This is a genomic window from Ancylomarina longa, from assembly GCF_003996985.1.
GTDB lineage: Bacteria > Bacteroidota > Bacteroidia > Bacteroidales > Marinifilaceae > Ancylomarina_A > Ancylomarina_A longa.
Genome location: NZ_RJJX01000006.1, coordinates 1 through 115343 on the forward strand (window position 1 = coordinate 1; position 115343 = coordinate 115343).

A 115343-nucleotide genomic window follows, 5' to 3' on the forward strand; every position below is an offset into this window, starting at 1 on the left:
GATCAAGGCTGCTTTTTAAATACCTTTCTTATTTGCCTCATGCTTAAGTGCGGCCGGGGGATTTTCGAACAAAGTTCTCAACTTCCCGGTCTTACTAAAGCTTTCGTAAAACGAAAGATATTTAAAGAAGATGCCACTGTTCAAGCTGTTTAAAAACAACCCCTTTGTAGTATATATTAGCCACAAACATCTTTTTTGCAATAAAAAATACAAATAAACCGAAACGTTTAGGACGATATTGATATTTAGGAACAATATTGTCCAACTAAATTGGCGCTTCGCCCACACCCGACTTCATTTTTTGGCTCTTAAGAAACGTTTAGGTCGTTATTATTTTAGCATAAAAAAAGCTCCGATTACTCGAAGCCCTTAAAAACTAAACCTGATATAAAAAATTAAAATCTGCAGTGAGCTCTGCCAAAACCTTTATGCATAGCAGGGCGACTTAGAAATATAGTTAACTGATCTTTATCTAAAATTTTTCTTACTTCCAGTTGATGATCAAATTTTTGTTTTGCCAATTTATTTTGAATCTCCGACAAACGATTTACATTCGCCATCAATTGTCCTTTATCAGGATTCTCGCTGATCCTATTTTGCTTTTGTTTCAATCTGATTACTTCTGCCTCATCTCTTAATGATTTGGTAGCCTGAAGATGAGATACACGTAGATTCTTCATTTGTTCTTGTTGCGCATCAGACAAGTTCAAAGCATTTTTATTGGCACAATTCTGTGGTTTGTTATTTTGTCTCCATCCTGCACCAGAACCATCACCTCTTTGCTGTTTGCCACGTTCCGAGAATTGTCCTGAACCGTCACCTCTTTGTTGATTGCCTCTTTTCAAGAATTGCCCTGAACCATCACAATTGCCTTGATGCATACCTCTGCCTTTTCCCATTTTACCGCGTTTGCCATGCTGCATTCCTTGTTTCCCAAATGGACGATTTGCCATCATCACTTTCTGATCATCGGTAAGGAAAGATTGCACTTCCAATCTCATATTTAACCGATCCTGCATCAATTGTTTCTTGACTGCAGTCATTTTATCGATATTGGCATACACTTCCGATTTGTTTGGCTTATCAGCAGTGATCAATGTTTTTTGATGTGCTTTCAATTCGTTTAGCTCATTTCTCAAATCTTTAGTAGCATTGGCATGCTCAATTCGAACTTCCCGCATCTGAACTTTCTGTTCGTCGCTAAGATTGGCTTTACAGTTATTCCTGTTAAACTGCCTTGCCGGTTGGGCATTTAATGAAGAAATCCCAATTAATAGGAACATACTAACTGCTGCTAATTCTTTCCAAAATCTATTTACCTGTTTCATTTTATCTAAAATTTAATGTCAATGTATAATTGGTTGTTTCTCCTAAACAGAAATGTAACCATACTTTTTAAAATCGATTTCAGCTTTTAGACTCTATGATTTCGAAAAGGTTTAAATGTCTAAAATGAAAAAAGATCTGCAAGTTATGCAGACCTTTATTTACAGATATTTTGAAATGAATTTAGTTGAATAAAGTCTCGGCTTTCAATAAGGTTTGATCCAGATCTTTAATGATAGGATAAAATCCTTCATCGTCAATCATATCTCTGGCAATATATGCTTTTATTTGTGTCTCGATAATTTTACGAGATTCTTTTAATCCTTCCGCATTTGCTTTCACCCCTTTGTTCGCCCCATAGCGAACCATTTCCGCTATAATTGGTTTCGATTTCAGAAATTGAAGTACCGCTTTATAATCTTTCAGTTTTTTCATCTCCGTACGATGCTTATCTACAAAAGAAAATGCGTACTGGTAGATAATTCCTTTTGCCCTTAGATCGCGGAAATAATTGGAATATCCCGAAGTATCCACAGGAATAAAAACATCCGGCATAATTCCACCACCACCATAAACTATATTTCCTCCGGGAGTAGTGTATTTTAAGGAGTCGTTAAAATGAATCGAATCGGCTTTCTCAAATTCGCCATGTAAAAAACGGTGGTTGATATCATTATAATAATCTGCTTTACCTTTATTATATGGCTTTTGAATACATCTTCCGGTTGGGGTATAATATCGGGCAACGGTTAATCTTAAAGCCGAGCCATCTGGTAACATTCGCTGTTCCTGAACCAATCCTTTACCAAAGGAGCGACGACCAACAATTTTTCCCCGATCGTTATCCTGAATAGCTCCTGCAAAAATTTCACTTGCTGAAGCAGATCCTTCATCAATCAATACAATAATAGGTAAATCCTGATATTGTCCTTCCCCATTAGATTTATAATCTGTTTTAGGCTGCGATTTTCCCTTGGTATAAACAATCATATTTCCCTCGGGTAAAAACTCATTAATCATGTTGGTAGCTTCGGATAAATATCCTCCGGTATTTCCTCTTAAATCAATAATTAACTTCTTACAAGCCTGATCTTTTAGCTTCTGCAATCCTTCCGAAAATTCGAAATAGGTGGTTGCTGCAAAACGGTTTACCTTGATATAACCCAAATCCTTAGTCAACATATAAGCAACATCAACACTTGGAACGGGAATGGAACCTCTTAACAATTCCTTACTCAAAAGATCCTTCTTTCCTCTTCTCTTGATGCCAATTCTTACTGGTGTTCCTTTAGGTCCTTTTAAACGGCTGATAATCTCCTTATCCGTCATTTTTACACCGGCAACTATTGAATCGTCAACCATAACGATTCTATCCCCGGCAAGAATTCCAGCTATTTCAGAAGGTCCGCCAGGTATCACTCTTACAATTGCCACTGTATCCTGATAACGAATAAACTGTACGCCAATACCGCCAAAATTTCCATTCAGTTCTTCGTTAACAGCTCTTAAATCTTTTGCTGGAATATAAACCGTGTGCGGATCCAGATCTTTTAAAAGGCCCGGAATAGCTTCCTCAACCAAATCTGCTGCTTTCACAGAATCTACATAGTCCTTCTCAATTAAATTTAACACCACATCTAATTTACTTGCAGCGCGCGGTAATTGAAAAATAGTAGATGGTGTACCATCATTTTTTTGAAAAAAGGAATTTATGAACATTCCCAAAACAAGAGCACATGCCAAAAGTACCGGCATGATTATCGCACTTTTTCTATTATTATAACCCATGAAAATTATTTTAATCTAATCGTTTAAACAAATATATTCTAGATCGATATCTGCTCTTTTGAGCAATTCGATTCCTTCTGAACTATGGTATTCTTCGGAGTAGATAACCCGCACAATTCCGGCTTGTATGATTAATTTAGCACATTCAATACAAGGAGAAGCTGTAACGTACAGCGTTGCATTCTCACTACTATTGCTCGATTTTGCTACTTTGGTAATTGCATTGGCTTCGGCATGTAATACGTAGGGTTTCGTTTTGTAGTTTTCATCTTCGCAAATATTCTCAAAGCCCGAAGGAGTACCATTATACCCATCCGATATAATCATCTTATCCTTAACAAGTAATGCGCCAACCTGTCTTCTTTTACAATAGGAATTCTCAGCCCAAATTTTGGCCATCTTTAAATATCTTCTATCTAACCGATCTTGTTTCTTTTCTATTTCCAATGTATTATCGCTATGCATATGCTAAATCCATCTAGTTATTGATTCAAACAAATGTATAAAAATATATTGGGAGTTAGCAGTACTGAAAATCTAAACCCTGACAAGACAGAAGCCTTGGTTGACAACACAGAGCTTGTCATTTGTCCTGTTTTTTATTCGTTTTGTCAAATTTTTATATAAATTTAGACCGGAGCAATAATTCACTTCTTTTCAAACAATTAAGTATTTCTTATAAAATTAACAGGAATAAATAAATCATTTTATTTTTTAACAACTAATGTAAATGACTGATTATAAGAATTGGACAAACCATATACTTCTAACTACACTTAATTCTCGCTATTTCTTAATATCATCAAATAAAATGAATCTATAATTGTGAATCCACCGTAATAACAATACTTTGATCCCAATTCTATATTAAAAAAGTCGTGCTAAAATCAAAAACATTTAAAAACTATTGAATGAAACATTTTTACAATCTATTATCTGTAATTCTATTTTGTATCAGTTTAGTTTTTCTTAATAATGCTGTTTTTGCCAATAATGCACTCTCTTTTGAAATGCAAAGCCTAAAAGCGGCACCAGATAACTCCATATCAGTTAGCGTAGATGCCGACACTATTTGTGCAGGAGAAACGACCTATATTAGACTTGGAAACAGTGAAATTGGAGTGGATTATCAAGTCAGAACCGGAACTACGAATATAGGATCAACTGTATCAGGAACCGGCAATCCTATCAGCTTCAGCATAAGCCCGACAGCTACCAACACCTACAACATACTAGCTACCAGCACCTCTACCTCAGAAACTTCAACTTTAAGTAATACGGTTAGTATAACTGTAAATGCAGGTCCCGACTTAAATTTAAATGTGAGTGCTAGTAATTCCATTATTTGTAAGGGAGAAGGAATTATTATTTCGGTAGAAAATTCGGAGAACGGATTCGATTATTTATTAAATAATGGACCGGATGATTTTCCACCACCCATCCCCGGGGATGGAAATTCTATTAGTTTCCCACAAATATCTCCACCCAGCAATACCACCTACCAGGTTTTTGTAAGTAGTGCCAATTGTTTTGGCAGATTAAAATTAAATCAGACTTCGGAGATTAGTGTGTCGGCAAGTCCTAAAACAGATTTGGTAATTGATGCAAGCGAAACAAATATCTGCCCGGGAGAAACAGTAATTTTAAGTATCGCATCTAGTGAATTTGGTGTCGATTATCAGGTTTTTAATGGATCATCTTATATTGGAAATGCAGTATCAGGCAATGGATCTACCATACAATTCACCTTAAATCCAACTACTTCTGAATTATATACTATTCGAGTATTCGGGCAAAACTGTTTAAGTTATTTCGATTTAGATCAGAAAATATTAGTGACAGTAAATGCTGCGCCACGAACTGATATTGCTATCAATAGTGATAAAGATCAGATTTGTTTGGGAGAATCGGTAACTATAGGTTTAGATGAGTCTGAAACAGGAATCAATTACCAGCTCACTGATGGAACAAATCCTATTGGTGCATCCATTAGCGGAGATGGCAATGCCATATTCTTCCCTGCCTTAAATCCAACAAATACAACCAACTATCATGTTAAAGCTATAACCAGCGCATGCTCTGTTCCCAAAGAATTAAGCGCCTCAAAAGAAATTACGGTTATCCCTCAAGCTGATCCGGACTTAATCATTACACCCAACAATGCCAGTTCGTGTTCTGGGGAGCAAGTGAGTATTATAATTGAATCTTCGGAAGCAGATGTTTCCTACCAATTAACTGATGGAACTAATAATATTGGAAGTGCATTAAATGGCACCGGTAGCAATATAGAATTTGACGTAAACCCTACCAATACTATTACTTATGAAATTAATGCCACTAAAAATACTTGTTCCTCCACTATCGTAATGAATACCAAACCTAATGTCACGGTAGTACCTTTACCAGAATTGAATATCAATTTGAGTGCAACACCAGCGGAAATTTGCGAAGGGGATAATACTATTATTGGATTGGAAAATTCAGAAGCAAATGTGGATTATCAATTAAAGGATGCTTCGGGAACAATTGGTGCTCCCATAAATGGAACGGGAAGTGCTGTGACTTTTCCTGCCATAACACCAAGCAGTTCTACAACTTATTATGTGGATGCAAATAAAGCAGCCTGTAGTTCTTCCTACCAAATCAATAATCAGGTTGATATTACAGTTCGTCCTAAACCGGCAGCAAGCATTTCATTCACTGTGTCTCCAGACGAAATTTGCGAAGGAGAAGTTATCGTTGTTAACATTTTAAATAGCGAATTAGGAATCACCTACGAAGTTGTAGGTAGTACCGATGGTTTGTTGGGAAGCGATATAGGAACCGGGGCAGATATGAGTATTTTTATAAAACCCAAAAACAATCAGGTGCTGCAAATACAGGCAAGTAGTGCTGGTTGTTCCAGTCCTGTTTTGTATCCCAATACAAGCAATATAACAGTACATCCGGGTCCAAATCTTGACTTAAATGTGATAGCAGATTCCAACCCTATTTGCGAAAGTCTTAATACTCCTGTTTCTATTACTGTTGAAAATTCAGAAATTGGCTTGACTTACTGGCTTAAAGACGACTTAGGAGTAGAACAAAGTTCCGCCACAGGAAATGGTGGAAATATGAATTTTGCAAGCCTTTCTCCCACAAAAACCACCAATTACACGGTCGAAACTACAATGCCTGTTTGTAATGATAGGTTGGATTTAAAAAATACAATTGAATTAAAGGTAATTCCTTTACCAATTGACACCATTAATTTATCCATATCGGAACCCAAAATTTGTGTGGGAGAAAAAACCATTATTTCTATGGATACAACAGAGATTGGTGTAAGTTATCAGCTGTACGATGGCACTTATCTCGAAGGAAATCCTATTGCAGGTACAGGAAACACTTTATCTTTTCCAGAATTTTCTCCATTTCGTTCTGTCGACTATAAGGTAATTGCTACCAGCGATGCTTGCGGTACTTCGGACACGCTTCAAAAAAGTATTTATGTGACGGTTGGTCTGCAACCAGAAGAACACTTACATCCTACCATCGATAAGCACACCATTTGTGAAGGAGAAGCAGTAACTGTTTCTTTAACACCAACAGATCCAGGAGTAAGCTATCAACTATTCGATGGCACTGCTACTATTGGAGATCCATTAAATGGTAATAGTGAATCCTTGCATTTTGCTCCTACAAATCCAAATGTATCCACAACCTATCGAATTGAAGCAATGGGCGAGAATTGCCTTAGTCCAATAGATATAAGATACACAGTAGATGTTGCCGTTCATCACTCTCCCTCAACGGATAAAAAATTAATTGCCGACCAGGATACAATTTGTGCTGGTGAAGAATTGGTATTCTCTGTGGAGAATAGTGAACCAGACATATTTTATCAGCTTTTTGACGGCACAAATTATATCGAGCCTCCTATTGTAGGTAATGGTTCCACCATTGATTTTCCCGTACAAAAACCTGCAACCAACAGTACGTATCAGGTTTTTACTCACGAAAGTGTTTGTACCGATGAATTGCCTTTAGATGAGAATAAATCAATCACTGTACTAAATTTTGATCCCTTGCCTTTGGAAAGTTTAAGTACTCCGGATGAAATCTGTGCCGGTGAATCGATAGACATTGAACTTCCAACTTCCCTATCTGGAGTAAATTATATCCTAAAGGATACCGATCAGGAAATAAACAGTAAAACCGGTGATGGAAACAGTCTGTTATTTGAAGATGTTTATCCCAACCAAAACTCCAATTTGTATATCGCAATTGGAAATTGTAAGGAAGATTTAGAAGTAAGTCGCCCGGACTACACCATTCACCCAAACCCTGTTATTCAGATTATACCTACGGATATTAGTACTGGATACGATGGACAATTGGCTATTGCTGTATCAGGGGGAAGTGCTCCTTTCACCTATATTATTGATCCTGGAGAAACAACTACCTCTAATGAGCCTGTATTGGAACTTCGTAATTTAAAAGCAGGAACTTACCAAGTATTAGTTGTGGATGGAAACGCTTGCAGATCATCTGATGCCGGAGAATTGGCAGAAATTAAAATCGACTCTGAAAAACAAGTAATCTTAAATAATGCACTAACTCCAAATGGTGATGGTATAAATGATAATTGGCAACTATTATACAATCCTACTTTGGGTTATCCTGAGGTTTATATATTTAATATTTACGGACAGGAAGTGTATCACTCCAAAGCCTATCAGAACGATTGGAAAGGAACTTTTAATGGTTCTATTTTACCCAATGGTGCCTATTACTATTTGATTGAATTTAATTCGAAAGAAATGAAACCAATCAAAGGAAGTCTATCCATCTTGGGAAACAATTAAATGCACAAAGGAATGAAAGAAGCAAGACTCCACCAATCCAAATTCATTTGCCTAATGTGCATACTTGTTTTTGCATGTTTTCCATTTTCGCAATCTATTGCCCAACAAGTACCGCTTTTAGATCAGTATTATATTAACCCGGTTGTGTACAATCCTGCAGCCTCTGGGGCAAATGGATTATTCAATGCCTACTTAATGAGAAATCAGAAATTTATGGCTTTTGATGGCGGACAAGTAACACATGTATTCACAGCAGATGCTAGCTTGAAAGAAAGTAAATATGGTGTTGGCTTTAATCTTACCAGCGATGATGTTGGTATCTTTAATAATACACAGGCTTTGGTAAGTTATGCTTACCGTTTAAAATTGGCAGATTCTCATTTTTTGAGATTTGGTATTGCTGCCGGAATTTCAGATTTCAGATTAAATATGAATGAAATTCAAGCTAATCCAAACGATCCTTATTTAATAAACAACAATTATAAAAACACTGAGTTTATGGCAAATATGGGAGTATACTATACCCATAAAAACCTAACAGTTGGAATTACTGTCCCTCAATTATTGAATAATGCTGTAGAGGAGCAGAATGGAATTCAACAATCCTCCTACCAGCTTATACGACATGCTTTTCTTACCGGAGCTTACAAATTACCGATTAAGCAGGTAAAAGACCTTTCGCTTACTCCAAACGTGATGCTTCGCTATGTTAATCATTCTCCCGTACAATATGATCTTAATTTGATTGCTGAATTGGCTAATAAAGGATGGTTCGCCATAAACTATCGCGATGAATTTTCGCTTGGTTTAAATCTGGGGATTCACTTCCTCAAAAATTTCACCATCGGATATTCCTATGATATCGGAATTCGTAAATCAGGTAGATACGCTTCCAACAATCACGAATTTTTAATTGGATTCCATCTTAAAGGTAAATCGAAAAAGGTACCAGATCGAATTTTAGATAATGATATCAGTACCCTTAAAACCCTGCTAGCAGAGAAATACAAGAAGATTGATCGTTTGAGAAAGGAATTGGAAGACATGGAAAAAAGCGATAAGCTTTCGGATAAAGATCGGGATGGAGTACCTGACGAAGTGGATGAATGCCCAGAAACTCCTCCGTTTTATATCGTAGATGATAAAGGTTGCCCTGTTGATACCGATGGCGACGGAGTTGTTGATAGTGAAGATTTTTGTCCCGAAACACCAGGAAGCAGAGCCAATAGTGGATGCCCTGAACAAAAGGAAGAAAGAATTGAAATGGAACAACATCTGGAAAACGTATATTTCGCATTTGGCAAGTATTATCTCACGGAATATTCCAGAAGAAAATTGGCAACCTTAATTAAGATCATGAAAGAAAATGAATTCTATATTTTAAAAATGCATGGTCATACTGATGATATTGGCACCGATAAATCAAATGATGAATTGGCCTATAAAAGATTAATTACCGTAAAAAATTACCTGACACTTAACGGAGTACCTGGTAATAGAATTATTATCGTTCCACATGGAGAGCATATGCCAGTTGTCGCAAATAAGGATGATAAAAGCAGGGCAAACAATCGCCGAGTAGCTTTTGAAATCTACTCCTATCAATAAGAAAACAAAATAAAACCTAGCTGCATCAAACCAGCTAGGTATAGCTTTTAAGCCAAAGTGTATCTATTTAAATAAAAATAATTTTCTAGTTTGATTTCCCGGACGACCAATGATGTTTTTGATGTAATCTTTTTTCTCATTTAGCACACCTGCTTTTTGAATATATCCTTTACCCATTGGCATACATACGCCCCAGGCACCACTAGGACTACAATCATCAAAATTAGTGATCTTCACGATGGTGTATATACCCACAGTTATAAAACAAGCCTTATAAGATCTGGCTGTTTCGAGTGCTTGAGCAATATTTTCTTTTGTCAGATCAATTGTTTTATCAGCTTGCTCTTCTGCAATTGCATTAATTGATAGTATAGGCTGAGCACGATCAATGCTTTCAGCTTTAAAATTAATGGATCCTGACACAAACTGCTTTAAAACTTCAAATTTAGTATTCTGAGCACTAAGAGTAAACCCCATCAAAACAAATATAAATACAATCGATTTTTTCATGACTTAAATATTCGAATTTTAATTTTGATTAAATATCACATTGAATACAAATCTACAAAATATGTTCACTTTACAAAATGTTATTCGTGAAAATTATTGATTTGGGTGTTTATTTTACAAGTGAAACACACAATAACAAAGATGAATGATTAATGAGATAATTTGTTAGTTCCTAATCGTTCTGCTTACTTTAAAAGAAAAATGGCTCGTGTAAAACACGAACCACTCCTCTAACCCTAAATCTAATCTATGAAAATCAATGCGAAATATTTACCAATTGTTTTAGCGTTTACGCATTGTTAATATTATTTGTTGCAAAAGCATTAATTTTTTCTAAATCAAGAAAAAAACCCGGGCATCACACCGGGTTTTCCTCTAACCACTAATTACTAACCTAAATCTTTAATCTATGAAAAAAACCACTTACTGTTTTTCACTATTTTAAAATTACAATATTTAAATGTTAAGAGCTTGAAAAAGAAGTTAAAAAGATTTAAATATTCTGATAAACGATATGTCGAAATAATAATACAAGATACAAGCCCAAAGATGAAGGATGACGTAATTATGTCTTAATAATATTAAAAAAACAGACCCGACAATCCGCCGGGTCTGTTTTTAGTTATAACTCCTAATCTTTTATCTATGAAAAACCTAATTTCTATTGTTCCTTACAAGGATATTTAACAGCTCCGTTAACAAAACGCAAGAAGTGTTAAAGAATGTGAATTTTTCCAGTATTTTCAAAACATTTCAAACTTCCCAATAATATATCTGAATATTTCCATCTCTGTTTAAGACAGTTACTATTGTTGATGCAAAACATTATAAAGGTCTATAATGCTTTACTTATTTTTAGACTAGTTCTTCCTCATCACACAATTCAAATTCGTAATCGATTTGATCAGAATCATCACTTAGCAATTCTTTTCCTCTTCTCATGTAATCGCTTAAAGCTGTCCAATTGTAAGTGTAATTTTCCTTCTTAGTTATGTGCTTAGAGCACTCAAAAAGATAATCTAAACCACATGCTTTAAAAAGGATAAAAATCCCATGTTCTGTGTTTATATCGCTGGAGCAAAATGCTTCGAGGCTGGCAATGTTCCAATAGCTGATTTCCTCTTTGCTTAAGCCGGATAATTTTTCCAGATGATCTCCTTCGGGCGTGCCGTGCTGAGTAACAAAAAGGAATGTGGTGATCACAATCCTATCACCCACTATCCTTGCGATAAAATACCCCAATTTTATATCATTAAAATACATCGGGAATAAAATACTAGTGCGATAAATTTTAGGTTCATTCGTTCTAAAACAAAACTCCATACTGGCCAGTCCAGATACTTTACTGATGGGTTTGGTTCGGCTTGCAAATCTTTCCAGGGCATGGTTTTGAATACAGACCGGAAGTTCCTTTTCATCTCCCTTATACAAGCCCGAAAGTTGATACGCAGAAATGCTCTTCCAACTGGTTTTATTATTTACACTTTGCCAGCCTAACTGATATACGGTTCTTTTAATCCCGTTTATATTCACCAGACTAACTCTTGGTTCAATACTATATATCGATAGGGTATGATATAAGCCGAGCACCTCATTTTTTCGGTATTCATAGGCAGTTTCGAAAGAGTACATTCTCTGGGTAAATGAATTCAAGACAAGAAGAACTTTATTGTAATTGATATACATATTTTTTAATGGTTGTTCTATTTCCTGAAAATGATCAATCAAAGGTTTAAAAGCCTTTTTAATTTCATCACCTCTTTCCTGGGAGATGTTATTGAGCCACTTTATAAATCGCTCAACAGCCACTAAACTAATAATCGAAACCTGTTTTTGTCCTTCTACAAAAACATATTCTTCCTGCCTGCAAAACAGTTGACAAAAATGAGTGTAGAATCTCATTTTCTTCCTGCTAATTTGATACCCTGCCTTCACTTTAGGCTTCGTAAAATGCATTCGTTGTGAATAAATTTTAGCTACCTCCTGCTTTGTCAGAATACGCAATGCGTCGTCGCAACCAAGCATTTGGCTCAGCTGTTTTATGCGATTAAAATAAACTCTTTGAGCAGCCTTTTTACAAGGCTTTACAGCGTGTATTTTCTTTTTCCGCTTCTTACTCATTCATCGTTGTATTCAAGAATTCTACTTCAAGATCATCTTCTGCTCCCTCATCAAAAAGTTCTGTTTTGCCTCTATTGATGTAGGAATTTAAAGCATCCCAATTAAATGTTTTTTGCTCCTCTTGTTTCACATAAATCGGATCCATATCAAACAAATGACTGATGTCAGCCTTCTCAAAAGCCACCATTATTTGATGATTGTTTTCCAGATCAGACTTGATAAAATTTTGCAGGGATCCGATTTTCCAATAAGAGATTTCTTCCTTGCTTAAGCCCAAAATCTCTTCCAGCTTTTCACCTTCGGGTGTATTGTGATGTGTTAAAAACAAAAAGGTTTTGATGATCAATCGATTCTTATTTAAAACACACATGAAATAACCGCATTTGTGTTTCAAATAAAAAAAAGGAATCAGAATATGTCCCTTATAGATTTCAATCTGCTTCGAATCCTGAAATAATTTACTCAATTGCCATAAAATATAAATTTCTGATATCGGTTTCATCCTTTCCAATAATCGATGATAGGCATGTGTTTGAATGCATACTGGCAGGTATTTTTTATCTCCTTTATAGATTCTCTCTAATTCTTTTACCGGAACAAAAAGCCAATCTACATCAAAACCATTATTCAGATGTCCAATCTGATGTACTTTTCGGGCATTACCATTTTCTACATATATACTCGATCGGGGTGGAATAGATTCCAGCACTGAATCAAAATATAATCCTGGTGTGGGATAGTCTTTCACCTCAAATTTTAATTTCAATACATAAATGGTCTTATCAAAAAGATTGGTAATATTGGCTATAAGCACATAATGACGAATGATATTATATACCAACCTCTCTATAGATCCTAAATATTGATGCATAGGTGCAAATGCAACTAGCAATAGTTCTTTTCGCTTTTCTTGCAGCATGTCTATTGTGCTAATAAATTGTGCACCTACAAGTAATTCGAAATTACTTAGTCTTGTTTCCCCAGCTATTAGATGATATCCATCACGATCGGTATAATAACACTTTACATATTCTGTAAAAAATCTAATAGTATCTTTTCCCAGCTTTTGCTTTTTCTCAATTTTAAGCGGTCCTACATAAACCCGACATGAAAAGGCTTTAATTTTTTCCTCCTTAGAAAGCAATTTAAATGCATCTTCACAACCAGTATGTTTGCATACCTTCTCTAAAACATGAATATACTTCTTCCTTAATACATTATTGTTTTGAGGGGAGTTATCACGTTTCCTTACTGGCTGAGATTTTACTTTTTTTCGCTTTTTAGCCATTAATCTATTTTTTTATAATACAGCCCTTAAGTTAACAATACAACCTATTAGTCATGCAAGAATCTGTTAATTATTGATGAAAAAATCATATGTTTTATATCATATTGATTATTCCTCTTACGAATTAGATCATTTATTAGCAAAACTCTTTTCTTGAAAAAACAAGGGCCATGCAAATGAAATGAATTCAGAAACCTCTTTCTTTCTATCCTCAATCGAGAATAATCAACACAAAAACAGGCTTTCCTAATTGAGGCGGCAGGAGAAAAAAGCTTTGATTCCATCTCATTAAGGTGTTAGTATCTGAATGTCTTTGCCTGGTTTTTCCTTTGCTAACCGAAAGGCGAATCTAAAAAAGCACTTTTAGGAAAAATCCCCATGAATAGCTGATTTCGTATCCAATATTGGATTAACAAAAGGAGCCTAAACAAAATTTTTTGCACCAGGACAAGCTGTCCCCTAAAAAAAAGACTACGATTTTATTGTTCCGGGCTGACGAGGCTGACAAAACAAAATAAATCCCCCTTTTCTGAAAAAGGAGGATTCTCTGTGAACAAAAGTTTTTAAAATTTTGAAGATAGCTTGGTGCTAATAAAATAGATTGTATTTTTATCAGCAAGCCGAGGCCCTCAATTCCCTTCTTAAACTTTCGCGGGTTTACAGGAGAATTTTAGGAGCCTCTGCTTTTTTACCTAAGCCTCTGTTTCTGCCGCCTCGTTATCGGCCTTTTCTTTTTTTGTTTTTCGACTTCTGACTATTGTAGTGTATTTGTGGGTACAATCGTTGCTGAAGTTTGCAATTTCTGTATACTTAGAATCAGGAGCAAGTCGATTAAGAACCGAAATGGTTTCGAACAATTCGTCGCAAGACAATCGCAGCGATTTGTAGATATTCTCCGTATCGTAATCAATTTCCCTGACCTCTAAACTTGTCTTTTCCTCTAACATTTGAGTGTAAGCCGCATTATCGTCAACCATATCTTTATACCACGCATTGGCTTTTAAGCTTGCTATAGACGCTTGGTAGTTATCAGCGTTTAACTCCTTAATTAAGCTGGCCATTTTTGCCGATTGCACTTTTAGTCCTTCTGCATAAAGGCTCCAGCCATGTCCACGGATAATACGACAAATTGCATCGGCAGTGGCTGCTATGCTTTCATTGTTACGATGAGTACTCGCCTCCATCAGGTTGCGAAAGGCAATAAAAGATTCATCTCTGCGATGGTCCTTATCCTGCAGCCATTGTGTGTATTGGCTCGACTTGCTACGATTGGATGCAGCCAAAGCCTCTTCCTGATTGAACACAAATTTATCTACCAATGGCTTAATGGGTAAAGCTTCCAAATCTAAAGCCTGTAAAAAAATTTTAATTTCGTCGCAGTACCCCAACAGCTCGTTGATGTGCAACAACTTGTAATTCATTTTATCAAACATATTTCAAAATAATTGATGATGAGTAAAATCAACTCTTGTTAACAGAGTAATAAAATTATAACATTTTTATGATTTACAATAAAAGAAATCTACTTTTTTTACATATTTATTTTAACAGTTTGTTTTATAGGCAATTTAAACCGTATTTTCCTACTGTACCCTGGCTCCAAGGGAATTTTTACCCTCTCGCATCGCGTGGGAACTGCTCCCATAAAATTTGAATTCGCCTTTTTTTTATGCAGATTGGCTTTCAAGGAATTTTTACTGCTCCTTCCTAATGCAAAAACAGCTCCAAGCATTTTGGGGTCTATTTTCCTGATGGAAAAATAGCTCCAAGTATTTTGGGATCTCCTTTCCTGATGGAAAAACAGCTCCAAGCATTTTGGGATCTCTTTTCCTGATGGAAAAACAGTTCCAAGCATTTTGAGATCTCTTTTCCTGATGGAAAAACAGCTCCAAGCATTTTGGGATCTCTTTTCCTTTTGCGAGGATGATCTTGGATGTACGATTCTATACGGTAACAGACAGGAAAATCACAAACAAGGCGATCGTGAAATCGACTTTAGCACGGGAATGGAGAATTAGGTTTTTGGGACATGCTGGCTCACTAATGATTTGAATCCGCAGAAAATTGATACTAAATTTTTAGATTTTAGTTCTCCAAATAAAGACACAAGGTGCATCACGCCTAATAAAATGTTTGGATTTGTAGGAAAGCCTGAACTCGTTACCAGCAAATTTGCCGGAGTTGGTGGTATCCTATTAAAGGCTGATACGTTGGGGTGTGCTTGGTGAAAAATTTATTACACCTAACAGATTTTCGTAATATGTCAGGAGAAAAAGAAGAGAGAAATCCTATGTTTCCAATGAATCCTATGTCCTAATTTGGAGTGGATAGGGATTGGAATTTCTTATCTACTCTTTTTTTACTTTAGTTATTCTATACCGAATTCATTAAAACCTATATCGTGACCGTTTATTGCCATTAATAGCTCAAGTCGGAAGACAATAATTTTCTGCCAAGATGCAAAGATTTTGATTTTAGAATTTCGGCAAAACCAACTTCGTAACTGGAAATGATATCAAGCACTTCACTATACATGGTTTACCTAACATTTTCTTTAGCTTCCAATTTTAGTATTTTCCGATATTCAGCAGCATTCTCTTTAAATATACTTTTATATATTTTATCGGTATAAACCATATATTTGAAGTTGCCCATATCCACAAAATCACGAAGAGCATCAGTAAATTCTCTACGATAATCTTCGCCACGTAGCATGTTTACAAGAAAATCTTCGTCACGCTGGTTGATGTATTTTGTTCCACCACCAGTTCGTTTGTTGATTGTGTCGATTACAATATCTAAAATAACACTACGAAGCTCTTTTGCTTTATCGCTGTTAGTTAATAACATAGATAGATTGAGGAAGGAACGAAAATTGAAGATTCCAAGAACTGTTGTTTTGGTAACGAAATCTGTTTCGTTACCAAAAATGTTGGAATGGACTAATTTGTAATCAATCAGCGACTTACCTTTAAGTACTACGTAACCATTTTTAGTCAATTCTTTTTGATATTTCTCCAGATAATTATCGACAGTTCGTTCGGTTATTTCGAAGAATTCGGCCACTTGTTTTTTGGTAAAACGATACTCTTGTTCGTACAAAACCCCTTTTAAGCCTACTACATGTTGTACTTCCTGAAGGGCATACTTATTATTTAGGATATTTTGACGTGTAAGGTTAGAATTGGTTAGATTTTTCTCCATAGTATCATAACGGTGTTTAAAACAGTATTACGAATATAATTGTTTTCGTTTAATTTAAACGCTGTTAGATCTAAGAAAAAGACGCTGACATCAACTCATTTTGAACTTAAAGAACGATCCAATAACAGTCTTCCCCAACCGTCAGGCAAAGAATCATTAAAAACGCCATAAAGTCCATCAAATGGTTCCTTTTCGGCATTTGTAATTTCTTGGGTAAATGGAAGCTTAATAGGGGAAATATTTAAGCCTTTCTTCAAAAAATCTGAATGATATCGAAAATATATCGTACGATTATTCAATACCATCTCTCCCACTTCATAGGACTTTCCTTCCAACAGAAGAGTCACCAATACATTTTTAGTCTCTTCCATTACCTAATCTTTTGAAGTAAATAAACTCTCCATGCCTGATTGATCTTCTTTAAGCTGAAATACATTTTCGAAATCTCCTAAACGACTCATTAAGTGAGCCAGTTTTAGAAGTGATTCCAATGAAATTTTCCCAGTAGTTTCAAAACGTTTCAAGCTTCCTAATGATACTCCTGAACGTTCTGCCATTTCAGACTGAGACAAATTTAATTGTTTACGCAAAGTCTTATGACGTTCCGCCAATGCTTTACTGACTTCGGTTGGTGTAGTTGATAGTGAATACATATAGATAAAATATTAGCTAATATATTAACCAATTACTGTTGTGAAACTCTCAATCGCACCATACTGGAATTACTCCAAAATTGGCACGATAATATTTCTCAACTGGAACAAAAAAAAATCCTCCCGAAAATATCGAAAGGATTTTTATTTAGTACCCAGGGCCGGGATCGAACCGGCACGGGTTGCCCCACTGGTGTTTGAGACCAGCGCGTCTACCAATTCCGCCACCTGGGCATTGCTTTTGAATGCGATGCAAATATAGATGTTTGTTTCATTCTCGCAAAACAAAAACTATGTTTTTTTTCGAAAAAAATATCTCCGCAAAAATGAGCCAAGCATGTCCACAAGTAGCGTAGACATTGAACTCCATCCGCTTAAGTCGATTTTAGCTTGTAGAACAGTCTATCAGTAAACCTTCATCCTCCAATATTTGGCTATTCAGAATATAATAATAATCGTATTCTCCCACCCGTTTGTCTTCCCTAATTTACATCTTGTCTTTCCAATTTATTCTCAGTCTCACATTTCCTGTTGCCAAGAGCAAGTATTTATTGGAGTCTTAATAAATTCTTTGCCTATAAAAACTGCACCTTCCATAAGGAATATCTATCTTAGTATAAAGATTATTGATTTGTAATATGACTTATTCCCTGCTAAATTTGTTAGACAAGTAATTATACAAAACATAAACTAAACTTTTCGATCATGCCTAAATTAACAACTAATTATCTTGGATTAGATTTAAAGAACCCTATCATCGTAGCAAGTTCAGGTTTAACGGATTCTATTGCAAAAATCAAAGAGTTGGAAGCCAATGGTGCAGGTGCTGTAGTTCTAAAATCTTTATTCGAAGAAGAGATCATCATGGAAATGGAAGAAAAAATCCATGCCATGACCAATCGTCCTTTTATTTATCCTGAAACATTTGATTATATGGATGAAGAGCCTCATGAGGATATCCTTCGTAAGTACTTGCAATTTATCAAGGATGCAAAGGCTGCTGTTTCTATTCCAATAATTGCCAGTATTAATTGTGTAAGTGCACAAAAATGGACTTATTTCTCCCGGGAGATTGAGAAAGCCGGTGCTGATGCTCTGGAAGTGAACTTATTCGTATTGCCTACCGATATGAATCGAACGGGGGAAGAGAATGAACAAATCTATATTGATGTATTAAAAACAGTAAAGGAACAAGTTGCCATTCCTGTTGCACTTAAAATAAGTCCGTATCACTCCAATCTTGCCAATACAATAAAGCGATTAGACGATTTAAAAGTGGATGGTATCGTAATGTTTAATCGTTTCTATACTCCTGATTTTGATATTCACAACCTAAGCGTAACCAGCGGTCATATTTTATCGAACGCAGATGACTACAAAAACTCTTTACGATGGATCGGAATCATGTCGGAACGAGTGAACTGTTCTCTTGCCGCAACAACAGGAATGCATACCTCGGAGAGTATTATTAAGAGTATTCTCGCTGGAGCTGATGCCGTTCAAATTGCCTCTATTCTTTATAAGAATGGTTCTGAGTATATAGATATTCTTAACAAAGAGATATATTCTTGGATGTCGGAACAAGGATTTAAGAGCATTCGTGATTTTAAAGGCAAGTTAAGCCAGACTAAATCGAACGATCCTGCTGCTTTTGAAAGAGTTCAATTCATGAAACATTTTAGAAACTTTGTAGAATAGAAACTCTCCAAAAGAAATTCAGTTAAATTCTCAGATAAAATTAATCAATGATACAAAAACCCGAATTAAGCAATTGATTCGGGTTTTTTCTTACTCATAACGATGTGTCACATGATAAATATCATAGGGTAAAATACCTTCATTCAGTATATTGTTCTGACAGATTTAAAAAATATAACAATTAACTACTTTTCGAATTCCAAAGCAGGCATTCGAAAAACTAAAACATATTACATCATGAAAGATTACGGAGTGCAGGAAAGCCTGAAACGATTAGGAATTGAGACCATGAATCAAGGTGCTACCACCGGAACCGATTGGTTCGAATGTAAAGGTTTGGTAAGCGAATCCTATTCTCCTATCGATGGATCTCTTATCGCAAAAGTACAGAATGCTGATCGGGATGATTATGAGAAAATACTGCAAAAGGCTCAGGAAGCTTTTCCCGTATGGAAGAAAATGCCTGCTCCTAAAAGAGGGGAGATTGTTCGCCAAATAGGAAATGCTTTGCGTGATGCTAAAGAAGATTTGGGGAAATTGGTAACCCTGGAAATGGGAAAAATATATCAGGAAGGATTAGGCGAAGTGCAGGAAATGATTGACATCTGCGATTTTGCTGTCGGTCAATCGCGTATGCTTTACGGATTTACTATGCACTCCGAGCGTCCCAATCATAAAATGATGGATCAATATCATCCACTAGGAATTGTTGGTGTGATTTCCTCATTCAATTTCCCGGTAGCTGTTTGGGCTTGGAATGCAATGTTGGCTGCTGTTTGCGGCGATGTTATCATCTGGAAACCTAGCTCTAAAGTACCTTTATGTGCTATTGCCTGTCAGAAAATTATTCAGAAAGTATTAAAGGAAAATAATGTTCCGGAAGGAGTATTCAATTTGGTGGTTGCCAAATCATCCGTGATGGGTGATAATTTTATTGAGGATAAACGTGTTCCTCTTATTTCGGTTACCGGATCTACAGCTATAGGAAAAAGAGTAGCTGAAAAAGTTGGTGCGCGCTTGGGCAGAACCATTGCCGAATTAGGTGGGAACAATGCAATAATCATTGCTCCCTCAGCTGATTTAGATATGGCCGTTCCGGGAATCGTATTTGGATCGGTAGGAACTGCCGGGCAACGTTGTACTTCAACCCGCCGATTAATTATACACGAGAGTATCTATGAGGATGTAAAAACCAGATTATTGAATGCCTATAAACAGGTAGAAGGCAAAATTGGTAATCCATTAGATGAGAAAACACTAGTGGGACCAGTAATTGACGCAAATGCTGTAGCAATCTATCAAAGAGCTTTATCCGAGGTGAAAAAGGCAGGAGGTAAAATTGTATTTGGAGATAAAACTCTAGGCGGAAATTATGTAATTCCAAGTTTCTGTGAAGTAGAAAATCACTGGCAAATTGTTCAGGATGAGTCTTTCGTGCCGGTACTCTATCTAATTAAATACAGCACCTTAGAGGAAGCCATTCAATTGCACAATGATGTTCCTCAGGGATTATCATCGGCTATTTTCACTTTAAATGTTCGCGAAGCACAAACCTTTCTTTCCTCGGTTGGAAGTGATTGTGGAATAGCAAATGTAAATATCGGTACTTCAGGCGCTGAAATTGGTGGCGCATTTGGTGGAGAGAAGGAAACAGGCGGTGGCCGTGAATCCGGATCTGATGCATGGAAAACCTATATGCGGCGCCAAACCAATACCATTAACTATGGGGAGGAATTGCCATTAGCACAAGGAATTAAATTTGATTTATAAACACCTGATTTTTTCTTTTTACGCTAGTTTTTTTGAGTTAACCCCGGCAAAAGTCGGGGTTTTTCTTTGCCTAAAAATAAATTGCAAAAGGCTGTTGTATCTGTTCGTGGAAATGCTTGATTTAAGGATTTAGCTAATCATTTTTCTTAAACCTTTGTTATATTTTTTAAACGCTCGATTAATTGTTAATTTTGATCTATTACTATACCACGCAATTATTTGACCATGTTACGAAAAATTCTGACCTCCATTGTTATTCTAGTGCTACTTGCCTTTATTGTCCTTGGTTATCTATACTTTCAAAAGCAAAAAGAATATAAAGGAGTAGATCCCTTTTCAGCAGTTCCCGTTAATTCCGAAATGATTATCCAATTTGAAAGTCTGGAAAAACTAATTGCCAATTTGGAAAACAATACCGGTGCATGGAAAGAGTTGAGCAAATTCGACAAAATTGATAAAATCAACCAAAATCTTGCTTATATCGATAGTTTAGTGGATCAATTTGATTCTGATCATTCGATTACTTTGAATCGTTCTCTGACCATGGCAAGCCATTTGCAAGGTAAAAACGATATAGAATATCTATACATTCTTCCCGTTATGGATTATCTGGAAAAAAAGAAAATCCAGAACTCTATCATCAACCTTGTAGGTCCGGAACGATCGATACAGGAAAAAAATTATCATGATGCTACTGTATATAGTATTTCATCCTTAGACAAAAACTCAAAAGGGATTCATTTTGCTTTCTCGAAAGGATTATTTTTAGCCAGTCGTTCGATACTATTGTTAGAAAATTCAATCCGACAGGTAAGTACCGACAATTCTATTTCCAAATTAAAAGGTTTTGAACAGATTCGAAGAACCATTGGCAAAAATGTAGATGCTAATATTTTCCTCAACCTGAAAACATTCCCTAAGCAAATCTCCTTCTCTCTCAATAAAAAATATAGTAGTTTTATCCGCAACTATACCAACCTCGCCAACTGGTCGGAGTTAGATCTAAACTTTAGGAATCGTATTGTTCTGCTGAACGGATTTACTTATAGCGATCCACAACAGGGTAATTTGATGAATTTATTCCTGCAGCAGGAACCTGTTAAAATGGAAATGGAATCTATATTACCTGCCAGTACAAGCATGATTGCCATTCTGGGAATGAATGATCCATTATTACACAAAGGGAAATATCGCAAGTTTCTGGACCAAATGGGGCAGCTTTCGGAATATCTTAAAAAGATTAATCAAATCAAGAAAAAGACTGGTTCTGACATCGAGGAAATCATCTACTCTCTTATTTATAATGAAGTTGGACTAGCTTTTTCTGCAAATAGTTCCCATGATCGCTTTACGATCATCCGAACAAAGAGTGCCAGTATTGCCAAGGAGAAATTGATAAAAATGATACTTGGTTTCGCGAAAAAACAACAACGCACCCTATCCTACTATAAGCGAACTTATCATTTAGATGGCGAAACCAATTTTGATATTTACCGTTTGCCAGAGGATAAAATTCCTGAAAAATTATTCGGCAGCTTTTTTACCGATGCTTCGTCTGCATATTTCACATTTATTGATAATTATTTGGTTATGGGACCTAGCATAAGCGCTTTATCCGCATTTATCAAGGAATCTGTTTTGGGAAAAACGCTGGCTAGCAATGAGTGCTACCAGGAAAATAAAGAATTTCTTTCCAATAAAGCCAATTTCTATTTTTACGCCTCTACACCAAAAGCAAATCATTTTGTATCAAGCTTCCTAAATACCGAACTTCAAAACGAAATAAAAACACACAAAGAGAGTATCAACAAATTTCAGGCAGTAGGCCTTCAGTTAAGTTCCAATCGCAATCTCATCTACAACAATTTATTTATTGAATATGATCCTGTTGTAGAACTTGCACCGCAAACAGAATGGGAATCCCGTCTGGATACTAATTTTTTGCACAAACCTTTTCTCGTAAAAAATCATTACACAAAGGAAAATGAAATCCTGATTCAGGATGTTAATAATCTAGTCTATTTAATCAATCCGGAAGGTCGGATTCTGTGGAAGAAACAACTCAATTCAGCAATTATCGGACAAGTAGTTCAAATCGATTATTTCAAGAATAACAAGTTACAATACCTTTTTGCTACCAAAAACAGATTGCAATTAATCGACAGGAATGGTAACAACGTAAAAAATTATCCTGTCCGGTTAAAGGCTGAAGCTGCCCGTGGTATTTCTGTATTCGATTACGACAAGAATAGAAATTACAGAATATTTATTCCTTGTAAGAATCAAAAAGTATATGCCTACAGCAAAGAAGGAAAGCTTGTTAAAGGATGGAATCCGGCTAAGACCGAAAATCCTATTAACTGCGAAGTGCAACATTTTCGGGTGAAAAATAAAGACTATATCGTGTATGCTGATAAGTATCGCGTTTATATTCTTAATCGCAAGGGACAGGAAAGAGTGAAACTTAAGGAGCAATTCTCCAAATCAGAAAACAATCCCTTCTATCTTGAAAAACAACATACTTCGATTCCCGCGCATCTGGTTACTACCGATAGTAGCGGAACAATTTATTATTGTTTTTTTAATGGCAAAGTGCAGAAAAAAACATTCACTCAATTATCCGGGGCTCACTACTTTATTGCTGATGATTTAAATGCCGATGGGAAAAATGAATATTTGTTTGCCGATTACAACTTTTTAAAAGTATTCAATCAGGATGGTAAACAAATCTTAGAGAAGAAATTTGATTCCGGAATCAGCTTTCGACCAAATGTATATCTATTCTCCAGAAGAAACATTGAAATTGGTGTTTGTCTCCAAAATGAAAATAAAATTTATCTGCTTGACCTAAAAGGAAATATTCATCGTGGATTTCCTCTAAAAGGCAATACGGAATTCTCCATTGGATTCTCCAAAACAAAGGATAAATCTTTTAATTTATATGTTGGTGATAACCGTAACTTCCTTTTGAACTACACCGTACAATAGACCATTTATCAAAGAATAGAATTAATTCGTCTTGCTAATTATTGTATTAGGATGAATTCTTTCTTTTTTTTGTATTCCAAAAATTAAGGAATTATAATCCGGAAAATGATCAAATAAAACAATATAGATATGAAAACCAAATTACAAATCGTACTCCTATTCCTACTCACAGGTGTGATAAGCTTTTCGTTACATTCTTGCTTTAATAACGATGATTACGACTTCAACAGACTTTCAGACAATGTGGACTGGACTCCCAATATGATTGTTCCGGTAGGATATGGAACCTACTCCTTGTGGTATTTATTGAATCAGCACGAAACAAATCCTTTAGATCAAACCATTATTCTCGACAACAAAGGATACCTTCATATTCGACATCTCGAAGCAAATATATTCACCTATAATGCAGTGGACGTTTTAACATTCCCGGCACAAATATCCAATAGTTTTAATATTACTCTTCCTCCAAATTTAGCACTACCAACTCCCATTAATATTCCTGCTACAGCTGATAAAATTCAGGTGCAAACCGGACAAAGCGGAGTGATTTTATCAGAAATGGATTTGAATACCAACATGCAGTTTACTTTCACCAATCCATTAAATGCTGATGTTGATTTGAGTATCACATTACCAGATGCAAGCATTAACGGAAACGTGGTAAGCCAAACCTATAAAATATTAGCAGGTGCAACCAATCAGGTAGAAACACTTGATTTAACGGGAGTTCACCTCGATTTTAACACACCCTACTCCCCCAACAACGAGTTAGATATTCAATTCGCTGGTCAGATATTAGACAATGGAGGAACTATCAACGGTTCTGGAAATCTGAACATACAATACCAGGTGCAGACTATCGATTTTATCCTGGCAAAGGGAGACTTTGGAAAACAAAATTTAAATATCGGAAATGGAAATATCGATATGAATGTAGATTTTTGGGATGATATAGAAGGAGATTATCAATTTGCAGACCCAAAGATTAAATTGTACATGCAGAATTCGGCAGGAGTACCTTTCGAAATCAATGCGAATATCACAGGTTATAGTACTGATGGTAATACTCAGGCATTGAATCCCGCTCCGCTTCAACCCAATTATCCAAAAACCAATGCCGAAGTTACCAGCGGTATTGCCGATACTGTGATTTATGACAAAAACAATTCCGAGATTGTAAACTTAATGGCATTGCCTCCTTCCGACAGATTGGAATATTCGGGTAGTGTAGCTCTAAACCCCAATGCCGTAGATATTCCAACTTCTCCGAATATTATCACCAACAACTCGGCAATTGATGTGGATCTCGAAATTGATATTCCTTTAGATTTTTCAGCCACCAATTTAATGATTCGGGATACCATTACCAGCATCGATATTAGTGATGCAGATAAAATTATGAATGCTGCTGCAGTAATTACTGCTAAAAATGGATTCCCTCTAGCTGTTAGCATCGATAAAATTTACCTGGCAGATGCATCGTATAACAAGATTGATTCTATTACAGACAATAAGGTAATTGATGCTGCCGCAGTATTCACATCAGGAGATCAGCAAGGAGAAGTAGACGAAAGTAAAATTCAGGAGATTTCTCATGAGGTTCAATTATCTCAAACACAAATTGAACACCTGAATCAGACCAGAAACATCATTATCAACGCAAGTGTAAAAACCACTGGAAATGGAACAGAACCTGTGAAATTAAAAGGAGACTATGAACTAAGTTTCACCATCTCGGTTCAAGCACAAATTGATGTAAATAACTAACCCACTATCAGATTCTTTACCATGATAAAATCATTTCAAAAAATAAGTCTCTCAGGAATTATTTCTTTATTCCTGATTTTCTCAGCGTCGGCACAAAAAATGAATAATACGCTGTATTTTATGCAGAATGTTCCGCAATCGAACCAAGTTAATCCGGCAATACAGCCCGATTGTAAGGTTTTTGTCGGATTTCCCGCTCTTAGTTCCATTTATCTGAATTACAGCAACAGCAGTTTTGCTTATAACAATATTATTACCGATGGTACTGGTATCAGAAAAGACTCGCTGGTGGTAGATGTAAATGGTTTTCACGATGCACTAAAAACTACCAACTTTGTGAATGAGCAACTGGAACTTACTTTATTTGCCCTGGGAATTAAAGCCAAAGATTATTATTTCACCTTGGATGTGATTGAAAAAGAAGATAGTCGCTTTAGTTTCGATAAGGAGCTGATGACCTTTCTTAAAGATGGGAACTACGATTCGAGAGGAAGAACATCGAATTGGGGTGGTTTGGGTTTAGATGGTACTTATTATCATGAAATTGCCCTGGGTATTTCGAAAAAAGTGAACAGCAAATGGACTGTGGGCGTAAAAGGGAAAGTACTTTTCGGTATTGCCAATATGCATATGGAAGATTCGGATATGTCGGTTTTCACCTCTAAAAGTGGCGACGAAGTAATTCTAAAATCGAGACAACGCCTTAGAGTTTCGCTTCCTATCAATCAGGTTGGAACAGATTCTCAGGGATTTGTTAATGATATCAACATTGATGGCAACGACTACGATTCCAATTTCTTTTTAAATACGGATAACAAAGGTTTTGCTTTAGATCTTGGAATTATCTACCAAATGGATAAAAAAACCAATTTATACGCTAGTATACTCGATATTGGTGCTATAAAATGGAAGAGCAATGGATATGAGTTCACGCAAGATGGTTCTTTTACCTGGAATGGAGCAGACTGGTCGCAATCCGGTAATTCCAATGATCCCAACTATCGCGAAATAGAAGATGTTTTTAACGATTTAACTGATTCTATTGTAGATCAGTTTAAGGTATCGGATAAAACAGATGCTTACTCGGTTGGTTTGCCTACAAAAATCTATTTGGGAGGTACCCATCAGATTGGAAAAAGAGTGAATTTAGGTGCTTTAAGTCGCACCGAAATTTTCAATGGAAAGATTCAATCATCACTTAGCTTTTCGGCAAATGCACGTTTTTTCAGAAACCTAAGTACCAGTCTTAGTTATACTGTAGCCAACAATTCATATAACAATTTGGGATTTGGCTTAGCCACCAAGGCGGGTCCATTGCAGTTTTATGTGATCAGCGACAATGTAATGGCAGCTATTCATCCCAATAGTGCCCGATTGGCAAATATTCGCTTTGGATTCAATTTCTTATTTGGATGCAGGAATAAAACAATAGCAAAAAACTCCTGCTCGTTCGAAGAGGAAAGAAAGAATAAAAAGAAGCCTTTATATAAATAAAAGGCTTTAACTTTAGCTTACTCTGTTATTAAATAGGGTATTATTTACATCAATTCAAATTCAGGACTGTCCTTCGGGATGGTCCTTTTTGTTTAGACTGAAATATTTTAGATGTGACCTTTATCTTTTTTACTTCTGTTTTTTATGGAAAAGCATAAACGCTTTTATAATTTCAGGAATGTACTTACTGATTCAATCAAAAGTTTGATAAAAAAAAGGATTGCTTTGATATTTTTATAAAAACTTTGGTGATTCCAGCAAAGCTTTCCTTTTTTTTCCAGTTGCTTTGATATTTTTATCAAAGCTTTGGTATTTTCAGCAAAGCTTTCCTCTTTTTTCCAATTGCTTTGATCTTTTTATCAAAGCTTTGGTATTTTCAGCAAAGCCTTCCTCTTTTTTCCAATTGCTTTGATCAGGATATTAGAACTTCTCAAAAAACCATTCTATAAACTATCATCTTCAGTAAATTTTGAATTGAAAACATTTCGACTTTTAAGCATTTAGACTTTTCAAGACTATATTCTATCTTTGCCTTTCAAAAGTTAGTATTATGGGATTATTGAAATTTATTATTATTGCTGTCGGAATCTATTACCTGTTGAAAATTATCTTTCGGGCATTGTTTCCTTTTTTGGTGCAAAAGACTTTTGACAAAATGCAAGAGAAAGCAGATCAACAGCAGAAAGAACAAACAAAAAAGGAAGGCGAAGTCACCATAGATCAATCAACGGAAAATCATGGAAATCCAAACAAAAAGGATATTGGTGACTATGTAGATTTCGAGGAAGTTGACGAGTAGATTTTTAGATCTGCCAATTCGCTAAATTGCCAATGCACAAGCTTGCTAATTGGCATTTTTTCGTATTTTTGCTTCTTAAATTTATTATTTGGATAGCTTGATTTTCAGTTTAAAAGACCAAATGATTATTCCAGAATTTTAATTAAAACTCAAAATAGAAAATTTTATGGCTCAGGAAGATGTTTTCAAGAAACTGGTTGCCCATTGTAAAGAATATGGTTTTGTTTTCCAATCGTCAGAGATTTACGACGGATTAAGTGCAGTCTATGATTACGGACAAATGGGTGTTGAATTGAAAAACAACATCAAAAAATATTGGTGGGATTCCATGGTGCTGCTTCACGAAAATGTTGTTGGTCTCGACTCTGCAATTTTTATGCATCCAACCATTTGGAAAGCCTCGGGCCACGTAGACGCTTTTAATGATCCATTGATTGATAATAAAGACTCTAAAAAACGTTACCGTGCTGATGTTTTAATTGAGGATTTGATGGCGAAATTCGAGACCAAGATTGAAAAGGAAGTTGCCAAAGCCAAGAAAAGATTTGGAGATGCTTTCGATGAGGCGGAATTCAAATCTACCAATCCCAGAGTAAAAGCAAATCAGGAAAAAATAGATACCGTTCACCAACGTTTTGTGGATGCATTGGACAAAAACGACTTGAACGAACTAAAACAAATCATCCTCGATTACGAAATTGCCTGCCCTATTTCCGGTAGCAAAAACTGGACAGATGTTCGTCAGTTCAATTTGATGTTTTCTACCGATATGGGTTCTACTGCTGATGGAAGCAATAAAATTTACCTTCGTCCCGAAACGGCTCAGGGTATCTTTGTAAACTACCTGAATGTGCAGAAAACCGGTCGTATGAAGATTCCTTTCGGAATTGCTCAGATAGGTAAAGCTTTTAGAAACGAGATTGTTGCCCGCCAGTTTATCTTCCGCATGCGCGAATTTGAGCAGATGGAAATGCAATTCTTTGTTCGTCCGGGCGAGGAAATGAAATGGTTCGACAAGTGGAAAGAAACCCGTATGAGCTGGCACAAAGCTCTTGGCTTTTCCGAAGATAAATACCGTTTCCACGATCACGATAAGTTGGCGCATTATGCAAATGCTGCTACCGACATAGAGTTCAAATTCCCATTCGGATTTAAGGAAGTGGAAGGAATTCACTCCCGTACCGATTTCGACTTGAACCAGCATCAGGACTTCTCGGGTAAAAAAATTCAATATTTCGATCCTGAACTGAACAAGAGCTATGTGCCTTACGTAATCGAAACTTCGATTGGAGTAGATCGTATGTTCCTTCAGATTATTTCAGAGGCTTACACCGAAGAGAAAATCGAAAAAGAAAATGGAAAAGTAGACGAACGAGTAGTATTGAAATTACCAACAGCACTTGCTCCTGTGAAATTAGCAGTAATGCCTTTGGTGAGAAAAGACGGACTTCCTGAAAAAGCTCGTGAAATCATTAACGAGTTAAAATTCGACTTTAACTGCCAATACGACGAGAAAGACTCTATCGGTAAACGCTACCGTCGCCAGGATGCCATCGGAACTCCTTTCTGTGTGACTGTTGATCATCAGTCCTTAGAAGACAATACGGTTACCATTCGTCATCGCGACAGTATGGAACAGGAACGTGTGGAAATCTCAAAACTATACGAAATTTTGAAAGAACAAGTGAGCTTGAAAGAGCTATTTAAGAAATTGAAATAGACTGTTTTCACAGATAGTAAATGGCCATTCTCGCTGAGGATGGCCATTCTTCATGACAATCGGATGCTGTTCAGTATTTCATAGCAGCGGTATCTCCAGCATCGCGGCCATTTGGCGATGCCACTGGTATTTATGTTCCACGCTTAATTCAGGCTAAGGCCTGATATATTCCAGACCTTCTGCCTGATGATTTACCATTTTGTTATACTAGAGGCGATGCCATTAGTCCTGGTATATGAGCCCTTCAGGCTTCTGGATTAACTAAATTGTATGATATTTTAGTCTGGAATATTGATTTTAAGCTCCCCTCAACTGCGCGAAGCCAAGTCACAATCCGGATGGGCATCCCCCAACTGCACGAAGCCATCCCACGTTTGGGAAACAGTGTCCCGCATGCGCGTGGAAGCACTTTAATTGTGGAATGGCATTCCCCTCAACTGTTTGAGCTCAAGTCACAATCCGGATGAGGTCCGCAGGATTGCAGGAAGCCAAGTCAATCGTGACTTAGCACTCCGCGCATGCGTGGGAGCCTAAATAAATGTCGGGATGAGCTCCCGCGCATGCGTTTGCTATCGCGCCAATGTTGACTTGAGCTCCCACGCTTGCGCGGAGTGCTATCCTGATGTTGACTTGAGCTTCCGCAAATGCGGGAAGGTCCATTTTATGGGTGTTTCAGACTCAAACCAATTGGCGGGCTGTTTTTCTTTTGCTGATTTCTATTGCGCCGCTATCGATAGATGGCATGGAGATCCTACTATTAACTCCCGCCATTTTTTTCAATTGATCTTCTATCTATTAAGATAAACCTTTAAGCCGATCTTAAAATCCACATCAAACAAATCGTAAAGTCTGTCATTCGGACGATTGGCTTCGTTATAAACTACATTACCAGGCACCCATTCCTCGATGCTTACTTCTCTGTAAACTCTACTGGAATGATTTCCGGTAATGCCTAGATGAACAAAAGGTATCAAAGCGCGTAATTTGTGTTTTGATGGATTAGGCAACCATTCCAGCTGCACCGATGCGCCATAAAGAAATGATGGTTTTAATTGATAGGTCTCTGTTTTTTGTGTCCTCAAGTTTGAATTATAATCGCCGTACAGCATCTCAGTCTCAGATTCTTTAGAACTGTGAATAAGTCCGGCCAACACCGATCCCCGAAAATATAAGCGGGATAAAATGGTATTTGCATAACCCAATCCGGCCTGATAGCTATACACATTCACTTTATCTCCAGAATAATAATTGTAATAGCCTTTTCCGGTATTGTCGATTTCAAAATCAGTTACATCCCACTTTCCTTCGAAGGAAACAAATACATTTTTCTGTACAAAATACCGCAAATCAAGATTCACCGTTTTTGTCATAAGCTCAAGATTGGCTTCCATATCCTTGTAATTGAAGAATGCACCAATTGTAATTGCTTGTTTATTATTCAATGTGATATCTTCGCCTTCTTTAGACTGCCCCAAAACACGAGCCTTAATTTGTGAACTCAATCCCCATTTAAGCTGATTGTCCTGAGCTTGTGCCAAAAAATGAGGAGCGAATAATAGAAACACAAGTATAGAAATGATTTTATAATTATTTAGCATGATATTAGATATTAGGGAATGAGAACGATACTATCCTGATCGCTGAAAACTTGGTTATTCTTTAGTTTTAATTCAACTCTAAAGGCAAGGGCGATGGTATCGGTTATTATTGTTTCGGAGTTTGGAGCAAGCGCCATTTGATCGGTAAAATATAAAACCGGCGAGAGCGATTTTATTTCTCCTTGCTCTATATACTGCGGAATTGTTTGATACAAATTATGATGGTATCCCCAATCATCAATCAGAAAAAACCGGGAAACATCATTATCCTTTGCTATCGCAGGATGCATCCCATCGGTGAGAACAGTTACCTTAATAGCTGCTATTTTACTTTTCAGGAGTGGATTAAGACCATATTCCGCAGCATATTTATTATCCGATTTTAATACTAGTTGCATGGCAAATAATTTGGCTGGAATAGTATCCCTGTCCAGATAATCTGCATTCAGTTCTATGTCATTTATTTCATACTCCGGACCATAGGTCTGATCCTTATCCTTACTGCACGATGGCAATAAAGCACTAAGAAAGATGGCTGCTAATAATAAATTTGTGATTTTCATTTTTGTTCTTTTAAATTGAAATGATTTTTAATTAATAATCAATATTGTCCTACAAAATTGGCGCTTCGCCCAAACCCGACTTCATTTTTTTTGATTCATCCAAAAAACAGAAGTAAAAAAGATCGAGGCTACCTTTCAAACACCTTTCTTGTCTGCAATAAAAAGAAGCAGAGGATGTCCTGTTTTGAACACCCTCTTTTTTGTTTTTAGAATCTTATTAAATTCTCATATTTTTCTATATCAAAAGGAGCCCCTGTTTCCAGCAATAATTCCCCCCTATTATTAAACAACATATAATGAGGTAACCCGATATTCGATAACTGGTATTGCGTATCCTCTTGTGGTACTAAATCATGAATAAAATTACTTATGCGATTCCAATTCATAAACTCACTACCATACTCTTTATAATCAATAATAAGCGAAATTTTATTTCTAACCTTATACTTTCTTAAATAATCAATTTCCCTATCCTTTTCTAACCAATCGGATGATGAAATAAAGATTAAATTAATAGAGTCCTTATTATGCAGATCAAATTTATTTAGTATTGGCATATTTTTATGGCAGGGTGCACACCAATGTGCATAAAATACTAGAAGACTGTATGGTTTATCTGATTCCTTTATTAGATCCCTTGTGCTTTTAACAGTTGTGCTATAAATTTCATAAGGACCACTTTCCCGAAATAAATGCTTTGATTCTGTTAATTTTGGAACATTATACTTTGATTGTGTTTTTTTTGACATATTAACATATCTTGGATTTATTATAAAACCACAAGAATTAAACATCACCAAAACGAACACAAATAAAACAATTCTTCTCATACTATAAAATTATCGGTAATTATAGGCCTTCCAAAAAGTTTACCTTCATTAAATCTGATAGTATAAATTCTTTTTAGAAGGCCACATTAATGGACTTACTCTTCTTTTAATTTCTCCCAATCAACAGGTTCTAAAAATTCAAGAGATGCAGTCTTGGATTCTTCGTCTATATCTATTTTAACTAACTTGTCTCTTTCCTGATCATAGATTTGACTAGATTGTGCTGATATTAATCCACATCGAAATCCAATACCTCTACTACAATTACTTTTTCTTGTTCCTATTCGAATTCTAATTCCAAATCCGGCTTGTGTTTTAAGCATAACTTTTTCTGATTTTATTGACTGTTGCAAATCAAATACAACTGTACCAAAATTCTCGTCACAACGATCCACCTGATAACTACCTTCCTTAATTACTAATTCTTCATAACCTAAAGATGATGCTATCTTAGAATCAATAGCAATATCATTTGTATGAAATACAATAGTGTCAGTTGAGTTTAAAGATTCTTCATTACTTGTATCACAACTAATCACTACAAATAATAAAGAAATAATAAGAATACTTTTTAGTTTAAACATTTTAAAAAAATTTTAAATTGAGCCTACTTCTAATTTTATGTCTCTTCAGCTAATTCCGACATTCAGAATACTATCTAGATGAATTCAATAATCAAAGATAATATCTGGCACTGCCATATTTGGCAGGGAATCCCCTCCATATAATGTTTTAAAGCATTTCCTGCACTCTTCAACCTAATAATTCCATTTTATTCTCCCGAATGAATCTATTTTCCGCCAAATATTATAATTTAGAGTCCCCATTAAATAAATACTTCAACACACAACTAACTTTAAGCATACCTATGAAAAAATCACTAAGCTGCTTACTTATCTTGCTGGCATTCGCCTATCAAGGCATTGCCTGCACCACTGCCGTAATATCCGGAAAGTACACCAAAGATGGTCGTCCAATGATCTGGAAGCTACGCGACTCCGATAGTTTTCAAAACAAACTCATGTATTTCGCCAATGGAAAATACGATTGCATTGGTCTCATCAATTCCAATGATGCAGAAGGAGAACAAGTTTGGGGCGGTTCCAACTCCGAAGGATTCGCCATCATGAATAGTGCTTCCTACAATGTGAACCTAAACGATACTACTTCCTTTAAGGATCAGGAAGGTTATTTTATGAAACAGGCTTTACAAAACTGTGCTACCCTTGAAGATTTTGAGCAATTATTGCAAAACAGAGCTAAACCAATGGGCTTGGCCGCTCACTTTGGCGTGATAGATGCCAAAGGAAATGCCGCTTTTTACGAAGTAAACAATTACACTTTTACCAAGTTCGATGCCAACGATCCGGCTCAGGCTCCCAATGGTTATATTCTCCGCACCAACTTCTCCTTTACCGGAAAAAAGGATATTGGCTATGGTTTTATTCGCTTCCAAACAGCTCAGGATTTGTTTTATCAGGCAGATGCCTGTGGGAATTTGAATGTTAAAACTATCATTCAGAAGTTTTCGAGATGCTTAAAGCATGCTGTTTTGAAAAAAGATTTTAGAAAAGAATATGAGCAAGTTCCTTACGGCGATAACTTTATAAATTCCGACGATTTAATTACCCGCAATAGTTCTGCCTCCATGATTTTAGTGGAAGGAGTTAAAAAAGGAGAAAATCCACTATGGACAACTATTTGGACGATGATTGGATACCCCAATACCTGTTTGGCTATTCCGGTCTGGATGGCTGGCGGAAAAGATCTTCCCAATATGCTTCAAGCAAAAGGAACCGAGAATTGTAAGCTCAATGAAATAGTTTTGGGACTGAAAGCAAAATGCTATCCTATAACGCGTGCCGCTGGGAATAAATATTTGAATGTTTCGGAACTAGTGAATGCAGAACATACAGGGATTATCCAAAATCTGGAGTCAGCAGAGAATATGATCTTCGATGCTACCCAAAATAATTTAAAGGTATGGCGGGATAAAAAGCCAGAAGCCAGTCAGATTCAGGAATATTATCATTGGCTAAATAATTATACCATCGACTTCTATAAACATCCTGAGAAAGCAAATCAAACTTTAAAGCAATAGACTTATTGCATTGGGAAAATATTACGTGAAGCACGGGACAGAAATGTTCTGTGCTTTTTGTAATTTAGGGGCTTTAAATTGACGAGTTGGACGAAACAGCTAATGCACAAGCTTTTTTGCAAGCTACACGTTTCACAATACCGTCAATTTTTTAAACAGAACTCATTCGAAAAATACATGATAATGAACTTTAAATCGCTTTTCAAGAACATTTACCCACACCTGATTTCTCTTGTCGTTTTCCTCATCATTGGCTTCATATATTTTCAGCCGGTTCTGGAGGGAAAACAACTCCGTAAGGGTGATACGATCAATGCCTTGGGATATAAAAAGGAAATTATGGATTTTCGCAAAACTACTGGTGAAGATCCCCTATGGACCAACTCTATGTTTGGCGGAATGCCAGCCTATCAGATTACTGTGGAATACAAAGCGAAATTCATGCAGTATTTTAAAGCACTTTTACAACTAGAAACTCCCAGTCCGGTTCGCTATCTAATACTTTACCTAATCGGTTTTTATATCCTGATGATCTCGCTAAGGGTAAATCCCTGGCTAGCGATAGGAGGAGCCATTGCTTATGCTTTTTCTACCTACTTCATTATTATTATCGGAGCAGGACATCTTTGGAAAGTAAATGCGCTGGCCTTTATCCCTCCTGCCCTAGCAGGTATTCTGCTTGCTTTTAGGGGGAAATATTTAACAGGTGGTTTGCTTGCAGCCTTCTTCCTGATTCTGGAGATTTATTCCAATCACATACAAATGACCTATTACTTCCTGATCACAGTGCTTTGTGTTGCAGCTTATGAGTTTTATTATCGCTACAAGCAAAAGGAATTAAAACAATTCTTCACGGCAATTGGTGTTTTATCGATTGCTGCGTTGCTGGCTATCGGTGTTAATATCTCCAATCTTTACAATTCCTACGAGTATAGCAAACAAACCATTCGTGGAAAATCAGAATTAACAATTGGAAAAGAACACAACAAAACCAGTGGATTGGATAGAGATTACGCTACCCAATGGAGCTATGGAAAGCAGGAAACCCTTACGCTTCTTATTCCAAACGCAAAAGGTGGTGCCGGTTCTCCTCAGGAAGGCATGCAGCTAATTAGCTACATCAGCGGTAAACAAATTAAGGATGTGGATTCCTATTACCAGATTGAGCCACTTAAAAACCATCACTACTGGGGAAATCAACCCTTTACGGCAGGACCGGTTTATCTGGGTGCCAGTCTTCTTTTTCTTTTCTTTTTAGGATTGTTTGTGGTTCGTGGACGATTAAAATGGGGACTACTCACTGCAAGTATATTGGCTATTCTCCTTTCGTGGGGACATAACTTTCCATCACTCACCAACTTTTTCTTTGATTATATTCCGCTGTACAACAAGTTCCGTGTAGTTTCCTCCATTTTGGTAATCGTGGAATTGTGCGTGCCAATACTCGCCATTCTTGCGGTGAAGAAAATTATTGAAAAACCAGATATCCTAAAACAAAAGGTCGATCTAAAATATTTAAAAGCAAATATTCTGATATTACCCTTACTATTTACCGCCGGAATTGCGCTTGTTTTATATCTATTACCAGATACTTTTTTAGATTTTATCACTCAACCCGAAAACAACTATTTAGCACAAATCAAATCGGGAAATCCGAATGCTATTGGTTTCATTAGTCAGATTCAGGCGGATATTATTAATGCCCGTATCGCAATGTTCCGGGCCGATGCACTACGAAGTATCGCATTTGTGCTGGTTACTGCTGCCCTGTTGATTGCTTTTGGCAAAAAGCTGATAAAACCTAATCTGCTGATTGCCGGTATCATTGTATTGATATTGGCAGATCTTTGGCCTGTAAACAAGCGGTTTGTAAACAACGATAACTTTGTACCTAAAAAGGAATTGAAAGTTGCTTTTAATCCAACCCAGGCCGATTTTGAGATTTTGCAAAACGAATATGCTCACCGTCCGGAATTGAAAGCTATGGCTCAAAAGGCACAGCAGGAATACAAAAAAGAAAATCCCAGAGCGAGCAAAGTAGAATTGGCTATCGTTCCATTTAGTATATTGAATCAACACAGCGATTACAGGGTGTTGAATACTTCGGTACAGACTTTCCAGAATGGTAGTACCTCCTACTATCACAAATCAATTGGAGGATACCATGGTGCAAAGCTTCGTCGTTATCAGGAATTGATTGATTACCATATCACCAAAAATAACGAGAAAGTAATCAATATGCTCAACACCAAATATATTATCACTCCGGATAAGAAGAAAGGAAATCATGCCAGCCTCAACCCGGATGCTTTGGGAGAAGCGTGGATTGTTCCTTCCTATAAAATGGTGAATAATCCCGATGAAGAGATCATGGCACTTAATAGCTTTGATCCGGCAAAGGAAGCTATAGTGGATAAGCGATTTGCTTCTCAACTAGATGGATTTGATTCTAAACCGGATTCTTTGGCAAGCATCACAATGGAAAGCTATGCTCCCAATCATATCAAATACCAATTTTCTGCCAGTAGCGAACAATTGGTAGTATTCTCCGAAATCTATTATCAACCCAGATGGAATGCTTATGTTGATGGGAAGAAAGCGAAGCATTTCAGAGCCAACTTTGTATTGAGAGCCATGAGAGTTCCCGCGGGCAAGCATCAAATTGATTTTAAATTTGAACCAAAAGCTTTCTACACTACCGAAAAAATATCTGTTGCCAGCATGATACTTTTCTTCCTTTTACTTACTGGAAGCATCCTGTATGGTATCAAAAACCTTATAAAAGAATCAACAGTAAATGAATAGTAAATACACAAAAGGACAGCAATTTGTCAACTTTATGCAGAAAATTGTTTTGCTGCATATTGCGCTGTTTTTCATGCGATGGTTTTATTATCTGATCGAAAAACTGAGCAGAAAAGATAAACGTATTGTCTTATTTTTTCTGACGGAGAAATTCTTTTTCGATAATTCGAAATACTTATTCGAATATATGAGAGAGAAAAACGATTTTAACAGCATACTTTTTACTCCTCATCGGGATTTGTATCAGCAATTAAAACAAAAATTCCCAGGTGAAGTGGTTTATGCCTGGTCGTTGAAAGGGTTTTTGCTCTTCCTGAAAAGTAAGCAGGTGATACTTTCCTATGGCATTAGTGCCGCTGCGTTTTTCCCTTATTATCTGCACGAGAAATGCAAAAACATTATCTATCTGGGACATGGTACTCCAATGAAAAAGATGGCATTGCAAACGCCAGTGTGGCGCAAATATGGCAAACAACACCAATTGCAGAAATACACTTACATGGCTGCTTGCTCTCCGCTGGAACAAATCATTCACGGAGCAGGATTTAATATCGACATGAATCATGTTTGGGTAAGTGGTTTGCCTCGTAACGATTATTTGCTGAAAGAATTCAACTTGAGTCCGGAACTACTGCTTCGCAATCCTTTTTTAGATCGGAAAATCATTTTGTATGCTCCAACCTGGCGAGAGGAAGGACACAAAACTCAATTCTTTCCTTTTGAGGATTTTGATGCGGGCAAACTTTCGGCTTTTCTGGAAAAAGAGGATGCCTATATTTTGGTTCGTGGACACAAAGAAGATATAAAACGAAAAAGCATAGAAAAGCACAAGGATTTTTTCGCTATTGACAGAGTAATTAAAGCAGATCAGGATCGTTTTCCGGATGTGTACCAGTTACTGCCTTTTGTTGATATCTTAGTTACGGATTATTCCTCGCTGTGGATTGACTATTTACTTCTCGACAGACCAATTGTTTATTTGCCTTACGACCTGGAAGAATACAGGCAATACAAGGGGTTTTTTATCAATTTTGAAGAGAATACCCCAGGAGCAAAACCAACAACACAGAAAGAGTTTCTTATCCATTTGCAACGATATATCGCAAAACCACAAACTCATGCCAAATGGCGTAAAAAAATCCGAGACCTCTATCACGAATATCAGGAGGCTGGTAGTTGCGAACGAGTTTATAAAAAGATAAAAACGGAAGTGATGAATAGCAAGGAATAATTATGAGCGAAATAGATATTGTTCTGCTCTGGGTTGATGGAAACGATCCCGAATGGCAAAAGGAATATAGAAAGCAAAAAAAATCGCTTACAGAAAGTGACACATTGGCTACGGGAGCTTCCAGATATCAGGACTGGAACAACTTACAATATATTTTTCGCGGCATTGAGAAATTTATGCCCTGGGTAAGAAAAATTCATTTCATAACCTGGGGACACTTGCCTAAATGGCTCAAGGTGGACTATCCAAAGTTGGCAATTCACAATCACCAGGATATATTTCAAAATCCCAATCACCTGCCGACTTTCAATTCCAATGCAATAGAATTCAATATTGTTGGCATTCCGGATCTCAGCGAGAAATTTATTCTTTTTAATGATGATTCTTTTATATTGCAAACCACCTCAGCTAATCGATTTTTCCAAAATGACCTACCTGTTGATTTCCTTGCACTAGGATTTCCACACCGAGGATACCTGTATAATCGCCTTCGTAAGCATACGGTTTTTATGGATACGATGGTCAATAATATAAGCGCTTTAAACAGTCATTTTAAGAAGAAGGATTTACTAAAGGCAAACAAAGCATTTTTCTATCACGAAAGCTATCCTTTTGCATTTCGATTTAAGAATTTTTTAGTGAATCTGATCAGTAATCAATACGAAGTAATGGTAATCAATCATCATCCGCAACCTCACTTAAAAAGTACCATTCTTAAGGTAAAGGAAAAGTGCAAAGCACAATTTGAGATAACCTCTGCTTCAAAATTCAGAGATCGTAATAATATTACCCAATATCTGTTTCGATTTTGGAATCTTGCCAGTGGCAAATTCGTTCCAAACTATCAAAAAGATCATGTTCATCTTAATATTACAAGTCTGAAATCATTAACGAAAGATCTTGAAAAAATAAAAAGTACCCGATTTTTGTGTGCTAATGACAATCTTGATTCGGCAACTGATTTTGAAGCGTGTAAAGAGCTGCTTAATCCTTTATTAGACGGGATTTTACCCGAGAAATCAAGCTTTGAAATATAATTCACCAATAAGCATCTTATATGAAACTATTGAGGAGAATATTAAAAGTTCAGGCGGTATATAAAATATATACGCTGCTTCTTGGTGGATTGCTACTCCTACTGGTTTCTCCCATCCTTATTCTATTGCCACGGAAGAAAAAGCAAATGGTTCTATTTGGTACCGGCAATGGTTTGTTTATCGATAATGTGAAATATTTCTTTCTCTATTTAGAGAAGAAAAAGCCAGATTTGAAATACTATTTTATTACTTCTAATCAGGATGTTCATCGCAATCTGCAGCAATATTTTGACAAGATATTGTATTATCCATCGCTAAAAACGATCTGGATTTTATTGCGATCTCATATGGTGGTTACCGACAATACGGTACTGGATCAAAACTTTCGCTTCGTATTTTTAAAAGGAGCCAGACACATCCAATTATGGCATGGAGCGGGAATTAAAAAATTCTGGAATACTACCCCAAAGCTCGGTACTCGCTTATTGAAGCCCTATTTTTATTTCACTGAGAAGAAAAGAAATTTTGATTCCTTTATTTCTACCTCTGAGTTCTTTACACAAAACTATTTTCAGCAAGCCTTTTCCTCTAAAAAGTTTCCCATTACCGGATATCCTCGTAATGATATTTTTTGGCAGAAAAATCCTGCTAATCCATTTCAATTATTGGAAACAGACCAGGATTGCCTGCAGAAAATAAAGGATTACCAATCGAAAAACAGCAAGGTGGTAATTTATGTGCCTACTTTTAGGGGAGTTCGCGGACGTGGAAATAACGAGCTTGCTTTTGATCTCGTGCGATTAAATCAATTTGCCGAGGAGAACAACATCCTATTCATTTTTAAGCTTCATCCGGTTCTTCGGAATACCGCGGAGCAAAACGATTTCGATCGTATTGTCTGGCATCGTAGCGATAAGGATGTTTATCCGGTTCTGTTGCAGTGTGATGCCATGATTACCGATTATTCTTCTATTTTTATAGATTATATGATTCTGAATCGCCCCATCCTATTCTATATGTACGACAAGGAGGAGTATGAGAAAAGAGATCGGGAATTGACTTCCTTCCATAAGCAATTTATGATTGGACATCAATCTCATCAGCAATCGGAATTGGAGGCAAGTATTGTGAAGATTCTTTCGGCAGACAATACAGATCAGAAAAAAAGAGAATTGGCTACCAGACTCGCCTTTCAATATCGGGATGCGGATGCAAGCAAAAGGCTTCTAGAACACCTTACAGCAAGCTATATCAGGAAATAAAAAACAATAATACGAACCTATGAAACGTGTAATTACTTTTGGAACATTTGACCTTTTTCATATCGGACATCTTCGCATATTGGAACGTGCCAAAAAACAAGGCGATTACTTAATTGTTGGCATCTCTACCGATGCATTGAACTATTCCAAAAAGCAGAAAAACCCGATCTATTCTCAGGAAGATAGAAGAAAAATTATCGAAGCACTTAAAGTAGTTGATGAGGTTTTTTATGAAGAATCATTAGAGCTGAAAGGAGAATATATCCAAAAATATAAGGCGGATGTATTGGTGATGGGAAACGATTGGGAAGGTCGTTTTGATCAGTTCAAATCGCTCTGCGAAGTCGTTTACCTGCCCAGAACTCCATCCATCTCCACTACCGAGATCATCGAAATTATCAAGGAATAAGTCTTTCTGGACAGAAATATTCAGAACTAACTTAGGCTAGCAATTCTTCTTTCGGGATAGATATAGACGATTATTTTTGAAGCAATCCTAACAACTTGCGAATAGAAGCATTCACATCCTCCGATATCTTTAACAAATAGGTAAGGATAAGATAAACAGCTCCAACCAAGCCAGAACGCACGGCAATATCCAATACAAACCAATGGAGTTTGGGTAAGAAATATCCGGCTAAGTAGGCTATCATGGCAATCAAAATCACCAGGAGAAACTTGTAGTTAAATGCTTGGAATTTATATTTTTTCAACAGGAATAGGTATTTGAGAAAATTGAAACAAAAGCTGGAAAACAAAGTAGCAACTGCCGCTCCATTGATTCCCCAAATAGGAATCATGATGATGTTTGTAATCAAAATCAGGAGACTGTAAATTCCCAAAAAAAGCGTTTGCATTCGGTAATGTGGCGAACTTTGAAGGATGGTTCCACTTACCCCCGAAAGCATTTGAATAACATGTGACATGCCAATAAAAAGAATCACAAATTTTCCAGGCATATAACTCGATGTAACAATCTCCAATACATTATCAATATTCACCCAAATACCAATAAAAAGTAAACATCCCAGCAAGAACTGGTGTAAGCCGCTTGTGGTATAGATCTGGCTAATGGTTTTTAAATCGTTTCGTTTCCAGGCCTCTGCAATTACCGTACTCGCAATTTTTCGGAGCGAACGTGCAGGCATAGAAACCAAAACACCAAAATTTGCCATGGTCGCATAAATACCATTTGCACCCAATCCGACAAAACTCACAATCATGATACGATCTATCTGATTTGCCATTTTATCACTTAAACCATTTAAAATCCCAAATAGGGAAACACTAATCATCGATTTCCTCAACTTAGGGGTCACAAATTTTAAATTACTGGAGAAAGAAATTTGTCCTCGGTAAACCAGTAGGAGAAAAAGTAAAACGGTTGGCAAACAAAAAGCAATGGTATAAAAGAAAATGAATTGTGAAAAAGTAATTAGATGCTGCCAAAATAAAAGAATGATAATTAGTACCAGAAATTTGAAAACAATATCCCGAAAAAAAGTACCTGAAACGGCATCATACATCACTCGGTTATATCCATCAAAAAGATTGAAAAACAGGGTGAAAAAGACCAGTGGTATCAGGTAAATAAGATAATTAAGATATAAGGGCGATTCTGTACGATAAGCCTCAACAGCATAAGGTTGCAGTACGAAATAACTAATTAATGCGAGTGCAAAACCAAACATACCCACCCAAAACAGAAGAAACAGATATCCATTGTGACTTCGATTTTCATTCCGAAAATAGGGAAAAAGCCGAGCCGTAACATTATTAAATCCAAAGGATGAAAATTGGGCTGCAATGGTAACTATGGCTACCAGCCAGTTTATCAATCCAATTTGATCTGCACCTAATATTCGCGGAAACAAGATTCCGGTATTTACCAAACCTAAAATGGCACCTAAATAGGATACAAAAGTTCCCTTAATGGTTTGTTGACGAATGATTCCCAATGTAGTTCTTGCTTGTGATATATCGATTACTTCACAAATTTAACAAAATTGCTTTCTTGTGAAAACAAATCCTGAGATGCGCATTTTTTAATGAAAAATTGTAATTTCGCAGAAGGTCCACATTCACATGCTAAGCCCTACAATAAAATCATCTGATTCAATCTTTTAATCTCGTCTGTACATGGCATACAAAGAAAAAGGTACAAAACGAAGACTTCGTTCTTCCTATATTACTTCTGTTATCAGTATTTCGCTGGTTCTTTTTATGTTGGGACTAATGGGTTTACTGATTTTAAATGCCCAACAGCTTTCCAACTACGTTAAAGAAAATATTGGCGTCTCCATCATCCTGAAAAAGAATGTAAAAGAAGTAGAAATAAGGCGATTACAAAAAACATTAGATGCTACCAACTACGTGAAAGCAACTCAATTTGTTGATGAGGAAACTGCCGCCAAAGAGCTTCAAAAAGAATTGGGCGAGGACTTTGTATCCTTTCTCGGTTACAATCCACTAATGGCATCCATCGATGTGAAATTGTATGCCGCCTATGCCAACCCCGATAGTATTGCAAAAATTGAAAAAGATTTTACCAAATACAATCCGGTTCAGGAGGTTTACTATCAAAAATCACTCGTCCATCTGGTAAATGACAATGTAAAACGCATCGGTTTAATCTTACTGGCTTTTAGTGCTTTGCTCCTTATCATTTCCTTTACTTTAATCAATAATACCATACGACTTTCCATTTATTCGCAGCGTTTTATTATCAACACCATGCAATTGGTTGGCGCTACCCGTTCCTTTATTCTCAAGCCTTTTATGGGCAAAAGCCTTGTACATGGAATACTAGGAGCCTTAATTGCTAATGCCATGCTTTCCGGAGTAATTTATATCTCCCAAAAGGAATTAAGTCAGGTTATTACATTCGATAATGTGGAAATACTGGGTATTCTTTTTATCCTGATACTTCTGCTTGGAATATTTATCACCTGGATCTCTACGCTTTTTGCAGTGAATAAATACTTGCGCTTAGAATCCAGATCTTTGTATTAAGCGGAAAAATAATATGCACATATACTTTTATTGATTATTTTTGCAGGCAATTGCAAAATCCATATCTCAAAATAAAGTCATGAAGAATCAAGAACCTAAAACTGGTTTCGCTCTCGGAAAAGAGAACTATAAACTGTTATTAATTGGATTTATCATCATCATAGTTGGATTTTTATTGATGACAGGAGGCGGTTCTGATGATCCGAATGTCTTCGATAAAAGTATTTTTAGCTTCAGACGTATTACACTTGCGCCTATGGTTGTTCTCTTTGGCTTTGCTTTTGAGATTTATGCCATCATGAAAAAGCCAAAAGAGAAATAAAGCACTTCATCCATTTTTATATTCTTTCACCTGAATTTCTAGGCTACCAGCTTGTAGAAGCAAATTCATAATGTTCAAAATGGGGGTACTAATGTTTCCCGATTTCTCGATACACTAATTATAAAATATTAAAACACATCACCACAATGAATTGGATCGAAGCACTAATTTTAGGTCTATTGCAAGGATTAACCGAATTTCTACCTGTTAGTAGTAGCGGACACTTGGAAATAGGCAAGGCTTTAATGGGAATTAACACCGAGAATAACTTGATTTTCACTATCGTGGTGCATGGAGCAACTGTACTAAGTACTATCGTTGTTTTTCGAAAAGAAATACTGGAATTAATTAAGAGTATTTTTAGTTTTGAATGGAACGAGTCCAATCAATATATCGTAAAAATTATCATTTCCATGATTCCAATTGCTATTGTGGGTATATTCTTTAAAGATTCTGTAGAAGAACTATTTAATAGCAATCGAATCCTATTACTTGTTGGATTCATGCTTCTTATTACAGCCACCTTACTTGGCTTTACTTATTACAGCAAGCAAAAAGACAAGGAAATTTCCTATCGCGATGCTTTTCTTATCGGTCTGGCTCAAGCATTTGCTATTCTACCTGGTATATCCAGATCGGGATCAACCATAGCTACCGGCTTATTTTTAGGGAATAAAAAATCTGAGGTTGCAAAATTCTCCTTCCTCATGGTTTTGGTTCCCATTCTGGGAGAAAATATTCTTGGGTTTTTTGATGGCAGTTTCTCTGCTCAGCAATCTGTCCAAATTTTGCCATTAGCAATTGGTTTTTGTGCTGCATTTGTTTCGGGTTTGCTGGCTTGTAGCTGGATGATTAAAATCGTAAAACAAGGAAAATTAATCTATTTCGCAATATATTGCTTGATTATCGGACTTATTGCTATTTTTGCAGCCTGATTTCTCAAAACAGCAAACTGATTAACCATCTAGTAATGATTCAATTTGACAAGGACACTAATTTTCAGGAAGGAGCATTTATTCTGCTGAATAAGCCATACCAATGGACTTCTTTTGATTTGGTGAACAAGATTAAATTCAAAATCAAACACAAATTACGACTGAAGAAAATCAAGGTCGGTCATGCTGGTACTTTAGATCCATTAGCCACAGGTTTGATGATTGTCTGTGTTGGGAAATACACCAAACGAATTGAATCCTTTCAATCGCAGGTAAAAGAATATATTGCAACTTTACAATTAGGTGCTACCACTCCCTCTTTTGATCTGGAAACAGAAATTGATCAACGATTTGCTACCGATCACATTACCCAGGAATTGGTTGAAGAGACCCTAAAGAGTTTTATTGGAACGATTAAACAACGTCCGCCAGATTTTTCTGCGGTTAAAATAAATGGCAAACGTGCTTATGAATATGCCCGTAAAGGTCAAGAAATAGAAATTAAAGAAAAAATACTAACCATTGATGATATTGAAGTCTTGAAATTCGAAGGCAATATTCTCAAAATCAGAGTGGTTTGCAGTAAAGGAACCTATATAAGAGCCTTAGCCAGAGATATTGGTTTGCAGCTTCAAAGTGGAGCGCATTTAACAGCTCTTGAACGTACTAGAATCGGTGATTTTAAAATCGATGATGCAATTGAAATTGAAGATTTTATAAAATACTTAGAAAATTTATAACTATCTTGCAACTTTTTCGTAAAAAGGGAAGCTTTGCACTTTCCTAATGATCAAAAATAAAAATAAAAGTCAGTCAGCCTTATGAAGTTATCTAAGTTTAAGTATAATTTACCTACAGAACTTATTGCTTTACATCCCGCCTATAACAGAGATGAATCCCGCCTTATGGTGCTTCACAAAGATACCGGAGAAGTAGAACATCGTATTTTCAAAGATATTATTGAATACTTTGATGATGAAGATGTTATGGTATTTAACAACACCAAGGTATTTCCTGCTCGCCTGTATGGAAACAAAGAAAAAACAGGTGCAGAAATTGAGGTGTTCTTATTGAGAGAATTGAATAGGGAACAACGCTTATGGGATGTTTTGGTTGATCCTGCTCGTAAAATCCGAATTGGGAACAAACTCTATTTTGGAGAAGATGATTTATTAGTTGCAGAGGTAATTGATAATACTACTTCCAGAGGAAGAACCCTTCGTTTTCTATACGATGGACCTTACGAAGAATTTAAAAAAACACTATATAGTTTAGGAGAGACACCTCTTCCAAAGTTTATCGATCGCGCAGTGGAACCAGAAGATGCTGATCGCTATCAAACCATTTTTGCTAAACACGAAGGTGCTGTTGCAGCTCCTACTGCAGGTATGCATTTTAGCCGTGAGTTAATGAAACGTCTTGAAATAAAAGGTGTTGATTTTGCCGAAGTTACTTTGCATGTTGGTCTTGGAAACTTTAGAAATGTGGATGTTGAGGATCTTACCAAGCATAAAATGGATTCAGAGCAAATTATTATCAACAATACTGCCGTTGAGAAAGTAAATCTGGCTAAAAAGCAGAAGAAAAATGTTTGCGCCGTTGGAACAACAGTAATGAGAACGTTGGAAAGCTCAGTTTCAACCATGGGTATGCTGAAACCATTTGAAGGATGGACTAATAAATTTATTTTCCCTCCATACGAATTTCATGTTCCTAACAGAATGATAACGAATTTCCATTTGCCTCTATCTACGCTAATGATGATGGCTTGTGCATTTGGTGGATATGATAATGTTATGAGCTGCTATCAGCAAGCTATTAAAGAAAAGTACAGATTTGGAACCTATGGCGACGCTATGTTAATCCTTTAATATTACCCTATTATACTAAAAGGCCTGTTAAAATTAATTTTAACAGGCCTTTTCTATTTGTAGCAAAGTATTTAAATCTGGAAAATACCGTAGTTTATTTCTCTGAATTTACCATCCAGCTTGAAAAAACATTCAAATAATTCCAATAAGAAATAATCAATTCCTCAGGCAAGTCCAATAATGGTAATAATTGCTGATAGCATTGTAACCAAATCAATCGAGCCTCGCTACTAATATTAAACGGACGATGACGCCTTACCAACATTGGCTCTCCTCTATTCTGATTAAAATATTGCGGGCCACCAAGTATCTGAATAAAGAAATCGGATGATCGTAGTTTAGCTGCTTCAAATTCATCATTATCCGGAGGAAACAATCCTTTGACATCGCTTTCTCGTAGTAAATTGTAATGATCATCCACTAATTTTCTAATTCCAACCTCCCCCAGATGCTTTAAAATATCTCTACTAGGACGAGTAACTGTAGGTCTTTCACCGTATTGGTATTCACTAATTATTAGTTCCATCGATTCATTTAATTTCTAATATCAATATTCAAAAGTATCAATTTTTGAATAATCAGAAGAAAATTATCGACAAAATAAGACTGGATAGTCTTTTTTTTAGCAAAGCAATTTCAGAAGGCTTTTTACTTTGCCTCTAATTGCTTAAATTTAGTATTCTACGATAAGCAACTCTCTTAAATGCCATTTTGGCTCCTTTATTCATTCACTTTAAACCAAGGCTTACCTTCTTATTACTGTGAGCCAAAATTATTTACCAATGAAAAAATTATTCACCTTATTCCTAGTACTTTTAGTAGGATCAGGCAGTAGTATGCTGGCACAGGATTGTACCCTGTATATCCCAAATACAGTTGGGACAGTTCTCCATTATCAAATGACAAATTCAAAAGGGAAAACCATGGGATCCTACACTCAAAAAATGATTTCGATAAAAAACAAGGGGGGAGAAACTGTTTTTGAAATGCTACAAACCTATATAGATCCTAAGTCAGAAGAAAGTATCTTAAAACAAGATACCTTGCGTTTTCGCTGTAAAGGCAATGTTTTTTATATAGACATGGATAAGTATTTAAATCAAAAACAGATGGAAAGCTTTCAGGATATGGAGGTGAAAATTACTTCAGAAGATTTAGTCTATCCGCCAAAGTTAAGTGCCGGTCAGCAATTAAAAGACGGTTCCATAACAATTGAAGTGCAAACCGAAATGATGAAAATATCCATGACAACGAAAATTGTAAATCGTAAAGTGGAAGCCGTAGAAGATATGAAAACTACTGCCGGTAATTTTAATTGTTACAAAATTTCGGAAGATGTGCAAAGTAAGATGGGCTTTGTTAATATGAAGCTACACAACGTAAGCTGGATATCGAAGGACTTAGGCATGGTTCGTAGCGAATCCTATAACAAAAAAGGAAAATTGGATGGAATAACTCAATTAGTGAAAATAGAACGTTGAAAATTGGAAGGGAAATGAAGCATTCATCATTTCCCTTTCTTTATCCAATATTCTTTATTAATTCATTATATTCCTTGGTTTTCCTTGCAGCCATAAACGAATATTTTCCATCACAATATCTACTCGTTTGTCGAACGATTCATTCGTTGCATAGGCAATATGAGGAAGCAGTATTAGGTTCGGGGCTGAAAACAAAACATGATCCTTCTCTAAAGGTGGCTCCTTATCATACACATCCAAGGCAGCTCCAGCTATTTCACCTTTTTCCAAGGCATTGCAAAGTGCATCGCTATCAAGAATCGATCCCCGGGCAGTATTGATTAGAATTGCCGAAGATTTCATTAGTTTTAATTCTTTTTCTCCAATGAGTCTCTTTGTTTCGGGAGTTAAGGGAACGTGTAAGCTTACAATATCCGATTCCCTAAGCAAATACTCCTTATCAACGAATTGAATGCCTTCTAAAGTCTTTTCGCTTCGCGAGTAGGCAATCACCTTACAATTAAAGACTTTTGCCATCTCAGCTACGCGGAGTCCTATCGCTCCAGCTCCAATGATACCTATTGTTTTTCCATTTAATTCTGTACCGAGAAAATTGCCTCTGTTTCCACCAAATCTTGTAATTGAATCACCAGCTCCTATTTTACGATACAGGGAAAGTATCATACCAATGGTCAATTCTGCAACCGATTCTGTTGAAAATCCAGCGGCATTCGAGACCAGGATATCTCTTTTATTACAAGCATTCATATCGATATGATCAACTCCAGTGAAAGCTACTGAAATCATTGTAAGATTTGGACATGCATCAATAAAAGCTTTTCGCACCGGAATATTGCTTAGGACAACAGCATCAGCGCCTTCAGCTCGTTTAATTAATTCATCTTCCTCTTCGTTCCTATCGGTATAAAAAACTAACTCATGCCCTAATAAGGCAAATTCCGCCCTTAACTTCTCAAATTTGGAGAAACTAATTCCCAGTGGTTCAAGTATTACAAATTTCATATTTTTTATTTTTCTGATATTTTAAAAATCTGATCCATCTACAGTACGCTAAAGTAAGTAATTCATTGCTAGGGACAATTTGTAGCATAGTGGTATACCAATCAAATCAGTTAATAATCTGTTTTAATCCTGTATTTTCCTTAATTGAACGATTTTAATTTTTTGCTTTTGATTTTTTTCTCATTTTGCTGAAAAACAAGCTTGTATTACGTTCTTATGATTGAAACTTCCACTCTATATAATACCCTCACAGACCAAATCGTTCAAAATTGGATGCTTGCTCCGGAAATATTGCCCTCCATTAAAACCAAGTACTCAAATTTCACAAAAATTCTTTGGGAGAGTAAATTCGATAAGTTTATCCATTTCCTAAAAAAACAATCACAATTAAATCATCCCGATCGTAAAAAATTACTTAATAAATTAAGTCAATTTTTTAAGTACAATCTTAACTATTCAGAAGCTCAGCTTCACCTCTTATTTTCGGATGATATGATTTCTGCCTCCAAAGATTTTATCATTAATGCCTGGAAATTTGATCCTGATCTGAGTTATGAGGAAATCTTTCAAGCCTTAAGAAATATGTGGATTATTTTTGGTTTACAATCTTTGTTTGGAAAGAAGATAGAATCTACTCCTTCGTTAATGGCATATAGTTTACTTTATCCTTATACCGATAATTTTTTAGATGATTTGACCATTAGTAATGAAGAAAAAAATAAGTTTTCAGAAAGATTTGCACTCCGCCTTTCAGGTGTTCGATCATCGACTTCTACCTACATTGAAAAACAAACATTTGCTTTAGTTGATCTGATAGAAGATGAATTTAATCGTACTGAATATCCTCAAATTTACCAAAGCCTAATAGACATCCATGACGCTCAAACTAAAAGCATTGACTTGCTCGACAATACACAATTGCTTTCAGAAACAGATCTCTTAAAAATCTGTATTAGAAAGGGAGCTACATCCGTTATTGCTGATGGATATTTAATACTTGGTGAGCTTTCAGATCAACAAAAACAACTGCTTTTTGAATATGGAGCTTATCTACAGATTCTTGATGATTTACAAGATGCCAACGAAGATTATGAGATGGGAGTAAATACTTGTTTTTCAAGATTACTTCCTCATCAAAAACTTGACAAAATCCTTTGTAAAACTTATTATTTGGGGAGATCATTTTTAAGAACCCTACAAAAACTCTACCCTAACGAAAAAATTTTTTACGATTTACTAAGACGAAGTTTTGGACTGATTCTTCTTGCCAGCCTTCTTCAAAACCAGCAAAATTTCTCTTCCAAATTTATACAGAAAATGGAAAATCACTCCCCTTTTCGCTATTCTTTTATAATACAACGAATGGAAGATTTACAACCATTAAAACACCTATTCCTGCAAAAAATTGAGAATTATAAGCAACAAGTATCAGCGAAAGTTAGTTGAGTAACTATAATGAAGTTAAATTTCGATTAATATATACAAGGGGGAAATAATTCAATTATACAACACAAACAAATATCATAGATAATCAGGAACTTAAAATAAAAATATTTGATTGAAATAATCACTGGAAGTAGTTAATTTTACCGCGAAATAAAATAGTAATTTTAATAAGAATAGGATCGAAGCAATATAGATATGTCTGAAAATTATAAGTTTTTTCAAAATAAAAAATGCGAATACTTCCCTTGTCATAAAATTGAAAACGAAGAGGAATTTAATTGTCTATTCTGTTTTTGCCCGTTGTATATGTTAAAAAATAAGTGTGGTGGTAATTTTAAATATACAAATGGATTTAAGAATTGTAGTGATTGTATATTACCTCATACCAAAAATTCTCATAATTACATAATGAGCAAAATGGGGATAGTCTCTAAAATTGGTAGTGAGCAAGAATAATCTCAATCTATAATTCAACTAGTACGTATTTATAATCCGTGCTTTTTTGTGCCTCTATTCTCACTATTCGTATAATAGTTTGTTTCCTTCTTTACGCCACTCTCATACAATCTACTTATTTTTCTGGCATAATTGGCTCCATACGTAAACTCCATTTTTTTCGTAATTCCATCCAGAGTTTGTTCTACGTCATTTACCTTGTTAAAAGCGGTATAAGAAACCGATTCAACCGGTAGAGATGAAAATTTTGCGAGTGTGCTGGAAGAGAAATTAGAGAAATACAAACAGAAAGGCATTTGTGAAGTACATGGCTAACTGGTATTAAAATCGACTACGCCCTGCCTTGCAAACCTATAAAGCAGACTACAACAAAAAACGCTCTTAGCTGTTTTTACAACTAAGAGCGTTTCTACAAAAATATCTTAACTGTCTGCTTATTCATCAAGAATAAACTAACAGGAAATTCATCTTTTTTTTAATGATTAAGCATGTAATCCACATTCGCGATTACCAAGAACTTTTGTTGGATCGAAATATTTGGTTTCAATTCCCAATTTGTGTTCTTCAAGATATTTATCCATTTCTTCGTCGCTCCAGTTGTAGAACGGACTCACTTTTAAAAGGCCATCGGCCGATAGTGAAAGGATGTCGATTGAATCGCGAAAAGCGGTTTGTCCTTTTCTCAAATTTGTAAACCAAACATCAGGCTGATGTTCTGACATTGCACGATGGAATGGTTCTAATTTTACCTGTTCTGTGAATTCCTTATGCTTAGGATCGTTAATATCCGGGATACCACCCATAACTGTATCGCGATGCGCTGCTGATTGTTTTGGCACATACAATTTCACATTTAAATCTAACTGCTTAATTGTGGCTTCGGCATGACGATAAGTAGGTGAAGTGTTGTATCCTGTGTCGCACCAAATTACCGGAATATCTTTTTTTACCTGAGAACATGCATGTAAAATTACGGCTTCGTATGGTCTGAAATTAGTTGTAACCACAGCTTTCTTGCCATAATCTATTGCCCATTCGATAATTTCCTGAGGTGTTTTACCTCTCAGCTCATTGTTTAATGCTTCTATATCCATGTTATGCTAATTTAAATCGATTTGAATCCTAATAATTTACGACGAAATTAAAAAAAATATCCCAGCAATTGGTAATTATTGAAATCGAACTGACAAGAGAATCTGGAATTCTTAATCCAAATTAAAATTATCATTTACAATGGATATAATATTGCCGGGTGTAGTTTTATGAATCTCAATATCCTTACAATCATTAAATGTCATAAAGGCTTTTAATTCACTTACCAATGCAAGAGCAAATAGATCAAGTTTCTTTAGATTAGCCTCCAATGCCAAATGATTGATATGCAATATCGACTTTTTTCTATCCACCTTGCAATCCATACGGGCAACCAGCATTCCGTTCCACAAAATAGGCAATGAAAAATAGCCATATTGTCTTTTTGCTGCCGGCACATAACATTCAATCTGGTAATCAAAATCGAAAAGTGCTTTCAAACGCTTCCGCTGGATAATAAAATTATCGAATGGCGATAGAATTTTTGCCTTCGCCCGTACTAGTGGCTTAGTCAGCAAATCCAGAGAATCGGATAAAGCAAAGTAATGATTCTCTCCTACCTTCAACTTAATAAGTTCACCACCCAAAAACATTTCCTGCAAATATTTATTTGCCAGCGGTCTGGTATTTTTTCGCAAGTACGAAATTTCGGAAGCTTGACCCAATCCATTCACCTGTAAATAACGGGTAATTAAATGTCTGATGTACTCCTCTTCAGTTGGTACAGAAACATCAAGTCCTTCGGGAAGTACTCTCTCGGTTAAATCATAAACCTTATGAAAATTGTTCCGATAAGGAATCATCAAATCTCCCTGCATGTAAAGATTCTCTAAAGCTCGCTTGGCCGGCTTGCTCGACCAATCCATCTTCTTTTTGCCGGTATGTTCAAAATCCTTAGCCATTAATGGTCCTTCGATTGATATTCTTTTCAGGATTTCATTCATCAGCTTTTGGTCGCGCTCGTACCAGTGATTTTGTTTGCCCGTTGCCATGGCATGCTTGCGCACCATGCTAAACCGAAAATCGCGCATGGGCAGGTAAGCGGCGGCATGCGACCAATATTCAAATACCTTTTTATCGACTATCAATTGATCGAGATGAGTGTTTTGATAGCACGAATTTCGAGACCATAATGTATGATGATGTGCTCGTTGAACAACCGAAATGGTATCGATTTGAATGTAGCCCAGATGCTCTATCGCGGCAAGCGTTGCATTTATTGCCTTTCCGGATTGCTTTATCGATGGCAATTGCTGCGATAATAATACTAACTTTTGAGCTTCCGGTTTGGAGAGAGATTCTGCTATTTGCACCATCCTTATTCTTTTACTTGCTTGTTAAAAGGTGGGTAAGATATGGCCTTAGCATTTGAAATACAAAATCTGTTCAAATCTATTTTTACACAATACTGGAATTACGACAATATGATAGTGCAAAAAATTGATGCGAGCCCTTGCCAATAGAGCGTGCCACGTGCTACTGAAGTTAATATGGAAAGCCAAAGAGCTTTCTATTGGCTTGATTCTTTTTGCTTACGTTTCTCATTTAAGGAGAAACGTAAGAGCCAGTCCGGCTTGAGGACAAACAAAGCCTAAGCAATGCCAACTGAATCAGGAATGATTGATAGGTTTTAATGCAATATTGTCCTAATTAAATTGGCGTTATTCAAGCTGCTGAGAAATAAGCCCTTTATTTGTATACTATTCCATCCTCCAGCTAAAGCTGGGGGCAAGTAATATGCAATTTAGATTGCGAACGGCAGCATCCTTTTTCAAAATTGAGATTCAATTACGCAGAATTGTATTAATTCACTCCTGCTTTAGTTTGAGGTATTGATAATAAACCAATACTGTCCTAATTAAATTGGCGCTTCGCCCAAACCCGACTTCATTTTTTGGCTTAATTTAATGTCTAGTCAAATGTACCTATTCCACTTATTTGCCTCAAGCTTAAGTGCGGCCGGGTTATTTTCAACTTATTGAGATATATGAGCATGCATTTTTAACAGGGCAATCGTAAGAATCTATTATATTTCGGTGCGCTGCACCTTATACTTCAAACAATAACAAGATTGCTATAAAGATTTAGGTACGCTGTACCTGGTATTTCTTGTCTTCAATTACAGATACAGCAACAGCGTTGCGTAATATTTATAGCCTGACATGCTTAGTGAATTGAAAGGTGCAGCGCACCGAAACATTAATAATGGAATTACGACAAAATGATGGTGCAAAAAATTGATGCGAGCCCTTGCCAATAGAGCGTGCAATATGCTACAGAAGTTAATTTGGAAAGCCAAAGAGCTTTTTATTGGCTTGATTCTTTTGCTTACGTTTCTCATTTAAGGAGAAACGTAAGAGCCAGTCCGGCTTGAGGACAAACAAAGCCTAAGCAATGCCAACTGAATCAGGAATGATTGATAAGTTTTAATGGATATTGATCGAATCAATTGGTGCTTCGCCCAAACCTGACTTCATTTTATGGATTCATCCAAAAAACAGAAGCAAAAGAGATCAAGACTACTCAGAAATATCCGTTTGCAATAAAAGGTATAAATAAACAGAAACGTTTAGGACGATATTGTTTTTATACAAGAATTTAACCTATTAACAGGACAAGCTCCGCTACCCTTCCAATCCTCTCTTGTGCTAAAACTTCCGTATCAAAGAGATTGGATTGCGTAAGATCATTATAGCTTTCCGTAACACAAGGTGAATCTTCCGTAACATGAAGATCAGCTTCCGTAACATGAGGATTAGCTTCCGTAACATGAGGTGAGTCTTCAGAATGTTACGGAATAACAATCCTTGCGTTCGGATGAATAAAAGCTTGTTACGGAACAATCAGCCTTAGGTTCGGAGAACACTCAGCCTGTTACGGAAATCTTTTCTTTGTGTTCGAATAAACTTTTTGCTGTTACAGTCATCCTTCTTCAGGTACGGATTACTCCCCTACCCATACAGATCAAAAAAAAGGAGAGCATTTTTGCTCTCCCAATAAAAAAAACTACAAGGATTAATAAATTTTAATGAAAGTTAATTTGTTTTTGCTTCGGCGGCTTTGGCCTTGCGATAAGCTGCCACTCGTTCTCTATGATATTTACTGCTGTAAGCTTGTCGTTTTGCTTCATTTTTTCTGAACACAAATTTACCGTAGGAGCGGATTTCGTCAACTACTTGCTTGGTAAGCGTAAAGGCTTTATCCCGAATTAATTTAATATCATCTTCAAAATACATTCTACCATTAATATCTCCCAACAAACCCCCTACTTTGTCAGCCATTTCAGCTGCTATATCCAATTGTGATAAATCAAAATTAATAGCTGTAAGCAATTCCTTATTTTCCTTACCCAGTACCGACAAGCTGGCCATATCCTGAATGGTATCGGCTCTGGAGTCTCCCACCTTAATGGCCGCCAACTTTTTTAATAAGCTTGCATCGGCCCTAAAGGCAAAACTCATTTGAGCAATTAAGTCATCATGAAGTTCATACATAGCAGGAGCTTCCTTTTCCCAGGCATCAATAGCCTTTTGCTTATCTGTTTTCATCGATTCCCAATTCGATTGGGCAGTACGCAAGGCTCCCGTCAAATCCAAAAGTCGATCCAGTTTTGTAGCATCAAAATTGAATGCTTCGAGCATGGGCAAATCTAATTGTGCACGCGTGTGTAGCCCCTCACATTCGTTGATGTAAACCAAGTAGGGCATGTCGCAATAAACCATTTCTTCGTTAAGTACTGCTTTGATTTCTTCCAGGTGATCCAGTAAATTTTGTTGATCAGACATAATAATAACTTTAAAAGATGAATATTATCCTCCCCCACAAATCTTCCCCTATGAAACTGTTTTAAATAATCTATCCCGGCCGAGAGTTAATGATTAACAAAAACATATCTAAACTAGAAATTTATTATTAAATCTGAAACTTTTTCACGGACAATTCTTTCAATTTTATGTAATTACAACCTGTTAAACTATACAAAAACCTACTAAACACTAGCGCTTCAACATTGTTAAGATTTTTCAATTTTATTTTTAAATTATGATTTAGTTTGATTTAATGGATAAATCATATATCTCCACTCCATAACTCTTTTACGACTCATTGCAATCTTTTTGTTATTTGATCAGACAATCCAGTTGAAAATTCATAGTTTTTTACAGTTTAGTATTATTCAAATCATCAGCCCTCCATCACAATCAGAACCAATATCTTTTAAAGCAACACACACAAATCTTCACAATCTATTAGAAATCAATTTAAACAATAAGTGATAGTAAAATGGATTAATGAGTATTTATAAATTAAACAACAACACTTACTTATGATTTTTTATCTAGACGAGGAAAGATTTGTATTTTCGGTAGTTACTAAATATAAAACGAATACAATACCTCATGCCACATAAGTTTTTATCGTGTAGCAGCCATTCCTAACTTGCTGATGCAAATTCTAATAGAACCGATATTATAAGGCCTGGCAGTACCAGAGATTACTATGGAGAAAAAGGTGTTTTATTCGGAGGGACAGTGGTAGTGTAATGCCCACACAAGAGGACTCGTGTGATGCTGTAGAAAAAAACAAAAAGCCAATTAATATTTTAGTGACTCAGATCTCAATTGCCCGAAGTCTAAAATATCAATTGGCTCAATTACAAATATAAATAATCAGGTGATTATACAACTTCGTTTTCCTCGGATTGCTTCATGTAGGTTTGTAAGGTGTAGAATATTCCAGCAAAAGAAAACAGAATATAAAATAAATTGGCAACTAGATTAGGATATCGATTTTAAGCATTTATTAGCCAATTTAACGAGGATTTAGACTGAATTGACAATTGTACGGATTTGGTATATTTTAAGCCGTTAACTGGATATAACTTGCCTAAATTGTTTTCAAAGGGAGTAATATTCTTTGGCAGAAATTGCTTGGTCAGAATGGCGATAAAACAGCATCAAAACAAAAGCGCCAGTAATTATCTTACTGTCAGCGTTTTGGTAGCCCCAACAGGACTCGAACCTGTATCTAGTGTTTAGGAAACACTTGTTCTATCCCTTGAACTATGGGGCCAAAAGACATGCAAAAATATTCAAATCTTCCTTATCAGCAAAACAAAAGTTCAATGGATAAGAATTATTTCATTTCTAAAGATCATCAGAGAATATATTCTGAATGACAGAGAGGGATTTCAAGCTTGAAAAACCATCAATTTGCAGGGCATAAAAATTCAAAATAGCCCTTAAAAGATCATTAACTACTATTTTACTGAATATCAATTCATTTAATTGATCAATTGAAGTATTTATTAAGATATTTAAGCTTTGACTAAGCTCAAAATTCAAGCAATGAGCATGTTTGTTCTCAAGACTAACAAAACGTCCATTATCCAAATCAAAAAAAGGCTTCTTATCTTCCCTGTTTAATTGTGGATAACAACCCAAAAAGCGAGTTAGTCGGGTCAGGAAGTACAAATGAAAGAATTGTATCGATTCATCGCATAAATCTAAATAGCGAATACTATTATATAAGAACACAAATAATTCCAGGTTTGCTTCCTCTTCTCTGATTACTTTTGTTACTACTTCAGCTAGGAATAATACCATTGTACTTTTATGCACATCAAAAATCAGATTGTGGATTGGTTCGGACAAACGAACTTCCTTTAAGGATTGAATATTCTTCCCTGCCCTATGGTAAACTTCCATATCCAACAAGAAAAAGGGACGAAACAAATTATTCTTATTTTTAGATTTTTTGCTGCGTGCCCCCTTCACCATATAGGTTTGTCTGCCAAATTTTTCGGTATAAATAGAAACAATCAGGCTAGTTTCTCCATATTTAATCTGATTCAATACGATTCCTTTCGTGCTGTGAATCATGGCATTATTAATTAATAAATAATAATTTAATTACTTTTGATTTAGATCCATCTGAACTCGAACAGAAAATCAGGTAAACACCTGTATGTACTCTATTTCCGTTAAAATTTTTACCATCCCAGATAATTTGACCTCCTAGAGATTTGCCTTCCCAAACTAAATTAGCAGTCAGATCTGTAATTTTAACCATTGAGTTTTGCATTAATCCACTTACTGTAATATCTCCCCTATATTCTGGTCGAACCGGATTGGGAAATACATATAGATTATCAAAATTTTCACTTGCTTTATTAACGGAAGCACGATAGGAAATCATGCCTTTATCCGTAAGGAAGAACACTTCGCCAGAATTGGAGTTCACCGAAATTTTCTCCACCAAATTGGAAGGCAATGGACTATTATCGGTATTAAAATGAGCAATTTGCTTTTCTCCATTTTCAGAAACTAAAAAAACACCGGAATTTTCGGTTCCCAACCATTTTTGATTGGCTCCATCAACGGCAATGCTCCTTACTTTTTCCGTACTCAAGAGATACTGTGTGGATCCATTAACCGTAATTATTGGACGATATGCAAAGAAACTACCAGTTCTAAAAATAGCACCAGGATCGTTATAAATTGCAACTCCATTTGAAGTCGCCAACCAAACATTCGCCTCCTCGTCCTCACACATATCATAGATATCGGAGCTAATTGTCGCATTATTCTCATCACGAAGAAAGAAACTAGCCGTAACATCATCACTTGAATTACTTAAGGTTGAATTCTCATTAAATGCAAACAGAGCCTCACCTTCAGCACGCAGTACCCATTTGTCCCCATTAGATAACACAATAATTTTCTTTAAATCATTGCGATTATTTAAAGCAGAATAATTTAACGATAACCAATCGTCATTCCAAAGATGTACTTTCACCGGAAAGGTGGACTGAACATCCAACATCCAAAGATTTCCATCCTTATCAGAAGCCATAGAAGCAATACCCTTTGATTCTAAAGGGGAATTGGTCGTATTCCAACTTGCTTGTAATCCCTCATCGTTGAACTCAAAAACACCATCGCCCCAGCTCGCTGCATAAATCCGCGAATTATCTCGTAGATTCCCTGTTATTTGAAACAAATCATGTGATCCAATCAATTCCGGAGTATTTGCTGCTGAAAAATTCGTCCATTTCTGATCTTTAAATAAAAATAGTGCTGCATCAGATTGACTTCCATTAAATGATTCATTAGGAGATCCAGCTACAGTCCATGTTTCATCTTCCACTGAAAATATTCCGGTTATAATTTGCTGCAAAGGCCCTTCGGGCTTTATCTGAATCACGTTACCGCCAGTTATTTCCAGTAGTGAATTTTCATGATCAGCAATAAAGGTTCGATTCTGTACTTTAACTACATCGCGATAATTCCGTTGATCACCAAGGCTAATTTCGAAACTTTCCACTCCATTTTCACTAAATATCTGAATTAAATCAGATTGACAGATCCATAATTTATCTTCTAGATTTTTTAAAGCGTAAACCGTTGAAAATGCACCTCCAAAATTCGTCCAAATATTTCCATTATATCTTAGAATTTCACTTGTTGTTGCTGTTAATTTTCGACTCAAGAACAAATCTGTGCCGACCACAGCCAGGTGATCGCATTCTTTCTGATAATCCGGTAAATTACTTAAATGCTCCCAATTGCTAAAATCTGCCAAATTACTACCATCTAAACTAGCTCTGAATATTCCTTTTACCGTTGCTGCCCATATATCAGTATTGGTAGATAAAAGCTCATTCACTTTTAATTTCTCCCCTCCATCACCGATATAATAAGTATCGGCAATCTCCTGCTTATTCAAATTTATAAGCACGATACCAAAACCCGTTGCCAAATAAACAAATTCACCATGCATTAAAATGTTGTTAATCGATTTATCTAACAGAATATCGGCATGTTTAATATCCGGGATATTAAGAATTTCAGAATCTGTTATCAAGTCGAGATTCCCATTAGTGTAACCAATAACTAAAATATCTTGATCTTCAGACCAGGCTATACTCGTGATCTCTGAGTCTGATAAACCTTTTGCTTTACTAAAAGCTTGTATTTCATTATCAGTGAGGGAATAGGAGAACAATCCCGACTCTGTTCTGCAGTATATCCTATTATCTGAAGCGATCACCTGATTCGCTTTTCGATAAGGCAAATGTTCTCTCCATTCTCCAATTCTAATTTGTGCTATAGATTGAAAACTAAAAAAACTGACAAGAAAGGCCAAAATAAGATAACGCATATTTAATTTTCTTGATTTTAAAACAACTAATCTGTGTGAGTTTGAAGGAAAGCCACCAATTTACGAACCGCCACACCCCTATGACTAATTTTATTTTTCTCGCTCATATCCATCTCTGCAAAAGTCTCCCCGTATCCTGTTGGTTGAAAGATGGGATCGTATCCAAAACCATCCATTCCCTTTCCTGCCAAAAGAATATTGCCATTCACAGTTCCTTCAAACTGATATTCCTTTCCATTTAAAAATAGAGATATTACCGTTCTAAATCTTGCTTTTCTATTCTCTACACCATCCAATTTCTTCAGCACCTTTCTCATATTGGCACTGGAATCCTTATCTTCACCAGCATATCTAGCGGAATAAACCCCAGGTTCATTATTTAGGGAATCGATCTCTAATCCTGTGTCATCAGCAAAACAATTTATTTTATATTTATCGTAGATATATTGAGCCTTTTGGCTTGCATTTTCCTCTAAAGTATCATGATCTTCAGGGATTTCTTCCCTGCAATTTATATCTGCGAGAGATAGTAATTGAAACTCCTCTCCAAGTAAATTCTGTAATTCAATAAGTTTATTTTGGTTATTAGTAGCAAAAACAAGTTGCATAAATTTTAATTTAAAAGTTAATCGAAAAGCATCAAAGTAAGGACTCAGGAAAGGAAATATCCACATAAAAAAGTAAATAATGTCTCATCACAAATCCTGATATTATTTTGTAGAACATTTTATTACATACAAAAACAACGGCTATAAAAACCGTTGTTCAAATATAAATATTATAAAACGAAGCTCTAATAAAAACTGCCGTATTTAGCAAGATCAGTTCGTGGATTAACACACATCACCGGAATATTAGCTGAATTAGCTATTACAAATTGTTCATGTGCTCCCAACATGTAATCCTGGAATGAAATATTTTTTGTGGTCATTATCAGAATGATATCTGCATCAATTTTTTTAGCAAACTCAATAGTCTCCATCGCAAAATCATTTCCTCCATTAGCGGTATCAATCTCATAATCAATCCCTCTGTTTTCTAAATATTTTTTCGCAAAAACAAGATTTGCTTTGGTTCTTTGAAGCATTTGTCCTTCGGGCATTTTCGGAGTAATAACTCTCATTTTAGCCTTGAAAAATTTACCCAAGAATTCTGCCCAACTTAATTTCTCCTTATTTTCTTTTTTGAAATCAACGGGTAGCACAACAGAAGAATATTTTTTCTGTACGGGTGGTGCCTGAACTACTACAAAAGGAATTCTCGATCCTATGATCACCTTTAAAGCCCAACTTCCGGTAAGCTTCTGCATTCCCTTGATACCATGAGTTCCCATCAATACAAGCATTGAATTCATTTCCTTGGCAATATCATTTATTGCGGTAAAAATACTGCCTTCCCGAACCACAAAATCCAGCTTACTATTATTGTCTTTTGACAATTTATCAACTGTCTCTGTCATTTTAACAGTGGCCTCAGAAATTTGTGATTCTTTTTTCACAATATGAGCCAATACAATACTTGCATTAACATTTTCAGCAAATATGAATGCATGCTCTAAAGCGTATTCCGCAACAGGGGAAAAATCCCATGCTACCAGCAATGATCTATTAGTGTTTTCCATAGTTCAATTAAATCAGAAAAATTCAGTTATAGTTTTAACATAACCGTATGCTAATTTAATTATTTTCTGTTAAAGTAACAAATTTATATCTCCACCTTAAGTTTCAGCATTATTTCAGTCTTTAAGACTATTTTTAAAAATTTCTTGTCTATTTTTAGTACCGAAGTAATGCTTTTGACTTTAACCTAGCATGATGAATCCTATTCTCCTCTCCTTCCAAACAGAATTTATAATTTTTCCATCGCATATTGTGGGAAATTTCAATCTTGCATATATCTCGCAGGATGATCTTATTCTAGGGTTTCTGATGCTATTCTTAATTGGTCTACTATATATTTGGTTTATTTTCCGAATTAAAAAAATAAGACAGAAGCTTGAATTGGATTATCATGAAAAAAATCTTGAATTAATTTTTCAAAAAGAAAAAGCTGAAAAATTACTTTCTACACTTCTACCAAAACAAACTGCCGAAGAACTACAATTAAAAGGTAAAGTTAGCTCACGCAGATTTCGAATGGTCACTGTACTTTTTTCTGATATTCACGGTTTTACTAAAATTGTAGAACAGATGAATCCTGAAGATCTTATTGATGAATTAGATAAGTTTTTTATGCAATTTGATGCTATAGTTGAAAAATACAATATAGAGAAAATAAAGACGGTTGGAGATGCATACATGTGTGCAGGAGGAATACCGAATAAAAATCGTACCAATCCTATTGAAGTAATCCTTGCAGCGATAGAAATTCAGCAATACATGAAACACATGACCATTCGATCAAAGGATGGAAAAAAAGCTATTTGGGGTTTGAGAATTGGTGTACATACAGGACCCGTAATTGCGGGAGTTGTAGGGAGCAAAAAGGTAAGCTATGACATTTGGGGAGATACAGTAAATACAGCAAGTCGAATGGAATCATCAGGTGCTGTTGGTGAAATCAATATATCAGGAATGACCTACATGTTAGTAAAAGAATTTTTTATTTGCCAATATAGAGGTCGAATGCCTGTAAAATACAAAGGCAATATTGACATGTACTTTGTAAAAGGCTTTAAACCTAATATGGCTGCTGATATTAAGGGATTACTACCTAATGAATATTTCATTACTCGCTTCCAGATGCTGCGCTATGATGATTTGGAAGAAAGTATTCTCACAAAACTGGAAAATGAGTTGCCTAAAAACCTTTATTATCACAATTTGAAACATACAATAGATGTGATTACTGAGGTGGAAATAATTGGTAGAAAAGAAGGTATTACTGAATCGGAAATGTTGATTCTTAAAACTGCTGCATTATTTCATGACACTGGTTTTATTTTGTCCTATAACAATCATGAGGAGTATAGTGTGAAACTCGCAAGGCATATTCTTCCTCAATTTTTCTATAATGAAAAACAAATTGATAAAATTGCCGGATTGATCATGAACACTAAGAATCCTCCGGAACCTACTACGTTGTTGGAAATGATTATTTGTGATGCGGATCTTGATTATTTGGGAAGAACCGACTTTATTCCGGTTTCCGGTAACCTATATCGCGAACTAAAAGAATATGGTAAAATTAAAAGTATTGATGGTTGGAATCGCTTACAAATAAAATTCATCGAAAATCATCAGTATTTCACTCAGACTGCTCGAAATATGAGAGATGTGAACAAAAATAAGCAACTAGATAAACTTCGGGAGCTTATCTGATTATTTTGAACTTTTCAAGTAGATTTTATTGTTATTCATTACTTAAAATTACCTTTTACTGATAATTGTAATGTTTCTAAAACCTATTAGTAACAATCTAGCATTCACAATGTTTGATTTTATAATAAAAAATGATACTATTACTGATTATTTGACGAAATATATCATGTTAAGTAACATCTGTTTTTTCGGATAGATTGGGAAGCTTGGTTCTTTTTCTTAAATTGCCACAAGGAACAATATTCTAGATTCATCAGAATAGAAAAAAATGAAATAGTTCAGCTTTGGTGTTTTTTCCACAATTAACAGATGACACTAAAGATTTTTATTAATAAATCCTTGTTCTCACCTTACAATGAGAAAAGAGGGAGTCTTGGTAAAGACTCCCTCTTCTATTTTATTATCTACTTGAATCTTATAATTCAACAATAGTATTCCAATTGTGCTTATCCTCAATTGTTCCGTATTGAATTCCACGAAGGGTTTCATACAATTTAAGGCTAACTTTTCCTGCCTCATCGCCATAAACATACTCTTTCTGGTGATCAGCATCTACAATTTTGCGAATGGGGGAAATTACAGCAGCAGTACCACAGGCACCTGCTTCTTTAAAATCAGCAAGTTCTTCCACTGCAACTCTTCTACGCTCCACAGCCATTCCCAAATCTTCGGCAATCTGGCAAAGACTCTTATTGGTAATTGAAGGCAGGATAGATTCAGATTTAGGGGTTACATAGGTGTTATCCTTAATTCCAAAGAAGTTGGCAGGACCACATTCATCTATATATTTCTTTTCTTTTGCGTCTAAAAATAAAACTGCAGAATAACCTTCATTATGAGCACGAGTTCCAGCCTGAAGACTAGCTGCATAGTTACCACCTACTTTAAAAGTACCTGTACCTTGTGGAGCAGCACGATCATATTCACGATAAACAACATAGTCTGTTGGCTTAAAGCCTTCCTTGAAGTAAGGTCCTACAGGCATCACAAATACAGCGAAAGTATATTCCGACGCAGGATTCACACCTACCTGTGCGCCATTACCAAAAAGAACCGGACGGATATAAAGAGAAGCTCCTGATTCATATGGAGGAATCCAACGAGCATTTAATTTCACAGCTTTCAAAATTGCTTCTTCAAATAATTCAAGCGACATTTTCGCCATCATGATTCCATTACAGGAATTCTGAAGACGTTTTCCATTTTCATCCAAACGGAATATTCTTACTTTTCCATCAGGACCTCTAAAAGCTTTCATTCCTTCAAAAGCCTGCTGTCCGTAATGCAATCCGGTAGCAGCAATATGTACATTTATCTGATCAGAAGATGAAATCTCCAATTGCCCCCATTTTCCATCACGAAATTGACAACGAACATTGTAATCAGTTTTGGTATAACCAAAGCCAAATTCTTTCCAGTTTATGTTTTCCATTTTCAGTTATGAATTTTACTATTAATATCGAATATTTATTGTGTTGTGTTTATTGATTTCTTCCTTATAAAAACAAGAGATGAGAGACTGTTTACTCCTCAACCTCCAACTCAATCAGGTAACCATTGTGCTTGCGGATATTGATTACTTTTCCGCCTTCGAAGATAAGGTATTGTCCTTTAATTCCTTGCAAAATCCCCGAAAATTCTTTCTCCTTATCCAAACCAAAACTGGTAACTTTTTCTGGAAATATTGCTACAGGATAGGAAATGGTATAAGTATTATTCTCCTCACTCACATATTGTTGCAATTCGGGATGCAGAAGTCCTGCCGCCTTTTGTTTTTCAACGAACAAATCAACCTCTGTTCCATTTTGCTCTTTTAACATTTCCCGCCATTTGGTTTTATCCAAAAAATACTCTTTTAGAGCAACTTCCATTACTCCTGCAATATGCCGATTAGGTGTTCTTGCTAATTTTATTGCTCTAATTGCTCCCTGATCAATCCAACGGGTCGGCACTTGCGATTCACGGGTAACCCCAACTTTAACATTACCGGAATAAGCCAAATACACATAATGAGGCTGAAGAGAGTTTTCTTTTGCCCATTCCATATCTCTGGAAATCCCCAAATAAGATAAATCTAACTCAGGACGAACGATACTGGGATCGCATTGCGGCAAGCTTGTGAAACAGGAATAGCAATATCCTTGCGAAAAGGATGTCTTGGTCTTTTTTCCACAATGAATACAATTAATCTGACCCAAATAGGAAAGCCTGACCTTTTTACCGATTAAAGGATTCATGAAGATTAATTCATCACCGATAGGCAAATGATATTCTACCACTTCCTTTAATTCAGCTCTCATTTTCCTGATATTTCCCTGCTTCTTCATTCTTATTCAACTTATAAGTTATCAGCAATTATCTTTATCATTTCCTCCAGCTCCTTTTGAGTAAAACCGACGGATTGAAAAATGATTTTACCACTTTTATCCAAGACATAGTTGCGGGGAATGTATTGACTTGCAAATTTACTGTACACTTCGCGCTTAGGATCTGCTGCTAATGGAAAAGTAAAACCCTTTTTCTGATTAAACGCTTTTAATTCAGCCGCTGTGTGCTCTCGTCCAATAGCCACCATCACAAAATTATCATTTTTAAATTTAGGCCACAGCTGACCTTGTACTACCGGCAATTCCTTCATGCAGGGACCGCACCATGTAGCGAAAAAATTAACCAGAACTACCTTTCCCTTTAAATCAGCAATTGAAAATTCTTTTCCATCAATAGTTTGGAGTTTGAAAGTAGGAGCTTGATCTCCATTTTTTAATAAAGAACCCTGATAATCTTTGGCAAAAAGAGTTATAGTAGCCAAAATGCTTATTAGTACAATGAATAATTTTTTCATGTGTCTGTAATTTGATATTTAATTATCACTCGGAAACTAAATTGATTCAGTTCGGAGTATTTCGTTTCTTAGAAGTAGTACACTCCTATCTTGTTATTGAATTAAATCACTAGTCACTTCAACAATTTTATAAAGCTTATCTGATCGGCGAATCATGGTGTCTAAAGCGATGGAAAAGCTTTCCCCTTTCACTGTTTTATCCACTTTTATTAAATCTACACGAATCTCCTCTACCTTAGATTTTATCACCCCCGTTGTTGGTCCTGTTATTAAAATATCGTCTCCAACACTCAACTCATTAGTCTCCATCAGAAATTCCGCAACCTTTAATTTGGTAAAATAATTGGTTCCCTTTCCGATATATATTTTTCGTTTGGTTGCCCGATTACCATAGTCGGAACTCCATTCTCCCAATTTCTGTCCAAGATAGTAACCATTCCAGAATCCACGATTGAATACTGTTGACAAACGTGTCATCCAAGCATCAATTTTTTTTGTAGTATATGCCTCATTTAAATAGGCATCCACCGCCTCGTTGTAACAACTTACAACTGTTTTTACATATTCTGCAGATCGTGCACGACCTTCAAATTTCAATACCCGAACTCCGGCATCCAGCATTTTGTTTAAAAAACCTATGGTACACAAATCCTTTGGCGACATGATGTACTCATTATCTATTTCCAACTCATTCCCCGATTCCTTTTCGGTTACAACATAGGATTTTCGGCAGGTTTGCATACATGCACCTCGGTTTGCTGATGAATTTTTCTCGTGCAGACTGAGATAACATTTTCCGGATACCGCCATACAAAGTGCCCCATGGGCAAACATTTCAATTTGAATTAATTCCCCTTTAGGTCCTCTAATATCCTGCTCCTTTATTTGTTTGTAAATAGCAGCTACCTGATTCAGATTCAACTCTCTTGCCAGCACCACTACATCAGCAAATTGTGCATAAAATTTTACTGCTTCGATATTTGTGATATTACATTGTGTGGAAATATGAACCTCCACACCTACAGAACGCGCGTAAGCTATCGCCGACACATCCGAAGCAATAATGGCAGAAATTCCACTTTCCTTTGCAGCATCCACAATTTTATACATCAACTGAATGTCGTGATCAAACAAAACAGTATTTACCGTGAGGTAGGATTTCACCTGATTCTCCCGACAAATGGAAGTTATTTTACGTAAATCTTCCAGGTTGAAATTATTGGAGGATCTCGCCCGCATATTCAACTGCTCAATTCCAAAATAAATGGAATTTGCTCCTCCCTGTATAGCTGCCATCAACGATTCATATGAACCTACCGGTGCCATTAATTCTAAATCATCTCTCTTCATGAATTCTCCTCTACTTCTCTCAAAACTAAAATTCTACTCTGTAAGATATTCCTCAAGATAAATACCTTTCATCAGATTTTCAGCAAAAGTAATCTTTATGGAGGATACCTGCAATAAATGAAGTGAAACTTAAAATGTTAAAACGTTGACAGAATACCATTTATCCCTGAAAAAACTTGCTTGTTTAAGAATTTTTATTAAATTACTTTTGCGCCACAGCTAGTAATCAACCGGGATGAAATTTGCTATACTGTTCCTTTGAATTAATTACAGATATATCATTCCCTTTATTCCAAATCGAATTAAAGGATCTCCTCTTGTGGCAATTAACTTATGCAGGGTTAATACATTTCATTGTCACAACATCCTAATGATTTGATTTTTAAACCATAAAAAAAACTAATGCAATTGTTTTCACAACGCAATTACAATATTAAAACATCAAAAAAAAATATTAGCCTATGAAATATAGAGCATTCACCTTGAGTAACTTTAAAAACATCCCTCAGATTAAACATCTAAGTGAGGAACAAATATTTGATATTGAAGTAGTCGGAGAAGTCCTTCCTTTTAAAACCAACAATTATGTGATTGAAGAACTGATAGATTGGGCTCATTTCGAAACAGATCCTATTTATATTTTAACCTTCCCTCAAAAGGACATGCTCTCCAATAAGCATTACGATCGCATGGCAGAATTAATCCGAAATGGAGCCTCCAAATCTGAACGTTTAGAAACTGCCAACCAAATTCGTATGGAACTAAACCCAAATCCTGCAGGACAGGAACACAATGTTCCGGAGATCTGCGGAGAAAAACTGGTTGGACTTCAGCACAAATACAACGAAACTGTATTGTTTTTTCCATCTCAAGGTCAATCCTGTCACGCTTTCTGTACATTTTGTTTTCGCTGGTCACAGTTCAGCGGTATCAGTGAACTGAAATTCGCCATGAAACAAGTGGATTTAATTATCGACTATATCCGGGAAAATCCACAAATCACCGATCTCCTCATTACAGGTGGTGATCCAATGATAATGAAAACCAAGGTTTTTGAACAATATATAGATGCACTACTAGCTGCCGATCTGCCAAATTTAAAAACCATACGTATCGGAACAAAAACCCTGGGATATTGGCCTTACCGATACACAACCGATGAGGATGCTTCACAACTACTTGACGTGTTCAAAAAAATTGTCAATAAGGGAATCAATCTAGCTATTATGGCTCATTTTAATCATATCAACGAAATGAGCACAATAACCGCTGAACAGGCAATTAAAAAAATTCAGGCTACCGGAGCGATTATCCGAACACAAACACCATTATTAAAACACTTGAATGACGATGCGGATATGTTGGCGCGCATGTGGCGTAAGCAGGTAAATCTAGGACTGATTCCTTATTACCTGTTTGTTGCCAGAGAAACCGGTGCTCAGGAATATTTTGCCCTAAACCTGGAAGAAGCTTACAACATTTATCGGAACGCATACATTCAGGTAAGCGGAATTTGCAGAACTGTTCGTGGACCAGTGATGTCAGCACATCCCGGAAAGGTTCAAGTAGCTGGAATCAGTGAGATAAACGGGGAGAAAGTATTTGTTCTTAATTTTATTCAGGCTCGAAACACCGATTGGGTTGGGAAACCATTCTATGCCAAATACAATCCTGATGCACTATGGGTAAACGATTTAGAACCTGCTTTTGAAGACAAATTTATATTTGAAGCATAACAAATCACCAAGAATTAATTAAGCCTTCCTCGCCGGGAAGGCTTTTAAGCAGATCTCAAGTTCATCTCCCCTCTTTTCCGTTTCCTCTAATTCACGACCCTAATAGCTTCATAATAGGAATGTGGAATCTTTTTTTGAAGGATATTTTTGTTTCTATCCACTAGAAAAAATACCGGAATGGCTCGGGTAAAAATTTTGTCATTAGGAAAAGTGCGTTCCAATAGAAGTTGAATTCCAATATTTTGAAAAATTCCTTTATCAGGACCAACAAAATCGAGATAATAGGAGTTTTCCAGCAAACCTTGCTTTGTAACCAGAGAATCGACTTCCTTTCTGTCTTTACTCGCTGCAATAAGCAGGAGTTGATAATGAGAGGTATCCATCTCTGCCTTTATTTTTGGTAAGGTTTCTGCCAAGGTTGCCCTGCAACTACTACACCAGGTTGTCCACACATAAACCAGCGTTTTATCCTTCTGGCTTATAAAATGATTCAATTTGGCAGTATCCATCAATCGCTGGTCGTCCATTGATGAGGCACAGGAAATTACAAAAAGCAGCAGTACAACTAAAGCGATATTTTTAATCATGACAAAAGGTTTGTAATTTTTTCTTCTTGAATAGCCAATAAGTTACAACAAATTCTACTTCCTAAAAATGCCTGTTTCCATTCGGTTAAAATAGAAAAGGGAACAAAACCTGCTCCCTTCACCTTGCTTATCGTTTCGTGGCTTATTGTTTAAATTGCTTTAAAAAAACTGTAATTGCATTCCAATATTCTTCTCCTCCTGTCTGATTCTTCCACAAATTGCGGGAACCATGTTGCCCTGGACCATTGGGTATGAACTGAGTTTGATTCTCGAGCATTTTATGCTTTTCAAGCAAGGTTTTTACTCCGTCTGCTTCTTGTCTGGAACTGGTAACAAACATCGGCTTTTTGAACTCTGACAATATATCTACCAACGAACCCTTTTCATCGGCAAAATAATTACCCGGACTAAATGAAATTACAGCTTTCACTGCATCATTTTTAGCTGCCAGATATAATGCCAAAGTTGAAGAATAGGACGATCCCCAAAGAATTACCTTCTGATTGTATGTTTTGCCAATATATTGAATAGCGGCTTGAATATCCTGTTCGGCATCTAAATACGAGACTGCTTTCCCTTTCTTCAGTGCATTTAGATGAGTTTGATTCTGCGTATTTCCAATTGGTCCACCCGAACGCTGATCAATCGCCAAACAATTAAAACCCATCTCATTTAATCGCTCTGCAATTCCGGCATATTCAAACTTATTAAATCTGGCCTGATGACATAGTAAAATGAAGGGAGACTTCTCATCGATTTGATACAGATTGGCACTTATCATGACTGAATCCAAGGAAGTAAATTGAATAGTTTGTGGATATTCTTGCTGAATTTCTCTTGCTACATTCTTATCAGGAGAGCTTTTTACAGGAGCATTGCATGCCTCTAGTAGAAAGAAAAAGGCTATTAGGAATAAGGAATAATATTTCATGATACTAATTTTAGAAGTGAATAGAAAAATGTATTAAAAGCCATATAATGAAAAAGAAAATCAACTATTCTTCTTCCAATTATAGGCATCGGCATCCAGCTTTTGCCCATGCTTACAAATTGGGCAATAGTAGAGGTAACGAGTTTTCAAGGGTACAATAGAGATAAAGAAAAGACTGGCATAAGTGGCATTCTTCTCTAAAATCCAATTACTGGTATTATTACAATGGTTACAATGCTCAGGTATCCGACATTGCTGTTGTTCCATTACTTTATCGTTGGCTCCAAATAGGATGAACATAGATTCTAATTTTTAACAACTAAATATTCAAGTCGATATCTTTCAATAAAGTTTCTTTCTGATCCGGAGAAATAGATTCCCGGTATCCTTCCAAAATCCGCTTCAATTTACGATAGCTTAAGGTTTCCAAAACAGGAATATTATCCGAGCCTGTTTTTTCCAAAGCATCAATCACCTTATGCACCGACATCTGGTTTATATCAAAAGCTGGCTGATAGGCCATTTGTTTCTCCGTATCGGTAAGTAATTCCGACACCAAACCAGCATTCATCATATTATAAATAATTTGCCGAACCAGACGAATGGGCATTTCCAGGCGAATGGAAATATCCTGCGAACGCAAGGCTTCCTGATTCTGTCTGAAATTGTGAACAATCAAATGCAAGACATACAAAGACAGCAATCGCTTGTAGGCATAAGATATTTCAGATGTCTCCGCTTCATACTCATAGCTTTCCACATTCTGTTCTGCAAAAGATATTTCAGCACCAAACAAAACTACCAGCCAGCTCAGCTGTAACCAAATCAGGAATAATGGCAATGCTGCAAAGCTACCATACACTGCATTATAGGTAGTTACCATTCCCTGAAATTCGATATATAAAATCTGAAAAACCTGATAAATAGTTCCGGCAATAATCCCGGCAATTAAACCGGATTTAAATTTTACATGTGTATTAGGCATTAAAGTATACAGAAGTGTAAAAAGTATCCAAACCAAAAAATAAGGTGCCAGATTAATCAGGAAAAATAAAAATGGCCCTACCGAATCTAATAGGTTATGACTCTCCAGCACCTTGTTCACCATGGTTTTAATAAAAACCGTAGCGGCACTAGAACCAATGAGCAGAATGGGAGCAAAAAGCATAATAGCCGTGTAATCGCTGAATTTTCGTCCCCAGGAGCGACCTTTCTTAATTTGCCAAACATCATTAAATGATTCTTCGATATTACTCAATACCTTTAAAACCGACCAGAACAAGATGATAAAACCCAATCCTGCTATTAAGGTTCCTTTGGTATTTTCCAGCATTCGGTTGGCAAATTCTATGAGCCATTGCAATACTTCCTGTTGTCCGGATAAATTCGATTTCAATTCATTCTCCAATATCTTTTCCAGGCCAAATCCTTTTGCAATTCCAAAACCCATGGCTAAAACGGGAACTACGGATAGTAAGGAATAAAACGTTAAAGCTGATGCCCGCAACTGGCACTTATCCTCGTAGAAGCCTTTAACGGCCAACACATATATTCGCAATTGTCTGATCAGAAAATAACGGTGGCCCGATAAATCTTTCAGGCGCATATTCCATACTCCCCGACTCAAAAAATTCATTACCAAATCGAAATAGCTTCGAAGACTCTTCATTCGTATTGTTTTTAGGTCTAATTAATGACCGAATTTACGGAAAACAGACAGATTAAACAATAAGGAAGAAAATGCTCAAGAGATTCCTTATGAACCTGATAAAAAATTATAAACTCATTAAGTGTTAAAAAAACTGAAGAAAGCTATAATCAATCCATAGGATTCTCTATTTAGGATTTTAAGCATATCTTTGCCATCAAAATATAAAATTGTGTAATTACGACACGATTTTTTTTCAATAATAATTTCACGCAGCTGTTTGAAGCCATGTGAGAACGAAAACATTACACAATGAACCAAGAACAAAAAGAATTTGAACTTACTATTATTGTTCCTGTTTATGATGAGGAAGATAATTTAGAGCGGGTTAAAAAGGAATTTCTCTCCTATTTTAAAAGTTCCAAATACCAATCAAAAGTTCTTTTCGTGAACGATGGCTCATCCGACGGAAGTCAGAAAATGATTGAAAAAATCTGTTCCGAATCCGATTTATTTTCTTTTATAGAACTGGATAGAAATCATGGATTGAGTGCTGCTATTAAAGCAGGATTTGACCATACCACCACTCCATTTGTAGGATATATCGACTCTGATTTGCAAACCACTCCTATGGATTTTGAATTGCTGATGGAGCATCGTAATGAGTATGCCTTGGTTACCGGAGTCCGCCAAAATCGCAAGGATAGTTTTGTAAAAAATATTAGCTCTAAAATAGCCAATGGCTTTCGCAGATATATGACCAAAGATACTGCCGAAGATACAGGTTGCCCTCTAAAAGTAATGCGTACCGATTATGCCAAAAAGATGCCGTTCTTTACAGGAATGCACCGATTTATCCCGGCTTTAATGATGCTTCAGGATGGTGCTATCAAACAAATACCGGTTCGTCATTTCCCACGCATTGCAGGCGAAGCAAAATACCATTTATTCAATAGGCTAGTTGGTCCGTTTAAGGATTGTTTTGCCTATCGATGGATGAAAAAACGCTATATCAACTATGATATTAAAAAGCAGGGTTGATGAAGGACATTTATATATATGCAATTGGATTTGTAGCACAAGGACTATTCTCTGCCCGATTAATTGTGCAGTGGATTAAATCGGAAAAAGCCGGAGAAGTATTATCTCCTGTCTTGTTTTGGCAGCTTAGTATTCTGGCCTCGTGGATGCTTTTTATCTACGGTCTGTTGCGCAACGACTTCGCAATTATCCTCGGACAAGTGATCGCCTATTCCATTTACATTCGCAATCTTCAGATTCAGAATCAATGGAAAAAGCTGCCTTTATTCTCCAGAATTATTGCCTTGACCACACCGCTAATTGCTTTTGTAATCATGATACAAAATTGGGATGTGCATTATCAGAAGCTATTGCAAAATGAGGACATTCCGACCATGCTCCTACTATGGGGAGTTGCCGGACAAATTACTTTCACCTTCCGTTTTGTGTACCAATGGATTTATTCCGAGCGAAAGAAAGAATCCTCCTTGCCCTTGGGATTTTGGTTGATTAGTATTCTGGGATCGGCAATGATAATATCCTATGCCATCTATAGGGTTGATCCTGTTTTATTTATCGGACAAGGTTTTGGTATATTGGTGTACTCCCGCAATATTGTCCTAATCCGCAAGCAGAAATATAAAATAAACTCCTAACCAAATATCTGTAATTATGAAGCTGGAAACTCTTTTTGAGAACAAATCCTATCTCCACCTTTTACTATTATTTATCCTTTGCTATTTCGCTTTTTTTATCTTCAGCGATACCTTTTTTGTGAATATCATGGAGGCGAGGAACTTTGTTACTGCCCGCGAAATGATTGCAAAAGGAAACTGGTTGGTACCAAGTATGAATGGCGAATTACGATTGGCCAAACCACCTTTGCCAACCTGGATAACTGCTTTGTTTGGAATGTATTTTGGGATAGAGAACCTAAGCTTACTACGTTTTCCTGCCGGGGTAATGGGGATATTAATGGTTGTCTTTATGTATCGCTTCACTTTGAGCCTGAATGGCAAACGAAGTGCTGCTTTCATCAATAGTCTGGTTCTTTTATCCAGTTTTTATGTGCTGTATATGAGCAGAACCGGAACCTGGGATATTTATTGCCACAGCTTTATGCTTGGCGCAATTTGGCTGCTGTTTGAAGGATGGAAGACCGAAAATAAGAACTGGAATTATTTTATCGGTGCAGGAGTACTACTCGGATTATCCTTTTTGAGTAAAGGTCCGGTTGCCTTCTTTGCCTTATTCCTGCCCTTTTTAATAGCTTACTGCTGGGTGTATGGCGGTAAAGTGATTCTGAGAAAATGGCAGCCATTTGTATTGGCTCTGTTTATTTTTGCCTTGATTAGCTTTTGGTGGCCTGTATATATTGCCGTGGCGCATGCTCAGGAAGCTGCAGCCATTGCTAAACTGGAATCTGGCTCGTGGATTAACCGCCATGTTCGTCCCTTCTATTACTACTGGAATTTCCCCATTCAATCGGGTATCTGGACTTTAGTGATCGCCTCTGGCTTATTGGTTCCCTACGCACTAAAACGATTCGAATCGAAAAAAGAATATAAGTTCGCTTTAATCTGGACACTATCTGCAGTGGTATTATTATCCTTGTTTCCAGAGAAAAAAGACAGGTATCTGTTACCAGTGATGTTACCTTCGGCTATCCTTGCCGGACAAGTATTGCAGCATTTAATTAAAGTATTTCAGAACAAAACTGCCGACAAATGGGATCGTTTGGTTTGGGGAGTTAACTTCTGGTTGATTGCCATCGTTACCCTAGCTCTCCCAATCGCTGTGTATATGCTCTTTTATCAGAAAGGAGATATGCCTTTGGCTCAGTTTATCGTATTTTCCGTATTCTGCGAAGCTCTGTTTGTGTACTTGCTCTCCTGTTGGAAAAAGAAATCGGTACGTGGATTTATTTTAAGCATGGTAGCTCTAATGGCTTTGGCAGAGATCTTTATTATTCCCAACACAAAGGGAATCGTGAATCGTAATCCTGATTTTAAAAATATCCGCGAGGTAAGAAATATTACTGCCATTCAGGATTTGAATTACTACAGTATCGGGAAAGAAGGTTTTAGAATTGAGCTGGTTTGGGAAGTAGGAAAGGAAGTAAAAGCCTGGAATTTCGATGGCTCTAATAATATTCCTGAACACAAAGCTTTTGTGGTTTTTTCCAGTACTCCACCCGAAAGTGTTATTCCCAAAGAAATACAGGCAAGAGTGAACATTGAAACCCTGGAGTTTTACGATTATAATCGTTACAGCAAAGGAAGACACCGCAATAAACCGCATTTTCAAAAATATGTATCGGTGATCACACCAATGCCAGACTTATAAAATCTAATCCGTAGATTAGAGGATAAAATATTAGGAACGGGTTGTAAGCTCAGTTGAAGATTGCTTAATGATAATAAGACTTAGCCTTCAGCACAAGGTTCCAGACAAAAAAAAGCATAAGATGACTACAATATTAGTAACAGGATGCGCCGGTTTTATCGGCTCTCACCTAAGCGAAAAATTATTAGAACTCAACTATCAGGTTGTGGGTGTAGATAACTTCGATCCCTTTTACCCTGCGGCAATCAAGAAAGAAAATATGGCTGGTTTTATCCAGCATCCAAACTTCCATTTTCATGAGCTGGATTTGCGCGAGAGTGGCAGCCTGGACTATCTGAATGAATCGGTTGACCTGATTGTACACCTCGCTGGAAAAGCAGGCGTTCGCCCTTCCATAGAAGATCCGCAGGCTTATATCGACAGCAATATCACCGCTACACGCAATATTCTCGATTTTATGAGAACCCGGAAGATTCAGAAGCTTGCCTTTGCCTCCTCCTCATCGGTTTATGGAAACTGCCAGGAAGTGCCATTCACCGAAACGATGAATGTGGATAAAGCCATTTCGCCTTATGCCTTCACCAAAAAATCCTGCGAAGTATTGAATCACACCTATCATCATTTGTATGATTTGGATATCATTAATATGAGATTCTTTACTGTTTTTGGTCCGCGCCAGCGCCCCGATTTGGCTATTCGTAAATTTGTGCGATTGATTTCGAACCAGGAAACAATTCCTATGTTTGGAGATGGAAGTACCGCCCGCGATTATACTTATGTGGACGATACCGTAGATGGCATCGTTAAATGTTGCAACTATCTGTTTGATCACGAAAGTGTGTTCGACACCATTAACCTGGGAAATTCTTATCCAATATTGTTGAGTACCATGATTGAAACCATTGGTAAAACACTTGGAATAAGCCCCAAAATAGAACAACTACCAATGCAGCCCGGCGACGTAGATCAGACTTTTGCAGATATCAGTAAAGCAAAAAACCTTATTGGCTATAATCCTAAAACTTCTTTCGAAACAGGAATTCAAAATTTCGTAAATTGGTTTCATCAAAATCAAGAGAAGTAAAATAAAACCTGACTTAAGCAGAATCCCGCTCGAACACGAATTATTAAGGATGCTGCTCTGCCACCTAAGTTCAGACTAAAATGAGCAAAAAAAACATTGTAATCCTATTTGTAATTTTCTGCTACATCTTCCTTTTTCAAGGATCACGAGGCATTTATGAATCTACCGAAGGGCGATATGCCGATGTGGCCTACACCATGCTAACAACGGGTGACTGGATCCACCCAAAACTTCATCCCGAACAGGCACACTGGACCAAACCACCCGTTTATTACTGGGCTACTGCTGCCAGCCTGAAAGTATTTGGCAAAAACACTTTTGCTGTGCGCTTTCCCAATGCATTGGCTTACTTACTCACTATATTACTGGTTGGTTTCTTAGGGAGAATCTTTACCCCGAAACATCCGTGGTTATCTGCGCTGATATTTGCAAGCTGCTTACTGCCCATCGCAGCCTCCAACGCTATCTCCACCGATGGTGTGCTTACTTTATTCGAAACAGCAGCCATGGCCTGCTTTATCGTACTCTATTTTAAAGATACAAGCCAGAGAAATCGATTTTTATGGTCGATGGCCGGAAGTGCTTTTCTGGGATTGGCTTTCTTAACCAAAGGTCCGCCTGCCCTACTTCCCCTCCTGGGATTTCTGGTTTTTCTGATCGTTAACAAGGAAGCACGCAGTAAATTTCGCTGGTCGAATTTCGGATTCGGATTCATACTCTTTCTTGTTGTTGGTGGCACCTGGTTCTTTTATGTGATTAACGAAACGCCCCATCTCCTGCACTATTTTTTGAAAGATGAAGTGGTGAATCGTGTAGCAACTGCTGAGCACAAACGAAATGCCGGTTTACTTGGCGGATTTATCGTGTACATCCCAACTTTATTACTGGGAACACTTCCCTGGAGTAAATCTATCTTTACAGGGATTTATAAAACTGCGAGAGAAAGCTTTTTTCATGCCCGTGGAAAGGCTGCCTTCCCGGATGCCAGAGATTTTTTTCTGCTTTGCTGGATTCTATTTCCTTTACTGATATTTTTTGTGGCAGACTCCCGTCTTCCCCTTTACATTCAACCGCTATTTATTCCGCTTGCGCTAATTGGTGCGCGTAATGTACCGGTGGAGATATTCGAAAAGAAAAGAACAATGGTGCTGCTTGCCTCTCTGGCTATTGTAATGATTTTACTACGGGCAGGAATGGGATTTGTGAACCTGGATCAGGATAGCCGCGTACTTGCCCACCGACTGGATAAAATCACACCCAGGGATTATACCGAAGTGGTATTTGTGGATACCAAGCCTCACTATGGCTTATCTATTTTTTTAGATGTCCCCATTAAACGGGTCGATTTTAGAGGCCATTACGCAACTTTTGAGCCATTAGAAACTCTCGATGAAGAATTACAAACTACAGGGCAGAAAAGAATCTGGATGCTTCCCAAAGACTGCGACAAGGATTTTACCGCCTACCTTAAAGCAAAGAATATACCTGTTAAAAGATTAAGCTGGGTAAAGGGTCGAAAAACCTTTGGAGTATATCGTATTGAATAAAGTAGGCCTGGTGTATTATAACCTTATAAACAACTTCTCAATGCCCTATCTTTCACAAGTTCGCAATTTGAACCAGACCTCGATGATAGACCGACAGGTTTTAAAAACCTGTCAGGTCTTTTGTTGATAACAAATTTTATAATTGTTTCTTCTTCTCTATTCATATAATTTTATTACGCTCATAGCAAATTACTCCATTCTTAAAGCAAAACATATGCAAGCCTTAGATATTCTTGAATCTGGCAGCTATTACCACATCTACAATCGTGGAATAAATAGCTGCGATCTGTTTATTGAAGAAGATAACTACGCTTATTTTTTGAATTTGTATGAGAAATATATCGACCCAATTGCAGATACATACGCATGGGTTTTGATGCCCAATCACTTTCACGTACTGCTTAGATTAAAGGATGTAGAAGAAATAGACTCGACAGAACTAAAGGCAACGCACCAATATTTTTCTAATTTATTCAATGCCTACACTAAGGCATTTAACAAACGTAACAATCGCCATGGTGCTCTCTTCGAACGCCCTTTTAAAAGAAAATTAATTGAAAACGATACCTACCTAAATCGTGTTTTACTATACATTCACAACAACCCGGTTCATCATGACTTTTGTTCTCATGCAATTGAATACGGATGGTCTAGCTACTTGAGTTGCCTGAGTAACAGGCCAACCAAACTAAAACGAAAAGAGGTGATCGAATGGTTCAATGATGAAGCAAACTTTAAATACATGCATCAGCATGCAATGGCAAGTAAGCAGATGGAAGAATGGTTGGGATTGGAATAGAAAAGACCTGACTGATTTTCAAGGATTGGGTAGGATAAAAAGACCTGACTGGTTTTAAAAACCTCGTCAGGTCTGGTGTTTTTATTCCGCGGCTGGAATTTCTTCCTTTTTACTACCGGATCTCATGGCAAGTATCCTATTATACTCCTCCTCTAACTGATCGCTTTCTTTTATAATATCAGCATAATCCGGTTTATTACTTATCACCTGATAAGCCTTAATAACTTCAACTAAATTACCATAAGAAACCATTATCTGTTTGCGCAGATCGGCAAGCTTTATAGTGGGTGCATGAGCCTCTTCTTTTAACCGATCTAAATATCGTGTGCTAAAAAGTGTGTTTGCTTCCACAATTTCGTTCACCCAATCGGTGAGGTTTAAAACGCTAAGCGCACTGCTTAATTCAGGATCTCCCAACCATTTTCGAACAATATTTTCCAGCACACTTGTCTCGGCCTGGTAGTTCAAACGAACAATACCGGAATCATAATTATTACGCGAATCCAGAAGTAGTTTTGCTGCATTGCGAATAGGTGCTTCGTAATGATAGCAATTAGCTTTAATTGCCTGTTCTACACCAGAAAATGCATTGTCGCGACGCGAATCAAGCTCCTGTAATTCTTGCGAAATACGATTTCCCAAATTGGGATTAAATACAGCAGTAATTTCTGCGAATAAACCGCCCAATTCATCGGTCTTACTTTTCAATTTTAGTGCTTCGGTATCCCTGGCCAACAGGAGGCTGAGAAATGTTTTAATGAATTGAATAAATTCGCTGTTGCGAAGTTCTCTTAAACGATTTGATGAGTACATAAATATTAGTTTTAAAAATTAACAAATATGAAATTACAAATTTTTAAGTTTATCACAAATATTTTACAGTACTTTTTATCTAAATTATATTACTTAACCTTGCAAAAGGACTGGTACGAGCTTGCAACAGCATTTTCCCTAATACGGGAAGTCCATTACGAGCTCGCAACAGCATTTCCCTGCCCCGGGGATGGCCAATACGAGCTCGCGACAAGCTTTCCCCACCGTGGGGATTTGCCCATGCAACTTGCAGCAAGAAATCCCCTACCCGGGAATTTGCCCATGCAGCTTACGGCAAGCTTTCCCCATACCGGGTAAGCTTCCCTACAGGCTGCATCTTGATTTCAACGATTACAAGAGGGTAAAATAAAAGACCTGACGGATTTTGAAAAACTGTCAGGTCTGATGTGATATTTTAAGCTTCGAAAGTTGTAGTGGCTGCAAGTGCTTCGGTGTGGACTGGATTTTCGAAAAACTCAATACCTGACTGGTTACGAAGGATTAGATAAAAGACCTGACAGGTTTCGAAAACCTGTCAGGTCTGATATGATATTTTAAGCTTCGGGAGTTGTAGCGGCTGCAAGTGCTTCGGTGTGGACTGGATTTTCGAAAAACTCAATACCTGACTGGGTGCTGAAGATTGGGTAAAATAAAAAGACCTGACAGGTTTCAAAAACCTGTCAGGTCTGATGTGATATTTTAAGCTTCGAAAGTTGTAGAGGCTGCAAGTGCTTCGGTGTGGACTGGATTTTCGAAAAACTCAATACCTGACTGGGTGCTGAAGATTGGGTAAAATAAAAAGACCTGACAGGTTTTTAAAACCTGTCAGGTCTGGAACGATATTTTAAACTTCGGTAGTTGTAGCGGATGCAAGTGCTTCGGTGTGGACTGGATTTTCGAAAAGCTCAATACCTGACTGGGTGCTGAAGATTGCGTAGAATAAAAAGACCTGACAGGTTTTAAAAACCTGTCAGGTCTGATGTGATATTTTAAGCTTCGACAGTTGTAGCGGCTGCAAGTGCTTCAGTGTGGATTGGCTTTTCGAAAAGCTCCCGAATAAGCGACTGCATTAATTGTTCGGCATTTGCCTTGCTGGCGATCACTGCCTTTTCCAACTCATCGCATAAAGCCATCAAACTGTTGACCTTTTCGACTATAACACCTTGTTCAGTGAGAGACGGAAACGGAATTTTGAATTTTGATATATTACCCATACTTAAATTTGGTCTTGCATTATCAACCTGTTTGTCATACATATAACTAATACAAACAGGACTATTGAAAAAGTGCAAAAAGTATTGGTAATTGACTTTGGGTATCAATCGAATAATAGTTACAGCTTGATTAATATTAGCAACTTCGTCTAAGTTATAAATTGCTGTTCGACCAATAGAACCACCAACAATATTCATAAGAATATCATCTCTCTTTAAAAGAGATCGAGGTTCAATCTCGTTAAATTTTGGTTCTACAAATTTCTTTTTCTCAAGTAGAAGCTTATAATTACCAACATTTTCACTGGTAATAAAGAGTATACCATTCTCCTCTTCTACATATTCGACTCCTTGCCACTTCGGAGAGGAGCCTTTAGTTATAATTCGTGTTAAATTAGCCAACCTACACCATTCCCAACCCTCAGGAAGTTCATAAGGAATCTCATCGGCAGTAATGGCAGGCAGAGGCTTTTCCTTTTTGATTTTTTTATCAGCGATAAGCTGAGTTTTTTCTTTTTGGATTTGTTTTAGTACGGCTTTGGCGGAATGAGATCCTGAAACAAGTTCAGGATGACGTGCGCGCCAATTGGCGGTGAGCTTGCCTTGTACGGCTAGCTGTAGGATTGTTTCGCGTAGCTTTTTGATGTTGCTCTGCTCGTTCATGAAAGCAGAGAAATGTTTTTGCAGGTATGCCCATTCTTTTGGGGTATCGCCTGTGCTTAGCTCACGCAGTGCTGAGGTGATGAAATCTTCCTTAAGCTTAACACGCTCTACCGTTAGCTTCTCCAATGCTTCTACTTCCTTAAACAGGGTATTGACGGTCTCTACTATGGCTTTTTGCTCGGTTAGAGGGGGGACTGGAATTACAATCGATTCCCATTTTCCTTTATTAATAATTGGTGTTGCAGAACCAGATGATTTTAAAATTACATTTTTTTGAAAATATTTAGACTGTCCAATTATCTTCACATATTGCACAGGAGCGATTATTGAAGTAATAGTATTAATTTGTTGATTGCAGCTAATATCAATATCATTAATATTACACTTACCAATACTCCCTCCAATACAAACCATTAGCAAGGAATCTTTTAAAATCAATCTCCCTTTTTGCAATCCCAACTCAGACAACCCTACAGCAGGATATTCAATCCAATCATTTAAGATATTTGCTGGACCAAGAAATGGAATAAAATCACCGAAGTTTTCAGCCTTACTTTTTGATGGAGTGTTTCCTGTTTGAGTAACCCCTATATCTCTTAACCTACACCACTCCCATTCTTCAGGCAAATCAAAAGGAATCTCATCGGCAGTAATGGCAGGCAAAGGCTTTTCCTTCTTTATCTTTTTGTCTTTTATGAGCTGTTCCTTTTCGGCTTTAATGCTTGTGAGTAGGGCTTTGGCAGAATGAGATCCTGAAACAAGTTCAGGATGACGATCACGAAAAGCTCTTGTTAATTTGCCTTGTACGGCGAGTTGCAGTATCAAGCCCTTTAGCTCCTTAGCATTCTTTGGGTAGATGCTCAGTTCTTTAAAATGTTCGAGTAATTGCATGCTACTTTAGGGCTTCGGTTAATACGTTGATAATGGCATTTTGCACAGAGCTGATCTTCTCTTCGCTGGCTCGGAATTGCTGCAATAGCACTTCAGGACTAGCCAAATTATCAGCTTCCTGATGTGGGTTTTTCACATCCAGATTATAGCCACGCCTGGCAATCTCTTCAGCCGATACTTTCCAGGCATATTGGTTTTCTTCCCGTTTGTTCCACCAGGCTTTTTCCAAATCGAACTCCTTAATGTTGATGGGTTTGCCTTTGTTGTAGCTCTTTACTCCATTGGGATAAGGATGCTCGAAATACCAGATATCTTTGGTTGGTGTACCCTTCTCGAAAAACAGCAGGTTGGTTTTAATACCTGTGTAGGGGTTGAACACGCCATTGGGCAAGCGAACAATGGTATGCAGCTTGCATTTGGCCATCAGCTCCTCTTTGATACGGGTTTTTACGCCTTCGCCAAACAAAGTGCCATCGGGCAATACCACGGCAGCCCGTCCGGTATCTTTCAAAAGCTTGATGATTAAAGCCAAAAACAGATCTGCCGTTTCCTTGGTACGGAATTTTGCCGGGAAATTGGTTTCGGTTCCATCTTCCTCTACTCCTCCAAAAGGTGGATTGGTGAGGATCACATCTACCTTATCCTTTTTGCTCCAATCGCTGTAGGGTTTTGCCAGATAATTGCCTCGCTGCACAGCCGGTAAATCGAAACCGTGCAACATCAGGTTGGTGGTACACAACAAATGTGGCAAAGGCTTTTTCTCTATCCCCCGAATGGTGGCTTGCATGCTGCGTTCCTGAGCAGCATCTTGCACCAGTTTTTTCTTGTGATCGATGCTGCAGGTTAAAAATCCCCCTGTGCCACAGGCCGGATCTAAAACGGTATCGGTGAGTTGTGGGTTGATGATATCGACCATAAACTGAGTTACTGCACGTGGGGTGTAGTACTCTCCCGAAGATCCTGCCGATTGCAGTTCCTTTAATATGGTTTCGTAAATATCATTGAACAGATGACGGTCATCGCTATTGAAATCAATCTGGTTAATCACATTAATTACCTGACGAAAGAGCGTACCGTTTTTCATGTAATTATAGGTATTCTCGAATACCGAACGAATAATTTTTGCCTGCGGATTCAAGCTCAAATCAATTTCCTTTAGAGTAGGAAATAGTTGGGTATCTACAAAGGTCATTAGGGCATCTCCTGTTAATCCTTCGTCGTCGGCAGCCCAGGTCTCCCATTTGTATGCTTCGGGAATAGGACTTTCAAATCCCTCAATGGTGATATCCCACTCCTCCTCCTTATCGGAAAATATTTTTAGAAAGAGCATCCATACCATTTGCGAAATGCGCTGTGCATCTCCATCTACCCCCTGCGTCTTTACGCATAATATCGCGTATGCTCTTTATGTTGCCTGTTATGTTGCTCATGTAATTAGTTATTGGTCAATGGTCATTAAATAGTGCTATATCCCTTAAGGGGATTTACTTGTTTAAAAGACCTGACAGTTTTAAAAACCTGTCAGGTCTGCAAATTTAATATTTATATCTACCTAATGATAGACTTTTAAGCAATGGAATAAATCTGTTCCTGTAATTCTTTAACAGCCTCTTCGTAGTCGTTCTTCTTGCCAAAAGCTTTCACCAATTTCACCGGAGAACCTATCTGTGTAAAAGCTTGTAGTTTCAATACCGAAGGATTCTCAATGGATGCGATGCCTTCGTTCTCGTATTTCTCCAAAAGAGTGTCGAGCACCTGCTTCGCTATTTCATCGTATTTGGCAAAGTAGTTTCGCTTGCGAACCTTATTGGCTCTGTCATGCCGGGTTAGCGATGGTTTATCGAAGGCAATATGGCAAATCAGGTCGAAATCATCCATATCTTTGCCTACTTCCTCGCGCAAAGCCTCCAAGAGGATGCCATGTTCGGCCAGTTCCTTCACCAGCTCCTCCTTTTTATCGGCCGTGCTCCACTTACTTAAAAAATCGTCGAGGGAGGCAAACTCCTTTTTGATATTCTGCCTGGTATAGTCTTTCAGCGATTCGGTAATCAGTTTGCCATCGGCGCCATAATAGTGCACCCTTTCATTGGCAACGGTCACCTTCACCTTATTTACGTAGTATTTTTTGGGGCGATCCTCCTCTTCATCGTCAACATTGATATCAGGTGGTGTAAAAACATCATCCCCTTCTCTTGGTGGTGTTTCAATCACATCATCATCTTCGTCAGGAGGTGTCACAGGCTCATTGGGTTCTGGTTCGTAAATCACAACCGGTTCGCCATCAAAATCGGGATCGGCAAACAGGTTGGTCGCTCTTCTAAAATCCATTATCGAAAAATAAAGCTTTCCTTCGGCTTCGCGGATGCGAGTACCACGGCCAATAATCTGTTTGAACTCCGTCATCGAGCCAATATTGGCTTCCAGAACAATCAGCTTTACCATTTTGGTATCGATCCCCGTGGTCAGCATTTTCGATGTGGTAGCGATTACCGGAAATTGTTCCTCTACATCGGTAAAATTATCGAGTTCGCGTTTTCCCACTTCATCATCACCCGTAATCTTCACTGCATACAAAGGATGTTTGGCTACCAGATCGGCATTTTCGTTGATCAAAGCCTGTCGCATGCGGTTGGCATGGTCAATATCCACACAGAAAACAATGGTTTTGGCAAATCGGTCGGTGGCTTTCAGATATTCAGTAATCTTACGTGCTACCAAGTTGGTGCGTTCATCAATCACCAGTTTCCGATCGTAATCGCGCAGGTTGTAGATGCGATCTTCAATCTCGTTACCATATTTATCGCACAAGCCTTTGGTGGGTCTCCACTCCTCATCTATGCTGGTGTTAATTTTAATCACTTTATAGGGTGCCAGGAATCCATCTTCAATACCTTGTTTCAACGAATAGGTGTAAACCGGCTCACCAAAGTAACTGATATTGGAAATATCACGTGTTTCCTTGGGGGTTGCCGTCATACCAATTTGTGTGGCCGACGAAAAATAATCCAGTACCTCACGCCATGCCGATGCCTCGGAAGCACTGCCGCGGTGGCACTCGTCGATAATTACCAAGTCGAAGAAATCCCTGCTGAACTCCTTATAGGCATTCTTTGTTTCTTCGTTGCTGGTCAATCCCTGGTAGAGGGCGTAATAGATCTGGTAGGATTTATCAATCTTCCGGTTCTTAATGATATGCATGATATCGTTACCAAAAGGAGCAAAATCGCCATTCTTTGTTTGAGTTAGCAGGGCATTTCTATCAGCCAAAAAAAGGATTCTCTTCTTAACTCCCGCCTTCCACAAGCGCCACACAATATTAAAAGCGGTATAGGTTTTTCCCGTACCTGTAGCCATTACCAAAAGGATTCTGTTCTGTCCTTTGGCTATTGCCTCTACGCTACGGTTGATAGCATTCGCCTGATAGTAGCGAGGACTCATCCCGTTGGTATCCACATGGTAATCTTGTTCCACTATTTTAACGGCCTGGGCTTCTTGAATCTCTTCTTTTTTCAGATAGCGTTTCCATAGCTCTTCCGGAGAAGGAAACTCATCTAAGGCAATCTCTCTCTCTATTTGTCCTTCGCTGATTGTTTTGTCGTGAAAGATAAAACCATCCCCATTGGAGCAGAACACAAAGGGAATTTGAAGGATCTCGGCATACTCCAGAGCCTGCTGCATTCCCGCGCCTATGCTGTGTTTATTATCTTTCGCCTCGATAATGGCAATTGGAATATCAGGTTTAAAGTAAAGAATGTAATCTGCTCTCTTTCTTCTTCCACGAGTATGCATTCTTCCTTGAACAATAATGCGACCATCGGTAAAAGATTTTTCTTCGCGTACTTGCTTTTTCATATCCCAGCCCGCTTTTATAATGGCAGGATTGATAAACTTGGTACATATATCTCTTTCGGACAGGTCTTTTTTATTCATGCTTTTAAGAGTTAGTCTTTGTATTTCGGGTTTGTAAAATGACAAAACCAAAATTAACAAAATAATTAAAAACCCTTGATGTTCTGACACTCAAATTTCAGTAAGCCTCATTGATCTAAACTCTATTTAAACATTATCACGATTATGCCTTCCTTTTAACTCTCTTCTCCAACAAGTTTGCAACTTGTGATAAATGGAGGAAGGAGACCTGACTGGTTTTCAAGGATTGGATTGGATAAAAAGACCTGACAGGTTTTGAAAACCTGTCAGGTCTGGTATATCTATTACCTGACGGTAAAATGGAGTACTCGCAAAGTCTGTATTAATGCTAGTTCAGCATGTATTTTGCCTGCTCTGCCACCATCTCCGGAGTAATATCTACCATACATTTCTGGTATATTTTCTGGCTGCATTTTCCGGATCCATCTTTGCTACAAGGGCGGCATTTCATGTCCATTTCCATGGTTTTAATATGTGCTCCGGTGGTAAATCCAAATGCAGTTGGTCCCATCAGGGAGATGCCTTTTACATTAAATTTATCGGCAGCATGCAGAAAGCCGGTATCCCCAGATATCACCAAAGCAGATTTTAAAACCAGATAGCAGGATTCCAACAGATTGGTTTTTCCACTCAGATTCAGCACTCTTTCGGGTGCCATCTGCTCCAATTCTTTGCAGAATACATCGTCGGGTCCGGCCAAAATCATAAAATTATAATCGGGCATTTGCTGAATTAGCTTCTGCCAGTGCGAAACAGGCCATCGCTTCATTAGCCAGGCAGCCGATGGTACTAAGGTAATTAGCTTATTGGTTTCCCCTTTGATCTTCGCGAAGACTTCCTGTTCCATTTTGGTAATTAGCTGCTCGGGAAAATGCCAATCTGTATTCTCTTTGGAATAATCGCTAATTCCCCATTTTTCCAATGGCTTTCGATAGGATAACATTCCCCGGAATGGCATGGGAAACCGATCGATTCTAAACCGAAAAAGCAATATCCGTTTGAAACGATCCTTACTACGCAGACTCAATTGCGGACCAATGCCAAACCATCGCTTCCATCGGGGAGTTAAAATTGTTTTTAGCACGATAGAACGGATATTACTATGTGCATCGTACACAAAGTCGAATTGTTCCTGTTTTAGCTGTCTGGCTTGTTTTAACAGTCCCTTAAAGCCATCCTTACGGTCGAATCCCCAAACCTTATATATTCTTTGATCCATGGCCAAAAAAGAAGACATATCCTTGCGGGCAATCCAATGAATTTCGGCATCGGGATAATGGTTTAGGATACCATCAACAGCGGTCATACATTGAATTATATCTCCTATGGAACTAAAGCGAATGATCAGGAATTTTTTTGGCATCGTAGTAAAAAGTGTGGATTTAAAATTGATAGCACAAATGTATAAAAAGCTTTGCTTACAAAATACAAAACCCCGGAACAGAGTTCCGGGGTTAGACTTATATGTTATTTAATAACTAGCTATCTGCCAATACGGAGATTACATTATTCTTGCATTCTACAACGCCTCCGTTGATTTCAAAAAAAATGGTTTCCCCGGCTATTTCTTTTACTTTAATCTTGCCTTTCTCAAGACTTGATACAATAGCCGCGTGTTTGTTGAGTATCTCAAAGGAGCCATTCTTACCAGGAAGTTGTATCAATTCAACCTCTCCGGAATACAAACTCTTTTCGGGTGTTACAATTTCCAAATGCATAAAATGATTTTTAGTTTTCAGCTTCCGCTAATAGTTTCTCTCCTTTTTCCATGGCCTCTTCAATGGTTCCAACCAGGTTAAAGGCTGCTTCGGGATATTTATCCACTTCACCATCCATAATCATATTGAAACCTTTGATGGTATCTTCGATAGAAACCAAACATCCTTTTAAACCGGTAAATTGCTCGGCAACATGGAATGGCTGAGAAAGGAATCGTTGAACACGACGAGCACGGTGTACTACCAGCTTATCCTCTTCCGACAATTCTTCCATACCTAAAATTGCAATAATGTCCTGCAATTCCTTATATCGCTGCAAAATTTCTTTTACCTTTTGTGCACAAGTGTAATGTTCTTCTCCTACTACATCAGGACTTAGTATTCGAGAGGTAGAATCCAATGGATCTACCGCAGGATAAATACCCAACTCAGCAATCTTACGATTCAATACAGTAGTAGCATCCAAGTGAGCAAATGTGGTTGCCGGCGCAGGGTCTGTCAAGTCATCAGCAGGTACATAAACCGCCTGTACTGATGTAATAGATCCCCGTTTGGTTGAGGTAATACGTTCCTGCATTACCCCCATCTCGGTGGATAATGTTGGCTGATAACCTACAGCTGAAGGCATACGTCCCAATAACGCAGATACTTCGGATCCGGCTTGTGTGAAACGGAAAATATTATCTACAAAGAATAAGATATCACGCCCTCCTGATTTCTCATCACCATCGCGTAAACTCTCGGCAACGGTAAGTCCGGATAAAGCTACACGAGCACGTGCTCCCGGTGGTTCGTTCATCTGGCCGAAAACCAGTGACACCTGTGATTTTTCCAGCGCATCTTTATCCACTTTAGAAAGATCCCATCCTCCTTTGGCCATGTCTTCTTCGAATTCATCTCCATAACGGATTACCTTCGATTCGATCATCTCCCGAAGCAAGTCATTTCCTTCACGGGTACGTTCTCCAACACCAGCAAATACGGATTGTCCTTCCTGTCCTATTGCGATATTATTAATCAATTCCTGAATCAGTACGGTTTTGCCAACACCAGCACCACCAAACAATCCAATCTTACCACCTTTTGCATAAGGCTCAATCAAATCGATTACTTTGATTCCGGTGAAGAATACTTCTGATTCAGTACTCAAATCTTCAAATCTTGGTGGAGTTCGGTGAATTGGATATCCCCCTTCTTTGCTGACCTCTCCGATTCCATCAATGGTCTCCCCAACTACATTAAGCAATCTGCCTTTGATCTTATCTCCAGGAGGCATCGTGATCGGAGAACCTGTTGCAATGACATCCATTCCCCGACGTAAACCGTCGCTGGAATCCATGGCTACTGCGCGAATTGTATTCTCACCAATATGTTGCTGGCACTCAATCACTAGATTTTTGCCTTTCTCCATCACGATTTCTAATGAATCGTAAATCTCAGGAAGCTTGCTTCCTTCTTTCTCAAAACTTACGTCGATAACAGGTCCGATCACCTGTACAATTTTGCCGATATTTTGTGACATTTACATTAATTTTTTGGAATCATTAATTACGCATGACGACAAATTTAACATTTTTAGCTTAAAAGCAGAGAGAAGTAATATTTTTTAACATTCTTAAACGGAACGATTTACTAAACCACTCACCAAAGCATATAACTCCTTCTTTTTTTCCGCTTCGACCTCTACTTTATCCAGGTATTCCAGACAATAAGCAAAGTATTCGTCTATTTTAATTTGGGACTGCTCCCTAACCTTTAATTTTTTGTAGATACCTCTTACGACTTCAATTTTTTCTTCCGGATCAAATTCTTTAGCACCCAACCAGATAACCAATTCCTCCCGATCCTTTCCCTTGGCATTTTCTAGTGCCTTAATGAGTAAAAAGGTTTTTTTATTGGATAGGATATCTCCTCCGATCTTCTTGCCAAATACTGCCTCGTCCCCAAACACATCCAATAAATCGTCCTGCAATTGAAAAGCCATACCCAGGTTGGTGCCAAAATGATAAAGGAGATCTGCATCTTTGGGACTTGCATCTCCCATTATTGCACCCATTTTCAAGCTTCCTCCAAGCAAGACGGCGGTTTTTAAGCGAATCATATTAAGGTATTCCTCCTCCTTTACATCATCCCTATCCTCAAAATCCATATCGAATTGCTGTCCCTCACAAACTTCCAGGGCAGTTTGATTGAAGACGGTGAGCACATCTCTCAAATATTTATCTTCGCAACTTACAATGTATTGATATGCTTTGATAGACATGGCATCTCCGGAAAGGATAGCCACATTAGAGTTCCATTTTTCATGTACCGTTTTCTTGCTTCTACGAATCGGAGCATTATCCATCACATCGTCGTGCAACAAGGTGAAATTGTGAAATACCTCCATGCCAATGGCAGGAAGACATGCTTTAGTTAAATCCTCTTTAAACAAATTAGTACTAAGCAGTACTAAAATCGGACGAAGTCGCTTCCCTCCAATTCCCAAAATGTATTTCATAGGTTCGAAAAGTCCTTCGGGAGGAATGGATAACTCCAGACCATCGATTTCTTTTTGAACAATTCCCTGAAGTTCATTAAAACTATACATGGTATTCAGAATCTATTGGTGTGTTTTTTTAACAGCTCACTAAAATATAAAAAATCATTTCAATAGCTCTTCTTTTTCTGCTTTGTTTTCGCTGCCAACTATTTTAAGTTCGTCCAAATCAATATCCTCCTCCTCATCGAAAATCTGAAGCAATGGTTCTTTGAAGGAACGGTTGGTAATCAATTTCTCTAAGGTAAGAAGCAAGGACGGCAATATCACCAAATTGGATAGCATGGCCGAAAGTAGGGTTAAGGAAACCAATACACCCAAAGATACCGTTCCGCCAAATTCAGACAAGGCAAAGATGCTAAATCCGAAAAAGAGAATAATGGAGGTATAAATCATACTCTGACCCGTTTCCCTAAGCGCTAATACCACAGAGGAACGAATACTCCAATTGGTGAGTTTCAATTCCTGTCTGTATTTTGCCAGGTAGTGAATGGTGTCGTCCACAGATATACCAAAGGCAATACTAAAGACCAATATGGTAGATGCTTTAATCGGAATACCAAAATAACCCATAAGGGCTGCCGTAATAATTAAAGGTATCAGATTAGGAAGTAAGGCAACTACTACCATTCGTTTGGAAGAAAACATCCAGGCCATAAAGGAAGCAATTAAAAATATTGCCAAAGCGAGACTTAAAAACAGATTCTTAATTAGATATTTTGTCCCTTTAAAAAAGACGATACTGGAACCGGTTACGTGAACGGTGTACTTGTCCTTGGGGAATATCTGATCCACATGATGCAATATTTTCTTCTCCATTTCTGCCATGCGTGTGGTTCCGATATCCTTCATACGAAAACTCATCCTTGTCCTACTTTGGGTAGAGTCTACAAAGGTTTCGAACAGTTTTGAATCATTACCTGTATCTGCCTTCGCTAGATAAGAAAGGATTATATTTTTCACCTGACTACTTGGCAATTTATAATATTTCTCCTTGCCATTAAAATACGCTTGATTTGCAAATTTTGCAGCTTCCACTATTGAAACAGAGGAGGAAATTTCCGGATAAGCTTTCAAGGAATCATTCAAGCGATTCAATCGTTTAAGCGTTGATAATTTTAGGATTCCTCCTTTTTTCTTGGTTTCAACCATCACTTCCAATGGCATAATTCCTTCCATATTCCGCTCAAAGAACTTCAGATCCTGAAAAATTACATTGTGGTGTGGTAAATCATCTACCATATATCCGGTGCTTTTTATCTTACTGATACCAAAAGCACCTAGTACTACCATAACAATGGTAATGGTATAAACCAACGATCTGTGATTTAATACTATTTTCTCCAGTTTGCCCACAAACCAAACGGTCATTTTATTATCGAGGTGTTGGGTTGCTTTCTGATCCGGAGGATTCAAAAAGCTAAAAATAATTGGTATCAATAGTAGGGAAAGAACAAAAACCGCCATGATATTTAAGGCAGCAATCACACCAAATTCTTTTAATATCTGGCTGGAGGTTACAATAAATGTAGCAAAGCCGGATGCCGTAGTAAGATTGGTTAAAAAAGTAGCATTCCCAATTTTTGATACTACGCGCTGTAAGGCTTTTATTTTATTATTGTGCCGAATGTATTCTCCATGATATTTATTGATTAGAAATACAGAATTGGGTATTCCAATTACTATCAGCAAAGGTGGTAACATTGCCGTAAGAAGTGTGATTTTATAATGAAATAATACCATAGAACCTACAGCCCAAATCACACTTAACCCAACTACTAGCATGCTAAAGAACACAACCTTAAACGATCGAAAAAACAGAAATAAAATAATAGCAGTAATCAAAAGGGAAAGTATAATGAACATATTCATTTCCTTCTTAATCATTTGTGCCATAACCACCCGAATATAGGGAAGTCCGGAATATCGCATTTTTAAATTATACTTCGCAGTATAATTATCTGTAATTGCCCTAACCTTGGCTACCATGGGCTCCCGAGCCTTTGAATTAATTATTTTAGCATTCACAGTTATTGCCATCAAATAAGTATTACTCTCCTTATTGATGAAACTTCCGTGATAAAATGGCAAGGATTCAGCAATGGCTGCCAAACTATCCAATTGGTGCTGTGAGCTTAGCTTCTTGGGAAATATGGTTTCAAATTCAAATTTCTTTTCCTTCTTATTCTTTTTGATATTGTAGGTGTGGGCAATGGAAACAACAGCATCAATCCCATCTAAGGCAACCAAACTGTCGCCCATAGCAATCCAGTCGTTAAATTTTTGAAGCTCATAAAAATCGGAATCCTGCACCGCAAAGAACATAACGTTCCCTTCCTGTCCGAAAGTATTTTGAAAACGCTCGTATTGAATAGAAGCTGGGTCATCGGAAGGCAGTAAGGCCGCATATTGGTAAGACATTTCGACAAACTGCGCCTTGTAGCCCATAAATATAGTAATTAGCCCAACTACGACTAAAAGTAAAATTCTGTTCCTAAGAATTAATCCTGCGATCCGGTTCCACATGCTGTTGTAATATAAAATAGAAATCAATTTTTTATTCAAGATTGCGGCGAAAATACGACTTAAAAACATCTTTTCAAAAGACGGTTGGAAATCAAAATCAATTTACTGGCCATTGTAAGTTTGATGAAAAATAAATTTAAGGAAAATCCTTTAAACTGTCTGTTCTTTAGTAAATTAATTAACTAAGCGAATATCTCCAGGAGTAGAATAATGCTTAATTGACAGCTTTTATTGAAGAATTTTGGCAAAAAACAGCTGGAATATCCAATCAAAACAGGTTTCAGAAGTGAATTTAGCTTCTTTATCAGTCTGTTAAAAAAGCTTAAAAAAGCAAAAGTCAATGATTATCTGGGTTTCGATCAATGGTGTGTTCTTTAACGATTTAATTAGCCTTTAAAAAATTAGAATTTGAGAAAATATCTTCTACTTTTGCCCATCTAAATCAAAATAATCTATTGAAATAAATTAAACTAAACCAACTATGGATTACGGATTAATGGATATACTAAAACTCATTGGTGCATTAGGATTATTCCTATACGGTATGAAACTGATGAGTGAATCATTGCAGAAAGTTGCTGGTGATAAAATGAGAACCTTTCTTGCTGCAATGACATCAAACAGAGTGAAAGGTGTATTTACAGGTATATTTATTACTGCCTTAATTCAATCCTCCTCTGCAACAACTGTTATGGTGGTAAGTTTTGTGAATGCAGGCCTACTTTCACTTGTTGAATCTATTGGTGTTATAATGGGTGCAAACGTAGGTACCACCGTTACTGCCTGGTTAATTTCCATTTTAGGATTTAAGATTAGTATGAGTGCTATTTCTCTGCCTTTAATTGGTTTGGGTTTACCTTTTCTGTTTTCTCGAAATCGCAGCAAAAAAAATTGGGGAGAATTGATTATGGGGTTTGCCTTGCTCTTTATTGGTTTGGAATTTCTGAAAACATCCATGCCCGATATTAAGCACAATCCTGAAATTCTAACTTTCCTAAGTGAATATACAAATATGGGATTTGGTACCAGTCTTATATTCCTGGGTATCGGTACTTTATTAACAATCCTGATACAATCCTCCTCTGCCACCATGGCATTAACACTTGTAATGTGTAATAGTGGCTGGATTAGTTTTGATGTAGCTGCTGCTATGGTTCTTGGTGAAAATATAGGAACAACAATTACTGCTAATCTGGCTGCTATGATTGCCAATACTTCTGCAAAAAGAGCGGCTCTTGCTCACTTAATATTCAATACTTTTGGTGTATTGTGGATGCTTTTGGTATTGCCTTATTTTCTGGATGCCATTGCCTGGGTAAATATGAATTTGTTACATGGAGGTAACCCTTTTGAAAGTGCAACAGCCATTCCTATTTCCTTATCCTTATTCCATACCGCTTTCAACATTCTGAATGTGTTATTATTAATTTGGTTTGCCAACTTCATTGTAAAGGTAGTTACCAGCTTATTACCTGTTCGCGAAAATGTGGACGAGGAATTTAAATTACAGCATATTAAAACCGGCATACTATCTACACCGGAGGCATCTCTGTTTTTAGCAAAGCAAGAAATTAGCACCTATGCCAAAAGCACCAAAAAGATGTTTGGTTATACCAAACAGGCTTTTAACGAGAATAACGATAAAAATTTCACGAAACTCTTCGACAAAATCTCAACAAGAGAAGACGAAAGTGATGAGATGGAAGTAGCAATCGCTGACTTTTTAACTTCAGTATCGGAAACCCGATTAAGCAAAGAAAACTCGGAAAGGGTTAGGGCTTATTTTAAAATGGTGAGTGATATTGAAAGTGTTGGTGATTCAACGCTAAATATTGCAAAAGCCATAAAACGTAAACGAGATCAAAAAGCATGGTTTCCTCAGGAGCTAAGGGACAATATCAATAAGATGTTTGTTTTAGTTGACAATGCATTGGATATGATGCTTGATAATTCCAGAAAAGACTTTGCTGAGGTTAATATCAAAAAAGCATGGGAAATTGAACGTACAATTAACGACTACAGAACAGCGCTTAAAACTGAGCATCTGAACAATGTAGAAGAGCAGAAATATAAATATCAAGCAGGTATCATCTATAGCGATATATTCTCGGAATGTGAGAAAATTGGAGATTACTGTATCAATGTAAGCGAAGCAATCAATGAGATTAAAGAATAGCAAGTAGCTTTCGATATATTTAAATCCTCACCTAAATTAGGTGGGGATTTTTTGTTTCTCAATTTTCTTCAATAAAACTCATAATAGTTACTTCTTTATTAAATCCTCAATTAATTGAATCGGAAATACACTTCGAACAAATATTCTTTTTCATATCCAAATCCCTAAACTGCTTCTCTCCTTCTTCTATTGTAAAATCACAATTTAAAAGCGTCCTACAATCAAAAGAACCATGCAAGATTGTATAATCAGAAGTGAACTTCTGAATCATTTCGTTCGTTGCATTTCTGTCGTCAATATTTTCCAGGTGCCTTCTGGGGTTACTCATACTCAATACCATAAAAGATCCTGTGACAGCACAACAAGTCTTTTGCAACTTTCCCATTCCTCCATCAAAACCATTCGATACAGATAGAGTCATGTCAGAATCAAATTTCAAGTGATCTGCATAAGATGTTAATACCGACTGGGCGCAGTTTATTCCATTGTAAAACGAATAGATGGCTTTTTCTTTCATCTGAATTTATTACTTCTTAACTATCCCCCATTCCACATTAGGCTCAGCACCCATCTCCAACTCTAACTTACCGCCTTTTAACAATTCACTGACTGAAAATTTAAAGTCTTGTAAAGTCTTTCCGTTGAGCTTGGCAGACTGCACATATTTGTTCAGACGAGAAGCATTCTTTGCTTCAATAACAAACTTTTCTCCTCTCCCAAACTGATGATCCAAATCAATTTCAACTTTCTCGTACAACGGACTGGCAATTTCATATATCGGATCAACTCTACAACCACCATCAGTTTGGAAAAGGCCAATAGATGCTATGATAAACCATGCACTCATTTGCCCCTGATCCTCATCGCCCAGATATGCATTTGAAATACCGTAGCCATAATAACGATCCATAATTGCTCTGCTCCATTTTTGAGTTAGCCAAGGCTTTCCAACCCAGTTAAACAAGAAAGCAAAATGCATAGATTGTTGATTTCCCTGAATTACCGGATAATTCCAATACAAATCATTCATTCCATTAAATCTGGTTTTATAGCTCTCACCAAATCCCCAATCTAATCGCTCAATGAAACGATCTTTTCCAATAGCTTTCGCCAGAGCAGGAACATCTTGTGGCACAAAAAAGGTCAATTGCCAAGCGTTACCTTCCACATAATGATGATTCGCTCCTGATTTATAAGGATCAAAATCAGGCGACCATTTTCCTTTAGCATCTTTCATTCGAGCATAACCCATGTCCGGATCAATAATGTTTTTCCAGTAATATCCTCTTTTCAGAAATTTCTTGTAATCTGATTCTTTACCCAATGCTTTTGCAAATTGTGAAACTGTCCAATCATCATATGAATATTCCAAAGAATTTGAGAATCGTCCCTCATCGTAAGGCACATAACCATGTTTTAAGTAGGTTACCAAATCGTGGTTACCTGCAAATCCTCCACCTACTTTTTGTGCTGGTGTTGTTTGCATCTTTCTAACAGCCTCGTATGCTTTTTTCACATCGTAATTGCGAATTCCCATTTGATAAGCACCTACGATCAAAGGAATTTCGTGCTCGGCAACCATAACTGGAACATATTCCATTCCTGCCGGACCTTTTGCCAGCCAGCCATTCGAATCGTACATAGCCAATTGTGATTTTACCCAACGATTGGTCCATTCCGGTGTTACCAAATTCCAAAATTGATTCAAATTCCAGAAGGTATTCCAAAATGCATCGCAACCCAAAGCCGGAGAAGACGGATCTTCTAATCTGCGTACTTTTTCACCAGCATCTCTCCAATCGCCATTAACGTCACTATAGATATTTCGGCTACACAACGAGCGATACATATTGTTGTAAAAACGCATCTTCTCGCGCTGATCATTACTTGAAATTTTAATTCGACCCAATAATTTATTCCATTCAGATACATGATAAGCTCTAATGGAATCAAAATTCCAATTGAATGGATCGGAAATTTCCTTTTTCAAATTTTCAGCTGCATTTTCAATGCTTACATAGGAAATTCCGGTACGAACCTGTACCTGATTGTTATTCTTTGTATCAAATTCTACAAAACAACCCGCATCTTTAACATCTTTGGCTTGAATTGACTTAGTATCAGTGATTTTATCATTTATCCAAGTTCCACTTTTTGTAATTGGCTGATCAAATTCAATCACAAAGAAAATTGTATATTCCTGATCTATTCCTCCTGCCCACGTATTCTCGGTTAGTTGATGACTAAACCCTTCAATTCGATAATCACTTACCTGTTTCAGTTCAATTTCCTTGTTCTGATAAGTGTATTCACAAGGAATTTGTAAATCGATTAAGATTCTGGATTCAGTAGAATCTGGAAATGTGTATCTCTGAAAACCACAACGAGTTGTTGCAGTTAACTCAGCCTGAATGTTGTAATCCGTCAAATCAACACTATAATAACCAATTCGTGATTGCTCTGTTAATTTGTCAATTCGTGAACGATAACCACTATCCGGATCTTTCTCATCTCCTACTTTAATTTGAAGAGGCCCATTGGTTGGCATGATTCCCAATCCAGCCATGGTCCATTCATGAATATGGCTAAAACAACCTATCGACTCAAAATTTGGATCGTAACCAGCCTGCCAGCTTGGATTCTGGTTATCCGGACTCAATTTCACCATACTAAATGGCATCCACGGCCCGGGAGCAATCATCCAACGAGAATGACCAGTTCCCATCTTCGAATCAACATATTCAGCTGCGGTTCTCTCTTCTTTAGGACCTCGGGTAATTTCTCCAGATTGAATTTTTATATCATTTACCCATATTTCGTACTTACTCTCTGTTGCAGATTCTACTGCTGGCATCGGAGCCTCAAATTCATATCTTCCGGTTTCTACTTTCGTCGATAAAATCTCTTCACCATCAAGTACAACTTTCAAGTTTGGAGTTCCCTGAAGATGCTCCACATCCACTAGAAGTGGTTGAAATGATTTTCTATTTTTTTCTAATTCATACTCCACTGCATTTACACTTCTTACATGAATTTTATCATCTACAATAAGTTTAGCATTTCCCGGGCCTTCCAACTTTATCTGATCGAACTTTAACCAAGAACCTTGCAGTGTGGTCATGCTAATCTCATTTCCTCTTTTTTGAATTAAATCTTTAGGTAATGGAATTTCAATCAGGTATTCGGAATTGCTTGCAGGTAAAGTATCAATCGATGTTTGCTTATTAATTTCTGGAATTCTGTATTTCCAGGATTTACCATTCACAGTAATCTTGAATAGAGGTAAATCTTTCGAATTGCAATCCAAAATGTCAACGATCAATTTCCAATCTCCTCTACCTAACCTATCGATACCAAAAAGAATATTCAAAGTGCTTGATCTCCATCCTGCAGTTCCCCCGGTTCCTCCCCAAGTGTCACTTATTCCAGGAATAATGTATGGCCAGTCTTTCTTTTCATCAGATTTTCCAATTAAATAATACTTATCCTCCCAACCAAAATCGTTGGCGATATAATCTTTATATCCATTATCCGATAAAGCAAACTCTGATCCTGAATTGTCGTTCTCACCAATTTGCCAAATCACCTTATTTTCAGGCTGACAAGCACCAAGTAGTAATCCAATACAAACAATTAATAATAAGTTTCTCATGTCTTGTTTATTTATTTCATGAATGCTTTAACGATCATTATTTCACCTTCCGATTCATTACTAATTTTATATGATCCTGCGGCAGCTGGAATTACGAAGGTTTCAGCATAATTGAAACGCTGTCTCATTCCATTTTGGGTCTCAACAATGATACTGGTTCCTTCAACAAGAGAAAGTACATTACATCGGTTTTCGGTATTAATTTCAACCTCTGTATTCAAATGATATCGGTGCACATCGTAAGTATGCTTTTCGTGTGTTGGTAAATGATATTGTTTCCAATCTGCTCCTTCATTTAAGAGGTATGGATGTGATATCAATTTATCTTTCACATACTGCCCTTTTCTATCAAAACAAAGATTTCCCATTCCACGCTCTACATTTATCGGGCGAGGTTTTCCGTCGAAATCTACACGTAACCAATCGTACATTTTAAAGGTGAAAATGTAAGGAGTTGTACTGATTTCCAGAACCAAATTATCCGTTCCTGAACCATGAATGGTTCCCGGAGGAATTAAAAACAAATCATGTTTATTGGAATCGTGAATTTGTACATATCTCATAATATCAATTTCCTTTTTATTCTGAAAACTGTATTGCAAATCGGCTTCGAATGCCTTCGGATCAATATCTTCCTGAAAACCCAAATAACATTTAGCATCTTTGCCAGCATCCAAAATGTAATAAGTCTCTTCTTGGGTAAAACTTTCCCCAAAATGTTCTTTTATATATTCCGACTGCGGATGACATTGAATAGAAAGGTTTCCACCATCAAAAGTATCCAGAAAGTCAAAACGAATTGGAAATTCAAATCCATATTGTTCTGAATGTTTACCCATTACTGCTTCTGTTTCCTGAAACATGATGCAATCAAAAGAAACTTCCAACAAGTTAGTTCCACTCTCAAACAACAAGCCATTTTCAGGTACAATGAGTTCGAAAGACCAGGCATAGTTTACAACCTCTTTGTTCAGTCCTTCAATTTTATCCATCACCCATTGTCCTCCCCAGGCACCAGGCTCAAACCAAGGACGGACACGGAAAATATTGTTTGCCATTTCTCTCAAACCATGGCGCAAATCATTTCCCTTCATCCATGTCAATACGTCAATACGTTGCTCGTCAATTACAAAATCAATTTTAGAAAGAAGTACTTGCTTGTGCTTGTTTAAAACAATCCAATCGACAAAATAGAAACGCTTGTACATTGGTTTATTCTCAAAAGGTATACTTGCTCCTAAATTGGTAATACTTTGTGCACGAGCTCTAAACTGTAGCTCATTCTTTGGCAAATCAATGTAAACCAATTTTCCTTTCCAATTGACTAAAGCAGCTCCCGAACCATAGATGATATTAATATCAGCATCTGTATTTTGCAGTAAGCCTTCCAGTTTTTCCTGAACGAAAAAGTCGACAAGATCAATGCTTGCTTTTGTACCAAAAATTGGATCATCACCACCTAAAAAGGGTTCTATTAATTGATCAATTTCAGATTCTGGCTTCATTGCCAAATCAACATTTACCCAATTCGCTTTTTTTCCTAAAGTCTCGAATTGAGCATTTAGCTTTTCTTTTATCCGATCATAGAAAATACCAACATATCCGTCAATAATAATAGTTTTCTCATTGATTAACTCTTGCGCTAACTTCTCCACTCCGACACAAATCTTCCCAGCCTCCATTCGAAAAGACGGATAAAGATCGTATTTGCCAAGACCTGATTCACTTCTCCTAACAGGAAGTAGATATTGATCTGATTTTCTTTTGTTCTGTATCATCATTCTATTTTTCAACTGCACCTTCTAACATTTCAATCGCTTTGTACAATACACCTGCCGAACCGCGAAATGTACCTGATCCTTTTGGCTCATTTTTTTCGGTATACCATTCATAAAAACTATCATTGACAACAACACGTCTGGTCATAGGTAGTAGTTGTTCGTACGCTTCCTGAACAAAACCATATTTCACCAATTGCTGAATCATCCTACCTCCAAACCAAGTCCAGTCTCCACCATTTTGATAGCCATAAGGGTACATTCCTTTGTTCTCAAAATATCCTTCCGGATATGGAGGATACAAGGTTAGACCAATAGAACCGGCACCGGAAGCTTTCACATTAGCAATCATCTTATCCAATGAAAGCTTGATTTGTTCTTTGTTTAATAAGCCCGCTTCAATTGCCACAGCAGTTCCGCCATGATAGAAAATCTCATTTTCATTGAAAGTTTCCGGGAAAGGTGAACCGTCTAAATAAACATGAGGAATGAATTTCTGATTCTTTTCGTCCCAAAGGTATTTCATCGTATTTTTTGCAAGATCATTTCGAATCGATCTCCATTTTCCTTCCTTCGAAGGAACCAATTCCATTAGATTATCAATAGCAATTAGAAACATTGCATTATCGTAAATATCAACACAATACTTAGTATCCTTAGTGATGTAAACACCCCAGGGATTACAATGCTGAACATCACCCCAATCCGGGGTTGTTGCACCCCAAATCATTCCGTATTCTTTACTCCATCGGTGGTTCAATAAAAAATCCATTGACCATTCCATGCGATCTGCAACTGTTTTATCTCCAATCTTCTCTTTCAGGAAATCCTTGTCTCCTGTTTTTTTAACGTACTTGTAAACTGCCTGCACCAAAGAAGCTTCCTGATCAGTCTCTACAGTATTTTTATGTCCGCAATATCTTGGCTCCAAATCATTGTAGATGTAGGTATATCCTCCTTCAGCATCAACTGCCTTTTCTTTTGGGATAAAACCGTCTATAATATTTCCATCTTCTCCCTGCAAGCGAAAAAACACACGTAAATTTTCCTTCAGTTCCTCTTTTGGATAAACCTCTGCCGATAATTCAATAAAAGTGTTGTAATCACGAATCCAAACCTCACCATAACCATCGCCAGCATTGAATCCTGTTTTTACAACTTCCAAAGCCTTCTTTTTTACAAATTTAAAATCAGTGTTTTCCATTACTGATTTTTTTAGTTTTTCATTTATTGGCTTGGTATTTTTACAACCTGCAAAAAGGCTTACTGCCATAAGAACAATTAGTAACTTTCTCATCTTATATCATTTAATACAATTCATTAGTATCTTTCTTTTCAAATTCCAGTCTTGCTCCATTTACCAAATCCTGAAAGGAGACCTCTGGTTTTTCCAGTTTTTCCCCATTTAGTTTTACTGATTTCACAAGCAATTTTTCACGAGAATTATTATTGACTTTGATCTGAATATCTTTACCCGAATAATAATCAGGATTTAGTTTGATCTTTATTTCATCGAAGGCAGGACTACCAATCTGCATGCTTGGATTCTCGCCAGTTAATCCGGCAACGTCAAATAAACCAATAGAAGCCATTACATACCAAGCTCCTAACTGTCCCTGATCCTCATCTTGTCCGTAACCATATCCATGAATTGGATCAGAACCGTAAAATTCATTGCAAATGGTTCTTGTCCAATATTGTATTTTTTCAGGCTCCCCTGAGAAATTATACAGCCAGGGAATGTATAAACTTGGTTGATTTCCATGATTGTATATGGTTTTAACTCCGGCAAAAGCATCAATTTCTTTTCCACCTCCAAAGCCATTTTTTTGAGATGCTAGAAAAATCGAATCCAATCTTTGATTAAACTTTTCTTTCCCAATCTTCTCTACTAATTTTTCTGGTTCATGAGGAACATAAAAACTGTATTGCCACGAATTACCTTCCTGAAATCCTCTCCATGGTTCTAATGGGTCAAAATTTAAGATAAACTTACCATCCTCTGTTTTAGGTCGAATAAAACCTATCATAGAATCAAAAATGTTTTCCCACTTACTTGAGAGCTTCATCAACTGATTGTACTCTTTTTCTTTATTCATTTGTTTTGCAAATTGAGCCACAGCATGTGCAGAAAAAGAATATTCTAACATGTGTGAGGCTGAAAAAGCACTTGCCTCCGGAATGTCTCCCCACTCCTCCTGATGTGGAATAAAATCATTCTCTATAAAACTTTTCATGTCCATTTTACCTGCTCCAAGCGGTCTATCCTTCCAGCCCAATTCATTTTTAAAGGCCGCTTCAAAGGCGAGCTCTGTATCGTAATTTCTAATGCCACAATTATAAGCCGAAGCAATTATGAGTCCTACATAGTTGGTTCCAACACCAGATACATATCGACTATTAGCCAATCCATCGCTAAACCAACCTGTATCTTTATAAACTTGCAGGTGAGTTTGAACAAAATCATTGTAATACTCAGGCCAAGCCAGAGTCCAAAGCTGAGTGAGATTCCAAAAGGCTCCCCAAACAGCATCGGTATTGTAAAAATTAAATTGTGGAGTTTCACCTTCCTTCAAAGGAAGTTGTCCGATTGTTCCATCATTTTTGGGATATGCTCCATTTACATCATTTGCCAATCCACGACCAAGCAAAGCATGATACAAGCCAGTATAGAATTTTGTTTTATCAGTTTCTGAATCGCCCTTTACTAGAATCTTATTCAATTCTGTATTCCAAATCCGATTTGCCTGCTTTTTGGCTTCTGAAAAAGACATGCTTTCAGCTTTAAGGTTTTCATAAGCATTCTGAACAGAGGTGTAAGATAAAGCCACTTGAACCTCGATCGATTCAGTTTTTATAGGAGTAAAAGAGAAATACAATCCTGATCCTTTGCCTGATATCTCATCCTGATTTCTAAAGATTGAATCATCTCTAAAGGTTCCAAATTCCTTCATTGCCTTGTTCAATTTTGCAACAAAATATATGGATACTGTCGAGCCTTTCTGATACTTCTTAACATATTCAGGAGCTGTTTCTACCCATCCTTCAACTGTATATTCGTCAATTCTTTTTACCTCAGCATTTACAATCTTTCCACTTTCCCCTTGCTGATTTCCAATATCGAATAACAAATTGGCCTTTTTATTAGCCGGGTAAGTGTATTGATGAATTGCTACTCGTTTAGTAGATGTGAGCTCAGCTTTGATTCCGTAATCTGATAAATCTACTTTGTAATATCCCGGTTGTGCAATCTCCGATTCTTTTTGAAATCTTGAACGATAACCTAAATCCGGATTTTCAAGTTTACCAGGAGTCGTAATTAACTTCCCATTGGTTGGCATCAACACAATTCCTCCCAATTGAAACTCATGAACGTTAGCAAAACCTTCAATTGATTCGTGTCTGTCGTCATATCCAACTGCTTCCCAACCCCATTTATTTCCGTAATGTGCATTTGTGCTTGGCGCTGGTTTTGCCATTCCAAACGGAAGAGCTGCCGGAGTGTAGAAAAACCACCTGCTATGTACGGTTCCAATGTTTGGATCAACGTATTTAACCAAATTTTCATTCATAGAACATGAACTAAAAAGTACTGCCAAAAGAAATAAAATAATCCTTATATTTGTTCTAATGTTTGAACATATGAGTTTGTGCATTTTTTCTAGTAATTTAAATAATGATGATTATTATTTACGAGGATTGATTTTTCCTAAGAATAGTATAAAAACAAGTAAGCCAAGAATTAACAGAAGCCCTCCATTTACACGATAATCCATAGTCAGACCCACCAGGAATGGGAAAAAAGCACCTCCTGAGATTGCCATCATCATTAATCCTGATATTTCATTTGAACGAGTAGGATAATCACCAACAGTAATCGAGTATATCAGAGGAAATATATTGGATACTCCCAAACTGATTATACCAACTAGTATCCAGGCTAAAACTTCATTTGAAGTAATGGATAAAGCGATAACAGCAATAATTGCTAATACACTTGAAATACCAAGAATTTTTCGTGGATTCCACTTCATTAAAATGATTGCTCCAGCAAATGTTCCCAGCATTTTTGCAAAGAAGTAGACTGATTTTCCATATTTTGCCATCTCCTCATCGACTCCAATTTTCAGATTGAGAAATGTTCCTATATTGGAATTCAAGGCAACATCGATTCCTACTACCGCAAAAATACCCAAAACCATCAAAGCTATGTATCGGTTGGAGAGTAATTTGAAACAAGATGTGATGGAGACTTTCTCTTCCTTTTCTGATTTCTCTTCAATTTTAGTCATTGATAACCAAAAGAATGATAGTAGAGAAATAAAACCAAAAAGATACAGACCATATCGCCATAATCCTTCCCCCTCGTAATTGAATAAATTTGCTAAAAATGGTCCAACAACAGCTGCAACAAATGGTCCAATCATCGATCCAAGCGATTTTATAAACTGTGAAAGACTTAAAAAACTAGATGCTTTATTATCTTGGACTACATCAACCAAAAGAGGGTTAGCCGAAACCTGCATGATGGTATTTCCAATTCCTAACAAGGAAAATGCTACCAAAATAACAGGTAGATTATTACCCAATATTGGAACAAACAATCCAATTGCCGTAATTAAAATCGCCACATTCAGCACCTTCTTTTTTCCAATTTTTGCTTGCCATATTCCGGCAGGAACGGAAAGCAAAAAAAACCATATGAAAGCTACAAATGGTATCAGTTGCAGCAAATACTCTGGTGTATTTGAATTTTGTCTTAATTCATCGACTCCTGTTCCAACCAAATCAACAAAGCTTACGACAAAAAAGGAAAGAAGAACCGGGAAAATTACTTTTGGTTTAGGTTTGCTCATTTTTATTTTTTTCAGCTACATGTACTGTAACTGTGATTTAACAGATTTCCAAAATTCTGAATTCAGTAGTTGTGCTCCACCAACAAATGCAGCTGATTCCTGAAGTTCAGAATAGGCTATTTTTAATTGTAAATCGTCTTTTTTTAACTGATTAATTAGTGCTCCATCAAACAAGTTAGATGCTTTTGAAATATTTCCACCAAAAACAATAGCTTCTACAGCAAAACTCTTTATCCAGGGACTTAAAAACAGAGCTAGTTTCTCACCAAAATCCACAAACAATTCCTTTGCAACAGAGTTATTTTCTACCATATCTGCAATCTCTTTAACACCGTTTATCTTAATACCTGTCCTTTCAAAAAAACGATTTACCAATCCTCTAGTTGAGAAATAGTCGTCGGCGATACCATTTTCAAAAGGAAAATGCCAAATACATCCGTTTTCAGGCACTGAACCCTCAACTATAACCGGAATGCCATCCGATAAGAAAGCAGAGCCTAAACCTGTTCCTAAAGTGATTGCGAGAGCTTGCTTGTTTCCCTTTAATTGGCCATTAAAATATTCACCAATAGCAAAGGCTGTCGCATCATTTATAAATCGAATTTGTGCTTCAGGTAAATTCAAACATTGTTGTAATTCTGATTTCAGGTTCACATTACTCAAGCTTTGAAATTTAGCATTAGAACCTGTAAATAAGCCAATTCCATTTACATAGTCGAAAGGTCCCGGCATTGCAATTCCAATACCTGATAGCTTGTCTCTGTCAATCTTATTTATACATGAATTTAAAAGAGTTGCAAATATCCCAACAATCTCATCTTTACTTCCTTGATTATTTAAATCGGTATGTGAAATGCTCTCAGTAATTAAGATATTATCAACCAAATTGTAAGCAGCACAGCTGATATGACTCCCTCCTACATCAACACCTATAGAAATTTGTTTTCTCATATCAAACTATCTTGTAATAGTTATTGAATAGGTGAATTTTTCTGCAATATAATATCCAATGTTATATTCCAATGGTCTTTTTCCAGGATCAGAAACAAATCGTTCACGAATCAAAACAGGATCGCCTTGCTGTATTTTTAATCGGTCTGCTGTTATTTTAGATGCCAATTTTGCTTTGATCTCCTCTTTTGAGATGGAAGGCACAACATTGTACTTATTCTCTAAAATGCTATACAGCGGTTTGGTAAAATCTTCATCTTTGATAAGTCCTATTCTTGGATGAAAATAACTCTCGAAATACACGAATGGTCCATCCTTAAATCCTCTCAAACGCGATAAACAAAGTACTTTCTCTCCTTCTTTAATATCAAAGAATTTTGAAATTTTCTCACTTGCTTTAACCCATTTGGCTTCAATTATAAAGTTTACAAAATCCACACCCTGATCCGACATTTCCTGCGTAAAACTCTGCCAGTTGTCCAAATTAGTTGTGATTCCTTTTTCAGCAACCTTAGTTCCAATTCCTTTCTTTCGAATCAACAATCCTTCATATTCCAATTTATTGGTTGCCTGGCGTAGTGTATTTCTTGAAATCCCTAACCTTTTGGCCAGATCAATCTCTTTAGGTAAAAAACCACCACTCTTATATTCCGGCAATTCAATCATTTTTCTTAAAAGTATTTCTACCTGAGCATGAAGAGGTAATGGACTATTGTGATCTATCTTTAATTTCATTTTGTACATATGTTTGAACATACAAAGCTATGGAATATTTTTAAAAAAATCTAAATAATTCTTTTCTTTCAGATTATGAGCATGAAAAAAGCCCACCCGAAGGTGAGCTTGCAGCAATTATAAATCGTTTAAATATAACCTTTAAAATGGTATTTATTGAGCCAATGCGTTTGCTCCGGATACAATCTCCAAAATCTCGTTGGTAATAGCAGCCTGACGGGCTTTATTGTAAGTTAAATTCAAGTCCTGAATCAAATCACTTGCATTATCGGTAGCTTTATGCATTGCCGTCATCCTGGCTCCATGTTCAGAAGCAAAAGAATCCAGCATAGCTTTATAGAATTGAGTTTTCAACGATTTCGGAATTAAATCTCTTAAAATATCTTCTTGGTTTGGTTCAAAAATATATTCGCTATGAACCATTTCTGTTTCCTTTTCCTGCTCTATTGGCAGAAATTGCTCAGAGACTAAAACCTGTACTCCGGCGTTTTTAAATTGATTGTAAACCAAATCAACCCTATCGTATTCGCCTGCAACAAAAGCATCCATTATTGATGATGCGATTTCCGAGACATTAGCATAATTTAAATCATCGAAAATTCTATTTTGTTCCCCAATTACATTGTGAGATTTTTTCAAGATTGCGTAGGCCTGCTTACCTATTGCCAAAATAGATAAGGTTCCCTTTTGATTTTGTTCCCGATAAGTGTTTTCAGCGAGTTGATTAACCTGTTTAATTACATTTGAATTAAAGGCACCGCAAAGTCCCTTATTCGAAGTAATTGCAACCAATAAAACCTTGCTTGGTTTTCTTTGTACACCATACAAATTATCATCGGAGTTACTCAAGCTTCCTGTTAGATTTGATAATATCTCATGAAGTTTATCAGCATAAGGACGAATTTGTACAATTGCATCCTGAGCCTTTTTTAACTTGGCAGCAGATACCATTTTCATCGCTGCGGTCACCTGTTTGGTTTTCTGCACCGATGAAATACGAGTCCGAATTTCTTTTAAGTTCGCCATTACAACCCTTTTATTGAGTTGGGATGGGTTTTAAACCATCCCACTATATTAATTTTTGAATTTTGCAGCAACATCTGCAGCAACAGATTTCATTACCTCTTGAGCTTCAGAAGTATATTTTCCACTTCCCAATTCCTTCAAAACATCTTTGTGTTTCAATTCCATAAAATCAAGGAAATCTTTCTCGAATTCTTTGACTTGATGAACCGGAACATTACGAAGTAATCCTTGTGATCCACAATATAAAATAGCTACTTGTTTATCCACTGTGTAGGGAGAATATTGACCTTGCTTTAAGATCTCAACATTCTTCGAACCTTTATCAAGTACGGCAAGTGTAGCAGCATCCATATCAGAACCGAACTTGGCAAATGCTTCCAATTCACGATACTGAGCCTGATCTAATTTTAAGGTACCAGCCACTTTCTTCATGGATTTGATTTGAGCATTTCCACCAACTCTTGATACCGAAATACCAACATTAATAGCCGGACGAATACCAGCATTAAATAAATCTGATTCCAGGAAGATCTGTCCATCCGTAATCGAAATTACATTGGTTGGAATATAGGCCGAAACGTCACCAGCTTGTGTTTCGATGATAGGAAGTGCTGTAAGTGAACCTCCACCTTTGATGATAGATTCTCCATTTTCATCTTTTGCCTCCTGTAAACTTGCTGGTAGATCATTCATCTGACGAGCAATTTCGTCAGAATTAATGATTTTAGCCGCACGCTCCAATAAACGAGAGTGCAAATAGAATACATCTCCAGGATATGCTTCACGTCCTGGTGGACGACGCAATAATAACGAAACCTCACGATAGGAAACCGCCTGTTTCGACAAATCATCGTAGATGATTAAAGCCGGACGACCTGTATCGCGGAAAAATTCCCCTATCGATGCACCTGCAAATGGAGCATAAAACTGCAAGGCGGCAGGATCAGCAGCCGTAGCAGAGACTATCGTTGTATATGCCATAGCACCCTTTTCTTCGAGGGTTTTTGCAATATTTGCAACTGTTGAACCTTTTTGTCCAATAGCAACATAGATACAATATACAGGTTCTCCTTTGTCGTAAAATTCCTTTTGATTAAGAATGGTATCAATGGCAATTGCAGTTTTTCCTGTCTGTCGGTCACCGATAATCAACTCACGCTGTCCCCTTCCAATCGGAATCATAGCATCGATTGCCTTCAAACCAGTTTGCAAAGGCTCATTTACAGGCTGGCGATAGATAACCCCGGGAGCTTTGCGTTCCAAAGGCATTTCGTATGTCTTCCCTTCAATAGCGCCTTTTCCATCAATCGGTTCACCAATTGTGTTGATTACACGTCCCAACATACCTTCTCCAACATTGATGGAAGCAATACGCTTGGTTCTTTTAACAACATCACCTTCTTTAATACCTTGTGATTCTCCCAAAAGTACTGCACCAATATTATCCTCTTCTAAATTTAGAACAATACCAATAACACCATTTTGAAATTCGATCAGCTCGTTGGATTCAACGTTTGATAAACCGTAGATCCGGGCAATACCATCCCCAACTTGTAATACGGTTCCAACTTCTTCCAGTTCTGCTTCGGTCTTTAATCCTTCTAATTGCTGCTTTAGAATTTCCGAAACTTCTGCAGGTTTAATACTAGCCATATTTAATTGTTATTTAGTCAGAGTTTTTAATCTGATTATAATTCTAATTGCTATAATTTGAAAGTAATTCTCGCTTTATTTGATTCAACTGAGTACTTACACTTGCATCCAACTGTTGATCTTCTACACGAATTACAAAACCACCAATAATATCCTCATCTATAACTTCCTTCAATTCTATTTGAGAATCAAAAGACTTAGCAAGAAGATCCTTTAATTGATTTCGCACGGTTAACTCCATTTCACTAGCCGAAGTTAGAGTTGCTGATAATATTCCCTGATCTTTGCGACACAAGACCAAAAAATTTCGGGATATATCCTTTAAATAAGCTTCTCTGCGATTTTGAACAACCAAGTCGAGAAATTTAAGCGTATCAATATCTACCTTTCCTTCAAAAATTCGTTGTATCGCTAATCTTTTCTGAGAAGTTTTCGCCACCGGACTTTCCAGCATCAACCAAAAATCTCCACTTTCATTACATAAATCTTCAACTAAATGAATATCTGCAATGAAAGTTTCAAGTCTATTTTTCTCCTTCCCCAATTGAAAAAGAGCTTTTGCATAACGAACCGAGATCTTACTTTCGTTCATAAATTGAAGTTTTATCTAGTCATGAGGCGAACTCATACAATATTCTTTCTTAGTTTAATTTTACTTCGTCCATTAACTTTTTGAAGTAATCCTTTTGTTTCTGATCATCGGCAAACTGCTGACGAAGCACCTTTTCTGCAATTTCTACAGAAAGACTAGCTACCAAAGTTTTAATTTCGCTTAAAGCTGCTGTTTTTTCGCCCTCAATATTTCGTCGCGCTGTTTCAATAACTTTATCCGCCTCTTGAATAGCTTTTTGTTTAGCCTCATTAACAATTTTACTACTCATGTCTTTTGCTTCCACAAACATTGCTTCCCGCTCTTTTCTAGCTTCCTGAAGAATTTTTTCATTATCGGCTTTTAATTCAGCCATTTCCTCTTTGGCGCGATCAGCAGAACGTAGCGCATCACTAATAGACGTTTCACGTTCTTTTAAGGCATCCAATATTGGTTTCCAGGCAAACTTTTTCAGGATAAACAAAACAATGGCAAATGCCAAAAACATCCAAATAAAGGTTCCTAATTCCGGTGTTACCAAGCCCATATTCTTCTTATTTTAATTCACAAAATGTGTGATGATTTAAAAATCAATAGTATCCGTAATTTGCCGCAGACAACCTCTTCTGGCAAATTACGGAACCTGCTATTACAATACGATAGCCAACAAACAAATGATAATTGCAAAAAACGCAACACCTTCAATCAATGCTGCTGCTACAATCATGTTTGAACGAATATCTCCAGATGCTTCTGGTTGACGTGCAATACTTTCCAATGCACTGCCACCAATTTTACCAATGCCGATACCAGCACCAATCGCAGCCAAACCAGCTCCAAATGCAGCACCCAATTTAGCAAAAGCCATACTGGCAGCAGCCTGAAGAAGAATTGATAATGTAATCATAACGATTTTAGATTAATGAATAAAAACTATAATTTCTTCGTTTCCGAAGTATTTTATTTAATGATGCTCTTCTGTTGCCATACCAAAGTACAGCGCAGAAAGAAGTGTAAATACATATGCCTGAATCAAAGCCACCAGAAGTTCCAGTAAAGTCATAAAAATCATAAACAACACAGAAATTACTGAAGCCCCTAAACCCAATGAAAGATTGACCTGACCAAAAATAAAAATCAAACTTACAAATGCCATAATAATCATGTGACCTGCTGCAATATTTGCAAAAAGCCGGACCATTAAAACGAATGGTTTCGTAAACAAACCCATTATTTCAACAATAGGCATTAAAGGAATAGGAAATTTTAACCACCAAGGTACACCTGGAGTATTAACCATATGAACCCAATAGGCTTTGTTTCCATTAATTGATGTGATAATAAATGTAAATAATGCCAATACTAATGTAATGGTGATATTTCCGGTGACATTAGCTCCTCCCGGTAATAGTGGTACAATTCCCATTAAATTATTGAGCCAAATGAAAAAGAAAATAGTCAGTAAGTAAGGCATGAATTTTTCAAATTTCTTTTCTCCTATTGCTGGTTTTGCAATTTCATCGCGTACAAATAAAATGATTGGCTCTACCAATGATTGCATTCCTTTGGGAGCTTGACCTTTTCTTTGTTTGTAGGATTTGGCAACAGATATGAACACCCAAAGAAGAATGAACATACTTGTTAGCATGGCCACAACATTCTTGGTCATCGAAACATCCAACGGGCGAATCTGCTTGCCAGCTACTGTTTCCACAATCTTTCCTTTATAATCTCCTGTCTTTGCAATTTCAAAGCGCTGGTAGGATTCATGTCCATGATGAAACTTAGAGGACATAAACACGTGTAAACCTGAATATTTAGAATATACAATTACAGGTAAAGGTGCTGTAAAATGAAAATCACCAGTAGAAAACACATGCCATTCATAAGCATCTGCAATATGACCCAGAATAAAATTTCCGGGTTCAAACTTTTCTTGTTCGTGAGTTGTTTGATGAGCATTCCCATCATGTTCATCATCTGAGGCAAACGCAGGTGATACGCTTGCAATAAAAAAGAAAATCAACAGAAATCGATGAATATTTTTCATATGTAAATGACTTGCTTAAAATTATCTTCCCTAGAATCTAAGAGAAATGACCCAATGACCTAACACAACCTTTGTTTCAAAAACTAAATTTTGTCAACCGAAATAATTGATTTAGGATTTAATTCATCAATCTATTACGGTCTCAAAAATTATTCCCCAAATTTAATAAAAAAAGCACTCGCTCAGACTTTTTAATATCATTTAACATTTCCGGCATTTAGTGATTTTATCAAGGCAATTACTTCATAAATCGTATAAACGATATAACAAAAGGCAAAAAACAACACGAAACTTAGTGCCTGAGCTCTATTTAATAATACATAAACCAAAATGAATGTTAAATTCAAACCCAACTTAACACCAAACCAAAGCATGTAATTTGTAAAAAAAGCACGTGGATTTCCTTTGGATGACTTTAATAGTTTATAATGCTGAATGGTATTAAAAAGGAGAAAATATATTATCACAAAGGGAAATATATAATTGAACCACTCCTTTAAAACGGTAAGGTACATTATCGTTGATAAAACAAAAAGAACGGCTGTAATTATTAGTAATCTAAACACATACCTTTTAAAAATCTTCTCCATGAATAATATATAAAATTTACTTATTAGGCTTTAACAGATCCCTTAAAGCAAAATATAATGATAAAAAAACACCACCTATTGCACCAATAATGGTAAACAATGGGAATTCATTCCCGAGATATTGATCCAGCTTAATTCCTGCATATAAAACAACTAGAATTATTGCCATCATCTGAAAAGCCAATCCGGAATATCGTAATACTCCATCTAATTGCTTCTTTTTCTTAGAGAAGGAGTTTTCTGTGTCTTTATTTTTCTTTGACATCCTTTTTAGGGGCATTTTCACCCATTTTACATGAACCAGTAAATTTAGCTCCAGGTTCAACAGCGATTTTTGCTGTTGTGATATTACCTAGAATTATACAGCTAGCCTTTAAGTTTACCATTTCACTAGCAATAATATTTCCTTCTACTTTACCAGATACATCTATGGTCTTGCAGTGAATATCACCCTCTATTTTTCCAGTATTACCCACCACTACTTTTCCTGCAACCTGCATTTTGCCATTTAAATAGCCATCTATTCTGATATCACGGGATGCTTGCACATCACCTTTTATAGAAGTTCCATCACAAATTAAATTAACTGCGGTTTGTTGTACGTCGTTGCTTTTGCTCATTTTATTTTTTTTACTAAACATTTTAAAATTGTATTGAGATCGGCCTTTGTAGAAGAGCTTTTCCGGAATGAGTATGTTTTTTTAGGAAAATTCTTTCCACTTCATCTTTAATAAATCTTCTAACAAATATTTCCAATTTATTGGATATTTCGGCTAATAGTTCAAATTACTAACTTAAAAGATCAGAAATTAGTATTTATTTCACCCCCTTATAATTAGTAAAATGCCTGTTTGATATGCAAAACATACAAATATAAATAATAGAATGAGAAATCCCACTTTACGAAGCCGTTCTAAAACAACAAAAGACCTCAAAATTGAGGTCTTTCATTTTATAATGTGAAATTTGAATATTCCTATTTAGGATCGTATCCC

Annotated in this window: 94 protein-coding genes and 2 tRNA genes (1 of these 96 running past the window's edge); 34 read left to right on the forward strand and 62 right to left on the reverse strand. The window is 36.9% G+C overall.

Translation table 11 applies throughout. The features are described 5' to 3' along the window. Window positions 1–395 precede the first annotated feature (395 nt). From DLK05_RS06055 to DLK05_RS06065, 3 genes are all read right to left on the reverse strand, one after another. Window positions 396–1328, reverse strand: a complete 933-nt coding sequence (locus DLK05_RS06055; RefSeq protein ID WP_127343118.1) for a Spy/CpxP family protein refolding chaperone — start codon at window positions 1326–1328, stop codon at window positions 396–398. Window positions 1329–1509: 181 nt separating this feature from the next. Then, window positions 1510–3114 (reverse strand): S41 family peptidase, encoded by a 1605-nt coding sequence (locus DLK05_RS06060; RefSeq protein WP_127343119.1) that lies wholly within the window; start codon window positions 3112–3114, stop codon window positions 1510–1512. 15 nt (window positions 3115–3129) lie between these two features. Further along, window positions 3130–3579, reverse strand: coding sequence for a dCMP deaminase family protein (locus tag DLK05_RS06065; RefSeq protein ID WP_209319751.1), 450 nt, complete (start codon window positions 3577–3579; stop codon window positions 3130–3132). Between the two features lie 446 nt (window positions 3580–4025). On the opposite strand from DLK05_RS06065, the gene DLK05_RS06070 reads away from it, so the two are divergent. Further along, window positions 4026–7961 (forward strand): T9SS type B sorting domain-containing protein, encoded by a 3936-nt coding sequence (locus DLK05_RS06070; protein ID WP_127343120.1) that lies wholly within the window; start codon window positions 4026–4028, stop codon window positions 7959–7961. A gap of 12 nt (window positions 7962–7973) precedes the next feature. Continuing rightward, on the forward strand, window positions 7974–9569 hold the full coding sequence (locus DLK05_RS06075; protein WP_209319752.1) for a PorP/SprF family type IX secretion system membrane protein: 1596 nt from the start codon (window positions 7974–7976) through the stop codon (window positions 9567–9569). Between the two features lie 63 nt (window positions 9570–9632). Here the strand turns inward: DLK05_RS06075 and DLK05_RS06080 are convergent, their stop codons facing one another. The 4 genes from DLK05_RS06080 to DLK05_RS06095 all read right to left on the reverse strand — a co-directional run bounded on the left by DLK05_RS06080 (window position 9633) and on the right by DLK05_RS06095 (window position 14921). Beyond that, window positions 9633–10079, reverse strand: a complete 447-nt coding sequence (locus DLK05_RS06080) for a hypothetical protein (RefSeq protein ID WP_127343122.1) — start codon at window positions 10077–10079, stop codon at window positions 9633–9635. A gap of 855 nt (window positions 10080–10934) precedes the next feature. Continuing rightward, window positions 10935–12200, reverse strand: coding sequence for a hypothetical protein (locus DLK05_RS06085; protein ID WP_127343123.1), 1266 nt, complete (start codon window positions 12198–12200; stop codon window positions 10935–10937). Further along, window positions 12193–13488, reverse strand: coding sequence for a hypothetical protein (locus tag DLK05_RS06090; protein ID WP_127343124.1), 1296 nt, complete (start codon window positions 13486–13488; stop codon window positions 12193–12195). The genes DLK05_RS06085 and DLK05_RS06090 overlap by 8 nt, the downstream gene beginning before the upstream one ends. 692 nt (window positions 13489–14180) lie before the next feature. Beyond that, the gene (locus DLK05_RS06095) at window positions 14181–14921 is read right to left on the reverse strand and encodes a DUF6261 family protein (RefSeq protein ID WP_127343125.1); all 741 of its coding nucleotides are present in this window, start codon (window positions 14919–14921) and stop codon (window positions 14181–14183) included. Window positions 14922–15362: 441 nt separating this feature from the next. Here DLK05_RS06095 and DLK05_RS17480 point away from each other — a divergent pair, with 441 nt between their 5' ends. Continuing rightward, window positions 15363–15506, forward strand: a complete 144-nt coding sequence (locus DLK05_RS17480; protein ID WP_209319753.1) for a hypothetical protein — start codon at window positions 15363–15365, stop codon at window positions 15504–15506. 520 nt (window positions 15507–16026) lie between these two features. Here the strand turns inward: DLK05_RS17480 and DLK05_RS06100 are convergent. The 4 genes from DLK05_RS06100 to DLK05_RS06115 form a co-directional block, all read right to left on the reverse strand. Further along, window positions 16027–16692 (reverse strand): hypothetical protein, encoded by a 666-nt coding sequence (locus tag DLK05_RS06100; protein WP_127343126.1) that lies wholly within the window; start codon window positions 16690–16692, stop codon window positions 16027–16029. A gap of 95 nt (window positions 16693–16787) precedes the next feature. Continuing rightward, window positions 16788–17063, reverse strand: coding sequence for a HipA N-terminal domain-containing protein (locus tag DLK05_RS06105; protein WP_209319754.1), 276 nt, complete (start codon window positions 17061–17063; stop codon window positions 16788–16790). 3 nt (window positions 17064–17066) lie between these two features. Further along, window positions 17067–17345 (reverse strand): helix-turn-helix domain-containing protein, encoded by a 279-nt coding sequence (locus DLK05_RS06110; protein WP_127343127.1) that lies wholly within the window; start codon window positions 17343–17345, stop codon window positions 17067–17069. A 152-nt stretch (window positions 17346–17497) separates the two neighbouring features. Then, window positions 17498–17579 (reverse strand) — tRNA-Leu (locus DLK05_RS06115). A 471-nt stretch (window positions 17580–18050) separates the two neighbouring features. On the opposite strand from DLK05_RS06115, the gene DLK05_RS06120 reads away from it, so the two are divergent. From DLK05_RS06120 to DLK05_RS06150, 7 genes are all read left to right on the forward strand, one after another. Then, window positions 18051–19043 carry a dihydroorotate dehydrogenase-like protein gene (locus tag DLK05_RS06120; protein ID WP_127343128.1) on the forward strand — a complete coding sequence of 331 codons (993 nt, stop codon included), beginning with the start codon at window positions 18051–18053 and terminating at the stop codon, window positions 19041–19043. A 237-nt stretch (window positions 19044–19280) separates the two neighbouring features. Then, window positions 19281–20813 carry an L-piperidine-6-carboxylate dehydrogenase gene (gene amaB, locus DLK05_RS06125; protein ID WP_127343129.1) on the forward strand — a complete coding sequence of 511 codons (1533 nt, stop codon included), beginning with the start codon at window positions 19281–19283 and terminating at the stop codon, window positions 20811–20813. A 225-nt stretch (window positions 20814–21038) separates the two neighbouring features. After that, window positions 21039–23801 carry a DUF3352 domain-containing protein gene (locus DLK05_RS06130; protein WP_127343130.1) on the forward strand — a complete coding sequence of 921 codons (2763 nt, stop codon included), beginning with the start codon at window positions 21039–21041 and terminating at the stop codon, window positions 23799–23801. A 129-nt stretch (window positions 23802–23930) separates the two neighbouring features. Next, window positions 23931–25571, forward strand: a complete 1641-nt coding sequence (locus DLK05_RS06135; RefSeq protein ID WP_127343131.1) for a hypothetical protein — start codon at window positions 23931–23933, stop codon at window positions 25569–25571. A 21-nt stretch (window positions 25572–25592) separates the two neighbouring features. Then, window positions 25593–27065, forward strand: a complete 1473-nt coding sequence (locus tag DLK05_RS06140; RefSeq protein ID WP_127343132.1) for a DUF5723 family protein — start codon at window positions 25593–25595, stop codon at window positions 27063–27065. Between the two features lie 550 nt (window positions 27066–27615). Further along, window positions 27616–27864 (forward strand): DUF4834 family protein, encoded by a 249-nt coding sequence (locus DLK05_RS06145; RefSeq protein WP_127343133.1) that lies wholly within the window; start codon window positions 27616–27618, stop codon window positions 27862–27864. 166 nt (window positions 27865–28030) lie between these two features. Beyond that, entirely contained in the window at window positions 28031–29584 is a 1554-nt protein-coding gene (locus tag DLK05_RS06150) for a glycine--tRNA ligase (protein WP_127343134.1), read from the forward strand. Window positions 29585–30372: 788 nt separating this feature from the next. On the opposite strand, the gene DLK05_RS06155 is transcribed toward DLK05_RS06150, so the two are convergent. From DLK05_RS06155 to DLK05_RS06170, 4 genes are all read right to left on the reverse strand, one after another. Continuing rightward, window positions 30373–31182 (reverse strand): hypothetical protein, encoded by an 810-nt coding sequence (locus DLK05_RS06155; protein ID WP_127343135.1) that lies wholly within the window; start codon window positions 31180–31182, stop codon window positions 30373–30375. 11 nt (window positions 31183–31193) lie between these two features. Then, window positions 31194–31745 (reverse strand): hypothetical protein, encoded by a 552-nt coding sequence (locus DLK05_RS06160; protein ID WP_127343136.1) that lies wholly within the window; start codon window positions 31743–31745, stop codon window positions 31194–31196. A 206-nt stretch (window positions 31746–31951) separates the two neighbouring features. Next, window positions 31952–32494 (reverse strand): TlpA family protein disulfide reductase, encoded by a 543-nt coding sequence (locus DLK05_RS06165; protein ID WP_209319755.1) that lies wholly within the window; start codon window positions 32492–32494, stop codon window positions 31952–31954. Between the two features lie 176 nt (window positions 32495–32670). Then, entirely contained in the window at window positions 32671–33159 is a 489-nt protein-coding gene (locus DLK05_RS06170) for a hypothetical protein (protein ID WP_127343138.1), read from the reverse strand. Between the two features lie 284 nt (window positions 33160–33443). On the opposite strand from DLK05_RS06170, the gene DLK05_RS06175 reads away from it, so the two are divergent. The 6 genes from DLK05_RS06175 (at window position 33444) to DLK05_RS06200 (ending at window position 41420) form a co-directional block, all read left to right on the forward strand. Then, entirely contained in the window at window positions 33444–34676 is a 1233-nt protein-coding gene (locus DLK05_RS06175) for an Ntn hydrolase family protein (protein WP_127343139.1), read from the forward strand. Window positions 34677–34859: 183 nt separating this feature from the next. Beyond that, a complete protein-coding gene (locus tag DLK05_RS06180) occupies window positions 34860–37481 on the forward strand; it encodes a YfhO family protein (protein ID WP_209319756.1) in 2622 nt (873 codons plus the stop codon). Beyond that, entirely contained in the window at window positions 37474–38712 is a 1239-nt protein-coding gene (locus DLK05_RS06185) for a CDP-glycerol glycerophosphotransferase family protein (RefSeq protein ID WP_127343141.1), read from the forward strand. Before DLK05_RS06180 ends, DLK05_RS06185 begins: the two co-directional genes overlap by 8 nt. 2 nt (window positions 38713–38714) lie before the next feature. Further along, a complete protein-coding gene (locus DLK05_RS06190) occupies window positions 38715–39749 on the forward strand; it encodes a stealth family protein (RefSeq protein WP_127343268.1) in 1035 nt (344 codons plus the stop codon). Window positions 39750–39769: 20 nt separating this feature from the next. Further along, complete coding sequence (locus DLK05_RS06195) at window positions 39770–41011, forward strand: CDP-glycerol glycerophosphotransferase family protein (protein WP_127343142.1); 1242 nt, start codon at window positions 39770–39772, stop codon at window positions 41009–41011. Between the two features lie 19 nt (window positions 41012–41030). Further along, window positions 41031–41420: an FAD synthase family protein gene (locus DLK05_RS06200; RefSeq protein ID WP_127343143.1), complete on the forward strand. Its 390-nt coding sequence runs from the start codon at window positions 41031–41033 to the stop codon at window positions 41418–41420. 70 nt (window positions 41421–41490) lie between these two features. Here DLK05_RS06200 and DLK05_RS06205 read toward each other — a convergent pair whose 3' ends face one another. After that, a complete protein-coding gene (locus tag DLK05_RS06205; RefSeq protein ID WP_127343144.1) occupies window positions 41491–42969 on the reverse strand; it encodes a lipopolysaccharide biosynthesis protein in 1479 nt (492 codons plus the stop codon). A gap of 181 nt (window positions 42970–43150) precedes the next feature. Here DLK05_RS06205 and DLK05_RS06210 point away from each other — a divergent pair, with 181 nt between their 5' ends. The 5 genes from DLK05_RS06210 to queA all read left to right on the forward strand — a co-directional run bounded on the left by DLK05_RS06210 (window position 43151) and on the right by queA (window position 47151). Beyond that, window positions 43151–44023, forward strand: coding sequence for a cell division protein FtsX (locus DLK05_RS06210; protein ID WP_127343145.1), 873 nt, complete (start codon window positions 43151–43153; stop codon window positions 44021–44023). 79 nt (window positions 44024–44102) lie between these two features. Continuing rightward, on the forward strand, window positions 44103–44345 hold the full coding sequence (locus DLK05_RS06215) for a DUF3098 domain-containing protein (protein WP_127343146.1): 243 nt from the start codon (window positions 44103–44105) through the stop codon (window positions 44343–44345). A gap of 146 nt (window positions 44346–44491) precedes the next feature. Then, window positions 44492–45280 (forward strand): undecaprenyl-diphosphate phosphatase, encoded by a 789-nt coding sequence (locus DLK05_RS06220; RefSeq protein WP_127343147.1) that lies wholly within the window; start codon window positions 44492–44494, stop codon window positions 45278–45280. Window positions 45281–45315: 35 nt separating this feature from the next. Then, window positions 45316–46020: a tRNA pseudouridine(55) synthase TruB gene (gene truB, locus DLK05_RS06225; protein ID WP_127343148.1), complete on the forward strand. Its 705-nt coding sequence runs from the start codon at window positions 45316–45318 to the stop codon at window positions 46018–46020. An 81-nt stretch (window positions 46021–46101) separates the two neighbouring features. Next, window positions 46102–47151: a tRNA preQ1(34) S-adenosylmethionine ribosyltransferase-isomerase QueA gene (gene queA, locus DLK05_RS06230; protein ID WP_127343149.1), complete on the forward strand. Its 1050-nt coding sequence runs from the start codon at window positions 46102–46104 to the stop codon at window positions 47149–47151. Window positions 47152–47245: 94 nt separating this feature from the next. Here the strand turns inward: queA and DLK05_RS06235 are convergent, their stop codons facing one another. Then, complete coding sequence (locus tag DLK05_RS06235) at window positions 47246–47677, reverse strand: globin domain-containing protein (RefSeq protein ID WP_127343150.1); 432 nt, start codon at window positions 47675–47677, stop codon at window positions 47246–47248. Window positions 47678–47933: 256 nt separating this feature from the next. Here DLK05_RS06235 and DLK05_RS06240 point away from each other — a divergent pair, with 256 nt between their 5' ends. Then, window positions 47934–48632: a TapB family protein gene (locus DLK05_RS06240; protein ID WP_127343151.1), complete on the forward strand. Its 699-nt coding sequence runs from the start codon at window positions 47934–47936 to the stop codon at window positions 48630–48632. Window positions 48633–48689: 57 nt separating this feature from the next. Here the strand turns inward: DLK05_RS06240 and DLK05_RS06245 are convergent, their stop codons facing one another. Then, window positions 48690–49634: an NAD(P)-dependent oxidoreductase gene (locus DLK05_RS06245; protein WP_127343152.1), complete on the reverse strand. Its 945-nt coding sequence runs from the start codon at window positions 49632–49634 to the stop codon at window positions 48690–48692. A 216-nt stretch (window positions 49635–49850) separates the two neighbouring features. Between DLK05_RS06245 and DLK05_RS06250 the strand changes: the two genes are divergently transcribed. Both DLK05_RS06250 and DLK05_RS18005 read left to right on the forward strand, forming a co-directional pair. After that, window positions 49851–51080, forward strand: a complete 1230-nt coding sequence (locus DLK05_RS06250) for an isoprenoid biosynthesis enzyme family protein (protein ID WP_127343153.1) — start codon at window positions 49851–49853, stop codon at window positions 51078–51080. A gap of 195 nt (window positions 51081–51275) precedes the next feature. Then, window positions 51276–51536, forward strand: a complete 261-nt coding sequence (locus tag DLK05_RS18005; protein ID WP_127343154.1) for a cysteine-rich small domain-containing protein — start codon at window positions 51276–51278, stop codon at window positions 51534–51536. Window positions 51537–51565: 29 nt separating this feature from the next. Here DLK05_RS18005 and DLK05_RS06260 read toward each other — a convergent pair whose 3' ends face one another. The 9 genes from DLK05_RS06260 to DLK05_RS06300 all read right to left on the reverse strand — a co-directional run bounded on the left by DLK05_RS06260 (window position 51566) and on the right by DLK05_RS06300 (window position 62409). Further along, window positions 51566–51820 carry a hypothetical protein gene (locus DLK05_RS06260; RefSeq protein ID WP_127343155.1) on the reverse strand — a complete coding sequence of 85 codons (255 nt, stop codon included), beginning with the start codon at window positions 51818–51820 and terminating at the stop codon, window positions 51566–51568. Between the two features lie 198 nt (window positions 51821–52018). Continuing rightward, window positions 52019–52630, reverse strand: coding sequence for a phosphoadenosine phosphosulfate reductase domain-containing protein (locus DLK05_RS06265; RefSeq protein WP_127343156.1), 612 nt, complete (start codon window positions 52628–52630; stop codon window positions 52019–52021). Between the two features lie 111 nt (window positions 52631–52741). Continuing rightward, complete coding sequence (locus tag DLK05_RS06270) at window positions 52742–53944, reverse strand: winged helix-turn-helix domain-containing protein (protein WP_127343157.1); 1203 nt, start codon at window positions 53942–53944, stop codon at window positions 52742–52744. A 1719-nt stretch (window positions 53945–55663) separates the two neighbouring features. Next, the gene (locus tag DLK05_RS06275; protein ID WP_127343158.1) at window positions 55664–56413 is read right to left on the reverse strand and encodes a hypothetical protein; all 750 of its coding nucleotides are present in this window, start codon (window positions 56411–56413) and stop codon (window positions 55664–55666) included. Window positions 56414–57623: 1210 nt separating this feature from the next. Beyond that, window positions 57624–57698 (reverse strand) — tRNA-Arg (locus DLK05_RS06280). 74 nt (window positions 57699–57772) lie between these two features. Further along, entirely contained in the window at window positions 57773–58507 is a 735-nt protein-coding gene (gene recO, locus DLK05_RS06285; protein WP_127343159.1) for a DNA repair protein RecO, read from the reverse strand. A 7-nt stretch (window positions 58508–58514) separates the two neighbouring features. After that, window positions 58515–60788: a type IX secretion system anionic LPS delivery protein PorZ gene (gene porZ, locus DLK05_RS06290; RefSeq protein ID WP_127343160.1), complete on the reverse strand. Its 2274-nt coding sequence runs from the start codon at window positions 60786–60788 to the stop codon at window positions 58515–58517. 26 nt (window positions 60789–60814) lie between these two features. Continuing rightward, a complete protein-coding gene (locus DLK05_RS06295) occupies window positions 60815–61396 on the reverse strand; it encodes a non-canonical purine NTP diphosphatase (RefSeq protein ID WP_127343161.1) in 582 nt (193 codons plus the stop codon). A 185-nt stretch (window positions 61397–61581) separates the two neighbouring features. Beyond that, window positions 61582–62409 (reverse strand): universal stress protein, encoded by an 828-nt coding sequence (locus DLK05_RS06300; protein ID WP_127343162.1) that lies wholly within the window; start codon window positions 62407–62409, stop codon window positions 61582–61584. A gap of 193 nt (window positions 62410–62602) precedes the next feature. Here DLK05_RS06300 and DLK05_RS06305 point away from each other — a divergent pair, with 193 nt between their 5' ends. After that, the gene (locus tag DLK05_RS06305) at window positions 62603–64108 is read left to right on the forward strand and encodes an adenylate/guanylate cyclase domain-containing protein (protein WP_235831961.1); all 1506 of its coding nucleotides are present in this window, start codon (window positions 62603–62605) and stop codon (window positions 64106–64108) included. Window positions 64109–64523: 415 nt separating this feature from the next. Here DLK05_RS06305 and DLK05_RS06310 read toward each other — a convergent pair whose 3' ends face one another. The 4 genes from DLK05_RS06310 to DLK05_RS06325 all read right to left on the reverse strand — a co-directional run bounded on the left by DLK05_RS06310 (window position 64524) and on the right by DLK05_RS06325 (window position 68300). Continuing rightward, window positions 64524–65540 (reverse strand): branched-chain amino acid aminotransferase, encoded by a 1017-nt coding sequence (locus DLK05_RS06310; RefSeq protein WP_127343163.1) that lies wholly within the window; start codon window positions 65538–65540, stop codon window positions 64524–64526. 91 nt (window positions 65541–65631) lie between these two features. Further along, a complete protein-coding gene (locus DLK05_RS06315) occupies window positions 65632–66435 on the reverse strand; it encodes a DUF2797 domain-containing protein (RefSeq protein WP_127343164.1) in 804 nt (267 codons plus the stop codon). An 11-nt stretch (window positions 66436–66446) separates the two neighbouring features. After that, entirely contained in the window at window positions 66447–66950 is a 504-nt protein-coding gene (locus DLK05_RS06320; protein ID WP_127343165.1) for a TlpA family protein disulfide reductase, read from the reverse strand. A 93-nt stretch (window positions 66951–67043) separates the two neighbouring features. Further along, the gene (locus tag DLK05_RS06325; RefSeq protein ID WP_127343166.1) at window positions 67044–68300 is read right to left on the reverse strand and encodes a peptidase U32 family protein; all 1257 of its coding nucleotides are present in this window, start codon (window positions 68298–68300) and stop codon (window positions 67044–67046) included. Window positions 68301–68761: 461 nt separating this feature from the next. Here DLK05_RS06325 and DLK05_RS06330 point away from each other — a divergent pair, with 461 nt between their 5' ends. Further along, a complete protein-coding gene (locus DLK05_RS06330) occupies window positions 68762–70036 on the forward strand; it encodes a KamA family radical SAM protein (protein WP_127343167.1) in 1275 nt (424 codons plus the stop codon). An 86-nt stretch (window positions 70037–70122) separates the two neighbouring features. Here the strand turns inward: DLK05_RS06330 and DLK05_RS06335 are convergent, their stop codons facing one another. From DLK05_RS06335 to DLK05_RS06350, 4 genes are all read right to left on the reverse strand, one after another. Further along, window positions 70123–70623 carry a TlpA family protein disulfide reductase gene (locus tag DLK05_RS06335; protein ID WP_127343168.1) on the reverse strand — a complete coding sequence of 167 codons (501 nt, stop codon included), beginning with the start codon at window positions 70621–70623 and terminating at the stop codon, window positions 70123–70125. A gap of 142 nt (window positions 70624–70765) precedes the next feature. Further along, entirely contained in the window at window positions 70766–71554 is a 789-nt protein-coding gene (locus tag DLK05_RS06340; RefSeq protein WP_127343169.1) for an alpha/beta hydrolase, read from the reverse strand. Window positions 71555–71614: 60 nt separating this feature from the next. Next, window positions 71615–71854 (reverse strand): zinc-ribbon domain-containing protein, encoded by a 240-nt coding sequence (locus tag DLK05_RS06345; protein WP_127343170.1) that lies wholly within the window; start codon window positions 71852–71854, stop codon window positions 71615–71617. 19 nt (window positions 71855–71873) lie between these two features. Further along, a complete protein-coding gene (locus DLK05_RS06350; protein ID WP_127343171.1) occupies window positions 71874–73223 on the reverse strand; it encodes a YihY/virulence factor BrkB family protein in 1350 nt (449 codons plus the stop codon). Window positions 73224–73514: 291 nt separating this feature from the next. On the opposite strand from DLK05_RS06350, the gene DLK05_RS06355 reads away from it, so the two are divergent. From DLK05_RS06355 to DLK05_RS06380, 6 genes are all read left to right on the forward strand, one after another. Next, window positions 73515–74243 carry a glycosyltransferase gene (locus DLK05_RS06355; protein ID WP_127343172.1) on the forward strand — a complete coding sequence of 243 codons (729 nt, stop codon included), beginning with the start codon at window positions 73515–73517 and terminating at the stop codon, window positions 74241–74243. Continuing rightward, complete coding sequence (locus DLK05_RS06360; protein WP_127343173.1) at window positions 74243–74878, forward strand: lipid-A-disaccharide synthase N-terminal domain-containing protein; 636 nt, start codon at window positions 74243–74245, stop codon at window positions 74876–74878. Before DLK05_RS06355 ends, DLK05_RS06360 begins: the two co-directional genes overlap by 1 nt. A 16-nt stretch (window positions 74879–74894) precedes the next feature. Then, entirely contained in the window at window positions 74895–76568 is a 1674-nt protein-coding gene (locus DLK05_RS06365; protein ID WP_127343174.1) for an ArnT family glycosyltransferase, read from the forward strand. 121 nt (window positions 76569–76689) lie between these two features. After that, window positions 76690–77652 (forward strand): GDP-mannose 4,6-dehydratase, encoded by a 963-nt coding sequence (locus tag DLK05_RS06370; protein WP_127343175.1) that lies wholly within the window; start codon window positions 76690–76692, stop codon window positions 77650–77652. Window positions 77653–77732: 80 nt separating this feature from the next. Beyond that, window positions 77733–79199 carry a phospholipid carrier-dependent glycosyltransferase gene (locus DLK05_RS06375; RefSeq protein ID WP_127343176.1) on the forward strand — a complete coding sequence of 489 codons (1467 nt, stop codon included), beginning with the start codon at window positions 77733–77735 and terminating at the stop codon, window positions 79197–79199. A 214-nt stretch (window positions 79200–79413) separates the two neighbouring features. Then, on the forward strand, window positions 79414–79998 hold the full coding sequence (locus DLK05_RS06380; protein ID WP_127343177.1) for a transposase: 585 nt from the start codon (window positions 79414–79416) through the stop codon (window positions 79996–79998). Window positions 79999–80079: 81 nt separating this feature from the next. Here the strand turns inward: DLK05_RS06380 and DLK05_RS06385 are convergent, their stop codons facing one another. Continuing rightward, window positions 80080–80811 carry a DUF6261 family protein gene (locus DLK05_RS06385; RefSeq protein WP_127343178.1) on the reverse strand — a complete coding sequence of 244 codons (732 nt, stop codon included), beginning with the start codon at window positions 80809–80811 and terminating at the stop codon, window positions 80080–80082. A gap of 27 nt (window positions 80812–80838) precedes the next feature. Between DLK05_RS06385 and DLK05_RS06390 the strand changes: the two genes are divergently transcribed. Beyond that, window positions 80839–81129, forward strand: a complete 291-nt coding sequence (locus DLK05_RS06390; RefSeq protein ID WP_127343179.1) for a hypothetical protein — start codon at window positions 80839–80841, stop codon at window positions 81127–81129. Window positions 81130–81800: 671 nt separating this feature from the next. Here DLK05_RS06390 and DLK05_RS06395 read toward each other — a convergent pair. From DLK05_RS06395 to DLK05_RS06430, 8 genes are all read right to left on the reverse strand, one after another. After that, window positions 81801–83579 (reverse strand): restriction endonuclease subunit S, encoded by a 1779-nt coding sequence (locus DLK05_RS06395; protein WP_127343180.1) that lies wholly within the window; start codon window positions 83577–83579, stop codon window positions 81801–81803. A 1-nt stretch (window position 83580) separates the two neighbouring features. After that, complete coding sequence (locus DLK05_RS06400) at window positions 83581–84972, reverse strand: class I SAM-dependent DNA methyltransferase (RefSeq protein ID WP_317126938.1); 1392 nt, start codon at window positions 84970–84972, stop codon at window positions 83581–83583. Between the two features lie 173 nt (window positions 84973–85145). Continuing rightward, window positions 85146–87509 carry an EcoAI/FtnUII family type I restriction enzme subunit R gene (hsdR, locus tag DLK05_RS06405; protein WP_127343181.1) on the reverse strand — a complete coding sequence of 788 codons (2364 nt, stop codon included), beginning with the start codon at window positions 87507–87509 and terminating at the stop codon, window positions 85146–85148. 328 nt (window positions 87510–87837) lie between these two features. Next, window positions 87838–88872, reverse strand: a complete 1035-nt coding sequence (locus tag DLK05_RS06410) for a glycosyltransferase family 9 protein (RefSeq protein ID WP_127343182.1) — start codon at window positions 88870–88872, stop codon at window positions 87838–87840. Window positions 88873–88987: 115 nt separating this feature from the next. After that, a complete protein-coding gene (atpC, locus tag DLK05_RS06415; protein ID WP_127343183.1) occupies window positions 88988–89227 on the reverse strand; it encodes an ATP synthase F1 subunit epsilon in 240 nt (79 codons plus the stop codon). Window positions 89228–89237: 10 nt separating this feature from the next. Continuing rightward, window positions 89238–90749 (reverse strand): F0F1 ATP synthase subunit beta, encoded by a 1512-nt coding sequence (gene atpD, locus DLK05_RS06420; protein WP_127343184.1) that lies wholly within the window; start codon window positions 90747–90749, stop codon window positions 89238–89240. A 93-nt stretch (window positions 90750–90842) separates the two neighbouring features. Then, entirely contained in the window at window positions 90843–91817 is a 975-nt protein-coding gene (locus DLK05_RS06425; RefSeq protein ID WP_127343185.1) for a polyprenyl synthetase family protein, read from the reverse strand. Window positions 91818–91871: 54 nt separating this feature from the next. Then, window positions 91872–94214, reverse strand: a complete 2343-nt coding sequence (locus tag DLK05_RS06430) for an efflux RND transporter permease subunit (RefSeq protein ID WP_235831962.1) — start codon at window positions 94212–94214, stop codon at window positions 91872–91874. 559 nt (window positions 94215–94773) lie between these two features. Between DLK05_RS06430 and DLK05_RS06435 the strand changes: the two genes are divergently transcribed. Next, on the forward strand, window positions 94774–96468 hold the full coding sequence (locus DLK05_RS06435) for a Na/Pi cotransporter family protein (RefSeq protein ID WP_127343187.1): 1695 nt from the start codon (window positions 94774–94776) through the stop codon (window positions 96466–96468). Window positions 96469–96574: 106 nt separating this feature from the next. Here the strand turns inward: DLK05_RS06435 and DLK05_RS06440 are convergent, their stop codons facing one another. From DLK05_RS06440 to DLK05_RS06525, 18 genes are all read right to left on the reverse strand, one after another. Then, entirely contained in the window at window positions 96575–96985 is a 411-nt protein-coding gene (locus DLK05_RS06440) for a C-GCAxxG-C-C family protein (protein WP_127343188.1), read from the reverse strand. A gap of 9 nt (window positions 96986–96994) precedes the next feature. After that, window positions 96995–100120 (reverse strand): GH92 family glycosyl hydrolase, encoded by a 3126-nt coding sequence (locus DLK05_RS06445; RefSeq protein ID WP_127343189.1) that lies wholly within the window; start codon window positions 100118–100120, stop codon window positions 96995–96997. An 11-nt stretch (window positions 100121–100131) separates the two neighbouring features. Continuing rightward, a complete protein-coding gene (locus DLK05_RS06450; protein WP_235831963.1) occupies window positions 100132–101898 on the reverse strand; it encodes a class I mannose-6-phosphate isomerase in 1767 nt (588 codons plus the stop codon). A 4-nt stretch (window positions 101899–101902) separates the two neighbouring features. Next, window positions 101903–103195 carry a GH36-type glycosyl hydrolase domain-containing protein gene (locus DLK05_RS06455; protein ID WP_127343190.1) on the reverse strand — a complete coding sequence of 431 codons (1293 nt, stop codon included), beginning with the start codon at window positions 103193–103195 and terminating at the stop codon, window positions 101903–101905. A 10-nt stretch (window positions 103196–103205) separates the two neighbouring features. Then, window positions 103206–105554: a GH92 family glycosyl hydrolase gene (locus tag DLK05_RS06460; RefSeq protein ID WP_127343191.1), complete on the reverse strand. Its 2349-nt coding sequence runs from the start codon at window positions 105552–105554 to the stop codon at window positions 103206–103208. Between the two features lie 30 nt (window positions 105555–105584). Next, entirely contained in the window at window positions 105585–106754 is a 1170-nt protein-coding gene (locus DLK05_RS06465) for an MFS transporter (protein ID WP_127343192.1), read from the reverse strand. 15 nt (window positions 106755–106769) lie between these two features. After that, complete coding sequence (locus tag DLK05_RS06470; protein WP_127343193.1) at window positions 106770–107705, reverse strand: ROK family protein; 936 nt, start codon at window positions 107703–107705, stop codon at window positions 106770–106772. A 6-nt stretch (window positions 107706–107711) separates the two neighbouring features. Then, window positions 107712–108440: a GntR family transcriptional regulator gene (locus DLK05_RS06475; protein ID WP_127343194.1), complete on the reverse strand. Its 729-nt coding sequence runs from the start codon at window positions 108438–108440 to the stop codon at window positions 107712–107714. 153 nt (window positions 108441–108593) lie between these two features. Beyond that, on the reverse strand, window positions 108594–109466 hold the full coding sequence (gene atpG, locus DLK05_RS06480; RefSeq protein ID WP_127343195.1) for an ATP synthase F1 subunit gamma: 873 nt from the start codon (window positions 109464–109466) through the stop codon (window positions 108594–108596). Window positions 109467–109514: 48 nt separating this feature from the next. Beyond that, on the reverse strand, window positions 109515–111119 hold the full coding sequence (atpA, locus tag DLK05_RS06485) for a F0F1 ATP synthase subunit alpha (protein ID WP_127343196.1): 1605 nt from the start codon (window positions 111117–111119) through the stop codon (window positions 109515–109517). A gap of 43 nt (window positions 111120–111162) precedes the next feature. After that, window positions 111163–111711 carry an ATP synthase F1 subunit delta gene (atpH, locus tag DLK05_RS06490; protein ID WP_127343197.1) on the reverse strand — a complete coding sequence of 183 codons (549 nt, stop codon included), beginning with the start codon at window positions 111709–111711 and terminating at the stop codon, window positions 111163–111165. Between the two features lie 49 nt (window positions 111712–111760). Then, window positions 111761–112255 carry a F0F1 ATP synthase subunit B gene (gene atpF, locus DLK05_RS06495; protein ID WP_127343198.1) on the reverse strand — a complete coding sequence of 165 codons (495 nt, stop codon included), beginning with the start codon at window positions 112253–112255 and terminating at the stop codon, window positions 111761–111763. A gap of 102 nt (window positions 112256–112357) precedes the next feature. Beyond that, window positions 112358–112615 carry an ATP synthase F0 subunit C gene (gene atpE / locus DLK05_RS06500; protein WP_235831965.1) on the reverse strand — a complete coding sequence of 86 codons (258 nt, stop codon included), beginning with the start codon at window positions 112613–112615 and terminating at the stop codon, window positions 112358–112360. Between the two features lie 57 nt (window positions 112616–112672). Next, entirely contained in the window at window positions 112673–113758 is a 1086-nt protein-coding gene (gene atpB / locus DLK05_RS06505; RefSeq protein WP_127343199.1) for a F0F1 ATP synthase subunit A, read from the reverse strand. Window positions 113759–113955: 197 nt separating this feature from the next. Further along, on the reverse strand, window positions 113956–114348 hold the full coding sequence (locus DLK05_RS06510) for a hypothetical protein (protein ID WP_127343200.1): 393 nt from the start codon (window positions 114346–114348) through the stop codon (window positions 113956–113958). Between the two features lie 16 nt (window positions 114349–114364). Then, window positions 114365–114613 (reverse strand): AtpZ/AtpI family protein, encoded by a 249-nt coding sequence (locus DLK05_RS06515; RefSeq protein ID WP_209319759.1) that lies wholly within the window; start codon window positions 114611–114613, stop codon window positions 114365–114367. Continuing rightward, window positions 114597–114989, reverse strand: coding sequence for a bactofilin family protein (locus DLK05_RS06520; protein ID WP_209319760.1), 393 nt, complete (start codon window positions 114987–114989; stop codon window positions 114597–114599). The genes DLK05_RS06515 and DLK05_RS06520 overlap by 17 nt, the downstream gene beginning before the upstream one ends. A gap of 335 nt (window positions 114990–115324) precedes the next feature. Continuing rightward, window positions 115325–115343, reverse strand: the end of a protein-coding gene (locus DLK05_RS06525) for a beta-ketoacyl-ACP synthase III (protein WP_127343202.1). 980 nt of this gene lie beyond the right edge of the window; the window shows 19 of its 999 coding nt (coding positions 981–999); its start codon lies off the right edge, out of view — the gene reads right to left on this strand; its stop codon occupies window positions 115325–115327.

What these genes read in the sequence shown, in the direction of transcription:
- DLK05_RS06055 (WP_127343118.1), bottom strand. Translation starts at nt 1,328, where the DNA reads ATGAAACAGGTAAATAGATTTTGGAAAGAATTAGCAGCAGTTAGTATG.
- DLK05_RS06210 (WP_127343145.1), top strand. Translation starts at nt 43,151, where the DNA reads ATGGCATACAAAGAAAAAGGTACAAAACGAAGACTTCGTTCTTCCTAT.
- DLK05_RS06085 (WP_127343123.1), bottom strand. Translation starts at nt 12,200, where the DNA reads ATGAGTAAGAAGCGGAAAAAGAAAATACACGCTGTAAAGCCTTGTAAA.
- DLK05_RS06325 (WP_127343166.1), bottom strand. Translation starts at nt 68,300, where the DNA reads ATGAAGAGAGATGATTTAGAATTAATGGCACCGGTAGGTTCATATGAA.
- DLK05_RS06185 (WP_127343141.1), top strand. Translation starts at nt 37,474, where the DNA reads ATGAATAGTAAATACACAAAAGGACAGCAATTTGTCAACTTTATGCAG.
- DLK05_RS06070 (WP_127343120.1), top strand. Translation starts at nt 4,026, where the DNA reads ATGAAACATTTTTACAATCTATTATCTGTAATTCTATTTTGTATCAGT.
- DLK05_RS06080 (WP_127343122.1), bottom strand. Translation starts at nt 10,079, where the DNA reads ATGAAAAAATCGATTGTATTTATATTTGTTTTGATGGGGTTTACTCTT.
- DLK05_RS06215 (WP_127343146.1), top strand. Translation starts at nt 44,103, where the DNA reads ATGAAGAATCAAGAACCTAAAACTGGTTTCGCTCTCGGAAAAGAGAAC.
- DLK05_RS06450 (WP_235831963.1), bottom strand. Translation starts at nt 101,898, where the DNA reads ATGATACAGAACAAAAGAAAATCAGATCAATATCTACTTCCTGTTAGG.
- DLK05_RS06510 (WP_127343200.1), bottom strand. Translation starts at nt 114,348, where the DNA reads ATGGAGAAGATTTTTAAAAGGTATGTGTTTAGATTACTAATAATTACA.
- DLK05_RS06475 (WP_127343194.1), bottom strand. Translation starts at nt 108,440, where the DNA reads ATGAAATTAAAGATAGATCACAATAGTCCATTACCTCTTCATGCTCAG.
- DLK05_RS06100 (WP_127343126.1), bottom strand. Translation starts at nt 16,692, where the DNA reads ATGGAGAAAAATCTAACCAATTCTAACCTTACACGTCAAAATATCCTA.
- truB (WP_127343148.1), top strand. Translation starts at nt 45,316, where the DNA reads ATGATTCAATTTGACAAGGACACTAATTTTCAGGAAGGAGCATTTATT.
- DLK05_RS06295 (WP_127343161.1), bottom strand. Translation starts at nt 61,396, where the DNA reads ATGCAACTTGTTTTTGCTACTAATAACCAAAATAAACTTATTGAATTA.
- DLK05_RS06470 (WP_127343193.1), bottom strand. Translation starts at nt 107,705, where the DNA reads ATGAGAAAACAAATTTCTATAGGTGTTGATGTAGGAGGGAGTCATATC.
- hsdR (WP_127343181.1), bottom strand. Translation starts at nt 87,509, where the DNA reads ATGAATAAAAAAGACCTGTCCGAAAGAGATATATGTACCAAGTTTATC.
- DLK05_RS06135 (WP_127343131.1), top strand. Translation starts at nt 23,931, where the DNA reads ATGAAAACCAAATTACAAATCGTACTCCTATTCCTACTCACAGGTGTG.
- DLK05_RS06240 (WP_127343151.1), top strand. Translation starts at nt 47,934, where the DNA reads ATGAAAAAATTATTCACCTTATTCCTAGTACTTTTAGTAGGATCAGGC.
- amaB (WP_127343129.1), top strand. Translation starts at nt 19,281, where the DNA reads ATGAAAGATTACGGAGTGCAGGAAAGCCTGAAACGATTAGGAATTGAG.
- DLK05_RS06145 (WP_127343133.1), top strand. Translation starts at nt 27,616, where the DNA reads ATGGGATTATTGAAATTTATTATTATTGCTGTCGGAATCTATTACCTG.
- DLK05_RS06340 (WP_127343169.1), bottom strand. Translation starts at nt 71,554, where the DNA reads ATGAAATATTATTCCTTATTCCTAATAGCCTTTTTCTTTCTACTAGAG.
- DLK05_RS18005 (WP_127343154.1), top strand. Translation starts at nt 51,276, where the DNA reads ATGTCTGAAAATTATAAGTTTTTTCAAAATAAAAAATGCGAATACTTC.
- DLK05_RS06445 (WP_127343189.1), bottom strand. Translation starts at nt 100,120, where the DNA reads ATGAGAAACTTATTATTAATTGTTTGTATTGGATTACTACTTGGTGCT.
- atpB (WP_127343199.1), bottom strand. Translation starts at nt 113,758, where the DNA reads ATGAAAAATATTCATCGATTTCTGTTGATTTTCTTTTTTATTGCAAGC.
- atpD (WP_127343184.1), bottom strand. Translation starts at nt 90,749, where the DNA reads ATGTCACAAAATATCGGCAAAATTGTACAGGTGATCGGACCTGTTATC.
- porZ (WP_127343160.1), bottom strand. Translation starts at nt 60,788, where the DNA reads ATGCGTTATCTTATTTTGGCCTTTCTTGTCAGTTTTTTTAGTTTTCAA.
- DLK05_RS06345 (WP_127343170.1), bottom strand. Translation starts at nt 71,854, where the DNA reads ATGTTCATCCTATTTGGAGCCAACGATAAAGTAATGGAACAACAGCAA.
- DLK05_RS06175 (WP_127343139.1), top strand. Translation starts at nt 33,444, where the DNA reads ATGAAAAAATCACTAAGCTGCTTACTTATCTTGCTGGCATTCGCCTAT.
- DLK05_RS06430 (WP_235831962.1), bottom strand. Translation starts at nt 94,214, where the DNA reads ATGGGCTACAAGGCGCAGTTTGTCGAAATGTCTTACCAATATGCGGCC.
- DLK05_RS06380 (WP_127343177.1), top strand. Translation starts at nt 79,414, where the DNA reads ATGCAAGCCTTAGATATTCTTGAATCTGGCAGCTATTACCACATCTAC.
- atpF (WP_127343198.1), bottom strand. Translation starts at nt 112,255, where the DNA reads ATGGGCTTGGTAACACCGGAATTAGGAACCTTTATTTGGATGTTTTTG.
- DLK05_RS06170 (WP_127343138.1), bottom strand. Translation starts at nt 33,159, where the DNA reads ATGTTTAAACTAAAAAGTATTCTTATTATTTCTTTATTATTTGTAGTG.
- DLK05_RS06320 (WP_127343165.1), bottom strand. Translation starts at nt 66,950, where the DNA reads ATGAAAAAATTATTCATTGTACTAATAAGCATTTTGGCTACTATAACT.
- DLK05_RS06300 (WP_127343162.1), bottom strand. Translation starts at nt 62,409, where the DNA reads ATGGAAAACACTAATAGATCATTGCTGGTAGCATGGGATTTTTCCCCT.
- DLK05_RS06065 (WP_209319751.1), bottom strand. Translation starts at nt 3,579, where the DNA reads ATGCATAGCGATAATACATTGGAAATAGAAAAGAAACAAGATCGGTTA.
- DLK05_RS06150 (WP_127343134.1), top strand. Translation starts at nt 28,031, where the DNA reads ATGGCTCAGGAAGATGTTTTCAAGAAACTGGTTGCCCATTGTAAAGAA.
- DLK05_RS06360 (WP_127343173.1), top strand. Translation starts at nt 74,243, where the DNA reads ATGAAGGACATTTATATATATGCAATTGGATTTGTAGCACAAGGACTA.
- DLK05_RS06160 (WP_127343136.1), bottom strand. Translation starts at nt 31,745, where the DNA reads ATGAAAATCACAAATTTATTATTAGCAGCCATCTTTCTTAGTGCTTTA.
- DLK05_RS06155 (WP_127343135.1), bottom strand. Translation starts at nt 31,182, where the DNA reads ATGCTAAATAATTATAAAATCATTTCTATACTTGTGTTTCTATTATTC.
- DLK05_RS06120 (WP_127343128.1), top strand. Translation starts at nt 18,051, where the DNA reads ATGCCTAAATTAACAACTAATTATCTTGGATTAGATTTAAAGAACCCT.
- DLK05_RS06390 (WP_127343179.1), top strand. Translation starts at nt 80,839, where the DNA reads ATGAAATTACAAATTTTTAAGTTTATCACAAATATTTTACAGTACTTT.
- DLK05_RS06410 (WP_127343182.1), bottom strand. Translation starts at nt 88,872, where the DNA reads ATGCCAAAAAAATTCCTGATCATTCGCTTTAGTTCCATAGGAGATATA.
- DLK05_RS06200 (WP_127343143.1), top strand. Translation starts at nt 41,031, where the DNA reads ATGAAACGTGTAATTACTTTTGGAACATTTGACCTTTTTCATATCGGA.
- DLK05_RS06075 (WP_209319752.1), top strand. Translation starts at nt 7,974, where the DNA reads ATGAAAGAAGCAAGACTCCACCAATCCAAATTCATTTGCCTAATGTGC.
- atpE (WP_235831965.1), bottom strand. Translation starts at nt 112,615, where the DNA reads ATGATTACATTATCAATTCTTCTTCAGGCTGCTGCCAGTATGGCTTTT.
- DLK05_RS06220 (WP_127343147.1), top strand. Translation starts at nt 44,492, where the DNA reads ATGAATTGGATCGAAGCACTAATTTTAGGTCTATTGCAAGGATTAACC.
- DLK05_RS06140 (WP_127343132.1), top strand. Translation starts at nt 25,593, where the DNA reads ATGATAAAATCATTTCAAAAAATAAGTCTCTCAGGAATTATTTCTTTA.
- DLK05_RS06190 (WP_127343268.1), top strand. Translation starts at nt 38,715, where the DNA reads ATGAGCGAAATAGATATTGTTCTGCTCTGGGTTGATGGAAACGATCCC.
- DLK05_RS06520 (WP_209319760.1), bottom strand. Translation starts at nt 114,989, where the DNA reads ATGTTTAGTAAAAAAAATAAAATGAGCAAAAGCAACGACGTACAACAA.
- DLK05_RS06460 (WP_127343191.1), bottom strand. Translation starts at nt 105,554, where the DNA reads ATGCACAAACTCATATGTTCAAACATTAGAACAAATATAAGGATTATT.
- DLK05_RS06090 (WP_127343124.1), bottom strand. Translation starts at nt 13,488, where the DNA reads ATGGCTAAAAAGCGAAAAAAAGTAAAATCTCAGCCAGTAAGGAAACGT.
- DLK05_RS06395 (WP_127343180.1), bottom strand. Translation starts at nt 83,579, where the DNA reads ATGCAATTACTCGAACATTTTAAAGAACTGAGCATCTACCCAAAGAAT.
- DLK05_RS06180 (WP_209319756.1), top strand. Translation starts at nt 34,860, where the DNA reads ATGAACTTTAAATCGCTTTTCAAGAACATTTACCCACACCTGATTTCT.
- DLK05_RS06105 (WP_209319754.1), bottom strand. Translation starts at nt 17,063, where the DNA reads ATGGAAGAGACTAAAAATGTATTGGTGACTCTTCTGTTGGAAGGAAAG.
- atpH (WP_127343197.1), bottom strand. Translation starts at nt 111,711, where the DNA reads ATGAACGAAAGTAAGATCTCGGTTCGTTATGCAAAAGCTCTTTTTCAA.
- DLK05_RS06165 (WP_209319755.1), bottom strand. Translation starts at nt 32,494, where the DNA reads ATGTCAAAAAAAACACAATCAAAGTATAATGTTCCAAAATTAACAGAA.
- DLK05_RS06130 (WP_127343130.1), top strand. Translation starts at nt 21,039, where the DNA reads ATGTTACGAAAAATTCTGACCTCCATTGTTATTCTAGTGCTACTTGCC.
- DLK05_RS06365 (WP_127343174.1), top strand. Translation starts at nt 74,895, where the DNA reads ATGAAGCTGGAAACTCTTTTTGAGAACAAATCCTATCTCCACCTTTTA.
- DLK05_RS06250 (WP_127343153.1), top strand. Translation starts at nt 49,851, where the DNA reads ATGATTGAAACTTCCACTCTATATAATACCCTCACAGACCAAATCGTT.
- DLK05_RS17480 (WP_209319753.1), top strand. Translation starts at nt 15,363, where the DNA reads ATGGAAAAACAGCTCCAAGCATTTTGGGATCTCTTTTCCTTTTGCGAG.
- atpC (WP_127343183.1), bottom strand. Translation starts at nt 89,227, where the DNA reads ATGCATTTGGAAATTGTAACACCCGAAAAGAGTTTGTATTCCGGAGAG.
- DLK05_RS06270 (WP_127343157.1), bottom strand. Translation starts at nt 53,944, where the DNA reads ATGGTGCAAATAGCAGAATCTCTCTCCAAACCGGAAGCTCAAAAGTTA.
- DLK05_RS06110 (WP_127343127.1), bottom strand. Translation starts at nt 17,345, where the DNA reads ATGTATTCACTATCAACTACACCAACCGAAGTCAGTAAAGCATTGGCG.
- DLK05_RS06465 (WP_127343192.1), bottom strand. Translation starts at nt 106,754, where the DNA reads ATGAGCAAACCTAAACCAAAAGTAATTTTCCCGGTTCTTCTTTCCTTT.
- atpA (WP_127343196.1), bottom strand. Translation starts at nt 111,119, where the DNA reads ATGGCTAGTATTAAACCTGCAGAAGTTTCGGAAATTCTAAAGCAGCAA.
- DLK05_RS06245 (WP_127343152.1), bottom strand. Translation starts at nt 49,634, where the DNA reads ATGAAATTTGTAATACTTGAACCACTGGGAATTAGTTTCTCCAAATTT.
- DLK05_RS06195 (WP_127343142.1), top strand. Translation starts at nt 39,770, where the DNA reads ATGAAACTATTGAGGAGAATATTAAAAGTTCAGGCGGTATATAAAATA.
- DLK05_RS06095 (WP_127343125.1), bottom strand. Translation starts at nt 14,921, where the DNA reads ATGTTTGATAAAATGAATTACAAGTTGTTGCACATCAACGAGCTGTTG.
- DLK05_RS06310 (WP_127343163.1), bottom strand. Translation starts at nt 65,540, where the DNA reads ATGGAAAACATAAACTGGAAAGAATTTGGCTTTGGTTATACCAAAACT.
- DLK05_RS06350 (WP_127343171.1), bottom strand. Translation starts at nt 73,223, where the DNA reads ATGAAGAGTCTTCGAAGCTATTTCGATTTGGTAATGAATTTTTTGAGT.
- DLK05_RS06275 (WP_127343158.1), bottom strand. Translation starts at nt 56,413, where the DNA reads ATGTCTGATCAACAAAATTTACTGGATCACCTGGAAGAAATCAAAGCA.
- DLK05_RS06370 (WP_127343175.1), top strand. Translation starts at nt 76,690, where the DNA reads ATGACTACAATATTAGTAACAGGATGCGCCGGTTTTATCGGCTCTCAC.
- DLK05_RS06265 (WP_127343156.1), bottom strand. Translation starts at nt 52,630, where the DNA reads ATGGATATAGAAGCATTAAACAATGAGCTGAGAGGTAAAACACCTCAG.
- DLK05_RS06455 (WP_127343190.1), bottom strand. Translation starts at nt 103,195, where the DNA reads ATGAGAAAGTTACTAATTGTTCTTATGGCAGTAAGCCTTTTTGCAGGT.
- DLK05_RS06355 (WP_127343172.1), top strand. Translation starts at nt 73,515, where the DNA reads ATGAACCAAGAACAAAAAGAATTTGAACTTACTATTATTGTTCCTGTT.
- queA (WP_127343149.1), top strand. Translation starts at nt 46,102, where the DNA reads ATGAAGTTATCTAAGTTTAAGTATAATTTACCTACAGAACTTATTGCT.
- recO (WP_127343159.1), bottom strand. Translation starts at nt 58,507, where the DNA reads ATGATTCACAGCACGAAAGGAATCGTATTGAATCAGATTAAATATGGA.
- DLK05_RS06330 (WP_127343167.1), top strand. Translation starts at nt 68,762, where the DNA reads ATGAAATATAGAGCATTCACCTTGAGTAACTTTAAAAACATCCCTCAG.
- DLK05_RS06435 (WP_127343187.1), top strand. Translation starts at nt 94,774, where the DNA reads ATGGATTACGGATTAATGGATATACTAAAACTCATTGGTGCATTAGGA.
- DLK05_RS06515 (WP_209319759.1), bottom strand. Translation starts at nt 114,613, where the DNA reads ATGTCAAAGAAAAATAAAGACACAGAAAACTCCTTCTCTAAGAAAAAG.
- DLK05_RS06060 (WP_127343119.1), bottom strand. Translation starts at nt 3,114, where the DNA reads ATGGGTTATAATAATAGAAAAAGTGCGATAATCATGCCGGTACTTTTG.
- DLK05_RS06315 (WP_127343164.1), bottom strand. Translation starts at nt 66,435, where the DNA reads ATGAAGAAGCAGGGAAATATCAGGAAAATGAGAGCTGAATTAAAGGAA.
- DLK05_RS06235 (WP_127343150.1), bottom strand. Translation starts at nt 47,677, where the DNA reads ATGGAACTAATAATTAGTGAATACCAATACGGTGAAAGACCTACAGTT.
- DLK05_RS06305 (WP_235831961.1), top strand. Translation starts at nt 62,603, where the DNA reads ATGAATCCTATTCTCCTCTCCTTCCAAACAGAATTTATAATTTTTCCA.
- DLK05_RS06335 (WP_127343168.1), bottom strand. Translation starts at nt 70,623, where the DNA reads ATGATTAAAAATATCGCTTTAGTTGTACTGCTGCTTTTTGTAATTTCC.
- DLK05_RS06440 (WP_127343188.1), bottom strand. Translation starts at nt 96,985, where the DNA reads ATGAAAGAAAAAGCCATCTATTCGTTTTACAATGGAATAAACTGCGCC.
- atpG (WP_127343195.1), bottom strand. Translation starts at nt 109,466, where the DNA reads ATGGCGAACTTAAAAGAAATTCGGACTCGTATTTCATCGGTGCAGAAA.
- DLK05_RS06385 (WP_127343178.1), bottom strand. Translation starts at nt 80,811, where the DNA reads ATGTACTCATCAAATCGTTTAAGAGAACTTCGCAACAGCGAATTTATT.
- DLK05_RS06375 (WP_127343176.1), top strand. Translation starts at nt 77,733, where the DNA reads ATGAGCAAAAAAAACATTGTAATCCTATTTGTAATTTTCTGCTACATC.
- DLK05_RS06425 (WP_127343185.1), bottom strand. Translation starts at nt 91,817, where the DNA reads ATGTATAGTTTTAATGAACTTCAGGGAATTGTTCAAAAAGAAATCGAT.